This window comes from Mucilaginibacter sp. 3215 (assembly GCF_050433785.1).
Classification (GTDB): domain Bacteria; phylum Bacteroidota; class Bacteroidia; order Sphingobacteriales; family Sphingobacteriaceae; genus Mucilaginibacter.
Genome location: NZ_JBNPWO010000001.1, coordinates 634,386 through 749,728, shown reverse-complemented (window position 1 = coordinate 749,728; position 115,343 = coordinate 634,386). Strand labels below are relative to the sequence as shown.

The following is a 115,343-nucleotide window of genomic DNA, read 5'->3' as shown; positions in this document are numbered from 1 at the left end:
AGGCATTGTAGGTGTTTGTTTCACCAAGGCTGTAGTTGGGCCCAACCACATCGCCTTTGGCATCTTTGTATTCTCCGGTTTCCTCTGCCATGCCGCTTGCTACATAATCAAATTTTCCTGCTTTGCCATAAAACATCTGACTGATGCGACCGCCTACTGAATTACGTACCTTCACCAGCGAGCCGTTTAAATAAACGTCGGTTTTACCGGCAAACTTTGCCGAAGTATCAGGCACCAGTGTTACATAGTTAACCAGGCCGCCGGCAGCACCATTACCGTAAATGGCCGTTGCTCCTTTTACGACTTCAATTTGCTGCAATACAGACGGATCAATAGACCGCAGGTCCACCTCGGCATTCCTGAGCGGGGACGACTGGCTCACACCATCAATCATAACCAGCATGGGACGCCCCCTTAAATTTTGACCAACATTACTGCCCGATTGTGCTGTCGGGGCAAAGCCGGGTACCTCGTTTGCCAGGATGCTGGTCAGGTCCGGGTTAACAGCAATTTCATTATCGAGTTTCTTTTTTGAAACGATACTTACTGTTGATACAATATTCCTGGGGCTTTCCGGTCTTCTCGTTGCCGAAATTATAACCTCACCAAGGGCCCGGCTGGCTTGCTGTAAGCGCCAGTTAATGGTCGTGTCACGCGTTAAAGCGGGGAGTGATACCAATAAGGGCTGATAGCCCACGGCAGAAATTTCCATTGACAGTTGCTGTCCTGCCGGTACAAAAGCTGTGAAGCGCCCTTTGGCATCACCACTTATCTGCCCGGTCTTGAACTTGATTGTGGGATAGGCCACTCCAGATACGGAGTCGCGGACGCTACCTTGTATTTTTACATTTTGAGCTGATGCAAAACAGGATAACAATAAAAAACAGGTAGTAATAAAGTGAAACGGTACATGTGATTTCATCAGATTAAATTTTGCACGAAAGTATTTATTTAATCTAATTCTAAATAATAAATCTTGAAAAACCTGTTAAGCTATACAGTTATGGCCACACTAAAACTGGTAAATAACATCTCACATATCAGGGTTTCTCCGAAATTACTCCGATAGGTTATGGTATGACAGGTCCGCCTTCCGGTTCCTTACTTCAATTGTTTGCCTGGACAAAATGCATGCAACATTGTCGAATGCAAATCTTTTTTAAATTTTATCTTTGCCGGTGAAAATCAATACTACAAAAGATGAGTGAACTTGCCTCCTGCCCAATATGTAAATCTCCCTATGCTTATGAAATGGATAACCTGCTCATATGTCCGGAATGCGGACACGAATGGAATCCGCAAGATAATCCTGTAAGTTCAGATCTGTTTGTGGTGAAGGATAGCAACGGAAATATTCTCCAGAACGGAGATACTGTTGTTACAATAAAAAACCTGCCGGTACGAGGCTCCTCTCAAAGTATTAAAGCAGGGACCAAGGTTAAAAACATCCGTTTGGTTGACAGCGATCACAACATTGATTGTAAAATCGATGGGTTTGGCGCTATGGCATTAAAATCAGAGTTTGTTAAGAAAGCATAATTTTTTAAACATACAGCCCAAAGCGGGGAAACGCACTTATTTAATGGAAGGAGACCGGCTTTTACGGTATTCTTTTGGGCCGTATCCCATGGTTCTGTTAAACAATCTGGAAAAATAAAGAGGGTCGTCAATGCCAATGCGAAAAGCTATTTCACGGATCCTCAATTCCGTGAACTGCAAGTACTGACAGGCTTTTTGTATTTTAAGGTGATTAAAATAGTCTATAGGCGAAAATCCGGTGGTTTTCTTAAATAATGCAGAATAATGACTGACCGATAGGTTTACCGAGGCCGCGAGCTCAGCTAAACTTAAGGTCTTATCCAGATTCTTCTGCATGAATAAAATAGATCTGTCCTGCGGCTGGGAGTGTGTGTTTAAATTCGTTTTATAATATTTGTCCCTAAACAAAAAAGAGCTTAAATATTGCAGCAGCAGTAAATTGACATAAGTGAGATTTTCTGTACTGTAACCCTGTTCTAAAAATAGGTAAAGCTTGTCAAAAAGGGCGATCCGGTCACCGTCAAATTCGATGCTGTACCGGAAACTCTGATCCCTTACATAAATTTGCTCTGTTATAGCATCTGCTTGCGGGCCTTTGAAGTGGCACCAGTAAATTGTCCAGGGACTGCTTTCATTTGTTTCATAAAAATGCTTAACACCATGAGGAATAACAAAAAAGTCGCCGGGTTTGATCTCATAAGTATGGGTGCCTATCTTAACCATCCCTTTTCCGTCAACGCAATAAATCAGGATATTTTGACCCGCACCTGTATATCGCTCCCTGCGATGGAATTTTGCCTTGGGATAATATCCAATATCCGTTATAAATGCTCCTTGTATAGCCGCATTTCCCTCACAAAACCGCTGTAATATAGTCTTGGGTATCACGATCGCTCGCTGGCCTTCAAACCCGTCTTTTTTGTAACTTGCTGAATATGTGTTCATTTAATTTAGTTAAATCCTATCGCGGGTTACACATGCTCGTGCATGCTGACATTAAAAGTAAAATTTCTGAACGGCTGAATTTCATAAATCCATTAAATTATTGTTTTTTAAATACCGCCCTATTCATTTTTTCTTTAGGATATGGACAGGATTGGATGTTTATTGATTTCGAGTAGTAATTGTTGGTTGTTAAGATTGATATTCACAAAAATATTTAATAACAGGAGCAATATCACATTCGGAAGACTCTGACAGACTCAATAATTAAATAGTAAAATTATCCATATATAATAACCAAACTCATGAATTTCGGCCTTTCGTTTTTTTATTAAAAGAATAAAACACACCGCTTGGCTTTATATTGCAAAAAAAGTATAGGTTTTTATCGCCCAATAGACAGTAAAACACAATATTAATCAGAATATTGTCCATGTATTACATCATATCGTCTATACTCAACTATCCGATTGCCATTAGATTTGTCATCCTTAATAACTAAATTGTGAGAACAGAATTTACACTGACATTAATGTTATTGTTACCACTTTACAGCTTGGTTTTCGCTCATTACCAATGATACAGTATTCTTTAAAAAAGACATTTTTCTTGCTTGTGGCACTGGCGGCAAGTTCTACAATTTCGGCGCAGGTTAAACCAATCCCGGTTACCGGCAAATGGCTGTACAGGCTCGATTCGCTCGACAAAGGTCTGGATCAGAAATGGCAGCAGCAGCAATTCACTAACAGCATATGGCTGCCCGGCACCTTAGATGACGCTGGTATCGGAGCGCCTGTAAAGGTGGATACAACTGTGCTGAACAAGGACATCATGCTGCATCTGTCCAGAAAACACAGATATACCGGTGCTGTTTGGTATCAGCGCAGCATTAATTTAACCAGCCGGATGACTAATGCCCTGCTGTCGCTGGAAAGGGTGATCTGGAAAACCGATTGCTGGATAGATGGCAAACCGGCCGGAACACAGGAAAGCCTGATTGCACCACAAGTTTTCAAATTGGGCCCTCTGGCAGCAGGTAAACATGTGATCACCATTCGCGTAGACAATCGCAAGCAGCATGATATCAGCGTAAATGACTTTGCCCATGCCTACACCGACGGTACACAGATCATTTGGAACGGCGTTATCGGAAAGATGCAGCTGATCGACATAGGCAAACAAGTTATTAACCAGGTACAGGTATACCCCTCGCTGGCCAATCACACCGTAAAGGCGGCTATCATCCTGGGCGGTTCCCATCGGGGCGATACTTATCTGCGGGCCTCCCTCCTTTCCGGAAAAAAGATCGTTAAACAAACCAGCCCAACCGTTATTCAACATAATCAGCAGGAAATTAACCTCCAGGTTCCGGAGGCGCAATCATGGGACGAATTTCATCCGCGGCTATACAGCCTTCGCACGGAAGTAATTGACAGCAAGGGACGAGTTTTGGATGCCAGGACTCAAAGTTTTGGCTTCAGGGACATTAACACGACCGGGAACGAGCTTCGGATCAATGGTCGTCCGCTTTTTCTGCGCGGTACGCTTGAATGCAATATTTTTCCGCTGGAAGGCCATCCGCCAATGAATACAGCCGGCTGGCTGAAAGTGTTTAAGACCGCCAAAGCTTACGGGCTGAACCATCTTCGCTTTCATTCATGGTGTCCGCCCGAAGCAGCATTTCAGGTGGCCGACTCCCTGGGTTTTTATCTGCATGTTGAACTGCCGCTATGGGCACTAACTGTGGGAAAAGACCCAAAAACATTGACTTACCTGGAACAGGAAGCCGAAAATATCATCCGGAATTATGGCAACCATCCTTCATTTTGTTTTTGGAGCATGGGCAATGAGCTGGAGGGCGATTTTGGATGGCTGGAGAAGCTGGTGCGTAAGTTAAAGCAGGAAGACAACCGGCATTTATACACCACAACCACCTTCAGTTTTCAAAAAGGGCATGGCAAAAATCCGGATCCTGCCGATGATTATTTCATTACCCAATACACGGAAAAAGGATGGGTACGGGGACAGGGCATTTTCAATACCAACCCACCCGATTTTAAGACAGATTACAGTAAAGCGCTGGAAGGGACAACAGTTCCCCTTATTATTCACGAAGTGGGCCAGTATTCCGTTTATCCGGATCTTGAAGAAATAAAAAAATATACCGGGGTTTTGCGGCCAGCTAACTTCGAGGCGGTACGGAACAACCTCCGCAAAAAAGGGATGCTTGGATTAGCCCCTGATTACCTTAAAGCCAGCGGAACACTGGCCGTTCAGCTTTACAAAGAAGAAATTGAACGCGCGTTGAAAACCAAGGGTGTTGGCGGGTTTCAATTGCTGGACCTTCATGATTTTCCGGGACAGGGAACAGCACTCGTTGGGATTTTAAACGCTTTCTGGGATAGTAAAGGACTGATTTCGCCAACGGATTTCAGCAAATTCTGCGGCCCGGTGGTGCCATTGATCCGTTTTGAAAAGGCGGCTTACAGCAATAATGAGCATTTTAATGCCGCTGCCGAAATTGCCAACTATAGCGACCGGCGAATAAATGGCGAAGTTCTCTGGTCGGCAACTTCAGCAGATAAGCACTTTAATATCCGTGGTTCGCTTGGCCGGCAATCTATCGCTATTGGCAATGCTTCTGCGGGAAGTTTCTCGATAGATCTCAGCAAAATCGACCGGGCTTGTGAATTACTGATCACTGTAAGCATAGCCAATACCGGTTATACTAATCACTGGAAAATTTGGGTTTACCCAGATAAAAAGCCGGAATCTTTTAGTAACGTGATCTTTACCACATCCATCGACAGTGCCCTTAGTTATCTGCAAGCGGGACGAAAAGTGCTGCTTAATCCGGATACTGCCAACGTTAAAGGTATCGACGGCCGTTTCGCTCCTGTTTTCTGGAGCCCGGTCCATTTCCCGGACCAACCTGGCAGTATGGGCCTGCTCATCGACAAGAAAAATAACGCGCTGGCTGATTTCCCTACTGACTTTTATACGGATTGGCAATGGTGGGACCTGGTGACCCGTTCCCGGTCGCTCCTACTCGATAAATTGGGGGCTCCTGCAACACCGATAGTCCGGGTGATCGATAACTTTTTCAGGAACCGTAACCTGGCAACGCTTGTTGAATTCAAGGTGGGTTCCGGGCGCCTAATTCTTTGTACAATGGATCTTCATAGCCAATTAACGGAACGGGCAGCGGCAAGACAGCTCCGATACAGCTTGTTACATTATGCGGCCGGGGATACATTCCGGCCGGTACAGGAGATCAGTGCGGGCGATCTGCGCAGGTTATTAGATAACTAAACCGCGCCTGGAATATCGAAAAAGGTTAATAACAAACAGGCGGTCCCCTCCGCCTGTTTGTTATTTGTTAAATGCTCTTAGTTCCCCGAAGGCGCTCCCTGAACATCGTCATTACTGATACCCCGTTTGTTTTTCTTAACTGCTTCTTTCAGCTTGCCGAACCGGTAATTAAGGCTGGCGGTAAAACCCCGGAAATAGGAGCGGTTAATATTTGTTTGGGTAAAATCGGGTCCGAATGAACTCCTGATGTTATTCCTGTATTTGCTGAAAGGGTTATTCACCGTGGCCGAGAACGAAAGTTTATCCTTCACTACATCCTTATTAACTGTAAAGGATACACTGGCATAAGGGTTCGATGTACCCTGGATAGAAAGGTTAGGCCCATTCAGAAACACGTTGGTGCTAACCCGCCAGCCCTTCTCTAAATTATAACCGCTGTTTAGTGATGCGCCATACATAAAGCCCTGATTTTTCACCAGCTGGCCATTCACTATACCCTGCACACGGCCATGCGCAATCCTACCGTTGAACGATGAGCTCCATTTTTTGGTGATGGGGTAATTGATATTAGCGTTAAAGGTGAACAGGCGGGCTTTGCCGGTGTTATCAAAAGTGCTGCGGGTAATATTCGTAGCCGGGTCGAAAATTACAACGGGCATGATCAGGTCGTTAAAATAATTATAGCCAAGCATCAGGTTTAAGGAGGCCTTTTTCGTTCTGCTATAACCCAATTGAATACTATTGGAAACTGCGGGCCTGAGGTTGGGGTTTCCTGACGATTCGAAGTTTGGGTTTGAGCGGTCGACAAAGGGGTTTAGCTGGTATATGCCCGGGCGCTGTATCCTTTGCGAAAACCCGAAGTTCAGCGTACTGGAGTTTTTAAACCGCTTATTAATACTTACCGAAGGCACTATATTAAAGAAGTTTTTGTTCAGCTGCGACGAGGTAGAAATAAAATCAGCATCAATCAGCGTCTCCTCTACCCTGGCGCCTGCCTTAAAGCTCCAGTTTTGCAGGGTATAGGTATAGCTGTTGTACGCACCCAGTACATTTTGATTATTATCGAATTTATTGCTTCGCGATGGGTCGGCCTCGAAATTACCGGTTGCCGCATTAAATCCGAGGTATTGAAAGTCACTTTTGTTATCACGAATGATTGCTTTCACCCCCATTTCAATATTCAACTTCTTTACAGGCTGAACGTAATCTACCTGGACAGTCTGTTCGGAAGATTCACCTTCATTGTGTTGCAGGTAATCGGGCGTCGTATAGTTCACGCGGTTAGATGCCGTCAGCGCCGCATCTTGCCTGTTGTTGAATGTATAGTACTGGTACGAAAAGGTGAGCAGCCTTTGCTTATTGCTTTTAAAACCCAGCTGGTAATTTAACCCTACATTCAGGCCCCTGCCGCCTGCCGTATTGTTATTGTACAGGTCGTACCCTTCAACCATGTTGCCGGCTTCGTTCAAAACAGAATTTTGCGTGTTGATGCCGTCCTGGTTATTTCCGTTAATATTGAATTGTCCCGAAATAAGGTTAAGACTATCAATTTCGTAACTGATCCCAACTTCCGCATAGCCATTTTTGCTATCCCATTTTGCCGTGTTATTCTGGTTAAGGCTCGTAGGGTCGCTCCCGGTAGTAAGCCTCGAAATGGAACTAAGCACTTCGGGCGAATTGGAGATATTCCCGCCAAAATAGCCTGATAGTTCCAGCTTGCCCTGTTTAGACGAAAACGATCCGCCCAATCTTGGGCCGCCTACCGGGAATACATGGCTAAGGTTTAGCGTGCCATTGTACCCGTTACTTATTTTTTTATTGGTCACTATATTAATGATCCCCGCCATTCCCTCGGCATCATACTTCGACGAAGGGTTGGTAATTACCTCGATGCTTTGAATGGTTGATGCAGGCATACTTTTGAGGATATTCTTCGGATCGCGCTCCATCATACTTGATGGTTTACCGTTAACAAATATCCGGTAGCCGCTATTTCCCTTCAAAAGGATGTTATCGTCACCGTCTACTGTTAACAAAGGCACTTTGCGCATCATCTCCAGTACATTGCTGCTTTTGCTGTCAGGGTCAGCCTTTAAGTCGTAAATGAGCTTATCAACCTCCTGTTTAATGATGGGCCTGTCGGCTGTAATAGCCACCGTTTTAAGCTGTGTAGTTTGTGTGCCCAGGTCAATGCTCCCCAGATTTATAGAGGATTTATTATTACCTAAAAAATCAACAGGAAGTGTTTTCGTCTTAAAACCGACACTAACCATCGAGAGAAGGTATTGTCCTGATGGCAGTTTTTCAAACCGGAACGTGCCGTCGGCTTTAGTCACCGCGGTGCGGACCAACTGCTTTGCTTCGTTACGCAGGTTTACGGTTACATAGGCGAGCGGTTGTTTTGATAGCGAATCCGTTGCGATGCCGTTTACCGCGAATAACGCCTGCCCCGCCTGCCCAAAGGCCGGGGCCATAACAATTGAAAATAAGATGAGGAGCAAGAGCTTTAGTTTCATGTTGATGTGATAGGTGAACTGTTTGACCATTAATCTTTTTGAGCCAATCTTAACCAGGCTACAATCCTATAATACCATGCAATACATAGTACTATAACCATATGACTCCCCCCCGAATGAATTTGTTACACCTATTTGAAATAAAAATTTTAATAATGCTGTCGGGCTGACGTACCGGTACATATACGCCTGCCTTAAAATGGGTGCATTAGCCAGATTTTATTAAATCAAACCAATAACCTAAGCCCATATTATTCACCGTACCGGCTTAATCGTGTAAATCTCGTTATTGATTGGGATTGCTTATGAAGTTCAGGATCCAACTAACGTTTTGGGCGTAACAGAAGCGATCACTTCTGTTTTATGCATAAAAATGCCCCCAAATAGTGTCTAACTTTTTGGGGGCAGTAAATTTAAAACGGGCCCTTCACCGGGCTGTTAGTTTGCCTTTTATGGTAATGAGAATGCAAACACCCCGTAATGAAGGTGTTATTCCCCTTTCAAACTTTTTACCGGATTTGTTAATGCAGCCTTGATTGCCTGGTAGCTTACTGTCAAAACAGAGATCAGCAATGTTAGCGCCCCGGCGATTACAAATACCCAGATATTAATGGAAATCCGGTAACTATATCCTTTCAACCATTGGAACATTAAATACCAGGCTATTGGTGCCGCAATGCAAAATGAGATTGCGACCAACTTCAGAAAATCCCTGGAAAGCAGTGTGGTCACACTGGCAACTGATGCGCCAAGCACTTTTCTGATGCCGATTTCTTTGATACGGTTTTGCGCCATGTAAGCCGCCAGGCCAAAAAGTCCGAGACAGGATATAACGATTGTCAATCCGGCAAACAGGCTGGCCAAAGTCCCGATGCGCTGCTCATCGCCAAACTTCTTGGCGTATTCCTGGTCAACAAAACTATATTCAAACGGGTAATCCGGGTTGTATTTCTTAAATACAGCTTCAGCTCGGCGCAGGTTTTCTTTTGTCGAATTAGCGTTATTAAGCTTGTAGTGAATGATATTGAACCAGGAACTGGGGCCTTCAATCAGCATATGTTGTACAGGTTCATAAGGCGAGCTGATGATAAAGTCTTTGATAACTCCAACAATATGCCATGTTTTGATGTCTTTACCCTCGCCCTGGGTAACTAATTTACCAACCGGATCTTTCAGGTTCATGATCTTCACCGAAGCCTCATTCACCAGCATGGCGGTTGAATCCGTCGGATAGTTTACCGGGTCGATATCCCTGCCTGCAACAAGCTTAAGGCCCATGGTTTTAATAAGGTTTCCGTCCGAAGTGTAAATAATAAAATCAACCTTGTTCTTGGGTTGTGAACCTGGCCAGTTAAAACCCCAGCTATCGCTGTATCGCTGAGTTATGGGCGAATTTGTTCTGGACACCGAAGTCGCAGCGCCACTGGAAAGTAATTCATTTCTGATGGATTGATAGTGCTTCGAGATTTCGCCGGACATAAATGTGTAAACAAGGTTATCTTTCTTATACCCCGTATCCCTGTCCTGGGCGTATTGTAATTGCTGGCGGATAATGATGGTACAAATGATCAGCACTACAGCAAAAGTAAACTGAATAACCACCAGCAATTTACGCGGTGTAACCAAAGCATTTGCTGCCTTAAAAGTACCTTTCAGTACAGCTACAGGCTTGAATGAAGAAAGGTACAATGCGGGATAGCTTCCCGAAATAACACCGGTAACCAGTATAAATCCAATTGCGGTGAGCCAAAAATAGGGATTGCTATATGGTACATATAATTGCTTTTGGGTAAGCTGGTTGAAACCCGACATACTGATTTGTACGATGACGATGGCAAAAACACCGGCAATGAGTGCAATCAAAACAGATTCACCTAAAAACTGCCAGATTAATGAACCCCTTAATGCGCCTACAGTTTTACGGATGCCTACCTCCCTTGCGCGCGTCTCGCTCCTGGCCGTACTTAAATTCATGAAATTTATACAGGCGATGATGAGGATCAAAACAGCGATCAGTGAAAATACCCTGACCCGTTCAATTCTCCCACCAACTATCACCCCATCCTTAAACTGCGAATACAGGTGCCATTTGGCTGCAGGGTGCAAAAACTGCTGAATATCCTTGGTATCGGAGTGGTTCCTGGTAAAGTTCAGCACAGCGGCATCAGCATGAGCTTCCGTTACGCCGGGTTTTAAAAGAACAAACGTTTGAATGGAGTTATTGCCCCAGTATTCATCATCCTGCCCTATCTTTTTTAGATATGACCAGGGAATAAGGTATTCAAAATCAAACCGGGTATTATTCGGGAGGTCTTTCATCACACCCGTCACTTTAAAATAAGCGTTACTATCTATTTTAACCGTTTTGCCGAGCGCATTTTCCTCTCCGAAAAGTTTCTTTGAAAATTTTTCAGTGATAACTATGCTATGAAGGTCGTTCAAAGCGGTTTTGGGGTCTCCATTAATTAATGGAAAACTGAACATGGAAAGAAAATCCGGATCAGTAAAATCGCCTGTTGCAGTTAAACGTTTGTCGCCAATGCTAAACAAAAAACTGGCATCAGTTACCCTGGCTACTTTTTCCAGTTGCGGCAACTCCGCTTTCATCACCCTACCCATGATTTTAGGCGTGGTTTCCCAGCTCCATAATTTACCGTCAAATTTCGAGCGGTTATATACAGAGTAAAGCCGATCCCGTTTTTCATGGAACTGATCATAGCTAACCTCATTCTGGATCCACAACAAAATCAGCGCTGCGCTGGCCATGCCGATGGTCAATCCGAGGATATTGATCAGGGAGAATGTTTTTTGACGTAAGAGGTTGCGCCAGGTAATCTTTAAGTAGTTTTTTAACATATGATCAGGCTTTAATAACCATAAGACGCCGGCATTAAGATTTTAGTTGCACTGTTTTTATTTTTTCTGCTTAAAACATGCACAACGTGGTAATAAACTGTTTATAATGTTTACATCAGAAATTATAAACCGGCCTATGTTTGATTAAATAATATGGCCCCATTAATTTTCCGATTAATTTAGGATATTTACCAATGCAGTAATAATTGATGCCGGTAACAAATCAAACTATGTATTGATAAAAGTCCGATGTACCAATTACGCTTATTGTAAAAAACTAATACCAATGACAACTTTAACAGAATTTAAAGCATCATTAAATTTAGAACAACCTGTTAACGGACTCTCTGCACAGCTAAAAAGCCTTTGGTTTGATGGTAAAGGCGACTGGCATCAGGCGCATGCACAGGTTGATCATCTGACAGATCAGGCATCGGCCTGGGTCCATGCCTATTTGCACCGTAAAGAAGGTGATATTGGAAATGCTGACTACTGGTATAGCAAAGCGCGGCAAGTACGCCCCAACCTTTCTTTGGAAGAGGAATGGGAGCAATTGGTATTGCAATTCCTTTGATCGGATAAACCTTACCATATTCCTTTACAGGCATAGCAAGACAATTATATAACAATAGTTGCCATTGAGTTTATTAAAAGCCTTATTAATGATACGTTCTTCATCAATGAAAATTCCTGCCTTTATGAAAGGCGCTCTTATTGGGGATATTTCGCGGATCAGATGAAGGCATTGAGGTTTCATCCCCCCTGGACAGGCTCAGCAAAGAAGGCTGTTCATCAGGTACAGCCGTCAGTTTGCCCAATAAAGAATTGAGATTATAACAGCGGCGTACCACCACATGGATCACTTCGCCCTCAACCTGTAAATGCCCATCTACCAGGAGCAGTTGCGACTGAACGATCTCTTTGCGGTATTTGTCAAAAAACTTACCCCAAACCACAAGATTGGCAAAGCCGGTTTCATCTTTGATGGTTACGAATACCACGCCTTTGGCCGTCCCCGGCCGCTGCCGCACGGTGATCATCCCGGCAACACGAATTTTTTCGCCATTCTTCAACGATTGGATCCGATTGAGCGGTATAACCTGCAACCGGTTCAAATCTTCCCGCACAAAACTTACCGGGTGCGCTTTAATGGATAAGCCGGTGGAAGCGAAATCCTGTACCACGTGCTCACCCGCGGTCATTAGCGGTAATTCAATTTGCTCACCTGCGCTGGCCGAAGGCAAACTTTCCAGCAATGCCACGGGGCGGTCACCTAAAGCGGCAACTTCCCAAAGAGCCTGCCTGCGGTCGAGGCCGATAGAGCGAAATGCATCCGCATCAGCCAGTTTCTCCAAAGCTGCCTGCGAAATACCGACATTTGACAAATCGATAATATGTTGATAAGGTGCATTCTTAACCAGGATATTCATTTCTTCTTCTTTTAGCCCTTTCACCAATCGGAAACCTAAGCGTAATATCTTATATTTTCCGGCCTGTTCTTCCAGCGAATGGTCCCAGGCCGAGTAATTAATATCCACGCCACGAACAAAAACGCCATGCCCGCGCGCATCGTCCACGATCTCAGCGGGCTGATAAAAGCCCATCGGCTGGCTATTGAGCAAAGCAGCGGCAAAAGCATCCGGATAATAATACTTCAGCCAGGAAGATATATAAACCAGCAGCGCAAAAGAAGCGGCATGGCTTTCGGGGAAACCATAACCCTCAAAACCTTGTAACTGCTTAAACACCCGCCTCGAAAAATCTTCCTCATAACCACGCGCCACCATACCCTCCACCAGTTTCTTTTCGTACAGGTATAACTTGCCATTCGCTTTAAAAGTCGCCATGCTCCGGCGCAGCTCATCAGCCTCGGCCGGTGTAAAGCCTGCGGCAACAATAGCGATCTCCATCGCTTGTTCCTGAAAAAGCGGAACGCCTAACGTCCGGCCTAAAATATCTTCCAGTTCCGTTGATGGATACACTACCTGCTCTTCGCCATTACGCCTGCGCAGGTAGGGATGCACCATATCACCCTGTATTGGACCGGGCCGCACGATAGCCACCTCGATCACGAGGTCATAAAAACATTGGGGCCTCAGCCTTGGCAGCATAGACATTTGCGCCCGGCTCTCAATCTGGAATACTCCAAGTGTATCCGCATGGCCAATCATTTCATAAACTTTGGGATCATCCTGCGGGATATTGGCTAAGGTAAGTTTTCGGCCATAATGTTGTTTTATCAGGTCAAATGCTTTGCGGATCATGGTCAGCATACCCAATCCTAAAACATCCACCTTCAAAATGCCCAATGCTTCCAGGTCATCTTTGTTCCATTCCAGTTGGGTTCGGTTCTCCATGCGGGCGTTGAGCACCGGGCACAGGTCGGATAGTTTGTTATCGGTAATAACAAAGCCGCCGGTATGCTGTCCCAACTGCCGCGGGAAACCCATCAGCAGTGTCGTCAACTCCAGTACTTTGTATATCAATGGATCGCCCGGGTTAAGCCCTTGTTCCCGCAAGCGCTTTTCGTCAAAACCTTCTTCACTGAAATCCCATATGGTACCACCGATACGTTTAATCGTATCTTCAGATAAGCCCATCGCTTTGCCCACATCCCGAATTGCTCCTTTATGCCGCTCCTGCGTAACGGTAGCCACAATAGCCGCGTGTTCCCGGCCATAATCCTCATAAATATACTGGATGATTTCCTCGCGGCGTTCATGCTCGAAATCCACATCGATGTCAGGCCATTCCTCGCGTGCATCTGACATAAAACGGGAAAAAAGCAAACGTGACTTCATCGGGTCGACCGCCGTAATGCGCAAACAATAACATACCGTTGAGTTGGCCGCAGAACCCCTACCCTGGTGCAAGATTTCAAGTTCCTCTGCTTTCCGGGTGTATTTATATACACGGAGAAAATAAGGCGCCAGCCTGCGCTTTTCGATAAAGGCCAGTTCAAAATCAATCTGCTTACCTATCTTAGGCGGTATATGCTCACCATAACGTTCATGTGCACCTTCCCACGTGTATTTTTTTAACCTTTCCTGTGGTGTTAATCCGTCAAGGATCTTTTCTTCCGGCTCAATGTATTTTAATTCGTCCAGCGAAAAAGTACAGGCTTCGGCAATAGCAAGCGCATTTTCAATGGCTTCCGGGTATTTCCTGAAGATCCGGTGTATTTCTTCAATAGGTTTCAGGTAGCGTTCCGCATTCTGATGCAGCCGGTACCCTGCATTGTTGATAGTGCATTTCTCCCGGATACAGGTCAATACATCCTGTAGTTCCCTCCTGTTCGGTTCATGATAATGCACATCACCGGCAGCAACCAAAGGTATACCCATGCCGGCTAACCTGTGCAGCCGCTTGGCATCATCGCCGCTGTAAGAACGTAGGGCAGCCATGTATAAGGCATTCCCGAAAGCTTGTTTATATTCTGCTACTGCTGTTTTAAACTCATCTGCAAAATCAAACCGCGCGTTGAGCTCATCGGGCGGAATTACAATAAACAGGATGCCTTCCCGATGTTCATACACATCTGCTTTATATAAATGGCATTCACCTTTTTCAGCGCGCAGATTACCCCTGGTGAGCAAAGCCGAAAGCCGGCCATAAGCAGCAAGATCAGTAGGATAAGCCAGCAGACCTGGCCCATCCAGTAAGTCCAGGCGACAAGCGGGAATAAATTGTACAGGTAGTTTTTTTGCGGCAATATGCGCCCGGACAATGCCGGCCAGGCTATTCCGGTCGGTAACCGCTATGGCCGTATAGCCATGAACCACGGCCTGCTCAACCAGTTCCTCCGGGTGAGATCCACCGCGCAGGAAGCTGAAATTGGAGGTACAATATAATTCCGCGTATTTCATTATCAGGCAAAAAATCCGTGTAAATACCATTGGGCACCTCCGCCATCATAATGCCCCGAACGGAATAGCCAATAACGGCCTCCATGCTCATCTTCCACCATATAATAGTCGCGGTGCTCACCTTTGTCCAGCCACCATTCCCGTTCAATACGCTCCGGGCCGTCTGCTTTATCCACAACATGGCGCTTACCCTTATAGATAAATATTTTTGGCGGATAATCCGGTAACAGAGCCATTACTTCAATGGCTTCCGGTTTGCTGAGCAAGCGTATTGGCCTTGGCTTGTCAGCCCGCCAGCCGGCCAGCGAGATATCTTTGAGTGAAAGAGCGGGCCGGATGGAACGTTCGGGCCAGTAATGCTCGGCAGGCAGGTAACGCATAATCCTTTCGGGGCCGATCTTTCCGGCAATCCGGTCAAGCAGCTCGGCCAGTGCGGTATCCTGCAAACCCGGCTCCCCCATCCATAGCTTTTCCTGCAAGGGGTCGATATCTTCCACTTTTTGTGCTTCCAGCAGAAACAGCTCAATACCCAAAGCAGGTTCAATCTTACTGATCTGTAAACCAAAGAGCTTGAATAAATGGGAAACACTATGTGAGCCGCGCGTGGTTGTTATCCCCGTTTGTACCATTTTACCATCAATCCGGAAACATTTCAGCACAGCCTTACGCACACCTTTGCCTTCAGCTTGCAAGCGGCTACATAGGCCTTGCAATAGTTTTTCAATGCCAATTTCTATGGCTTTATCCGTTCGTACCGGCTCCAGGCAGGGCAGCCGCTCAACATAAGGCACAGGCGGGATAATCGGGGCCAGGTATTCATCAGTAGTACCCAAAGCCTGGGCAAGCCTTAACAAAAAGCCCTCACCAAAACGCCTGCGCAGCACGGTACGCGGCATGGTCATAAAACTTTTAACATACCGGAAGCCGAGTTTATACAGTTTGTCCAGTATTTCCGGTTCCAACCGGAGGGCGGCCGGAGAAAGGCCGGCAATGGCTTCCGCCTGCCCGCCACTTTCAATAATGGGCCTGATCTTACCATACCGGGCAATAGCCCAGGCTGCGCCAACAGTATCGGCAATAGCGGCCCGTGCATCGTAGCCCATACCCCTTAATTTAAGTACAACGGTTTTTAAATATCCTTTTTCACCACCCCATAGGTGTGCACAGCCGGAAATATCAAGGGTCAAACCATCGGGCAGGTCAATAGCCACAACCGGCGTATAGCGGATGCACCACAAACCCAAATGCCGGAGCAGCTTACTTTCCTGGCCCAACGGAAAATCAATAACCTGTAAATTGGTGGTAATCGCCTTGGCATCTGCTGCCGGCATCCCTGTACGAACACCTTGTGCTTCGGCTTCGGGGTTAGCTGCCCTGACGATCATACGGTTATGTTCGGGCACAACCAGCACAAAGGGCTGATCTTTTAATTCCGGCTGCCGGAGTGTCAGCCAGTCTGTCACCAGGTGACGAAACCAAATAGCCATATACCTGTGCTGCATAACTCACCCCGCTTTCCGTTTAAATGGTTTAACCGTTTGCTCTTTTTCCACCTGTTTGAATTTACCTTCTGCCCATTCTATGATCCAGGTACCCGGATGCCCGTTACGGACACGTAATAGTTCCACCTCCCAACGCGGAAAACCAAGACCTGGCAAATCGTCAACCGGCTCGCTCGGCAAAGATTTCACCTGCCACCGGGCAGCGCAAGCCGTTGAACCAATCTTTTTAACGGCATTACGCAGCACAAACCCGGTAACGTGACTTTGCTCAACAGCCAGCTGAAGTCTGCGCGATTGTTTAAAATCCAGCTCTCGTACTTCTGCCACAACCGCGGCAAGCCCTGCGCATTTCAGCGCTTCTTCCATCACCCATAAGGCTTCCTGGTCTTTGGTCACCCGGATAAAGATCAAACGGCTGGGTTCTATACCAAAGCCGCTTAACGCCGGTGGGAAGATGTTTCCGGTAAGGCTGATCCATAAACAGGCCCCGCCATTTTGCATAAACACCGAGAGCAGGCCGCTAATCAATCCGCTGGAAGCAGTAGCCTGTTCGGTGGTACTGCAAACCAGTTCATGCACTGCACCTAAAGGAAAAACGCCGTTGGGGAAAGCCGTTTCCACCGCCCCCAGGCCTACCAGCCCCTGCGTACCTGCAGGCGACGGCCTATAGCCCTCCCATTGCAAAATATTCTTTTGCAGGCTGTTAATCAGTGCTTTTCGGTCATGTGCCGTTTCCATCGTGTTTGTACCAAATAGGGAGTACAAATTTAATGCTAAAAATATTAGTATTTTATATATCTTTGAGAAAAAATTTCAAATGCAGGAATTGGTGATCAAAACGTATTTAAAAAGCGAGGTTAAAGCCTGGCTTAAATACCGCGATGGTTCACGGGAAGTGGTGAAAATTGTACCAGATACAGGGCAAAAGCACGCTGTACAATGCTATGAGATCTATACGGCTTATGATCAGCCGTCCGTTTACATGGGCCGTATTTTATTTGACGCGAAGGGCTATTGGATCTACGACGGCGATGTACTGCAACCAGGAGAACAGGAACAATTGGCCCATTTTATAACAACTTATGTGGAAAGGATTTAGTGATGGAACAATTGACATTATTTGCCGAAACCGGGCAAAGTAAAGGATTGCCTAAGGACTTACTGGAATACCAGCCCGGTTTAATTGATCCGGCAACGGGTGACTGTTTGTTAGAAAAACTGATCAGGGAAACACCCTGGAAACAAACAACGCAAAAACTTTGGGATAAGGAATACCTGACACCGAGGCTCACCTGTTGGTATGGAGACACCGACCGGATCGCAGGAACACTCCCCTGGACACCGGAACTGCAAACTATCCGGGGCATGGTAGAACCTTTAGCAGGTATTACTTTCAACAGCGTATTACTGAACTACTATCGTAATGGAAATGATTCCGTAACCTGGCATAGTGACAAAGAAAGCATTATGGGCAGTCAGCCAATTATTGCTTCGGTAAGCCTTGGGCAGGTGCGCAGTTTTGACATCCGTAATAAAGTTAATCACAAAGAACATTACTCCGTCAGGCTCGAACATGGTTCATTCCTGCTGATGAAATCAGGATTGCAGGAATATTGGGAACACCGGATTGCCAAGTCTAACAAATTAATGAAGGCGAGGGTAAACCTGACCTTTCGTTTGGTGATTTAGCCCGCTGATATTTTCTCAAACTCATATTTATTCTTTACGAAAAATCGCAGATAGCGGCCTTTCACCCGTGAGGACTTCAGTTCCTTATAAACATTTTCCGGAACGTTTTTGTACAGATAAGTTTGCCCGGAAACATAGGAGATTTTTAAAACCTGTGTTTCCAGATCATAATCCATGTTTTGAATGACGGTTGAAGGCATAACGTTGAATCCTGATTATCCGCGCTTTCTTCTTCGGAGTGGTTTTCGAATATTCCGCGCCCGTTTAAAGTCAATAACAAAAATGGCGGAGAGCTAACCGGTACCAAGGCATAGCCCGGCTTTTTTCTTTTCCATTTGAACAAAGATGGAAATTATTACTGATAATCATTAACACGAATGTTCCGATATTGAATTTATAAAAGTCCATACCTTTAAATTACTGCAATGATAACCAATAGATATTCAACATCTTACTGGACTGTAAAAAATCCATACGATGTACTTTATTGATGAAGAAGGCCGGCTTCAATTTGAGGATTATAACGGTCATCTTTCTTTCCAAAGATCCTGTAATTTTTATCCCCTATTAAATGTTCAATTAGTTATAGAACCTCATTTGAACAGTTTGATATCTTCACATCTCTTCATCGCCCGGCAAATAAGATTCATATCTTTAGCCAATGAGCCACGATGCTTTCTTCCAAAAAATAAAAACTTACGCTGAACTCTCACCTCGGGCCGAAGCGGCATGGGCGGCTTTGCTCCGCGAAAATACTTACAACAAGGGCGACTATTTTGTTACCGAAGGCCAGGTACCTAAAAAAGTAGCTTTTGTTGTGAATGGATTAATGTATCAATACTATGCTGCCGAAAACGGCGACATGGTGGTTAAATATTTCTTCCCCGAAAACCGGATTGCCGGTTCCATGACAGCAACGCTCACACAGTCGCCGGGTAATTTTACCATAAAAGCACTGGAAGATACAGATGTGCTCGAATACAATTTTATGGAATTTAAGAAACTCGTTGCCATTTATCCCGATATTGCCGCTTTTTATATCCGTTACATGGAGCAGCATTGGATAATTGAAAAGGAACCTTATGAAGTATCGCTGCGATATGAATCGGCTAAAACCAATTACGATAATTTCCTCCGCAAATATCCTGGTTTAGTGAAAAGGTTAAAGAAACAGCACATTGCCGCCTACCTCGGCATTACCCCTACGCAGCTAAGCCGGATATTTTTTGCGAATAAGTGAAGATTTTTCGCTTTTCTCAACATATGTAAATTTTTTGAAAAAACAGTTACCGCAACTTTGTGCCATCAATAACAATTAAAAAATTTAAAATCATGGCAACAAAAATTTTCATCAACCTGCCTGTTAAAGACCTGGAGCGGTCAAAGGCATTTTTCAGCGGTCTTGGTTACAGTTTTAATCCACAATTTACCGACGACAAGGCGGCCTGCATGATGGTAAGCGAGCACATTTATGTAATGATGCTTGTAGAAAGCTATTTTAAAACCTTCACCAAAAAAGAAGTAAGCGACGCACACCTGGCAACTGAAGTATTGCTGGCGCTTGATGCAGCCTCGCGCGAGGAAGTGCAGCAAACCATAACAAAAGCAACCGAGCTTGGAGGCTCCATTTATGCCGAACCTCAAGATTACGGATGGATGTACCAGCACAGCTTTGCAGATCCGGATGGACACCAATGGGAAATTGTTTATATGGACGCAGCGAATATGCCCAATTGAGGTTGAGACCGAATCCCCTCTGTGGTTAATTTTGCCACCGAGGGGATTTTGAATTTAGCTTCAAATAACTTATATGGCCAAAATGCTTTATGATAACCTCAACGCTTTGAAGAACAGCTCCCGATAACTATTCCCTATCGGAACTTCCGTAGTTCCGAATTCTATTACATTGCCTTTAATACCGGCGATCTTGTCCATATTAATGATATACGAACGATGTACCCGCATAAATCGTTTAGCCGGCAATCTTTCTTCCAGGATTTTCAGATGCATACCTGCAAGTAGCCGTTTACCGCTACACAAATAAACAGAGCAAAAGTCACGTTCCGCCTGCACATAACTAATCTCATCAAAATTCACTTTTACAAGGCGGGTATCCTGCCTGAGAAAGATATACGGCGGCGGATCCAATTCAGGTTGATGCGAGACTAACCGCTCCTGCGCCCGCCGCACGGCCTGGTTAAACCGTTCAAAAGTGATGGGCTTCATCAGATAGTCCACAGAATTCAGTTCAAAACCCTCAACAGCATAACTGGAATAAGCAGTGGTAAAAATAACCAGCGGCGGATTAGGTAATGAACGAAAAAATTCTATTCCGGTAATTACGGGCATTTTGATGTCCAGGAAAATCAGGTCGACAGCATGTTGATAAAGCGCCTCGTAAGCTTCACTCGCATTGCGGCAGCTTTTTATCAAAGCAATTTCCGGCAGGCGTTCGATATACGTTTCCAATATACTTCTTGCAATGGGTTCATCGTCAACGATGAGGCAACTCAGTTTTTTCATATCAGATCAATAGATAAGATGGCGTTATAAACACCGTCAGCAAAATTATCTTCATACCAATACTTGCCGGGGTAATACATTTCTAAACGCTTTTTAAGGTTGCCCAACCCTATCCCTCCGTTTTGCTGCATCCGTTCCCGGCGGTCTACTATATTGTCAGATGTAAAACGCAAACGACCGTCAGTGACATCCAGAAAGAAATGAATACGGGCTCCCGGTTCATCAGGAGAAAACTTGAACGCGTTTTCAACCAGTGGCATGAGTAGCAGCGGCGGTATTTCATATGTCTTGGAATCCACAGCAATATCCACTATGACCCCGGTGTCATTCAGGCGTACTTTTTCCAGTTCTATGTAATTTTGTATCAGCTTGATCTCGCTTTGCAAAGGCATAAATGCTTCATTGGATTCATAAAGCATATAGCGCAGCATCTCAGACAAGCGAGCGACCAACCCGGCAGACCGTTCCTGGTTACCTTGCAGTATCAAGCCGTAAATGTTATTCATCGAATTGAATAAGAAGTGGGGATTAAGCTGCGCTTTAAGAAAGTTAAATTCCAGTTCCAGGTTGTCTTTTGCAAGCTGTAAAGCTTTTAGCTGCGATCGCCAGGCGTTAACCGCCAGCTTCAGGCATAACGGAATACTCAGGGTCAGCAAAAGGCCGAATGGTGTACCCAGGCTAAGCAGGCGCTTCAGCACAATGTTAATGAGACCGGATTGTACCAGGGCAAAATATTGTGGCTGATCTTTCTGCAAACTGAGCAAGCAGCCGGAACAGGACCTGAGCAAGGCCTGCTCCGCTACCGCCTCGATCAAGGTGTATCCGCATAACAAACCCAAAAAGGAGAAAGTAAAGTGAAAATATTGCCTCCGCTGCAATAGCTTCCATAGCGGACCTGTCATCAGATAAAATACAGCCGCGATAAGCAAGGTACTGCTTAGGTTCAGCAGGAAAACAATACTAAAAGATAAGCCGCTATAAACGTTGAAGGTAATCAGCGTGAGGTATAGCCTAACTATAAGCAATACAAGCCAGAATAAAAGGTGCACCATTTTGCGGTACCCGGGCCGGGAGGTGTATAGAGCAAAGCTTTGAAACATTGTTATTTAAAGTTGGCTTATCTTTGTCAATTACACAACATAAATCGACAGAGAGGTGTTTTAAGGCAACGAGCAGGGTTGTGGGGCAACAAAAGATCAATTTGCCATCGTCATTGAACCGGTCGTTTGTAATAATAATCGATGGCCAAACCGGCAAATAACGCGGCACCGACAAAAACGGACAAGCCTATAACTTCAGATAACGTTTCCCGGCCCGCCGTAATCACCTGGGTAAAGATACCAGCATCACCTTTGCCTCCCCAGCACCACTGTCCCATATTCCACGCTGTATGCAAGCCAAGCGGAATTCCAATTCCCTTACTTTTAAGAGCTGCATAGCCAAATAGTAAGGCCCCGGTTCCTGAACCGATCAACGCCATCCACCAGTTCATTCCTCCCCAGATGTGCTCAAAAACAAACAAGGCGGCAATGAACAATTGTGCAGAGCCTGCTCCAAAGCGGTCGGCAAGACTACGTAAAGCATAAGACCGGAACACGAGTTCTTCGCGGCAGGAGATCAACGTAAAAAGCAGCATATGCAGACCGATAACATGCGGATCAAAGGCATTAAATTGAAGCTTCACATAACCCATGATCATCAGTACGCCCGGTTGCAGGCATGACATCAGCAGCCCGGCGAGAAATCCGGTAATTATACGGCCCGGGCTTCCGTTGTCAGGAACAGTACCTGCTTCGGTTAGCGGTATGGCCCGCAGCCTGCAAAATATGATCACCAATAAAAAGGTAAAAAGCGCGGCGGTTGCCATTGCGATATGTGAGGCATATTTCTCTCCCAAACCTTTAGCCCAAAGATCGGATAAGATAAATACGAATACTGTCAAAACGTAGAACAGTAAAGTTTGCAAGATAACCTTCATGGTGTTAAATGGATTGAGGAGATGAAGTTAAGGGTACCGTGCTTATCCTCATTCTTTGTTTAAGTAACCACAAAACTGCCATTGTACATAAGACAACACCCAAATATGGGCCGATTATGTATAGCGAACTATAATGTTTAGGATCACCAACCACTGTGATGATCGTCCTCCCAGCAGCGCCTGCTGTACGGGGGATCAACGCCTGAGCATAGTTCCATCCCACGTGCAAACCTATTGGCAAAGCTAAATTGCGGGTATATAGATAAGCCATCCCAAACAAAACCGATCCCAACCCTGTCGTCAACATAACCATCAAAATAGTTTGCATGTCCATTGTACTGTTTACGTGCATCAAACCAAAAGGTATCGCTATGATGAGCTGTGCTTTCCAGGATCCGTAGTGACTGTTCAGCGCCTGGAAAGGATATCCGCGAAAAGCAAATTCCTGCACAAACACCGACCACAGGTTTGCCAGAAAGCACATCAGCAGGAACATGATGTCAGGCGACGAGTTGAAATGCCATTGGTCGCCGGTGAGATAAACAGTTATAACCGTCGTGATGATTAACATCAAAATACCGCCAAGGGTTCCGCATAGTAACTGAACCCAATTACTGCTGCACACCGGAATAAAATTTAGCGTCTTTAGTGTTTTCCCTTCTGCCCATAGCAACAGCCAGCTTATTAGCAATGAGACGGCCATATAAAAGGACAGATCATTTAATGCTGGAACAGTGTCTGCGACGAACCTGGCGGCGGTAAGCAAAACAAAATAAAGAAATACTTTTAGCCATGCCGGGAGATTACAAATGATGGTTTTCATGTTTTTTTAGGCAAATAGCATGAAAAGTCATCTATACAGAAAAAATATCGACCAAGTGGTTCTTTTTTTCGGCAAATACTATATTCCTGGCAATCAACGACACCTTGATTTTTTCTGAATTGATTTACCGGCTGGTTATATAGTTTAGTTAAGCAATTTAGCGTAAGTGCTGATAACTGCCGGATCAGTTGTAGCTGTTACACTTTATATGACCGAAATACCTAAGGAATAAGCCCGGAGACTACATTCCCGGGCCTTATTCCTTAAAAACTGTTGCAGACGAATAAACTTACATAACATCAGATCGAACATTCCATAGATCGTTCTTACAAATAACAATTTTATGGCTGCTTTTTATTAACCGTCCACTCAGCCATCTGGAAGTCACGACTGCCATTATTGGTCTTAATGCTTATCCTATAAAATTTATAAGCCACATTGTTATTAAAGTGATATAGGATGCGCTGAAAGCGGTTGGCAAAAACTTCGTTGTTCTTGCTGTGCAGGTTTATCCAGCGTATGCCGTCCTCAGAACCCTGAAGGATCCATCCTTTCGGGTCACGATCGGGTGAGTCATTTGCCGATGTCATGGTATATGCTCCTGCAACGGCAGGTGTTTTAAGCTCATATTTCATCACCAGGTCGCCGGAGAACCCCGATTGGAAAAACTTGGTATTCGGATCGCCGTCAACCACTTTTAATGAACCTTCTTTTGAAGTTGGGCCGCCGCCATTGTCACGCGATACAGTCAATGTACCGCCTATGGTAGCAAAGTAACTTTCACCAACCTTGGTGCGGTCAAAATTAGGGTCGGCAACGTTCAATATTATTTCCCGCGCAGCTGAATATCCCTGTGAATTTCTGGCCGTTAATGTTACGTGATATAAGCCATCAAAGGCATACCTGTGCTTCGGTGCTTTTTCTGCCGACGTGCTATCGTCGCCGAATTGCCACAGAATATCTTTATAATTGATGGATGTACTGGTGAACTGATAGCTTAAAAAATCAACACTATCTGTTCGGGCTACTGTGAAACCTGCGATGGGTTTGGGCTCATCCGGTTCGGGTTGGGGCACGGGCTTATCTTTTTTACACCCGGCAAACAACAGGGCTACTGTTGAAAATACCGATATAATATGCAATGTTTTTTTCATGTCCTTAATTTTCATTGATTAATTAGCGTATCTGGCTTAAGGAGCGGGGAATAATTGGCTTTGTGGTACTATTCTTCTACCGTTGATGCCGGCCGACGGAACTTCAAAAGTTAAACGGGCGCGCTGGCCACCCACGTTTTCGCGATGGTCGGCTTCTATTTTGTAGCGTTTACCGCGTTCTAAGAAGATTTTAGCAGTACGACTATCCTGATCCCACTTGGTAGTAAAATCATTAATAATGGCTTTGCCATCTATATATAATCTTGATCCGTCGTCCCATTCGTTCTGCCAGAACACGTACTCACCCCGAACAGGTGCAAGGAACTCGCCAGTCCACCTGGTAGAGAAATTATCATGACTTATACCTGGTATTGCAGCCTGCCAAACCTCGTCTTTAGGCCAATCAATAGTTGGTTCTATTTGTACCAGATCGGGCTTCCTGCCGTCAAAATCAAGCAATTGGTTGTTTGAAAAGTATTCCGCTTTTAAGCCCGTTCCGTTTCCGGTTATGTAAGAGTTATTATCAAGATTAACCTCTGGCTGTACCAAAACGATCAACTTGCTTTTTGTTGGATGCAGTATATGTTTTGACGGATTAACCAAACTCACCACAAAGCCAAAACGTTTATTGGCAACTATATTGGCATCAAAAACAGGCCAGCCTATTGATAAACGTACCACCCCTGTACTTGCGTTGGATTTTACCCTAATCAGGGTATCAATAGAAAATTGATCGGGGTTAAGCGCGATGGTGTTATCAGGTAATATTTTCTTGCTTACCAAATCGGCAATAGTGTCCATATTCAATTTCACATGAACATTAAACGCACCGGCCGGTACACCTGCCAGGTTTACGGTTAACGGAATAGTGATACCTGCAGGCGACGTAGTGTAGTTTTTTTGATAGTCGACATCCATAATGCCACCGCCATTTAAAAGCGACACATAATGAATATCACTTTCTTTAATAAGCTTTTTGGTATCAAGCACCACCAGGATATTTGATTGCGATCCTTTGATCTGGTTGCCTTTACCCGGATTCGTAAGCTTAAATGCAAAAGCTATATTTTTGCCATAGTTAGCTTCTATGGCCGATAACCTGACGCTGGCAACGGCAGTTGCGGTATCTGACCCGAATGCTACGTTGATTACGCCGGGATAATCAATTGCACCCGCAGGTAATACTACCGTGTTTTTAAGTGTGCCATTTGCTATCAGTTTGGTTACCGTATCATTATTAAATGCTATACCTACCTGAAATGCTTTAGTAGCCGGGCCCGATAAGGATATTTTAAATGGCACTTTAACTATCTCGTTACCGGTAATTGCGTCGCCTGTATTGGCTCCCGCACCGGAAACATTTCTGTCGGTATTTTGAATTGGCTTCAAATCATCAAGATCATTTTGCTTGCAGGCTACCGCTATCAGGGCAATTAACCCGATAAACAAGATATATCTGTATTTTTTCATCATCAAATATTTTAGTTTGTAATGGTTAAATTTACTGATCAAGCCACACGCGGCCATCAAGCCCCCAGGCCTGCCTGTTAGGTATTCTGAACCAGTTTATTATTTGTGCAGGGATATCTGCCGTTTGCGGAACAAATATGGCAAGTGCTCCAGCCGGCGGCGGACAGATCAGATCATTGAAATCTTCCCATTGGTAGTTACCTTTTAACTGGAAGTCGCGGGCCTGCGGGCCAACATCCCGGATCTTATCGCCCTGACCATCCGTAGCCGGCCAGTAGGCGGCCAAAAAGGTGTAATAAGGGTGTCCTTCGTCAATCGATGTTTCACAGGCGTAATTTCCAATCGCGGCGTCCGGTACATCGACTTTAAAAAACCTGATGTCGGTTACATACACATCAGGGGTACCATGCCCGTTACCGTTTAAATAGCCCAATTTCAACGGGCTGTGGTTGCTTAAACTTCCGGATGCAGTTATCTCCAGTTCATTATTGAAAACTCCGTCGGTATAGGTTCTGATGTATCGCTTGCCTGCGCGTATCTCACATTTAACAGAAAGGTTTTGCCATCTGCCTTTTTGAAGGTCGCCGCCACGGCATTGATGATAATCACCATCCTTAGTGCCCCGGTATTCGAAATACCAGTAGGCGTCTTCGAGGTAAATTACCCAGCCAACTCCCGGGTGACCTGCTGACCACTCCGGTCTTTTACCCAGGATACTTGGCCAAAAGAATTTATCCTCGTTTTTTTTAACCTTTAGCTCGATGGTGAACTTGGTAGTATCATCGATGTTAAAGATATCAGCTGTATCAATTTCTGCTCTGATACCAGTATCCCTCAAACGTACTGTGCGCCCCAAATACCTGTTGCCGGTAAATGGTTTGCCTATCACCCTTTGTTTATATTTTGGATTGTAATAGATAGTAAAGGTATTGGCGGCGGTGTTGCTGAAAACTGTATTATCGTTCTCGTTAGCCGGGATATTAAACTTTCCGCCACCACTTGAAGCAATCACTACCAGCCAATCTTCATTGGCATAATTTTTCCTTTTTTTCAGGGCATCAACAATCTCACCTACATATCCGTCAAATTTTTCGATAGAAGCTTTATACTGCGGCGTCGAATTATCGAACCCATATTTGGCGCCAGCCTCTTTGATATCATTAAAATGGCCGAGTATCAATTGCGCCGTGTCGGTGTTCAGGTCATTAACTACAGCCGTTTTAATTTGCTCATCAGTATTATACAACTCGCTCACCGCTGCACCCTGCGTTAGCTTATTTTTAAAAATAGCCGAAGAAGAAAAAGAAACGATTTTGGCATTTGGCTTTTCTTCTTTTATCCTTTCAAAAAACACAGGATAAGTTGCCAGGTTGTTGCCGGCAAAATCATCCGATAAGATCTTGTGCTTTTCTTTTTTTACACCAGTTAGCATATTGGCCCAGTTGCTTACATCTCGGGTCGAATCCGGATCGCTCAATGCAACCCAGCTGTAAATTGAACTGGGCAGTAATGCTTTAATATTAGGCACATTGGCGCTATTTACCGATGAGCCCCGTGCCCCGTCAACAATCAGATACAAAACCTTACGTTCGCCGGATGTTGCTTTGGCTGTATCAGTATAATTTTTATCAGGCAGCGTGCGCACAAAATCTTTATTACATGATATTGTAGCAACAGCCAATGCACAAATAATTGAAAAAATGATCTGTTTGTATTTTTTCCTGCTCTGCATTTCTTTATAGATTATAAGTTCTATTAAAATTTTATTCAATGGTTACGCGTATGATATTGCTAACCTGAGTATTATCAAAACGGTCAAAACCACCAATCAGCAATAGCGCCCGCTTGCCATCAGTCGATTTGGTTTCAATGATATCAGACAATGTACCTGAAAATGGTCCGGTGGTATTGTAGTTTCCGGCAAGTTCACCTTTGGTATTCAATACCATGAAACCATTGCGGGTAACATTAGCATATTTTTTAAAACTGCCGCTAACCACTATCAATCCATCATTAAGCTGACGGGCAAAACCAGGGTAGCCACCTTCAAATGTTTTAGCTACAAACGTTTGATCAAGAGAACCATCAAGATTAACTAACGCTATACTGATAGCAGGCTTGCCATCATATGTTCTGAATATGCCTGTTATCAGATATTTTTGGGTTACAGGGTTGTATGTTAAGGACGAGATACTATTATCAGTACCTGTACCGGTTTTAAATGAGTCGTCGATGCTTCCATTGGCACTTAAGCGAATTAAACGGCCTGCAGGTTTTTGATCAAACGTGGTAAAACTTCCAAACAGCACCAGTTTTTCCAGCTGATCAGCGTCGGTATGCATGTACGAGTCAACAGGACCATTTGCCGAAGGCAGGCCTTTGTTTGTCGCTATGTTAAAACGATAGGTTTTGTCCAGTGTCCCATCAGGGTTAAAACGGGCTATTTGCCGTATCTCCGTACTGTCAAGAATCACAGTGTCGCGGGTGAAATCATGATTATGTTCGGTATAAACCCGTCTTACATAATATCTGAAGCTCCCGGTTGCCAGTATTTTGTTCTGATGCTTGTATATTTTAGATATATAGTCGTTAGTACCGCCATTAAACCGGGGAAAGTATTTGGTTGTATCTGTTTGGGATGGGCGCCTGTAGGTTTTAACGCCAATGGTATCAATACTGCCATCAACATTTAAAGTGGTAATATTACTGATGTTTTCTGTGCGCTGATTGTAGCCGCTAAAACCTCCGGCTATGACATATTTTCCGCCGAGTTCTATTACTCTCGATAATGATCCGTTTGCTGCCTTACCTGTCCGGAAAGTTCGGTCAAACTCGCCATCAGCCGATGTTCTTACAATACGGTTAAGCGGGGTGATGATCCCTTTATTATCATAATTGGTAAACCAACCCAATACCAGATTTCGGCCATCAGCAAGTGGATAAACCTGGTTTACAAAATTATTTGCTCCGGCTGTGGCCCTGAATGAAGGATCGATGTTGATTAGTCCGGACACCTTAAATACCGGCCCGAGCACTAACTGATCGTCAATAGCTATTGACGTAATACCCGTGCTTCCAAAAGGGGGCACCTTCACCTTAATAGTTGATTCTGTTACTTCGGTAACCTGGCCTGGTTCGCCGTTGAACATGAACTTTATTTTATCCTTATAAGGGATTAGTCCGGTGGCTTTAAATGTCACCTCGGTACCCACCGCTCCATTTGCCGGTGCAGGTATTGCGTCGCGGCTAAGGGTGACGCCCAATGGCGGCTTTCCATCCCCATAGGGATCGGAATAAATTGTTTTATCCTTTTTGCAAGCTTCTGTTATGAGCACCAGCAGGATAAAGGTGATAATGTATTTAAATCTTCTCATATTCAATTTATTACCATTGAAATAATAGTGTTACTTATGTTTTACTCCGAAGGATGAAGACCTGCGAAATATATTTCCTCATAAAAATCATACTGGTTAAACCCAAAATAGGCTCCGTTATACTGTAGCGTATGTACTATCCCGTTCTTGGGTTTAATATCCGATGAGGAGACATTATTGCGAAAAACCACGTTTTGCGCATTATTAATGTCATAGATGTAACTGATCACCAGTGTGCGCGGACCAATATATTTGATATTATTGGCGTCGCCATATACTACACCTATGTTCACCACGTCACCGCTGTAGGAATAGTAAAGCGCTCCCGGATACTGATTTTGCAGATTGATATCTATTTGCGGATAATCTTTAAGCCGGTTGATTCCCTTGAACATATACCGTTGCAGATATTTTTTCCATATGGCAGAATCGATATCCGATAGTTTTTTCACAGTATCACGACCGGCATCAAACAAAAATTTATTTAAAGAGCCCCTAATTTTATTGTTACCTATAGTTCTTTTAATAACGTCATCGTCGGGCGCAAAAAAGGTAAAGTCACTTTTGCGGAATGTTTCTTCCATACCGGCCAGTTTTACAATCTGGGCAATGGTATCAAATGGTACTGCTTTATCCTGCAGGTATTGAAGCATATCGGCAGGGTAATCAGCTTGAGCTTTACCTCCGTCTTTATAATACTCATCGCGTTTACAGCCGGTAAGCACCAATAAAAACCCGATTAAAACAATAATTATATTTTTCATATTTCTTATCATTACTTTTTAGAAATAGGTTAATTACCTCCGTTAACCCAGTACATGTTTAATGACATAAATGGGTTATTGGCCAACGCGCTACTGCTGATTGGCCATGTCCAGGCACCGCGGTTAAATTTGTCCAGCGTCAATACGTTATATGACCACTCGCTGTTCATAATCCTGCGGGTACGCACCAGGTCAAAGTAATGGTGCCCCTCGCCCATCAGTTCCCGCGATCTTTCCAGGAAAATAAAATCTTTAAGGTCCTGCCCGCCGCCACCGACATAACGCGAAGCTTCGGCCCTGTCCCTTACCTTATTCAGCAGGGCAATAGCCTGATCATCCTGGCCCAGTTCGGCCAGGGCTTCTGCACAGAGTAGTATTTCACCTGCATATCTGAATATCATAAAGGTGTTGTCAGGATTGGCGTCCTCCTCGCCGGTTGCAAATGAGTTTTGAGCAAATTTCAGCATCATGAACTTTCCGTTATCGGCGTAGATGTCTGAGTTAAACCAGATTGTAGCGCGCTTGTCAGACGTACCTGAGTATAGTTTTTGCATATACTCGGCCCTGAAATAGGCGAAGCTTATACGGTGCGTATATTCGGGCCTTTTATATGGATAATGCAGAAACATATCGCCAATAGGGGCAACATTGGTGTTCTGATCGCCATAGTTTATACTGCGATAAAACTCAAATAAACTCTCGTCCGACCGGCCTTTGATAACCGTAGCCCATTCATTGATGGGCAGCAGCCTGTAAGCATTGCTCTTAATTAATTCCTGCCCAAGGTCTGCAGTTTCCTGGTAGTACTTGGTTGCATTAGGTTTGTCGAAACCGGCATTCCACATGTTCATGTTCATGATAAGCGCGATAACGCTGCCCCGGCTTGCACGTACCCCTTTTAAAGCAGGATCAGAATAAGTCCAAGGCAGGCCGTCCTTATATTTTTTAAGGTCGGCAATGCTCTTGTTTAAAACAGACACCATGTTTTCGCGTGGTAAAGCTGTTGAATGATAAGCATCGGTATAATAAGGTACGTCGCCATACAGCCTTACCATAAAGAAGTATGCAAGCCCGCGTATAAAAGCCGCTTCGCCCTCAAACTGCTTTTTTTCGCTGTCTGATACACCGGGTATACCTGCTTCCAATTTCGAAATGAGGATGCTGGCACTTTGTATTACCTGGTAATAACCTGTCCAGTCGGTAATGCGATAAAAATTGTAAAAATTCCAGGGCGGGTTGCCGTTGATAAGTCCAAGCAGGTCATTCCGGCCTAATACCTCTACATATGCACGTGCCGGCCCGTTATCTGCCTGAGGTTCAGACAAAACCTCTCCCGAACGATATTCGCCCGTAGCGCCAATAAAATGCGTTTCGTTGATCTTGCCAAAAAATGTTCTTGACATATCATAAATATTGGCAACAACGTCATCTTTCGATTGGTAAAAGTTATTCCCTGTTAATTTATCAATGGGTTGTACGTTCAGAAACTTTTTACAGGCTGGTAAACACAAGCTTGCTGCCGCTGCTAAAATGTATATAACACTTCTTTTCATGATCTTGAGTTTTATTTACTTGTATTGAGTTCAATATTTAAACCTAAGTTGTAAGTGCGCGGTACCGGGTAGCCGCTTGATATGTCCCTCCCCAGCGATGTTACGTTTTCGGGATTAGGGCCATTATATCCCGAAAACGTGATCAGGTTATTGGTTGAGAAATAAACCCTAACGTTATTGAACCCGAACCGCCGTACAAACTTTCTGTCAAACATGTAGGATAGTGTAACCGTGTTGATCTTCAGGTATGATCCTTCTTCCTGCCACAAATTTTGATCGGAACGAAGTGGCCTTATCTGGTTGAACCTCGAAAACGAATAAGGGTTAGGATACTTGGATTGATCTCCCGGTTTTCGCCATATATCCAAATCGTCCAATGGAACTGCTGCCAGCAGGGCATAAGGATCTTTCATGATCGACAACCTGTCTGATAACGCGTTATTTAATATTGTTCTCTTGGCGGTGTAGGAAGCATAAATATTTAATCCAAAATTTTTATAGATAATATTTGTCGATATACCACCGGTAATTAAAGGTTGTGAGTTACCGGTTATTTCATAATCCCGGTCATCAAGTATATAATCGCCGTTAACATCTTTAAACCTCGGGTCGCCGCCCTTGAAAGCGAGGCCACTGGTTTGATATTTTTTACCGGTTACAGGGTCTACCGGAACATCAGCATCCGTTGAATAAACACCCTGGTTAATCAGCAGGTAGTTTGACAATGTATTTTTACCTACCCTGAAAACAATGTGCTGATAGTTATTATAATCAAATTTGATGTATTGTCCGTTGTATTCGGCAGGTAGCCTCAACAGGTAATCGCGGTTAATAGCGCCGTTAAATGACACCGTCCAGTTAAAATCCTTAGCGGTTAAAGGCCTGAATGTTACCATCAGCTCATATCCATAGTCGGCAATGGATACATCATTACTTGACTTTTTCTGAAAACCTGTACTGTTAGGCAAAAACCTGTCAAACAATAAATTATCAACCTTTTTGTAATAAGTATCAAAACTCAGGTCAACTTTACCCTGCAAAATCGTCATATCAAATCCAAGGTTGTACTGCGTAGTGGTAGTAGGCTTTAATGCCGGGTTAGGCACAAATTCATAATTAATACCGATGGTTGGATTATTGTTGAAATTGCCATTCAGGTTATATAAGCCGTAAATACTTTGCAAACTGCCTGTGGGTACGATATTTTGTCCCCAGGTTAACCTTAAACCTCCTGAAGTGAGCCAATCCCAATTTTTAAACCAGTTTTCCTTGTAGTAATTCCACCTGAAACCGGCTGCGGGGTTTTTGGAATACGGATTCTCTAAGCCGTTTGAGGATGTACCATCTAACCGGTATGATAACTCCAGTACATACTTCTTTTTATAATCGTAGTTAAAGGAGCCTGCAAATGAGGCGATGGTGGCATTTTTAAAGTTTGACAATACGCCTCCGCCTCTTGAATTATATGGGTCTGACCCTACCGGCCCCTGCAATTGATCATTTGGTATACGGCTTTGCCTGATGATACCGCTTTGGCCGCCTTGTTTATATATTTCATTAAAAGTATTAATGAATATTGTATGGTCGGCACCAAATGTTTTGGCGTAAGTAAGCGCGTTACGGTTGTATAGTGTGAAATTACGCCCTTCATAATCGTACACCTGAGCAAACTGGGCATTTGCAGCTGCCGGTGTAAACGTTGATTCGGCATCTGAGGTATAATCGTAACTAATACTTGAGGATAGGGCCAACCCTGGAATAAACTCGTAACGACCATCTACATTGGTACGGATATTTCTGGTGCTGTTACTGTTTTGAGTTTGCAGGGCCGATGTAACGCCATCAGGTGAAAGATAAAATGAAGGAGGCGGCAGCAGTGTAGAAGCCTGCCCATTTTGGGCCACACCTTGTTGCAGCAAACCAACTCCATTGCCCTTAGCCTGGCTTCCCAATGAACCGAATAATGAGCCAAAGAACCTAAATTTATCGTTCGGCTTAAACTCCATGTTCATATTCAGGTTATACCTGTCGAAACCGGTGTTTTTGATTACGCCTTTTTCCGAATAAAGCCCCATGTTCACTTTGTAGTTAAAGCGATCATTACCACCATCTAAGGCTACGTTGTGGCTTTGGTTATGTGTTGTGCCATAAAAAATGGACTGCCAGTTTGTTGAGTTATTCCAATACGCATTTAAGCTATCAGCCAGGAAACCAGTTTGCCCCAATCTCCTCAGCTCGTCAATAATTGTTGCATTGGATAATATTTGCTGGATTTTTGCCCGGCGTTCGGAATTACCACCCAGTGTTGCACGCAGCTGTGGGGTGGCATTAACGAAGAAATTGCCGGTGTACCTTACCCTGGGTACTTTAGAGTTTCCACGCTTAGTGGTTATAATGATTACGCCATAGGCTCCTCTTGATCCATACATGGACGTTGCCTGTGCATCCTTCATGACCTGTATACTCTGGATATCCTCTACGGGTATCAATGATAAAGGGCTAACGCCCGGCCCCTGGGTTTGAAAACCGAACTCAGCCGCCTTATCTGCGTCTAATGGCACCCCGTCAATAATATACAGGGGAGATGTAGGTTGCAGGAACGATTCACTGCCACTACCCGATACACTCAGGGTTGATAAACCACGCACCTGAACCGAGCCCCTGAAACCTGGCGCACCCGTATTGTTCTGAACGTTTAAACCGGCTACTTTTCCCTGCAGCAGGTTTTCTACGTTTGATGCCGGAACATCCTGGATGTCCTTTTGGGTTAGGGTAACCGCAGCGCCTGGTGATGACTCTTTATTCCTGTTCTGGTAAGCCACAATAATTACTTCATTAAGACCCTTTTTGTCTTCAGTCAGCGTTACAGTTATGTTTTTTTGCCCGGGTTCAAGTTTTACTTTTTCCGTAACAAAACCTACAAACGTAAAAGTAAGTGTGCTGTTAGCCGGCACAGAAACCGTAAACTTTCCCTTATAATCAGTTTGTATCAGGCCTTTACTGCCCATATATATATTTACACCGGGTAAAATTTTATTGGTAGCTTTTTCAACCACCGTACCGGTAACCGTTATATTTTGTGCTTGTGCATGAACATCTGCGCAGAATAAGATCGTGCAAACAGCAAGCACTATATAAAATAGTATGTGTTTTCTCATGGTGATAAGTTTTAATTCGGTTATTCGTCTTCAAACTTTGGATTATCCTTCAAAAAATGGAACACTATCTCCCAGTCGCCTTTTTTGTATATAGCGAAATCTATCCCCAAACTTGCCACTACCCTGCTGCCGCCAAAACCAATTCGCGAATATTTAAATTCGGCATGGTCCCTGGTTCCTCCTGGGGCATATACAGTTGGTATTTCCACTAAAGGAATAGGATATGCAACATCGTATTGTACATATGTTGCAGTTTTTTGCATGTTAAACCCGTGCACTATTTTATCCCAGGTAGTTTCGTTAAACAGGGCCGGATTCATCTCTACTGAGTCTTTGTTCAAAAACTTGAACCTTAACGAATTTCCCGTACCGCCGGTAAACGGGCGGATATAAACCACCACATCCTTTTTATCGTCATTACTCTGCAGCGGAATATCGGTTACCTGGCCTATTACCCCGTTTAAAAATGGCCTGATGTAGTTTCGGCTGGTCGGATTATAAGGCGTTTTAGGATGAGGCGCAGGCAGGCCGGAGTAAATGTTAAAATCATCAGAAGGCTCATAAGGGCGCTCGCGGAATGGGCGTACCTGCAGGTCGCGAATTATGGTACTACCACCCGTGTTGGTTATCTTAACATCGAAATAACGCGTATCCTGCGGAAAATTGGTACTATCAGACGGTCTGGGCTTGATCAGGTCATTATTAGAAGATGCCCACATAATGAACTCGCCCGATGAGCGCACTTCAAATAAAGGGTGTTCCTCCACCTTGCGTTTTGCCTCTATCTCGGCCAGGCTCTTTTCAAGGCCGTTGTATGGGGCTGTCCATACATAGGTTGGCCTTTTTTGAAAAAGGTCGGTTACCGGTTTACCGTCACCAAAACGTGCGTTAATGATCTCGAACTTTAGGGGCTGGGTTGAATTATCTCCGTTAAACCCGCCCATTAAAGTAGTACGCCCTAAAATCGGTTCGAAAATTTTGTTGCTGTAGTTAATATTCGAACTCAGATAATCTTTTTCATCCGGAACTCCATACATCTTTTTACAGCTACTCAGCACGGCTGCAGCAAACAGCAGAGCTACAGATCCCATTTTTATGAATGTTTGCATTTCTCTTCGTTTTTTTATTGCATTGAGGTTTTGATCTTCCATAGCTTACTTCACTTTATTGATAGTCCACTCGGCCAGTTGGAAAAGACCTCCGTCGCGCAGCTCGGTAATATCTACCCGGTAAAATTTATAAGCCGTGGTGTTGGGGCATCTGAAAACTTTTGTCTGGTATCGTTCTTCGAAAAAGAAGTTGCTTCTACGGTCTAACTCAGTCCAGGTTTTGCCATCATTTGAGCCCTCGTAGGTCCATGCTCTGGGGTCGCGTTCCTGGGCATCATTGGCAGATGTAAGCGTGTAAACCCCTGATACGGCAGGCTCATTTAGCTCAAACTGCATCCACAGGCGTCCCTGAAGTTCAGTCAGGAACTTGGTATGGTCATCGCCGTCAATTACTTTTTTAGAGCCTTCGCCATTATCCGGACCGCCACCGTTATCTCTCAAAACGGTAAGCTTGCCGCCTATCAGGGTCATCAGGTTTGGCGGTGGCGGAACAAAGGTTAATCGGGATACAAATTCATCAAAACCGAAAATGTGATCGGGACTTACAACATGGACAATACCATTTTTGGTACTGATATTATTGGAGCCGGTAGTAGTAGTTGACCAGTTTCTGATAAACTTGCTGCGCTTGGTATTGCTAAATTCAATGATGTCGGGGCCGCCACCGGTAAGTCCGGAAGCTGATATTTTGGAAACCTTGCCATGCATAGGATATCCAAAACGTACGCTGGAAAGATCGAGTCCGTCCTGCAGCAGCAGTGAATCAGTTGTACGTTTACCCCTGATAATATAATATGAAACCATGGTGTCCAACTGCACGCCATCAATTTTTGCCAAAAACAGTGGATCTTTATCGCTTTGCCTTCTTAATGTATTCAGGTTATTAATTGCCAGCTGAAAACTTGGATTGGTAACCGCAAAAAGGGTAACATTGCTGTCCATGAGCGTTTGCTGAAGTCCCATCCTGTTGACTACCGCCAGCAATGAATCATACACACCAGGCTTGCTTTTCAAATACTCATAAGTATTACCCGCAAATTTTGAGTTGGTGCCTGTAGCGTCATGGTAACCGCCATCCTTTTTGCAGGCAGTTTGCAACAGGGCTGCAATCAACACCGGCGCTAAGGCACTCATATATTTTTTTAACTTTTTCATATATGGTCAGTTTATTTCCAGAAAGGGTTTTGGGTTAACAGGTTATTTTGAGCGATGAGCTTACGCGAAACAGGCCAGTAGATCCCCTGCGAATTGATGAGTTTCATGAATGCCGGGTTGTTTTGCTTGATTTTATTATAGCGTACCAGGTCATACCAGCGATGTCCCTCTCCCATCAATTCGCGATGGCGCTCCTTAAATATCAAATCAATAATGTCCTGGTCGCTGTCTATCGTAAGATCTCCCATCCCCCGGCGGGTCATGATATTAAAAACTTCATTTTCAGCCCCATTCACATCCCCTAAAACAGCCAATGCCTCGGCCCGGAGTAATACGATATCCTCTATCCTTGTAAAGATCAAAGCACTGGTGAAGTATCGGAAGTTAGGATCAGAAACGCCTCCCAGTATCACTTTTATTTTACTAAAAATGGGGTACTTGCCATTGATATTGGTGAAATACCTTTCGGTACGGGGCTGGCCAAGCGTATCTATACTAAAGCGCTCATCCTTTGGCAAGTCAAATATTTTCAGGATAGTATCTTTAGGCATGTAGATATCCGGCACTTTTTTATTCACCACGGGTTCGGCCAGGGTTAACTCTTCCAGATGGCCTGTTACCGACCCGTCAATATGCCCCCAGTCAGAGTTAAAACCAAACATCTGGCTGGTGTTTTTATTGAAAAAGAACCCATTTGATTTGGTCAGATCTTCAGTGCTTTGAAAATTGATGCCGCTTTTACCATAATTATCTTCAACAAACTTGGTATAGGTAGCTACATCGGTATAATTACCTTGCCAGGCCGCCAAATGAGCCAGGACCGCATAAGCTGAGTTCTTTGTAGCTAAAGCACCTCCCCAGCGGGTAGCATCTTCATTATAATAATTGCCGGGCTGCTGCACATCGTTGTTACTGTATACAAATGGCAGATCAGCTGCAGCTTTAAGCATTTCCTGCTGCGCCCATACTAATATTTTGCTGCCGCTTTCGCGGGGCTGATTTTCAAACTTGCCATCGTGGGATGAGGTAATGAATGGTACATCTCCCCAAATCCTTACCATATAGAAGTAGGTAAAGGCCCTTAAAAAACGCACCTGGGCAACATCAACTATCAAATAATTTTCTGTGTAGCGCTTGTCGGCGGCTTTTACATCGCCAATACGTTCAAGGAAAATATTCGCAGCATTAATTATGGCGTAAAATCTCGTCCAGTCGCTCAAGGCCTCAACAGTTGGATATGAGGCATTGAGCTGATTACTTGCAATTGCTTTCAGGTCCTGCCGGTTCGGGCTAATAAATTCGCCTGTACGTACATCGCCATAAAGCCAGTGACCATCGTTGTCAGATAAGGCTGCACGGGTAAGTGCATACACTCCTAATAAGCTGGCACGTGCATCTTCAAGCTTATTCCACATGTTTTTTTCGCCCACAACCCTTGTTGAATCAATATCCAGTGTTTTATTGCAGCTTGTTATTGCCGCAGTAAACAGGATCAGGACGATACATAATGTCTTTTTCATTTTTACAACATGATTTTTGTGATCGTTTTTCATATCATAATTCCATTTTTACACCCAGGGTATATGTTCGTGGTATAGGCAGGCCATAACCGGTATCATAGCCATCATAATTCACTAATTCAGGGTCCTGACCGGTATACGGGGTTATGGTGAACACATTATTTGCCGTGGCATATACATAAAACCTGGTTAGCTTGATTTTCTTTAAGCGCATTGCTTTGGTTAGGTCATATCCAATGGAAACGGTTCTTAATTTCAGGAATGAAGCATTTTCAAGAAAAAGGTCCTGATCAACACGATATGGGATAACGGTACTCCATGGATTATACAGTGGGTATTTGCCGTAGTCTCCGCGTTTTTCCCAAAATGTGATCTCTTTAACAGAGTTTACATCACTGTTACCTTCCCGGTTAATAAAATCAAACCGGTTGGCCATTTCCTGGTGTATAAGGTCGCGCCCTAGGTTGAAATAGAGATTGACATTTAAATTCCAGTTGCCGTATCTGAAATTATTATCATAACCACCTGAAATTTTTGGTAAAGAATGTCCCTTTAATACCTTATCGTTATTATCAATTACGTTGTCGCCATTGATATCGCGCCATTTGGGATCGCCGGCATGCAGGGCGATGCCATTGTACTTAAGTGGCTGCCCATTTACAACGGGTATTTCGCTTTCTGCTTTATAAATACCATCATTTACCAGTAACCAATACTGATCAACCGGGCTTCCTACCTTTAAAAGCCTGTTATTAACAATAATCTGGTTTAAGCCCCTTGGCAACGCTTTTAGCTTATTGACATTATGATTTAGATTTAAGGAGGATGTCCATCCAAATTTGCTGTTACGGATGATGTTGGCTGATACAGATACATCAATACCGGTATTATTTACAGCCATACCGCTCTCGATAGACTGTTTATAGCCGTACTCGGCAAAAGCAGGGATGCCTATCAGCAAATTCTTTTCCTGTTTCAGGTACCAATCAACCGAAAGGTGCAGGCGGTTATTAAGGAAACCGGCATCTGTGCCAATATTAAGTTGATTGGAGTATGACCAGGGTATTCCGTAACCGATCCAACCGGTAGAATAAGGCCTGGTAAGCACACCAAACGCATTATAGCCAGGCACGGTTAAGTTACCGGTATACCCTACCGATGCTGTATATTGAGGACCCTGTGCATAATTATCAAAAGCATTGAGGCGACCGATCCTACCCGCGCTTGCACGTAAAATAAGATCGTTTATAATAGTACTATTGCTCAGCACCTCTTTTTTGATATTCCAGGCCGCAGATAATACCGGCGAATAGAACCAACGGCTGGTAGGTTGAGCGTTTGATGATCCATCTGCGCGTACTGTTGCCGAGAGGAAGTATTTTTCTTTGAATGAATAATCGGTCTTGGCATAAAACGAAACCAGGTTATGCTTGATCTTATCCAGAAAACGGAATGTTAACTCGCGCGGAAAGGCTGTTGGGTTGAGATAATTACCGTTGTCAGATCCGTCTGGGTTTTTTGGGTTCGAATCCAGCAGATCTATCTTAATATAGTCATTTACACCTTTGTAGGCATAGGCGTTGCTATATTTATAAATGTCCCATTGGGTTGATTGACCAAGCTCAAAATGGAAATCGTTTACTTTATTTACTGTCAGATCATAGGTTGCCCTGTTATCTGCCATTATCCTTTGGCTAAAACCAAAGTAATTGGAAGCATAGCTGTTGCCCTGCAAAAGGGTACGCGCATAAAATACATCGCGGTAGCCTTCATTATAATCTAAATTGAAGGTGGTTACGAATTTAAATTTCCCGAGATTGATGCCTATTTTGGCATAGCCATCAACAATATTTGTTTTGTTGTTATCAAAGCCTTTTTTGTATTGCGCCAGGTAATCGGCATAATACTCTTTGTTTGGTGGTAGCGGGGCGCTCAGATCGGGGAAATAATTGATCTGGGCAAATCTGTCGCGGAGGTATTTGTTTCGTTGCCTGTCGAGCCGGTTGGCATTTACCATGGCCGAAAAGAGAAGCCATTTAAGGGGCTTCATGTTGATGTTGAACATTGCGCTATAACGGTTTAGCACTGTTCCATCAGCAATGCCATTATTCTTCAGATCACCCAACGAGAAACGGAAGTTTGCACGATCCGTACCGCCGGAAATTCCGAAGTTTATTCCATAAACAGCTGCATTGCGGTAATAAAGGTCGCTCCAGTCAGATTTTCCGCTATATACATTATTTAAGGAATCGCTTAGATAAATCGGGTAGTTCTCATCGTCCGAATACCTGCCATTGGTAGTATAAAGGTCATAAAAGCGCTGCCGGAAAGCATTTTCATATTTGCCGTTTATGGTAGTAACACGCGGGCGCTGTGCCAAACCTATATACGAATCAAAAGTGATGCTTTTGGCTGCTAAAGGGGTTTTAGAGGTTAAGACTATAACGCCATTAACTGCGCGCGGCCCATAAATGGCCGTGGCCGACAGATCTTTTAATACCTCAACCGAGGCTATATTATTCATGTCGATATCAGCAAATGGGTTGGTGGCTGTTCCCATCCTGTTATAATCATACAGCTGTATATCATATGCAAACGGGTGCTCCGTTACAAGTGGAATACCATCCAGTACAACCAGTGGCTGCGATTGGTAAACATCCCTTGGAGAAAGAAGCGGCATGGGCGCTCCTCTCATAAACATATTTTGAACGGCGCCGGGTTCGCCCGAAGGTTCCTGCACATACAGCCCTGCAAATTGCCCTTTTAAGAGTTGCTGCAGGGACACCGCCGGGAATTTGGATAGATCATAAGGCTTTTTGGTAACACTATCTGCCAGCTTATTATAAAGGGTATGCTTTATAATAATATTCATGCTGTCTTTTAATAATGAATCTTTTGCCGTCGTATCCTTACGGATATAGGTTTTATAAAAAACAGAACGTTTTACTTTGCTTTTTTTACCCTCATTCCCCTTAGCTAAGCCTGTAAGTGCATTTGTGGTTATTGCTGCGAAAACCACAAAGCACAGCCATAAGTATCGCATAATGAATGGATCTTTTAGATTGTAAAATAATTTTTGATTTAACGGGCCATGTGCTTCTATGCCTGCAAACGAGTTATGCAGATGACATGCACCTTTAGATTAAGTAGAATGTAATTCTTTTTCCATAGCGCTGATTTACAAGCGAAAAGAACAGAAATCAAAAATAACCGGCAGGAATATTTTTGACAGCGGTGCATAATTATACACCCCCAGGTTTGCCATTAAAAATGACCATACCCAAGCGTTCTTTTCACTTTTGGTGATTAGGTTAATTAATAAAATTCTTGATACCTAAAATCTCAATAAGAGATTTTTCCGAAGGATCAACCCTGTCAGAGAATAGGCTTCTGAAAGATGTGGTACAGGTAAATCATGTTTTTCATGTCAGTGATATTGGTTAATTTAATGATTACAAAAATCTCAAAACAAGCAGTTCAGGTAGCTTAAACGATTAAGTAATAAAGTATTTTTCACAATTGGTTTTAACAAATATAATTAAGAAAAACGTTTTACCAAGTAATATCAAAAAAATAATAAACTTTTATTATTTCAAATAGCAACAATCGATACCTATTGAAAAAATGACAAAAAAAGCGACAAAAATTTTAAGTTTTTTTACAATACATCAATAATGCAGCCGGTAAAATCCGGATAAAATGTTAAAAATCATGCTCTAACCAATTTAAAATCAGCCATAAAATGTAAGAATTACATTTTTAGTTAGGTACTGCAACCCGCACTTCATGTTCTTACCCCTGCAATCGGTCTTTTTCTTTCTTTGTTTTCCATATTGTTGTTCACTTTCTGCGAATCAAGTACATCAGGATATAAGCTGCACACCGCTTCCCGGCTTCGCCATCATTCACCTTGAAATATTAAAACGCGGGGGAGATTAGGCCGGACAGACGGACATCCACCGGTAAACGAGTCAAAACCTGTATATATTGATTAGATTAAAAAATTTATAGCTGCAGGGATAGCATGCCGGAAATTAAATAAAAACCGGGCAAAAGTTAAATTATTGTAATGGGCTTATATCATCTTATTTTGTTACTCTTGCTGGGCCCGAAGGCAAAAAGTACAACCAGCCAAAACCGATTAAGAAAAGAATTGATGAGGCGATAAAAGAGGGGAAGGCTATATCTGTATTTTTTTCCAATGCGTTATTTAGCGCGGTGTATAATAGCCATACCTGGATACTCACATTTAATATCAGGATCATGATCAATGCCAGCATGAGTGTGTTGGTTTTATTAGGATGTGCCTGATTTTGGGGTTCGCGGAAATTACTCATAACTTAATTATACTGTTTGTAAAGGCTAATGACCTTATGATCTGAATTGACGATTCGTTTCCGGATTGTCATTATCAGGTTTGAAATCTTTGACGTATACTTCTTCCCCTTTAATCACTACGGCTAAACGGGGTAACGGCCGGGGCGGAGGGCCGGCAAGCACTTCGCCGGTAAAAGCGTCGAACAAGCCATTATGACAAGGGCATTCAATTTTTCCGCTACCGGGTTTATAAAAAACCGCGCAGGATAAATGGGTACATTTTTGTTCGTAAGCCCTAAATTCATCATTCTCCATGCGAATAAGAATATATGGAATAGTACTGCCATTGATTACGAACGAGCGCGTCCCCCCTACCGGAAGTTCGTGCTTCTTACAAACAAAGTGTTCACCCACGATTTTATCCGGTGGAAAAAAATTAGCTTTTATGGCAACATACCCGCTTCCAACGGCCAACCCACCAGATACGAGGCATAAAAATTTTGCAAAATCACGTCGGCTTACCTGGGTAGATTCAAGCTGATAGACCGGAAAATCTTCTTTCCAGTGATTATCCTTTTTATCTGTGGCCATAAATAATGTCAGTCTATAATTAATGAAGTACTTCCTTTGGGCATCATGATATTTACTTTGGTGCTCACACTTTCTTTTCCGAAAATAAAATTGTTAACAGGCGTACTGTTCGGGCGCATTTTTGCAATTTCTTCCCTTGTACCATAATACAGTGCCTGTGTTGGGCAAACGGTGGCACACATCGGTTTTTTGCCCGCGCTGGTTCTGTCGTAACACATATTACATTTCATCATCAGGTCATAAGCCTCATCTTTTTTAGGGACGCCGAAAGGACATGCCATTACGCAGTTTGAACAGCCTATACACCGTGCTGTATTGGCGGTGTGCACTACGCCAAACTCATCTTTCGTTATAGCATCTGCCGGACAAACGTTAGCGCAAACAGGATCGTCACAATGCATACAAACCTGTACGGTGGTTTGTACGGTAACGGCGCGATCAATATAATTGACATGGATCATAGATTCATGACCGTTTGTTTCACACTCTGAACAAGCCATTTCACAGGCTTTGCATCCAATACATCTTTGCATATCTACAAAGAATTCCTGTTCTGTTCTGTAATTGGTTACGGGCATATTTTATAATTTCGGGTTACAATTTATTAAATACTCGCATACGCGCCTGACGCCGTTGACGGCGCCGATATAACGCCCAAAGGCTTCAGGTTGCAGGCGCAAACTTTAAACTCCGGGATTTTTGATACCGGATCAAGTGTTGCCGGGGTAAACTGATTTGCCGACTTTTTGCCAGGCCAATGGTAAGGCAAAAAAACGGTGTCGGTGCGGATAGTCTCTACAATATTGGCAGGAAACTCATCTGTACCTCGGCGGGTAGATACCTGCACCAGTTCATTTTGTTTAATTCCATATTTCAAGGCAAGTTCCGGGTGTATTTCTAATTTAGGTTCAGGATACAAATCAACCAGTTTACCTATCCTGCGGGTTTGCGTTCCGCTCAGGTATTGTGATACAACCCTGCCGGTTGTTAATATTACCGGGTATTCTTCATCTGTAATTTCACCGGGTTCCCGGTAAGTCACCGGGTTAAAGTGGGCTTTACCGTCAGGAGTCGCAAATTTTTTATCTTCCCATAAGCGCGGCGTACCCGGATGATCTAAAGTAGGGCAAGGCCAGAAAACGCCCATCGTATCTTCAATTTTTTGGTAAGTAATACCATAATAATCAGCGGTGCCGCCTTTTGAAGCAACCCTTAACTCATTGAATAACTCTTCGCTGTTACGATAAGTGAATTTATCTTCGGCACCAAGTCTTTTTGCCAATTCCAATATAATGGATGTATCGCTGCGTGCATGTCCCGGCGGGTTCACAGCTTTGCGGATCCTAACTACACGTCCCTCGGCGGTAGTGACCGTTCCTTCCTCTTCTTCCTGTAATGACCCGGCCAGAATAATATCAGCATGACGGGCGGTTTCATTCATAAAAAAATCAATGCAAACATAAAACTCCAGTTTCTCCAGCGCTTCGCGCACATAATTATTATTAGGCAGAGAAACCAACGGATTAAAACAAATAGATAGCAGCCCTTTTACTTCGCCCCGGTGAATGGCCTCAATAAGTTCATAGGCGGTGTAACCTTTGCCGGGCATATCTTTTTCATCAATCCCCCAAACCCCGGCTATATACTTTCGGTGTTCAGGGTTGGTAATATCACGATTTCCCGGTAGCTGATCACATTTGTGGCCATGCTCTCTCCCCCCCTGTCCGTTTCCCTGGCCTGTAATAGTACCATAGCCGCAATATGGCTTACCGATACGGCCGGTTGCCAGGACAATATTGATACAGCCAAGTACATTATCTACCCCCTTTGAATGATGTTCAATACCCCTGGCGTGTAACAAAAAGCTTGTTTTGGCTTTCCCCCACCATTGTGCTGCCAGTTCAATTTTCGCTTTTTCAATACCGGTAATTTCTTCGGCCCATTCCAGCGTGTAATCCTTAACAGCTGCCAATGACTTATCAAAATCTGTGGTATGGTTGTCAATAAAATCATGATCGAGCATATCATGATCGGCCAGGTATTTAAGTATTGCGCCGTACAAAGCGGAGTCGGTTCCGGGCTTGACCGGTAAATGCAGATCGGCGGTCCTGGCCAGTGGAATTACCCTGGGGTCAACCACGATCAGTTTTGCCCCATGGTCCCGTGCACGCCAAACCCAGTGTGTTAAAGTCGGGAAGGTTTCGCTGATGTTAGCGCCCGCTACAATAATCACTTCCGCCTTCTCCAGGTCGGCATACGTATTTGAGGTACGGTCGAGTCCGAACGCTTTTTTATTTCCGGCTCCCGCGCTAACCATACATAAACGACCATTATAATCTAAATTGGCGGTTTTCAATGCTACCCGTGCAAACTTGCCCATCAGATAGCTTTTTTCATTGGTAAGCGAAACTCCCGACAGCACAGAAAAAGCGTTCTTTCCGTATTTTTCCTGTATCCGTTTTATTTCGGCCACGGTTTTATCCATCGCTTCATCCCACGAAACCGGAGTAAAGCCTACTCCTTCATTGCGTTGTAAGGGCTGTAAAATCCTGTCTGGATGATTGTTCTGCATATATCGCTGTACGCCTTTTGGGCATAAACGTCCCTGGTTAAAAGGAAACTCCTCCCAGGGATCAAAACCAACCACTTTATCATTTTTAACCAGTAGCTTTATACCACACTGCATTCCGCAGAAACAGCAATGTGTTTTTACCGCTTTATCAGGCTCATCACGGCCGGCAAAACCTTCGCGGGGAGGATAATTCAAATGCGGGCCAAACTGTTCTATTAGCTTTTCGGGCGAAACTGGTAAATGAGCCATAAATTTGTATTCTATTTTAAATTACTACTGCGTCAATTAACCAAAAAGGTTACCTCCATTTTGCTGCCTGGCTTTAAGATGAGCCATTGCCAACCTTGAGCGCTTCCCTTCTGGGCTCAGATCAAGGTGCGATGTACCATCCTCAAGTGTAAAGTCAAAGCCTAATTCTTTGGTTACAATTTTCAAGTCGTTTATATGCAATTGGGTAGCAAATTCCTGATGGGTATGAGGGCATACCGCCATCCCCCTTTTTATACCTTCCTTTTTGTAAATATGAGCCCCTATCTGGGCCGGCCGTTGTATAATATGAAAAAACTTGCCAAACGGGATCCAGATAAGGAACATAATAACTGTTATAGCGTGAGTTACGGCCATATAATCATATGCAATGCCTTTCATATATTCATAACCATAGCTCAAGCCAAGGCCGGTAACAGCAATAGCTAAAAGCAGGATTAACGGCAGCAAATCACCCTCAAAAGTTTGCGTAGCAACTAAACCAGCATTAGTGAGGCGACGACGCATAAATATCAATACGCCGGCAATAACTAACCAGGAGCACCAGTAAAGGGCCTTAAAAATCACAAAAGCCACAAATGAACCAAGTGCAAATTCAAACATTTTGAATCCGAAGAAATGGGCTTCATACATGTGCACACTTGAGGGGTTTATACTCGTGGCGGGGTTCATGGTAAAATTTATCCAGCCAAAGGTTAAAGGAAAAGTAACACAGAAAGCCATTGTACAACCCGTTGACATTAAAAAATGGCCTATCCACCGGCTCCGTCCGCGAGGATAAATAAACTTTTGGAAGCCAATATTTTGTATAAACTCTTTTGCAAATGAAATAACATGCAAAAATATCTTCCCGGTAAAAAAAAACTGAAAGGTGCGCTTAAAATACATCCAGGTAGGTGGCCGTTGCAACCATACGGTATAGCGGTAAACTATTCCGAAAAAAGCGAACACGGTTCCGAATAAATAAATAATTAATGCGGGGTCGAAATTTTGAAGCTTCCGTGAGCCATAAAAAACGAACGAGATTAACAATAAGGAAACTCCTGTAGCTATAAATAGGGCCTTTTTATTAAGAGACATATCCATCTGCTAATTGTATAACGAAGTTTGACAATTGCCGGTTTCAGTAAGCCGGATTAGATTTTCACCAAAAATATACAGCTATTTCTGATGCGGGTTTTCCTGGTTTCTGTTTGTTATTATAATATGCCGCGGCTATTATAAAACATTTAAAAATACAAAAAAAACAGTTTCTTGTATCGGTTTTAATTACATTAGACTATATTCTTCAATAATTACCTTTTATTAATGCCTTTTTACCTCCCGTTATTATAAACTTATTACGAAATATGGAAGCTCAGCACACAGCACTACCACCTAAACCGGGCGAACCGATTACAGGCCACTCACTCCAAACTTTTTTTCCGGGTTACTTTGCTTTGGTAATGGCAACCGGGATAGTTTCGGTTGGTGCTTTTTTATATAATATGAAACAGGTTGCCAACATCTTGTTATGTGCTAACGTTATTTTTTATATTGTGCTTTGGGCTGTGCTCATATTCAGGGCAATTAAATACCCTACAGATATATGGAAAGATATAAGCAGTTCGTCGCGTGGAGTTACTTTTTTAACCATTGTTGCCGCGAATAACGTTTTAGGGGACCAGTTTGGCTTAATGACCTCCTATAAAGATGTAGCCATTTTTTTATGGGAACTTGGCATCGTACTCTGGGTCATGGTTACTTACACTTTTTTTATTGTGATCACCGCCAAAGAACCTAAACAAGGAGTGGAAGCGAGTTTAAGCGGTGCCTGGCTGCTTATTGTCGTAGCCACCGAATCTGTAGCTGTGCTGGGGGCTATTATTGCCGGTGAAATGGTTCATAAGGATGTTATTATTTTTATATCGTTTTGCGCTTTCCTCATCGGTGCAATGCACTATATGGTATTTATATCGTTAATTATATACCGCTGGCTTTTTATAAGTATGAAAGCAGAATTACTAACCCCTCCTTATTGGATAAATATGGGTGCCGTAGCCATTACCACGCTGGCAGGTTCTCGTTTATTAATGTATTCACACAATCATGAATGGATAAGCGGCATTAGCTATTTTTTACCCGGGTTCACGGTTTTTTTCTGGGCGTTTGCCACCTGGTGGATCCCGATCCTGTTTTTACTACCTATATGGCGGCATATCATACAGAAGGTGCCGGTGAAATATGATCCGCAATATTGGTCGCTCGTTTTTCCGGCCGGTATGTACGCCGTTGCTACCTTTAATTTTTCCAAAGCGCTTGATCTCCCGTTTATCCTGCCCATTTCCAATATTTTTATTTATTTTTCAATTACAGCATGGGTGATTGTTTTTGCAGGAATGTTAAGAGAGTTCATCCGTTTTTTGTATTCAGAAAAGAACTTTTAAATATTTCGAAGACTTAAGTATCAAAGCATTGCTTCATTCGAAACTCAAAAGCAACAGAAAGGAAAACAATCAATCATAGTTAAAATCTGTTTTGGAAAAAGCGGCTAAGATTGTCCGGACTTTATTAATTAAAGGTCATTGTAATGTTTTAACAGAATTAACCGTATTGGTAATCAAATTGTATTTTTTTTATTAAACTTTAAAAAAGGTTTTGAAATTTCAAAAAAAAGCCGATAATTGCCATCGAAATATCAGAAAACTCGAGCTATTGATTAAAGATTCGTATCCGAATACGATGCGCCCGTCAATATTAACAGAAAGATATTTTAATATTACCATTTGGTTAATTTATTAGTTTCCTAAACCTTTCTTTTTGATGAGCATCCGTATAACTATCCGATCCTTATATATTTTAATTTTAGTATCCTTCACTGCTGCGTTAAAAGGCTATAGTCAAACCATACCCGTTGGAAGTTATGCTGAGGAGCTATTACGCAGGGATCAGGTAGCAGGAAATACAAACAGTACATCGTCACTTGTTATCAGGCCATTAGCTTCAACTATTGCTGATCCTGCGCTTCAGCCATTAATTTCGAGCCGTGAGTATATAAAATTCAATTTCATGGGCATGCCATCGGGTTTACGCATCCTTCCGTTTAACTGGTTAAACGAATATAACGTAAACCGTCCCTTTGGCTACAATACTTCTTCTTTGTATCCCAATGCAGGCTATCAAAGCATGCTTAGCGGCGGCTTTTTATTAAAAGCCGGAATTCTCAATGTACAGGTAAAACCTGAGCTGGTTTACGCGCAAAATAAAAACTTTTCAACTTTTGCCGATGTACAAGCCCGAAACAATTCGCCTGCACTCATGAGCGCTTATTTTGGCCACATAAATGGGATTGATGCACCTGAACGATTCGGTACATCTTCTTTAAAACACCTTTATCCCGGGCAATCAAAAATTACTTTGGCGTATAAAAGCATGGAAGCCGGCGTATCTACAGAAAACTTGTGGTGGGGACCCGGAATAAGAAACTCCATCATGATGAGCAACTCGGCCCCCGGTTTTTTTCATTGGACTTTCAACTCAACCAAACCGGTTAAAACACTGGTTGGCTCATTTGAGTGGCAGGTCATAGGAGGCAACCTAAAACAATCGGGCTTTGCACCGGACGATGTAAGCAAACTTGTATACGGCAGCAATTTATATAGCCCCAAACCTAAAGTTACAAGGTATATTTCGGCCTACAGTGTCAACTGGCAGCCTAAATGGTTAAAGGGTTTATATCTTGGCCTTTCCGCTTATGACTATCTTGACAAAGACTCTGTTTATCACAATAAAAATATTATCCGCAAAATAATTCCCGTTATTACCGGCTCTTCACTCAAGGCTAATGATGTCAACAACGGGCAAAACGGCGACCAACAGGATTTTGCTTACGCACTCAACATCAGGCAGCTGCTACCTTTATACAAAGCTGAAATTTACTTTGAATGGGCTCGCAATGACCGCACCGGAAACATTTCTGACTTTTTACAGGAACCCGAACATTCGTCAGCATATACCCTTGGCGGACGCAAATTGTTTGAACTTAGCCGGGGAGGCTTTATACAAATTAAATCGGAAATAACACAGTTACAAAGAGCGCCAACCTACCTGCTGCGTGACGAACCTTCATGGTATATCCATTCGCAAAGCCCGAGAGACGGTTATACCAATTATGGCAGATACATAGGTGCGGGAATCGGGCCAGGCGGCAACAGTTTTATTTTTGATATAAGTTACCTCAGAAATTACAACTCATACGGTCTTATGCTGGAAAGGCAGTTATATAACAATGATCTGTATTACCAGGCTTTTACTGAAGCCAGAATAAGCAATCTTCATTGGGTAGATCTTGCAGGTACATTTTATGCTAATCATAAATTTAAAAACTACCTGCTCTCAGCCGAGGCTACCCCTGTCTACACGTTGAATTATGAATACAGAAATGGCTCGAGTTTTAATTTACATGCCAGAATTAACTTTACTTATTTTTTTAATTAATGAACAATTTTAGCCCCAATTTTTAGTTTATCGATCAAAACAGCACTTATCCTACGAATTAAAAAAATTACTTTACCCCCTAAAATGGGAAATTGGTTTACTTTTGCAGAAAATATTATCATTTATTGGAGTGCTATTTTATACTCTGATGACTTTCACATATGAACAGACTTCGCTTACTTATATTTTTAATTGCTGTGCTCAGTTTCGGAGCAGTTACTAATATTACCGCCCAAACCAACTTACAAAACATTTCCTCAATTAATGTCGACGATATTTCAGACCAGCAACTGATTCAGCTGTTACAGCAAGCTCAAAAATCAGGTTTAACTGACACTGAATTACTACAGCAAGCCCAAAATCGGGGAATGTCAGCCGCGCAGGTTCAAAAGTTAGAACTTCGTATAAAAAAATTAAGGGCCAAAAACAATGAATCATCCAATACCCAACCCGATTCTACACTTACACAGCAAGGCAGGCAACTTAATTATAAACCAGATACTACTGATACCCTTTACACCAATAAAAATTTATTTGAAAGTTTAAAGCCAAAAATTTTTGGTGCCGATATCTTTAAAAACAAAAACAGCTCATTTGAACCCAATCTTAAACTGGCTACTCCGTTAAATTATATTGTTGGGCCTAATGACCAGCTTAACATAAATGTTTACGGCAGCTCTTTGGTGAACTGGAAACTGGAAGTATCCCCCGAAGGAAATATAAACATTCCGGGGGTTGGCATTTTAAATGTTGGCAGTAAAACCATTGAACAAGCTACGGCCTTGATAAAAAGCAGGCTTGCAGCTAACAACTATGCGGTTGGCCGCGGTACAAACGTACAGGTTACCCTCGGTAATATCCGGAGTATCCAGGTAATTATCATAGGACAGGTAGCTAAACCAGGCACTTATACCCTGCCCTCTCTGGCTACCGTTTTTAATGCATTATATATGGCAGGCGGCCCTAACGATAATGGTAGTTTAAGGCAAATAGAGGTTATCAGGAATAACCGCATTATCAGGCACCTGGATGTTTATGATTTTTTGTTAAAAGGCGACCAGAAAAACAACATTACCCTGCAGGACCAGGACATTGTACGCGTACCAACGTACCGGACCAGGGTGCAGCTTGTTGGTGAGATTAAAATACCTGCCTTGTTTGAAGTTTTACCGGGAGAAAGCCTGGATAACATCATAACTTATGCCGGTGGATTTACCGATAGCGCATATACAGCGAGGATTAAAGTATCGCAGGTAAGTGATCAGCAGCGCAAAATAACGGATGTATTGGAGGCCGATTATAAAAACTACATTCCGTTAAGGGGCGATAAGTATACTATTGAATCTATTATATACCGGTTTGAAAACCGGGTAGTAATAAAAGGAGCGGTTTTCCGGCCTGGTGATTATGAACTGCAAAGCGGGTTAACACTACTGCAGTTAATTGACAAAGCCGCGGGATTAAAAGAAGACGCTTTTACCGAACGCGGTACAATTACCCGCTTAAAGCCGGATAACAGTACAGAAATAATAGGATTTAATGTTAAGGACGTTGTCAATAAATCTGTAAATATCCCCTTGCAGCGTGAAGATATCGTTAACATCTCATCGATATTTGATTTAAGGGATAAATACACCGTTACTATTAATGGCAATGTAAGGAAACCAGGAAAGTTTGCTTTTTCAGAAAACATGAAAGTAGAAGACCTGATTTTAAAAGCAGGCGGTTTTGCCGAAGGTGCAAGCACGAATCGTATTGAAGTAGCCCGGAGGATAACCGATGCCGATCCTTCATCCAAAAACAGTTCAGTATCGCAGGTTTTTAGCGTTAATATTGACGGTAAACTAAAACCGGCAGACGCTAACTTCGTGCTTACCCCCTTTGATATTGTTTCGGTATATAGCCTGCCCGGATATGAAAAGCAAAAAACAGTAAAGGTTGAGGGCGAAGTTTTATACCCCGGCTCATACACAATCAAAAGTAAAAACGAAAAAATATCCGACCTGATTGTCAGGGCTGGCGGGCTTACCGCCTCGGCCGATGCAGCGGGCGGTTCGCTAAAACGCGATAATTTTGCAATACTGGGTATAGATAAAAACAAAGCAGATACTGCATCAGTAAATGCTGAACGCTCGGCCCGGATCAACAGGTTAAAACAATCATACAAAGATTCGACGAAAACCACCACCGATACCGTGCAACAAAGAAATAATTATGTTGGTATTGAGTTGGATAAAATTTTAAAGTCTCCCGGATCAAAAACAGATTTGCTTTTGGAAAATGGCGATGTTATCAGGGTGCCAAAGCAACAGCAGATTGTTCGTGTTAACGGCCAGGTACTTTACCCAAGCGCCGTGGTATTTGACAAATCAAAATCATTTAATGATTTTGTTTCCAATGCAGGCGGCTACGGGCCGGATGCTCTGAGACGCGGTGCGTATGTGGTTTACCCTAACGGAACGGTAAAAGGGACACGTAAGTTCCTTTTCTTTAATAACCATCCTTCGGTGAAACCGGGTAGCGAAATTTATGTGCCTAAAAAATCGGAGGGTAAGGGCAATACGGCTCAAACTATTTTAGGATTTACTACCGGGTTAGCTTCGTTGGGAGCAATTATTTTAGGGATACTAAGTTTGAATAAATAGTTAGAGCGGCGCTTTTCATTTGTATTTAAGATTTATATGAACGATAAAAAACCTGATGAAATATCAGTTAAAGACTTCTTGAAAAGAATAAACTCAAGTTTAAGTTATATTAAGACCCGCTGGTTATTGATAATGATCGTTAGTATTTTAGGTGGTGTTATAGGCTTAATTTATGCTGTGGTTAAAGAACCTTTGTATACTGCTTCTTCTACATTCGTTTTAGATGAAGGTAACAAAGGCGGCGGAGCATTAAGTCAATATGCCGGTTTGGCGTCAATGGCCGGTATTGATCTTGGCGGTAGTAGTAACGGGGGGCTATTTCAGAGTGACAATATTTTGGAGCTATACAAATCCAGGAAAATGATCGAAAAGACGTTACTAAGCCAAAGCGTTTTTAGGGGCAAGAAACAATTATTAATTGAGAGGTATATTGAATTTAATAATTTAAGGAAACGGTGGCGAGAAAAAGACCATATAGACAACGTTTCATTTGTTCCAGATCCAGACGGTTTTAATCGTACACAAGACAGTATAATTTCTGCTATTGTTAAAATATTTAACAAACATGTGCTTACTGTTACCAAGCCTGATAAAAAAACAAGTATTATAAGAGTTGATGTTGTTTGTAACGATGAATTATTTGCTAGAGAATTCAATATTATACTCGTTAACATGGTTAATGACTTTTACTCACAAACCAAAACTAAAAAAAGCGACCAAAATATAAGATTGCTCCAACACCAGTCCGACAGTATAAAAGCGATTTTGAACACTTCAATTAATGGAGTGGCGTCAGCTATTGATGCCTCACCAAATGCTAATCCGGCAATGCAAATACTGAAAGCTCCATCACAAAGAAAACAAGTAGATGTACAGGCGAGTACAGCGATTTATAGCGAGATCGTAAAAAACCTTGAACTATCCAAAATGACATTAAGACAAGAAACACCATTAATCCAATTAATTGATAATCCGGTGTTACCATTACCTGTTACGCAATCATCTAAGCCCTTCGGTTTTTTTATTAGCTTTTTCTTATTCTTCTTTTTTACCGTGCTGTTCCTTGTTTTAAAGCGTGTCTATCGCAAAATTATGGATAGCTAATAATTAAAACACGTGAGTTATATAAAAAAGAATTATCTTTTTAACCTGTTATTAACAGTTGTTAATTTAATATTTCCAATATTAAGTTTTCCTTATGCTGCTCGAATATTAGGGCCCGCTGGTATAGGTAAAGTACAATTTATAACATCCTTTACTCAATATTTTGCGCTGATCGCGGCCTTAGGTATTCCCGTTTATGGGATAAGAGAAATTGCTAAGGTTAAAAATCAATCTAAGAAGCTTGACCAAACTTTTTCTGAATTGACATTTATATCAATACTTACAAGTGCTTTATTAAGTATCATTTATTTGATAGTTATAGCAACGTTAACCCGCTTTCAGCGAGACATAAACTTTTATTTTGCAGCTACTACAATTATCTTATTTGGCTTTTGTTCAATTGATTGGTTTTATTCAGGTATTGAGCAATTTAAGATCATAGCTCTAAGATCAGTGTCAATTAAAGCCATATCGCTAATATTGTTATATCTTTTAGTAAAAACACCGCATGATATTTTTATCTACCTACTTATTAATGTTTTTGCCCTTGTTGGTAATAATTTCATAAACATATTTTTAGTAGGTAAAAAAGTTAATCTTGTTACAAAAGGACTTAATTTTAAGAGACACTACAGACCATTATTTTTCATTTTCAGTACCACCATAGCATCAAGTATGTATACCTTACTTGATGTAGTGATTTTGGGGTTTTTGGCTAATGACAAATCAGTGGGATATTATTCGGCAGGTGTAAAACTTGCAAAAATAACTATACCCTTTGTTACATCGTTAGGCGCAGTGGTAATGCCACGTATCAGCTTTAATTTAAATGAGAAAAATCTCGAGGGATTTTACAGTCTTTTAAATCAATCATTTCAGTTTATAACTTTCATTTCTGTACCAATAAGTTTTGGTCTGCTTTTATTATCCAAAGAAGCGATAATACTATTTTCGGGAAACAAGTTTTTACCGGCAGAGGGCGTTATGCAAATATTGTCTTTTCTGCCTTTTGTTATTGGCATGGGGTATTTTTTTGGAATTCAAATACTAATTGCATCAGGAAAAGACAAGCAGATGTTTATTTCCGTCTGTGTCGGAATGATAGTAAGTTTGGCACTTAACTTTTTGTTGATTCCGGCTTTCAAAGAAGAAGGCGCTGCCTATGCAAATATCATATCGGAAGTGTTTGTAACATTTGCTTACATTTTTTACGTTAATAAGGCATTTGAATTTAAAATAAAGATTAGCGGTATTTTTCAGGCCGTTATTTCGTCGCTAACATTTATACCTGTTATATTCATTAGCAAGCTATTTATTCATCAAATGATAGTACAGTTGCTTGCTGATGTGATAATTTGCGCCTTATTTTATTTGGCTATTCAATTTTATCTATTTAAAAATGAAGTATCGCAAGTGGTTTACAATATGTTTATAAGCTACAAAAAAAATATATTTTCATGATAGCGGGATGCGTTATACTATTTAATCCAGAAATGGAGAGTTATGATAATATACTTTCATACGTAAAAGAGTTAACAGAATTATTTGTTATAGATAATTCAACCTTAGTAAATAACGAAATTGTTGAAAAGATAATAAAATTGCCCAACGTTACCTATATTAATAATGGTGGTAATAAAGGCATTGCAAAGGCGCTCAATATCGGTGCTATGAAGGCGTTTGAAAGCGGTTATCAATGGTTTTTAACCATGGATCAGGATTCATTTTTTTTAAAGCCATCTTCTTTTTTTAACATTATTGATAATGCTGAGTCAAAAGTAGGGATTTATGCTGCATCATATACCGACGATTATGACCGCTGGATTAAACCTTATAACAAAGATTTCAATGAGATACATTTTGTAATTACATCCGGTAATTTAATAAATTTAAAAGCATGGCATAAGGTTCACGGCTTTGAAGAAAAGTTATTTATCGATGAGGTAGATCATGATTATTGTATGAAGCTAAGAAAAAACGATTATCGTATTTTAACAACAACTAAGTTATACCTGCAGCATAGTGTTGGAAAGCAAATAGAAAATTATGATGGTAAAACTTTTGATGGCCATTCACCCGTGCGGTATTATTATATAACGCGCAATACTCTTTATATAGTTAAGAAATATTTTTTTGAGGATATAGGCTTTGTTTTTAATAGGGTGAGACATTTAAGTAAAAATCTTATTAAAATAGTTCTTTTTTATCCCCAAAAAAGCGAGTATTTGAAAAATGTAGGCAAAGGAGCCGGTGACTTTGCAAAAGGCCGTTATGGCCCCTTTGAACAAAATAATAAGAATATCTGATGAGAAAAGCAATATTTACTATAGTCGCTAAAAATTATTTCGGTTTAGCGGAGGTTCTTGGAGAAAGCGTAATTAATAATAGTAAGGATGTTGATTTTCACATTTTTATTTCAGATGAAGTTAATGAACCAAAGATTTTGCAAAAAGTAAAAGAAAGTAAATTTCAAACTTGGATTTGTAAAAACAACCTGGGAATAAGTGATGCTGACTGGTACAATATAGCCTTTAAGTATAGTGTAACTGAATTTTGCACATTTTTGAAGCCTTATAATTTCAATTTCCTTTTTAATAAGGGATATGATAAGGTAATATACTTTGATCCTGATATTTATGTATTTAACAATACTGAAAGCATTTTCAATGAACTCAATAATAATTTTATTTTTTTAACCCCCCATATTACAACAATTCAAACCGAGTACACGGGTGATGCATCTCAACAAGATATATTAGCGTCAGGTATATACAACTTAGGGTTTCTGGCTCTAAAAAATTGCGACGAGGCCACAAAAGTGCTAAACTGGTGGCAAAATCGTTTGTGGGATCAATGTTTTGTTGATAGGGCGGATAGCTTATTCACCGATCAAAAATGGATGGATTATATTTTTTCATTCTTTGATAATGGAATTCATGTGTCACGTAATTTGGGGTTCAATTTGGCACCTTGGAATTTTTTTGAGAGAAGTGTTTTGACAATTAACAACGAGTTATACGTAAATAATAGGCTTGACAAATCTATAGATGCTTCCAATCTAATATTCGTCCATTATTCTGGTTTTAATTATAAGAGTCTTGCAGATACTAATAGTAATTTGCCCGGAGTTAATTTTGATAAGTATCCTGATATCCAAATATTATTAAAACTTTATGAAGAAAAAATTTCTAAGAGTAGAACCGCGGATTTTTTAAATCTTAACTACACCTATAATTTTTTTGATAATGGAGTTGAAATCTTACATCTACATAGACGACTTTTTCGTCGCATGTTGTTAGCAAATAGATCTAATACCATTAATCCATTTGCTGTTAATCAAGATTTATCATTTTATAATCAGCTACGCAAAAGAAAGTTAGTTGATATAGAATATGTAAAAAACAATATGGATAAGATGCGGAAAGATGATTATGGTGATTATTACAAAAAAGTATATTACATCAATAAATTTTTCTTATTAGTAAAACAATTGGTTGGGTTTAAAAAATATTATATGCTATCTAAGTTTTTTATAAAATATTTCAGACCAGAAAACCAATATTTTTTATTAGATAAAAAGGATGTAAGCAAAACTTTATAATAATGATAAAGATAGCAGTTGACGGCAGACCCCTACAAGGAGAATTAAGTGGAGTTGGTAAATATTTGCTAGAAATGGTACTATCCCTTTCTAGGCAGCTATCAGAGTGTTCAATCTATATCTATTCTAACACAGCAATATCTTTTGATTTTGCTTCATTTCGCAATATAACTATTGTTATTGATAGTCGCTTTAAGCGCGTTAAGCCACTCATTTGGAGTAAGTTTTTATTAGCACGACTAATAAAAAAAGACGGTTGTGACTTTTCTTTGTTTGGTGGCAGTTTTTGCACAATGCAAAAACTGCCCGGCAAAAAGATCTCAATTGTTCACGATTTGAATCATATTCTTGCCAAAGAAACGATGAGTCGCCTTCATTATCTTACTCATTTTCTTTTCTTTAAAAAAGATATACAAAAAGCCAACTTTTGTATAGCCAACTCAAATGGCACTGCCGGTAATCTTAAGCGGGTTTATAACATAATCCCTGATTTTATTTTGCATCCCCCTATTGGAAATCATTATAGGGTTATTAACAATGACGAAGTTAAATCTGTACTTAAAAGTTTAGATATTGATTATCCCTACATTCTTACAGTCGCAACTCAAGAACCTCGTAAAAATCTTGATAAAACAATAAATGTTTTTTTGAATCTAAAAAAGAAGAAACTACTCAATGGATATAAATTATTGCTTGTTGGCGGCCGAGGTTGGAAAAATCAAGAACTACAACAATTAATAAATGAGAATAAAGATAGTATTATACAAATGGGTTACACAGAGGAAAAATATTTGCCCTACCTCTATAATGGAGCAGCAGTGTTTGTATTTCCCTCCAAATATGAAGGATATGGAATGCCGGTGACGGAGGCTATATTATGTGGCAAAAAACCAATAGTGAGCAACATTGAAGAATTGCATGAAGCATCAAATGGATATGCTTCATTTATCGATCCTGAAAATGCTGAACAATACACTACCGAAATATTAAAAGCTATAAATAATCACGAAGTAATAGATCCCGCTGTTTATAGTAAATTGAGGAACAATTTTGATATTGAATTTAAAAACTTAGTACTACAATTATCTAATGTGTTACTAAAATGTTGATAATTTTTATTTCGTTATGTATATTATCAATAGGAAGTTATTTTATCTGGTTTAGCAGATATAATATTCCAGCCCATCTTGAATTGGCTTTTATTTTTACGAGATATTTGGTTCCTATATTTTTGGTAAATGAAATATCAAATTTCGATGATGAAATTCTACAGCTTTATAAAAACATACTCATCATTGGCGCGGTATTTTATTTGTTAGGTATGATTCTTGGGAATCTTATTCCCTTAATTAAAGTAAAGAAATTTTCGTGGCAGGTAATTAGCGAGGAAGAATATAGTGAGCGAGTTAAATTAGTAACACGATATTTCTTTTATTTTGCTGTAATAGGCTTTATAATTAGTTACATGATAATGGGTTTTATACCCATGTTTGCAAGTAACCCATTGAATGCCAAATTTTTCCGCGGGGAGTATCAGGCTCCATACATGCGGATTGCAGTACTTTTTAGAGCAGCTAATTTTGTTATGTACAGTTTACCTCCTCTATTATTAGTTATATGGTATCATTTCAGAAAGACTATTAATTTATTTTATCTATTAATAGTGATTTTATTGATAGCGTCGACATTGACAAGGGGAAATATCTTTTATGGTTTACTATTGGCTATAGGTGTTATTTGTGCATATAAAAAGAAGTTATTTAAATATTATATTTTATCGATAATTCTGATTTTTTCGATCGGAAGCATATCCTTTTACCTTATTGGTTTAATATTTCATAGTGACATGTTACTAGCTATGTACGAAAAGGATAATATATTTGAAACCATCGCATTAGGAGCACCCGATGTGCTAGATCATCTTACTTTTTTAAAATCATTTAATAATACCCCTCTTTATACCTATGGACGTACTTTTTACGGTGGGTTAATTCCGGGACACTACAAATGGAATCCAGCAGTTTGGTCGTTAATGGTAAGTAATCCAGATGGTGATTTAAATGAGATTACGTCTGGCGGCTTACGTTTACCATTACCACTTTGGGGCTACGTTTCATTTTCATGGACAGGAGTTGTTTTATTGAGCTTTTTTTCGGGCTTAATTAACGGTTACTTGATAAAAGCGATAAAAAAAATGATAAAGGAAACGCAAAGTATAATAGTAATAACCGTTGTAATATTACTTTATGTAAACGTCTATACGCAGTTCGTTACATTTTATGCTTTAAGCATGTATTCAATACCTGTATTTGCTTTCATGGCTTTTTACATGTACCGATTTAAGTTGAAATGATAGTTAACAGGGTTAGATTTTCAAAGAAGGGTTTATTTCTTTCCTTATATCTTGCAGTTCAGTGGCTTGCGCCGCAGCTACAACTTAGTTTTAGCAGAACGTGTTTTGTAAAACACCGTAATATCCGATAGTAAATAAACTATTAAATCCTTATACCGATAATCCTATATTAAATAATAATATTATAAACTTTAACTCAATTAATAACATAATGGTAGTAAAATACAAATCAAGACTGCAATGGATAGATGCGTTACGTGGTATTGCAGCTATAATGGTTGCTATATTACATTTGTGGTTGTTTATGAAACAAGAGATGATCGATACTCACACGAAAACCTCAGAAGTCCTTTCTGTTTTTATTTCAGGTTTCTTTGATTTCGGAAAAATAGGAGTAGTTGTATTTTTCTTAATAAGCGGGTACGTTATCCCTTATAGTCTTTATAAGGCCAGTAACAAAAAATTTTTAATTAGCAGGTTTTTCAGATTATACCCAGCCTATTGGATATCGATACTTTGCTTTTGTTTGGTTTCTGGTATTCCTGCTATTAAAAGCTTACTTATAAACGCCACAATGTTTCAAAAATTTGTTGGGATTGAAGATTTGGTCGGAGTTTATTGGACGCTGCAAATAGAATTAATATTTTACATAAGTTGTCTGATTTTACATCGATTTAATCTGTTAAATAATGATAAGTTTATAGTGAAATTATTTTATGGACTTCTTTTTTCAGGCTTAATTATGGCTACATTCAGATATAAATTGGAACTGAAATTACCTGTAGCGTTATTGCTCGGATTAGCTATAATGTTTTTGGGTATGTTATGGCGCAAAAGTACGCTGGAAAAAAGTCTGTATGTAAACGCCAAAGTTTTTAGGCAACTAATAATTATACTTATTATAGTATTGATTCCTTTAACCTTGTTAGCTTATTCCAAAAACTTTGGTAATAATGAAGTTTGGTATAGATACTTAATTTCTTATTTAACAGCTCTTTTATTATTTAAACTATTTTCACATTATAAATCGCCAAGCAGATTTTTAACGTATCTGGGGAGTATAAGTTACTCTATGTATTTGCTTCATCCAATAGTTGGAATAGATTTACCTGTTAAACTATTTACACAACAATATTGCAATTCTCATAAGTTTTTATTTGTTGCTTTATTCTGGATATTTTCTTTAACGGCATCTTCTATTTGTTATTATTTAATTGAAAAGCCATGTATTCGATTAGGCAAAAGATTATCCGGGTTAAATATTACAGAAAAGGTAGTTTCTACAATATAGTTTATTCTGAAAATAATTTACATGGATGCTAAAGGATGAATGTGATAATTATTTGTACATGTCAATTATAGAGTTAAAATGGATATAATTATTAATTCCAGATTTCTCACCCAAAAGCTCACAGGAGTACAGCGTTTTGCTATTGAGATAGCAAAACAATTAAAAGTGATGATTCCGGGGATTATATTTGTGGCTCCGTCTAACATCATTCACCAGGATCTGGCTCAGCAGCTTGGTGTAATCGTCATAGGAAAAAATAAAGGGGTTATATGGGAGCAGATTGATTTACCATTATATTTAAAAAAGAACAGCAGCTCCTTACTTATCAACATGTGCAATGTTGCGCCGCTATTTTACAACAATCAGGTAATAACCATACATGATGTTGCCTTTTTAGTTAATCCACAGTGGTTTAGCAAAAACTTTGTAAGGTTTTACAAATTCCTGATACCAAAGATAAGCAGGAAAGCTAAGCTCATATTCACCGTAAGTGATTTTTCAAAAACTGAAATTGTAAAGTACCTCCATGTCGAAACCGCAAAAATAAAAGTGATATATAATGGCATATCTGAACTCCCCTCTCCTACACCTGTTAAAGCAGATCACGGCAAGTATATATTGGCTGTAGGATCAATAGATAAAAGGAAAAACATACAGAACCTTGTGCAGGCCTTCGGATCAATAAAACACAGAGGTATTAGACTTATAATAGTCGGAGACAGCAACCCGATTTTCAATAACGAAGATAATGCGCATCTTGATGCACATCCTGATATTATATTCACCGGGCGTGTTAACGACCACGAACTTGCAGGTTTATATAGCAAAGCAAGTTTATTTGTCTATCCAAGTTTATACGAAGGTTTCGGAATTCCGCCGCTTGAGGCAATGGCTCAAGGCTGCCCAACATTAGTATCTGACATAGACAGCTTACGTGAAGTTTGCGGTGATGCCAGTGTTTATGTAAATCCGCTCGATGTTGCGGAGATTTCGAAAAGTATCGATTTACTTATTGAAGATGTGGCATTATGCAGGCGTCTTGTTGAAAACGGAAAACAAAATATAAAGCGGTTTAGCTGGGAAACTTCCGCCAGGCAAATTGTCAATTCCATTACTGATTTAATTACACAACCTTGAAAGTCGCATTAGTACACGAATGGCTTACCGTAATTGGGGGCTCTGAAAATGTTTTTAAAGAAATTGCCGCATTATATCCAGATGCGGATATTTATACGCTTGTAGCCCGCGAGGAAACCATTGTTAAGCTTGACCTTTCCGGGCATAAGATAAACACTTCATTTATTCAAAAACTGCCATTTGCAAAAACTAAATACCGGGCCTACCTGCCTTTATTTCCTTTGGCCATTGAGCAGTTTGATTTATCAAGCTATGATCTGGTTATATCATCCTCACATGCTGTTGCAAAGGGAGCTTTAACCAATTCAAACCAAATGCATATTTGTTATTGTCATTCGCCAATACGCTATGCCTGGGACTTGCATCATCAATATTTAAAAGAATCTGGGTTGGACAAGGGCTTGAAAGGTTTCATAGCAAAATATTTGCTACACCGCATCCGGCAGTGGGATATTATAAGCACCAACCGGGTCGATCATTTTATAGCTAATTCAAATTACATAGCCAAACGAATTAAAAAGATCTACGGCCGTGAAAGTACGGTTATATACCCCAACGTAGCGACAGAAGATTTTTTACCTGTTTATGAAAAAAAGGATTACTATGTTACCTGTTCCCGGTTTGTTCCTTATAAAAAAATTGATCTGATTGTGCAGGCCTTTGCCCAAATGCCTGATAAAAAATTATTTGTTATTGGTGAGGGGCCTGATTTTAAAAAGATAAGCAAATTAGCTACCTCAAATACATCCTTACTTGGATATCAATCATTTGATGTACTCAAAAAATACCTGGCCGAAGCTAAGGCCTTTGTGTTTGCAGCCGAAGAGGACTTTGGTATTTTACCCGTTGAAGCCCAGGCCTGTGGCACTCCTGTGATTGCCTTTGGTAAAGGGGGCGCGTTGGAAAGTGTTGTGGAAAATAAAACAGGCTTATTCTTCTATGAACAGTCTGTTGAAGCCATTAAAGAGGCAGTGGAGCGTTTCGAGGTTAACGAATCGTTATTTAATTATAAAGAAATTACCCGGCACGCTTCTTCTTTTTCAACAGATATATTTAAAAATGAGCTATTTATCCAAATTAATAATAAAACACAAAATAAAATAAAGAATAATTAGTTTTTAATTGTAGCGTTCCCTACGAATACCCCGTAATTAAGTTTAACAAACATTGATTTTATTTAAAAACGATTCGTTTTAGTAAAATTATTATATTTGCACAACTTAACCCTGATCGCAAATGCGCTACTCTAAATTACTTCAGCCATTCACATTTTTTAGTGATTTAATCTTATTAAATATTGCATTGCAGTGTGCCCACCTGTTTATATTTACATTCTATTCGTCAGAAATACAGTCAACTGATTTTTTATTATTAGTTAACTTAACCTGGATTACTATCGCTTCGGTAACTAAAAACTATATAATAAAGAGGCCCCTGATATTAAGTGACAATTTAAGCAAATTCATGTCCTCTATCATATACCACCTGGTAATGGTTCTGGGGATAGTATATTTCTTTAAGCTTTACGAGGTAAGCAGAATGGTGATGTTTTGCACATATTTTTTGTTTTTCATCTTCATAGTTGTTCAGCGCTCCCTAATCTTTTTCACACTTGATTACATTCGTAAAAAAGGCTATAATATTAAACATGTTATCATAATTGGCAATGCGGATATCGTTAACCGGGTAAAAAAATCATTTTCAAGGCATCCGGAGTACGGGTATAATTTTATTACCACCATACCCGAAGAAATGATTGAAACCCTGCCCCATGAAATACTATTTGACAAAATCCTTGAAGCCAGGCCAGATGAAGCATTTATATGCTACAAATTTATGGATCAGCTTTTATTGAATAAGCTGGTTGACCTGGGCGATCAGCATTCCATTAAAATTAAACTGGTTTCTGACCTTGTGCTTGATAACAGCTATGCCAGTATCGTTAATTATGAAAATCTTCCTGTAATACAGCTCTCTTCTTCTATTGAGCTCAGCCTGAAGATTATTTTTTTCAAGCGCTGTTTCGATATTATGTTTTCCCTTTTTGTAATGATCCCGGGGCTCCCTGTGTTTATTGCATTAGCCATAATAACTAAATTAACTTCAAAAGGCCCGGTTTTTTATCGTCAGGAAAGAATTGGCAGAAATCATAAACCTTTCAGGATGTACAAGTTCAGGAGCATGTACGTAAATTCAGAGCAAGCCGTGCCGATGCTATCAAAAGATAAAGATCCCCGAATTACGAAATGGGGTGTATTTTTACGCAAATCCAGACTGGATGAATTACCCCAGTTTTGGAATGTTTTAAAGGGCGACATGTCTATCGTTGGTCCCAGACCAGAGCGGCAGTATTTTATTGAACAACTCATAGAAGAATCACCTAACTACAAAAAGTTATTTAAACTCAAGCCGGGTCTCACCTCTATAGGACAAGTAAATTATGGCTATGCCGAAAATGTTCAGGAAATGCGTCACCGGGTTCGTTATGATCTTATATATTTAAAAAACATCAACTTTAATAACGACTTAAGCATAATTTTCCAAACTATAAAAGTGATGGTTCAACTTAAGGGAAAGTAAACATTATTCAAAAACCCGGAATAACGATCTTCTCGAAGATATAATAAGTATTCAAAAGACAGAGCAGGATGGTAATGAAAGCATCCTGCTTTATTTTTATAAACCAATTTACCGGTTACCCTACACATTAAATTATGAGAACACCATTTTTTATTGGATGTTTTTTATTTTCATGGCTCACTACCTCGGCACAAATTGTTGTAAAAAATCTTTTAACCGAAAACCTGAAAAACCCAATTTGTATTGATGCACACAATCCGCGCTTTAGCTGGCAACTTGCAGAAAAAGATAACAGACCCGTCGGCCAACAAGCTTATGAAATACAAGTAGACTCAGCCTCGTTCAGCGAAAATAATGCAACTCCGTTATGGTCGAGCGGAAAAATAACATCAAATCAATCAGTGTACATACCTTATCGCGGCAAAACGCTGCTATCATGCCATAAATATTTTTGGCGGGTAAGGATTTGGGATAATAACGGGATACGTTCAGGTTGGAGTGATCAGGCATTTTGGAGAATGGGCCTGCTATCGGCTTCTGATTGGCATGCCCAATGGATTAGGCCAGCCTTAAATGATACAGTTAACGCTCCCGCTCCTTTGCTGAGAACTAATTTTTCATTAAACAAAAAAATAAGGGAGGCCACAGCTTATATAACTTCGCATGGCTTTTATGAAGCACAACTAAACGGGCATAAAGTAGGCGACAGCTTCCTTACACCAGGATGGACAAGTTATAATAAAAGGTTACAATATCAGGCCTATGATGTTACAGCTCTGTTAGCCCAGGGAGAAAATGCCATGGGTATTACACTTGGCAGCGGTTGGTACCGCAGCCCGCTGGGCCCGTATACACCCAGGGCTAATTTTTATGGCGATAAAACAGCGGTTTTAATGGAGATGAGGATCATCTTTATCGATGGCTCAGAGAAAATCTTATCGTCAGATCAAAGCTGGAGATCATCTACAGGAGCTTTACAATTTGCTGAGATCTACAACGGCTGTATTATTGATACGAGGTTAGAAAAATCAGGATGGGCAAAGCCCGCCTTTGATGACCATGACTGGCATCCTGTAATCATAATGCCATACGCTAAAAACACCCTTATTGCTACTTATAACGAACCCGTTAAGCAACATGAAACATTTAAGCCAATAAAGGTCATAACTACGCCACGCGGTGTAAAGGTGATTGATTTTGGTCAAAATCTGGTGGGTTGGGTAAAAGTTACACTGAAAGGCCATCCGGGAGACTCAATTAAAATTGCTCACGCAGAAGTGCTGGATAAAGCAGGCGAATTTTATACAGAGAACTTACGGGCGGCAAAGGCCGAAAACACTTATATAATAAAAGATACCTTAAAACGTACATTTGAGCCACAATTTAGCTGGCAGGGTTTCAGGTACATTAAGGTTAGCGGTATAAAAGGCGCATTAAATCCAGATGACTTTACTGCTGTAGCTGTCTATTCGGATATGAAAGCTACCGGGAGCTTTTTATGCTCCAACCCCTTGCTTAATCAATTGCAACACAATATCCAATGGGGACAGAAAGGTAACTTTCTTGATGTACCAACAGATTGCCCGCAACGCGATGAGCGCTTAGGCTGGACAGGCGACGCGCAGGTATTTTCACGTACAGCGGCATTTAATATGGATGTTCACAATTTCTTTACCAAATGGCTCAAGGATGTAGCTGCCGACCAGTATCCAGGCGGTAGTATCCCCTTTGTGGTCCCTGATGTGTTTACAAATGGCACAAATGAGGTTGGCGGCAGTTCAGGATGGGGAGATGTGTCAACCATCATCCCATGGAATATGTATTTTGCATATGGAGACAAAAAGATTTTAGAAAACCAGTTTCAGAGCATGAAAGCCTGGGTTAATTATATCCAAAAGCAAACCAGGAACAATTTATGGGTGACAGGTAATCATTTTGGCGATTGGTTGTTTTATAGTGTGAATAACGACAGGGATGGTACATCTGCGATAACCAATAAATATCTTATCGCACAATGCTTCTATGCATATTCAACCCAAATACTGATCAACAGCGCCAAAGTTTTAAACAAAACAACGGACGAGCAATATTATTCAAAGCTGTTGCTCAAAATAAAACGGGCATTTGTGAACGAATATGTCACCGCTAATGGCCTGATCTCATCAGATACCCAAACAGCATATGTATTAGCTTTGGAATTTGATATGCTGCCGGTAAACTTGAGAGAGCAGGCTGCGGCCCGGCTTGTTAACAACATTCGGCTATACCGGGATCACCTAACAACGGGTTTTTTAGGCACTCCTTATCTTTGTGATGCCCTCACCAGGTTCGGCTACGCCGACATGGCGTACAAGTTATTATTGCAGGATACTTATCCTTCCTGGCTATACCCAATTAAACAGGGGGCTACTACTATTTGGGAAAGATGGGATGGTATCAGGACCGACGGCAGTTTTGAAGAGTCATCTATGAATTCTTATAATCATTACGCTTACGGGGCTATCGGCGATTGGATGTATCGGTATATTGCAGGTATTACGCCTGCCGCACCAGCCTATAAAAAAATAACAATCAAACCGGTAATTGGCGGCGGGCTATCATGGGCCGAAGGAAAATACGACTGCCCGTACGGAACCATCTATAGTAAATGGCAAATCACAGATAAGAAATTAGATATGATGGTAACTGTTCCGCAAAATACAACAGCTGATATTTTTGTTCCTGATTTTTCAGGAAATAATTACAAAAAATTCACTGTGGGCCCCGGTAATTATCATTACAGCAGATGACAGCGATCTGTCTCTGAAAACCGGGTACTCCCGCTACATAAATGATGAAACCCGGCAGGTTCAGGTATCTATAAAAATCATATATTCGATTACAATCAAATAAATTGAATTTATGGCTTTCGATATAGAAATCCTGATCAGGTTTTTACTGGCCCTTTTGTGGGGCGGACTTGTAGGTGCCGAAAGAGAATATCATGGTAAGGCGGCTGGCTTCCGTACCACCATCATGATATCTTTTGGAGCCTGTTTTTTTACCCTTATGTCAACAGCTATTGGAGCGCCCGGTAATGCAGACAGGATCGCTTCGAACGTGGTTACGGGGATTGGGTTCCTTGGTGCCGGCGTTATTTTCAGAGGCGAAAACCGGGTTAATGGCGTCACTACCGCAGCTACCATCTGGGCCGTGGCGGCAGTAGGCATGGGTATTGGAGCCGGTTACTACTTAGCTGCCGGGTTCGCCAGTATAATGATCCTGTTTATACTTTCTGTACTTCCTTTCTTTCAAAAGAAAATAGATTATTATAACCAATCCAAAACATTTTATATTAAATGTCCGGTCTCGGTAAATGGTATCATTTTGTGCGAAGATATGATGAAAGCTCATAAACTGAAATTCAGGATGATTAAGAGAGTGAAAGATGGTGACTATATGCTTTTAACATGGCAGCTCCATGGGCCTTCCATTAAAATGGATCTGTTCATCAACTCAATTAGCGATATTTCAGTTATCGAACATTTTGAGTTTTCATGATACCAATTGAAGCTGTCGTTCAGTTTGGAAAAAAATAGCGGGTTTTAGAATTAAAAAGGGCCACCCTTTTAAAGTGACCCCTTTCACAACTTAGACAAAGTTCTTGTATGGTGCACCTAACGGTACAGAATTCGAACCATTTTTTAAAGGATTTAGCTATCCTATGCGAGTTATCTGCCATTTAAGAACTTTTAATAACACAAAGTATCCTAAGAACAGTTGTTTCAATTTATTTAGCTTTTGACAATTCACTCGGCGTAAAACCAAATTGTTTTTTAAAGGCATATGAAAAGTGCGAGAGATTTTCAAAACCCGTTTCCAAATAAATTTCAGAAGGTTTGCGATTCTTTTCAGCCAATTGGTATCGGGCGAGTTCAAGCCTTTTTTTCGTGAGCCATTTCTGAGGCGTTGTACCATACACTTTCTTAAAATCACGCTTAAAGGTTGTTAAACTTCGGCCTGTCAGATAACCGAATTTTTCTATGGGCATGTTAAACATATAGTTACGCTCCATAAACTCGACAAGGTTAATTTTATGCGGCTCTGAAAAATCGGATAAAATATGGTCCATACTGTCATTTATAGATCGCAATATGGCTATCGCTTCCTGTATTTTCAACTCCGAAAGTTCGCGCGGTAATTTGTATTCCAGATCGAAATAAGGAAGCATTGAAGCAAAAAAACTGTCCAGTAACGGCCCTTTAGATAAAGGAATTATGGCATCAGTTTTAAATACCGTAAAGACTTCATTTTTTTTATGCTCGTAAAATGCTTTCAGCACATCTTGGGTTAGCTTTACAATAATCGCTCTGTAGGGCAAATCGTCTTTTCCCGTTTTTATGAGCCGGGCTAACCGGTTCTTAGGAAATAAAAAAGTTTCCCCAGCCTCAAAAAAATAAGCTTTATTAGATTCAATAACTTTCAATTTGCCTGACAATACCCGGACTACAGAATGCTCCTCAGCAACCAGTTCACTATTTTGGTGAACCGCTTCACTGCAGGTAAATACAATCTCTGCATAATTATTTATTTGCCGTATTGCCATAATACAAAAATAAGCAAATAAAGCCCAACAGCTTGGGCCCTATTTGTTTTGCTTATTGAACATCAAATTTTGTATCAGTAAGTTCCTCGCTCAAAACCCAAAGCCTTTGTGCCGCATTCGGCTCCAGGGCAAATGGTGCCACACCGAATGTCCCGCCAGGGTTGCTCTTTCCTGCGTTACTATCGTAGGCATCGGGATTGTAACTGGCAACTTCGACATCTTGCAGATAAACACCGCCTATATTTTGCAATTGCGGACTTGTAGCGGCCCATACTGTTGTGGCGGCACCTTGCTCTTTAGTCTTAGACATTTTCTGCATCGCTGCCTGGGCTTCTTCATTGGGTGTACCGTCAGCATTTACAGCACCCAAAGTAATAAAATCTTCAAAGGTTAGGTGCCTGCCCAAATTGGTATCCAATATTAGACCTGGATGCAGTGAATAAGCGCGGACACCTAACGGACGTGCCTTTTTATCGAGTTCTACAGTAAATAACATGTTAGCTGTTTTAGACTGGCCGTACGCCTCAAATTTGTTGTATTCTCTCGTATGATAATTAACATCATCAAAAAGTACAGGAGAATAATGGTGTGCCGAAGAGGAAACCGTCACCACCCTTGCCCCTTCTGTCTTCTTAAGCGCTTCCCAAAGTTTTGCTGTCAGTTGAAAATGTCCTAAGTGGTTAGTAGAAAACTGTGCCTCATAACCCCGGCTGTCACGTTGTAAAGGCGTCCACATGATGCCTGCATTATTGATTAACATATGCAATGGCCTACCTGATGCCAGGAATTTTTCAGCAAACAAAGTAATAGAGGCAGGTTCCGTTAGGTTCATCGGTTCCACTTCTACATTGGCAATTCCTTGAAGATTTAATTTTGCTTTTTCAATATCCCTGGCAGGTACAATTACTGTTGCACCTGCCTTAGACAACGTTTTGGTGACTTCCAGGCCAAGACCTCCGTCGCCGCCTGTTACAATAGCAATTTTTCCATTAAGATCCACTCCCTTTATAACATCAGATGTTGTGGATGCTGCGTTGAAGCCTGAACCTACCGGTTTTTGCAAAGCTCCATTAAGATTATTTTGTTCCATTTTATTTGAAATTTATGAAAGCAAAATTAGAAGGTAGCCTATTCAGATGTTTTGTTTTAAAGGCCGAAAAACTTTATTTATAAGGCCATAGAATCTAATGCGATTTTTAGGTCAGCCAGGCAATGAATTAGCATGTATAACAAAGATTTTTTGAACTTTCAGCAGTTGGATTGATGCCTGGACTCGAACTGCTAAATCACTAAAATACAAATACTTAAAAGAGGAAGTACATTAATAGCCTATTTATCGAACCAAAAAAGCCTTCAAAATCAATGACTTTGAAGGCTTTACACTTTTAGTGCGGAAGAAGGGACTCGAACCCCCACGCCGTGAAGCGCCAGATCCTAAGTCTGGTGCGGCTACCAATTACGCCACTTCCGCGTTTCTGATTTAACAGGCTGCAAAGATAGCGTTTTAAATTATACTTAAAAACATAATTTTCATTTTTTTGCTATCATGCTCATTTAGTAGGAATTAATTTTTCACAAGCCCATTTACCAGTTGTTTGAAGTATACCGGTGCATATAAAAGCCTGCTGCCATACCATGAAAACATTTCACCGTCTACCAAAACAACTTTAGCATTTGGTAAAAGCATCCTAAACTCCTCTATATGTTTTTGAGCGAATGGGTATGGCTCTGATGATAAAAAAACAACAGCAGGATTAGCCGCGACTAAAGCATCTGCATCACTCTCCGGGTAACGCTCCATCTCTGTTACATTGTTTAACCCACATATTTGCAGCATACTATCAATGAAAGTTCTCCTGCCGGCAAGCATATAGGGTTTACGCCAGATGAGATAGGCAACTCTCAGCCCTGTTACCGGAAGCTTTATACCGTTAAAACGACCATTGATTTCCGTGCAAAGCACGTTTGCCTGCTCGGGCTTGCCTATCATATCACCAATGCAAACAATCATTTGCAAAGCCGAATCCAGATCAAAAATATCACTGATCCAAACCGGGCATATATTCATTAACTCTTCTACCTGGAGACGGTCGTTCTCCTCTTTATTGGCGATAATTAAATCCGGGTTCAGCAATCGGATTTTTTCGACATCAAGCTGTTTAGTCCCTCCTACTTTCGTTGTTGAATTAAACCTATCAGCCGGATGGATACAAAATTTAGTAATGCCTATCACCTCAGCGTTTAAGCCAAGGTAAAAAAGCAATTCTGTTTGTGAAGGGACAACGGATATGATCCGCTTAGGGATTCCGGAAAGTTCAATCTTTCGGCTTAGCTGGTCCCGGAATACCGGCATGTTAAAACGCGTTCTTTTCGCCTTTAAACACGTTCCATACGGTCAGGAAGATAATCTTCATGTCCAGCAGGAACGACCAATTTTCAAGATACCAAACGTCGGCCTCCACACGTTCAAGCATAGCCTGTGTGGTTTGAGTTTCGCCCCTCAGGCCTGACACCTGCGCCCAACCTGTAATACCGGGTTTAAGAAAATGCCTTACCATGAAAGTATCAATAAGCTGCGAATATTGCTGCGTATGGCTAATCATGTGCGGCCTTGGGCCTACTACAGACATATTGCCTAATATTACGTTAAAGAACTGTGGCAATTCGTCGATACTTGTTTTACGGATAAATGCCCCGGATTTGGTTATACGTGAATCACCGCGTGTAGCTTGTTTTTTATCCGAATCGTGATTTACCCGCATGCTACGGAATTTATAGCATTTAAATGGCTTATTGTCCCTGCCCGAGCGCTCCTGTACAAAGAATATCGGCCCTTTTGACTCAAGCTTTATAATGATGGCTAAAATGGGGAATAACCAGCTAAAAATAAACAGGATCACAAATATTGAAAAACAGATATCAAACAAGCGTTTGATGGAGCGGTTCAGCATGTTTTCCAAAGGTTCGGGCCTTACGGATATAACCGGAATATGACCGAAGCTTTGTATAAAAGTTGGCTTTTTAGCGTAGTCGTAATATTCCGGCACAAATTTAAACCTGATCAGGTTTTTATCCGCATCCAGCATCAACTGCTCTATTTTCTCGGCTTCAGAGTTCGGTAGGGTACAAAATATTTCATCAACTTTATTATTGAGTACATAGCTTATACAATCATTAGTGCCGCCTAAATAAAGGCTTTGATCAAGTACGCTCTCTGATGCATCATCAAAAAAGCCAATAAGCCTATATCCACGTTCGGGGTTTTGTTTAAAAAAGCTATGCAGGTCTGACCCGATGCGGCCCCCGCCTATAATGATCACAGTACGTGTATCAATAAGCGTTGCGCGATCGCTTTTACGGATACTCAGGAATATTAACTTCCATAAACCAAGCAGGAAGCCGAATAATGCCAACGAATAAAAAAGGTATTCACGTGTTATAAAATACGCTTTGGTGCCTATCAATATAATGATAGTAAAGCAAATAAAGCTTACAAACAGCAGGTAAGTTTTAATTACGCCGCGATAAGTTTTAATTGAATCTTTATTCAGAACATGTTCATAAAGCCCGGTGATATTAGCTGATAGCAGCCAAATTAAATTAAAAACTAACACAATAGGCAGGTACTGCCTGTTGTTAATCCAAAAAATATATGAGCGGTCTTCGATGAAGTAAGAAATTACCATGCTCATATTAAGTATAATATAATCAATGGTAAGGTTCACTGCTTTAATAAAAGTAGCGTATCTGTGAATCATGTATATGTGCTTATGTAGTATGCAACCCTGCTAAAATTACTATAAATTATTTACTAATAACAATGTCATAATTAAATGAAGACACGGTTACGAATGTATTATTTCCACAGCCACAAAATTAGAAATTAAGAAATTTATTCAAAATGAATTCTCTGTTAACAGTAAGAAAAAAATGATTTTCTATGTGAAAAAACAACTGTAAAAACAACACTTACAACCGTCCGCTTACAACATCCTTGTTTAAAATGCCTTTTATATCATAAATTACCGATGATGGTTTATGTTTTAAGCTTGCATAGTCTAAATCATAAAACTCGCGATGTGCCACAGCCATAACAATGGCATCGTAAGCGCCGCTTAGCTGTCGGTAATTTTTCAATGTAGAGATGCCATATTCTCTTTTTACCTCATCCGGGTCAGCCCATGGATCATATATTTCACAGGTTGCGTCAAAACCATCAAATCCCTTAATAATATCAATTACCCTGGTGTTACGAACATCCGGGCAATTTTCCTTGAACGTAAAACCGAGCACAAGGATCTTTGAGTTTTTTACCGAAATATCATTCTTTACCATCAGTTTAATAACTTCAAGGGCAACGTACGAACCCATACCATCATTAAGCCTTCGCCCAGCCAGGATAATTTCGGGATGATAACCCATTTGCTGGGCTTTTGCTGCAAGATAATACGGATCGACTCCTGTGCAGTGCCCGCCTACAAGGCCTGGTTTAAAATTCAGGAAATTCCACTTGGTACCTGCCGCCGCCAAAACCGCATAGGTATCAATATCCATAATGTTGAATATTTTGGCGAGTTCGTTTACAAAAGCGATATTGATATCGCGCTGCGAATTTTCGATCACCTTACAAGCTTCTGCAACTTTAATGGCGGGGGCTTTATGTGTTCCTGCTTTTACTATTGACTGGTATAGGCTGTCAATAAAATCCGCAGCCTCAGGCGTTGAGCCCGATGTTACTTTTAAAATATTGGTCAACGTATGAACTTTATCCCCCGGATTTATACGCTCGGGTGAGTATCCTGCAAAAAAATCACTGTTATACTGCAAACCTGATTCTCTTTGTAAAACAGGCACACAAACATCCTCAGTTACACCGGGATAAACTGTTGATTCATAAATAACCACATCCCCCCTCTTCAATACACCTGCTATTGATTTACTTGCTTTGATAAGCAGGCTTAGATCGGGCCGGTTGTGCTGGTCGGTAGGTGTTGGTACGGAAACAATATAAACATTACAGGAAGCAATGTCTGTTATCTGCGATGTGAAAGTAAGTCCCTTGCTTTCATCCTTTAAATTTAAAACTGCGGATAGTTCGTCGCTACTGGTTTCAAGGGTACGGTCAAACGCGTTATTTAGCTCGTCAACCCGGCTTTGTTTAATATCGAAACCTTTTACAGGACATTTTTTGGCGAATTCCACAGCAAGGGGCAATCCCACATAGCCAAGACCTATTATTGCAATATGAATATTTGCAGGAGCCTGAAATTTATTAGTGATCGAATTTGATTGATCAGACATTTAATTTAACACGGTAGAATATGATAGATACCGGTAAAGATAATCAAATATTACCGAAATAGGCAATTCAAAACCATAGCATTACTGAATTCACTGCCTAAAGGATCACTAAAATGTTCATCATTTATAAATCCGGAAAATAAAAAAATGTCTTGGAAGAAACGAAATTGACCTAAATACAGGTAGAATAAGTAAATTACGGCCTATGTAAGGCTTTTTAATAACGATTTCCAATAAAATGAGAGTCCAGTTTTTTCTTGTTGTAATACCAGTAGTCATTCTTTTATTGATAATCTTGAATATTTTGTTTTTCTACTTATTTATTCGAATAGCAGTAAAACGATGCGTTGAGCCATATTTAAATAGTAAAGGCTATACTTTGGTTAATTACAAATGGGCGGGTTTTTGGGATACAGGTGATTTTAAAAATGAACAATTGAGTTTCGCCCTATTCAAAACCGGCCCAAAGTCTATATCCATTTTCTCGTATGTTTACTTTAACGATTTATATATAACCAAGAGAACGACCATTAAAATAGATCTTGTCGGTTTATCAATCGTGAAAGTAACTTATAGTAACAATATTTAACAATCTAAAAATAAGCAATTCAAATTCTTGAAGGCTATTTTCAGGCCGTATATATCTGGTAAACACCTGTTATTGATCGGCTTTGTGCAGAACCTACCAGTAAGGTGGTGATTTTTTTTTCAAGCATTAACTGCTCGGCATAGCCCACAAATTCATGCTCATCAATAATAACCGGGTTAACGGTCATGATTTCGGCGATGGTTAAGGTTGATGTATCAGGGTGTTTAAGCAAGGCCCGGCGAAGGTCGCCATCTGTAACCACCCCCTTAATCCGGGACGCGTCACCTACTATAACCATACCTAACCTACCTTCGGACATGCGCAGTAACAGGTCCATAAATGAAGCTTCCTCATTAATAAAAGGAAGCTTATCAGTCCGCATCAGGTCTTTAACCTTTACCAGCAGTTTGCGCCCAAGGCTACCGCCCGGATGAAAACGTGCAAAATCATGCTGCTGAAAGTTTCGCGACTCCATTAACGCTATCGCCAGGGCATCGCCCATAACCAGCGCCGCGGTAGTTGATGATGTAGGCGCCAGCTCGAGCGGGCAAGCCTCCCTTTCAACTTTTATATTAAGGTGATAACTGCAGTTTTTGGCAACGGTTGATATAGGATTACCTGTTATACCAATCATCACATTTTTATTCCATTTTAAATAAGGAATAAGTTTCAGCACCTCGTCGGTTTCGCCCGAATAGGATATCAATAAAACAATATCATTAGGGCCTACCATGCCTAAATCGCCGTGAAAAGCCTCTCCCGGATGTAAAAAAAAGCTCGGTGTACCTGTACTGGCCAATGTGGCAGCTATCTTTTTACCGATAAGCCCCGATTTGCCAATGCCAATAACAACCAGCTTTCCTGTTGATTTTAATATGGCATCAACAACCCTTGCAAACTCATCATCAATTGAGCAGGCTACCTGCTGCAGCGACTCTATTTCAATATCAAAAACCCTTTTTGCAATATCTTTCATGGATCCGGACATTCAGAACAAAAACTTACCCTACTAATGGTGCTAAAACCTTATCCAGTTCGTGCAGCTTAACCATGTTAGGGCCATCGCTCAGGGCATTATCAGGGTCGGGATGCGTTTCTAAAAAATAGCCATCGGCTCCAAAAGCCTTTGCTGCCAGCGCCATCATGGGCACAAAAGTACGGTCGCCGCCGGTTTTTCCTCCTGCGCCGCCCGGGCGCTGAACCGAATGGGTACAATCCATACAAACCGGGTGGCCAAAAGCTTTCATATCGTAAATATTCCTGAAATCGACAGCTAAATTATTATAGCCATACATATTGCCCCGCTCGGTTAATATCACCTGGTTATTGCCGGCTTCAATAACTTTTTGAGCCGGATAAAACATATCATGCCCCGAAAGGAACTGGGCTTTTTTTACGTTGACAATTTTACCGGTTTGAGCAGCCGCAACCAGCAGATCTGTTTGCCGGCATAAAAACGCAGGGATCTGCAATATATCGGCAACCTCGGCTACAATAGCTGCCTGGAATGGCTCATGAATATCAGTAGTAACCGGTAAACCAAAACGCTGCTTAACATTCATCAGCATTTCCATGCCTTTCTCTAATCCAGGGCCGCGGTATGAATGAATAGATGTGCGGTTGGCTTTATCAAATGACGATTTAAAGATTACCGGCACATTGTATTTCTGCCCGGCTTCGGCTACTTTTTCGGCAACAGTATATAATAACTCCTGGCTTTCCATTACACAGGGGCCAAGAATAAAGAACGGCTTTTGGCTTATTTGTTCAAACAGCATATTGTTAGGATCTATTTATCAGCCACAAAGATGATGATTTTTTTGAGAATCGTACAGAAGGGCCATTTCACTCCCGGGCAAACGCACATAAATAGGGTTAACAGGGTTAACACTTTTTTAAAATATTACTTACAAGATATTCATAATCAAATATTTATTTTTTTGAGGGGTTACACTACGCTAATGTTTTTGAGTGCTTAGGCAAGTCCGAATATTTAAATGTTAGCCCTGTACTTCTCCCCCTTTTTATCTAAAAATAAAAATATTAAAAAATTTGCGTAAGCGATTGCTTACATATGATTTTGTAAGCAATCACTTACATATTATATTTGATCTAGATGAGACGAGATGTTTTCCAGGCCATTGCCGATCCAACCCGCAGGGATATCATTAACCTGATAGCCTTTAAACCCATGAACCTGAATGCCATAGCGGATAACTTTGATGTGAGCCGCTCCGCTATATCCCAGCATATAAAAATTTTAACCGAATGCGGTCTTATAGCCATTAAGAAACAGGGCCGGGAACGGTATTGCGAACCCCGGTTGAAACAGCTTGATGAGGTAGCTCAATGGGTTGAGCGCTACCGCAAGGTTTGGGAAGAAAAATTTGACGCGCTCGACAATCTGCTCGAAGAATTAAAAAACAATGATAAACCTTTAAAATAATCAATTATGACGAAGCAATTCTGGATCAATCTGCCTGTAAAAAATGTAAATGTATCAAAAGAGTTTTTCAGCAAACTCGGCTTTCGGTTTAATTCGCAATTTGGTAACGGTCCAAATTCTGCAGCTATGCAGGTTGGCGAAAAGGATGTTACCGTAATGCTTTTTGACGAAAGCACATTTAAAGGCTTTGTTGAAAACTGTGGTCTTGCGGATACGGCCAAGGGAGTTGAAGTTCTGCTGTCTATCGACGCGGAAAGCAAGGAAGAAGTTGATGAACTGGCTCAAAAAGCTATCGAAGCCGGTGGAAAAAGCAATCACAAGCCCCGGGAAATGGATGGCTGGATGTACGGCTGCCTGTTTACCGATCCTGATGGCCATAGCTGGAATGTGCTGCACATGGATATGAGCAAAATGCCAGGGAGATAAAAAATCATTTTGTCGCTAATGCCCCCTTATCTCGTCGTTTTTGGACACTATTAGCCCTTGCCAGGGCAGGTAACTTTGAGATATCAAAAGCAACAAATTTTTAATCAATAAAAAACAGAAACCATGGCAACATTTAAAGCAACCCAGAAAGTAACCCCTTTTTTATGGTTTAACGGCAACCTTGAAGAAGCATTGAAATTTTATACTTCGGTATTCAAAAACTCCGAAAGCGAAGTAAGCTCGCTTACCGATCCCGGCAATGGTCGTAAAATGTTAGTTGGAACATTTCGTATCGAAGACCAGCAGTTTTTAGCTTTAGATGGCGGACCGATGTTCAATTTTTCGCCGGCTACATCATTTTACATCAACTGCAAAACCCAGGAAGAAATTGATTACCTGTGGGAAGCACTGCCTGCAGGCGGCGGCAAAACCAGTCAGTGCGGCTGGCTCGACGATAAATTCGGTGTTACCTGGCAAATTGTCCCTGAAGTTATGAGCGAGTTACTTTATAACAACGAAAATCCTGAAAAAGCCAAAAAAGTTATGGCTGCCATGATGAAGATGACCAAAATGGATATCAAGCTTTTGCAGGAAGCTAACGATAACGATTAATCAATTACCTAAATAAAAACACCATGATCACCACAAAAAATCAAACAGAAATTAAGGCCGAACCCGGCAAGCAGGAGCTTTTTATAACCCGCGAATTTGAAGCACCGCGTGAGCTTGTTTTCAGAGCTTTTACTGATCCCGAACTGATTGTTAGATGGCTGGGCCCGCGCGAACTTAAAATGCGCATAGATCAATTTGACTGCCGTAGCGGAGGCGCTTACCGTTATATCCATACCGACCCTGCCGGTAATGATTATGGCTTTCATGGTGTGATCCATGATGTAACCGCGCCTGAACGTATCATCCAAACATTTGAGTTTGAAGGATTGCCCGAAAGTGGTCATGTAACGCTTGAAACCACCAGGTTTGAAGCACTACCAGGCAACCGTACAAAAGTGACTGTACAATCTGTTTTCCAATCGGCGGCCGATCGTGACGGCATGCTGCAATCGGGCATGGAACGCGGGGTAAATGATTCGCACTGGCGTTTGGATGAGCTTTTTGAAGCGGGAGAAATAAAATAGAAGCAAAAGCCTGCATGCAGAAAGCCAAAAGCTTTTGATTATCAGCACCGGGCTTGTACTACTTACCTTTCCTGATTGCTTCAAGTATCGTTTTCATTTTTTCCTGAGCTGCGGTTGAACTGATCTCATGCTTCATAACCATCAGGCATTTACGGCAAAGGCAATCCGGGTAGGTTAAGCGAATATAATCGCGCTCCTGGTCGGTAAAGCTGATGCCCTGGCACTGACACAACAGGATGCTGCCTACTTTGCATTCAAACGGCTCTTTACACCGGGGGCAGTATTTATTTTCATGCTTTGTCATACTAAGTATAAAAAACTGCTGTGCACCTGTTACGGTACACAGCAGTAATCATTTTTAAGCAGTTACATTGCTGATAACATTCTCGCGGACAGCTTTCGCGGCTTCAACCATCTCTGTTAAGGCCTTTTGGGTTTCATCCCAGCCCCGTGTTTTTAAACCACAATCGGGATTTACCCAAAGCTGGGCATCGGGTATTACCGCCTGGGCGCGTTTAAGTAAACGGATCATTTCCTCCCTGTTGGGCACGCGCGGCGAATGGATATCATATACACCGGGGCCAATTTCGTTAGGATACTTAAAATCAGCAAAAACATCCAGCAGCTCCATTTGTGAGCGCGATGTTTCTATTGTGATCACATCGGCATCCATATCGGCTATGCTTTTAATGATGTCATTAAACTCCGAATAGCACATATGCGTGTGGATCTGTGTACTGTCCTGAACGCCGCTTGCCGAAATCCTGAAAGCTTTAACTGCCCAGTCGAGATAATTTACCCTGTCATCCCTGCGAAGCGGTAATCCTTCACGAATGGCCGGTTCATCTATCTGGATGATCTTGATACCGGCGCTTTCCAGGTCACAAACTTCATCACGAATGGCCAATGCTATCTGCGTACAGGTTTCGGAACGGGGCTGGTCATTGCGCACAAACGACCATTGCAAAATAGTTACCGGGCCGGTTAACATACCCTTCATCCATTTTGAGGTTAGTGATTGCGCATAAGCCGACCATTTTACCGTCATAGGCTGTGGCCTTGATACATCGCCATAAATAACCGGTGGCTTAACACAGCGGCTGCCATAGCTTTGCACCCAGCCATTTTGTGTAAAGGTAAAACCGGCCAGTTGTTCGCCAAAGTACTCAACCATATCATTACGTTCAAACTCGCCATGTACCAGCACATCCAACCCTATTTCTTCCTGCCATTTTATAGCCTTTTCAGTTTCGGTAGCTATCAGTTTATTATACTCCCCCAGGCTTATCACGCCTTTTTTCAATTGGGCACGCCAGCTTCGTACTTCGGCGGTTTGCGGGAACGAACCAATAGTTGTGGTGGCAAAAAGCGGCAGGTTAAGCAGTTGCTGCTGCTGTTCTTTGCGTGCAGGAAAAGCACTTATACGCTTTGCATCATTTTCGGTGATGGCGCTTACACGCTGTTTAACCGCTGGGTTATGGATCAGTGCAGATGTTCGGCGGGCCTCGTTTGCCTGCCGGTTTTTTGCCAGTTGATGCAGGCTGCTATCGCTCACCACATCTTCCGATAAGTTGCTCAGCAATACCACTTCGTTTATTTTCTGCCGCGCAAAAGCCAGCCACTGCTTAATTTCGGGAGTAAGCACTTCATCGTTGGTTTCATTTTGCAGATCGCATGGCGAATGGATCAATGAGCATGAAGGGGCTATCCAAACGCGGTCGGCGCCTAATTTATCCTTCGCATTCTTTATAATGACCAGCGAGTTAACAAAATCATTTTTCCAGATATTGCGCCCGTCAACAACACCTAAAGAAAGGATAGTTTTTTGGGGCAGATGCTCCATTACTTCATTCAATTGCTGAGGCGCCCGCACCAAATCGACATGTAAAACATCAACAGGTAAAGTTGCCGCTAATTGAGTGTTATCGCCCAGGCGTTCAAAATAAGTTGCCAAAACTATCTTCAGGAAAGGAAATTCTTTCCTCAATTGCTTATAGGTATCTTTAAATACCTCCTGTTGTTTTTCGCTTAAATCAAGCGCTAAAAACGGCTCATCAAACTGGACCCATTCGGCACCCAAAGCTTTAAGCTTATTCAGGATATCAAAATAAACAGGCAGCAGATTTTTGATCAGGTCTACCCTATCGAAACCAGCCTCTTTCTCTTTGCCCAACAACAGGTACGATACAGGCCCGATCAACACCGGCTTGCTAACGATGCCCAATTGTTTAGCCTCATAAAACTCATCGATAACTTTGGTGGAGAAAAGTTTAAACTGCTGGTCTTTATAAAACTCGGGTACTATGTAATGGTAATTGGTATCAAACCATTTGGTCATTTCCATGGCTACCACATCCAATCCATCTTTTTGATAGCCGCGGGCCATAGCAAAATACAGATCGAGCTCGGTATTGCCTTTTTGACTGATCACTTCATGATAGCGTTTAGGAATAGCGCCAAACATCAGTGAATGATCAAGCACCTGGTCATAAAATGAAAAATCATTTGATGGGATGAGGTCGATCCCGGCTTCTTTTTGCAGCAGCCAGTTTTCTTCCCTGATGTATTTACCCACGGTAAGCACATTTTTTACGCCCGTTTTGCCTGCCCAGTAGTTTTCGCAGACTTTTTTTAATTCGCGCCGGCTACCAATACGCGGGTAACCTAAATTTTGCGTTAGCATTTCTTTTAATTGATTAAATGAATAAATCGGTTAAAAGCCCTTTCAGCTAAGCTTCGTAATGTTTTATGATATGTAAAATATGGAGAGAATATATGGTCACAGTCTGTCATAACGGGCCATGGACCCAAACAGGCAAGTAATCATAACCCAGACCAAGCTTCATACCGCGAAAGCATTGTCAATTCAGTATTAGGCAGGTCTCCTGACTTGTAACATTTTTGCCGTCCTTCCCATCCCCATTCATCAGGACAGTGGACATTACTGGCAAAAACCTTTGTGTTACTTACAGTTGCGCGACAGTTCGTGATTTACACACGATTCCCTATTAATCTACAATTAAGTAAAACCTATACCGGTTGATGAAGTAAAGTAAAGAACTTATCGGGGCAAATATAATGATCTGCCGGCTGAATATTCAGGTTATTTCTTGGTTAAATTGTAGGTTATACCATGGCCAATAAACGCGTAAACCTATAAAGCGTTGAATTGTACCATACCAGATGCAAACTGATCCTTACCTTTGGCAGCTTCTATATGGATCAGAAAACACATTCAAACCTTCCGGGCTTTGGCTGGGCGGTATTAACTACCAGTCTGGCCTTTGTAGTAGCACAACTTGATGTTTCTATCGTTAATATTGCACTACCTGAAATTGCAAAAGCATATCATGCGGGTATCAGCACCCTGCAATGGGTAATTGACGCATACACGCTTGCATTTGCAGTACTCATGCTGTCGGCAGGTAGCCTCGGCGACCTATTAGGATCAAAAAAGATCTTCCAGATTGGCATGATCATTTTCGGTATTGCATCAGCAGGATGCGGTTTGGCCCCTGATGCAATTACGCTTATCATTTGCCGTGTGGCCCAGGGAATTGGGGCTGCTATGATGATCCCAAGCTCGCTTGCATTGCTCAATCACCAGTTTGCACATACACCACAAACACGCACGCGGGCCGTAGGCTTGTGGACAGCTGCCGGAAGCGCTGCCATGGCGGCAGGCCCCACCATTGGTGGCTTCCTGATAGCATTCAGCAGTTGGCGTTTCATTTTTATTGTTAACATCCCAATCTGCATAATTGGTTATATCCTGAGTTTTAAAATGGCGCAAATGACAAAAACAAGCAAGAGGAGTTTTGATTTGCCCGGACAACTCACCTGGATGCTATCAGTCACCACACTCATTAGTGTAATTATTGAAATACCCCGGCTTGGATTAGGCCATGTACTAATCTGGGGAGGGCTTATTTTGAGTTTATTGATTTTCGGTCTTTTTTTATGGATTGAAGGCAAAACAGCACATCCAATGCTGCCATTCCATCTGTTCAAGTCAGCGAGGTTTAATGCACTTTTAATACTCGGTGCGGTTTTAAACGGATCTTACTATGGCAGCGTTTTTATTTTAAGCCTTTATCTGCAAAAAGTACTAAACTATCCATCCATTATGGCCGGGCTGGCATTTCTTCCGCTTACTGTAGGCTTTGTGATCTCCAATGTGATTAGCGGCCGCATCGTTAACCGCTACGGCATCCGTAAACCTATCATTGTTGGCCTCATCATGTTTGCCGCCGGCTTTGCGGGTTTATTCATAGCTCACGAGCATACCCCATATCTTGAACTATTCCTGCCTTTCCTGGTTATCCCGATGGGTATGGGCCTTGCTGTACCAGCCATGACCAATGGTATTTTATCAAGTGTAGATAAAACATTATCAGGAACTGCCTCGGCTATATTAAACACGGCAAGGCAAACAGCGGGTGCCATAGGTGTAGCCGTTTTTGGTGCAATGGCTGCAGGAGGCACACTGGCCATTTTAGGCGCCGTATCCAAAAGCGCAGCCATATCCATCGGCTTAACCGCTTTCGCCATGTTATTAATTGTAAAAGGACTAAAAAGATAAAACTGCTGATATCACACACCAAAATGGAAGCCGATAATTCCTTACCGGCTTCCATTATTCCATCATAAAGTTATATGAAACCAGGGAATCTTATTCCTTATACAACAGCTACCTCAGCAGCTAAAATAACAGCCGCTTCTTCTTGTTTTTGGTGCGAAGCCCTCGCTTTGATGAAAAGCACCAGTGTAACAACAGCCAGTATCGCGAACGATAAATAAGCGGTTCCTAATAACTGCTGATTTTTGATAGCCATAATATTTACAATTCCATAGCTAAAAAATGAAGTGATAATATAAAGTGAGCCGCCGGTCACGCCGCTTGCAATACCTGCATTTTTTGAAAACCGGCCTAAACAGTAAGCAAATATATTATTGAATATAAAGCCCGATAACAGGTGAACCAATGCTGTAAAGGCCATCAGCGTAAATAAATTTGTTTTAATCCCTGCTGTAAACACCATTAAAGCGGCAAAGCCTAATTGCAGGGCAAGCGCTACCGATACTTTTTTGATAAGCGGTTTCCTGATGAGGGTTTTTGAAATAATACCGCCCGCCATCAATGATACCCCCGAAAGCAGCGAGCAATAACCGGTTACCACAGGCGACAAATGAAATACATGCTCAATTATAAAAGGGCTGCTCATACCATACACCACCAGCATGGCATAGCTCAGGGAGATCAGGATGAGGCCCAGGGAAAAATCACGGGTTTTAATGGTAGCCAGGTAAACCTGCAGAATACTTTTAGCCTTAAACGGGTGATAATTTTTCAATGATTCACCACCGTATGCCAACTCTAAAACAAGTAGCGAAAGAGTGGCTATCCCCAGGAAAAGGAAGTTGGATTCCCAGCCAAAAGCAGCTTCAAGGTAACCTCCAATAAAGGGTGCTACAATAGGCGCGGTTGCCCAAATGATAGAAAAAAGGCTGGTATAATGTTTAAGCTGCTCGCCCGAGTACATATCTACAAAGTATGCCCTCTTCCCTACTACAATAAGCGCTACCGTGATGCCCTGCAAAATACGCATTGCATAAATAAGCTCAATATTATGGCAGATAGCTATGACAAAACTTGCAAATGCAAACACCAGTAAAGAGACAGTACCGATACGGTACCGGCCAAAACTATCAAGCAAGCTGCCAACAAACAATTGACTAACGCCCGAACTGATCATAAACGCGATGAGCGAAAGCTGAACAGCCGAATTATTAACAGCTAATTCCCTGGCCATAGAGGGCAGGGAAGGTATATAAATATCAGTTGCAAAACCCGAAAGCGGGATCAGCGCGAACGCTAAAACTGTGCTGATGCCCCTGTGGTGTTCTTTTATAAGTTTCATAGCTTAATGTTAAAATTTAACAGATCGTAAAAACAGTATTGTGATCCGTTTTTTATTAAAACAAAAGTAGACTAATTGGTTTATTAAATAAAACCATTCAGTCTGCTTTTAGCCATATTTACATTACTGTGTCAATCGCTGTTTAATCGGCTTTATAAATACACGTATTCATAAGATCAGTGTAAAAAAAATCACCTTAAAGTTATACAATTACAAAACGGATATGAAAATAAAATACTAATTAACAGCCATTTACAAATAACAAAACACACAATTAATTTCAACAGCAATCAACCGATTTTATTTTTTTAAACCATTTAGTCTATATTTGCATAGTAAATAACTGAAGATGAACAAAGGCGAGCAAAAAAGGCAATTCATTATTGAGCAGGCAGCGATTTTATTTAATGAGAGGGGAATTGCCGGCACTTCGGTTGATGAGGTACTTGAAGTTGCCAATACCAGTAAGGGATGTTTTTATGGCCATTTTGAAAGCAAAGACGAACTGGCACAAGCCGCTGTTGATTACCTTTTAGGAAAACTAAACGACAGAAGGAACAACACAGTAAGCAAACATAAAACTGCCATTGCCAAGATCAATGCCGCTTTAGACAACAGCAAAAATCCATTGAAAAGCTATATTGAAGGCGGCTGCCCGATAGTTAATTTTTCGACAGAGACGGATGACACTAACCCGGCCATCAAAAAAAAGTTAAAAGACATGGTTGATACCGCAATAACAACCTATGCCAATATTATTCAGGACGGAATTGATAATGGGGAACTCTCAAACGCCATAAATCCCGTTGAATTTGCAACCCGGATGATGCTTTCGATAGAAGGCGGCAACGCGATCTGCAGGGTATTAAACAGCACAAAACCAATGCAGATCATGATCAAAAGCCTGAAAACTGAACTGGCATCATATGCCCTGGAAAAAGCATAAACACACTAAGGCTTCGCGATAGCTTCATTGATCAATTGTTCGGCCTGCACACTCCCCGGGCCCGGAGCATCAAAGCTGAGCATCTTGCCTTCTTTATCAATCAGTATATATTTTGGAATTGCATAAGCTATGTATGATTGTGCAACTGTACCGTCTTTGTCATAAAGCTGCAGCCAGTCCGGCTTTTCTTCTTTGAGTGCATTTCGCCACTCCTTTTCTCCATCATGTACGGCGATACTAACAAAAGCAACCTGCGGATTAGCTTTGAACTTGTCGCTTAGTTTTTTATATGCAGGCATCTCCTGGCGGCATGGCCCGCACCAGCTGGCCCAAAGGTCAATATAAATAACTTTTCCTTTAAAATCGGCCAGGTTAAAAACCTTGCCACGGTCGCTGGGCAAAGTAAAAGCCGGGGCCGGTTTCCCAATTTGCACGTGCATCAGATGTAACTTTTTTTCGGTAAAATTACCGGCGATGTTATTTTTTAAAGCCGGGTTACTTATTGCGTCAATGAATACACGCATCTCCTTTTGGGCTATATTCAATTTTTCAAGAGAGTTAGCACTACCAATTCTTTTTTCAACGTGTCGGTTCAGATAATAGTCCCTAACCTTACCGGTAAAAAGCTGTTTGATTTTGCCAAGTGTGTACCCGGGCTGCTTCACCGATGCCGAATCGCGCAGCAGATCCAGCCGCTGTTCATAGGCATAATAAAGTGGTAAAACCCATGATTTATAATCTTCTGATACTAAATATTCGTCATGCGGTATACCTTTTGAAAATGCTGAGGGGGTGTTTTTTGATACCAGCTCCCGCATCCGCGCTGCATTGTATTTACTCAAATCAAGGTGCTGAAGCAGCATGTAAAAATTTAAGCTTTGATTATCTAAATCAATCATTTCCTTAAACGTATTGAAATATTGATCCTGCTTTGCCGGCTTGTTGAACACAACATTTAGTAACGAATCTTCCAACGTTTTACTTTTTTTAAGGAATTGGATTAACTCATCGGTCTTTAGTTCATACCACGCTGTTTTGTCGTTCCGGGCTACCAGGATTGAATCTAATTTTACACGGTATTGATTGGTTTCGGCACCTATACCGGTTATCTTTTTAGTTTTCGACAGGTTGACGTAATTAATGGCATCACCGGTTATATGGAGATCATAGCCTGGTGCTACATAGATCCGGTTGATTTGGGTATTGTTTTGTTGGATGCTGGTGCGTTGAGGCTTTACTATCTTGTACGTTTTTAAATAAAACTCACCCGAATCATTAAGCCTGATGGTATCCATAAGCAATTTGCCGCTGGCATCTTCAAAAAAGATCTTCAACATCTTTTCGGCCGAATTGCTGAGCTTTCCCTGGATAACAAGTGGTTGAACCGGGTTTTGAGCTACTCCCCTGCCGATAAAATAAAATGAAAGCAGGAACAGGATCATTTTTTTCATAGATGTAACTGGTAGGTTTAAACAAATATAAAGTTCAGCGACCAATTTCAATATAACTTTTGGATTTAGTTTGCGTGTTATCCCAACCCTGAGGCAGGCAGAACTAACGATGGTTCAAAAATGAAAAACATAGTCCCATCAGCTTTGCCAATCATAAAAAAACAAAAAAATTTGATAAAATGCTAAATCGATTTAATTATATTAGTCGAACCAATTTATCTACTTAATGCAACCAGGAAAAACCAACCTGCCCCTCACCAATTAATCAATGAAATCTTCATGAAACACCTTCTGATTCTAACTTTATCTCTAACTATCATTCTCTCATCACAAAACAGTAATGCCCAGCCTGTTCATAAAGCCGCAGAGGAAAAGACATGGAATGCACAATGGATCTCCGTGCCTAACATCACCGGAAACGAATACGGTATTTATTATTTCCGTAAAAGCATTGAGCTGACCAACAAACCGGCCAGCTTTGTTATTCATGTATCGGCCGATAACCGTTACAAATTGTATGTAAACGGCACATTGGTATCATTAGGCCCGGCAAGGGGCGATACTTTTTATTGGAACTATGAAACCGTCGACCTTGCGCCCTATCTCGTAGCCGGTAAAAATACCGTAGCTGCTTTAGTGTGGAACGAGGCTCAATACCGCCCTGAAGCGCAGATCAGTGTCCGCACAGCCTTTATTATACAAGGCAATTCATCAGCCGAAGAGATCCTTAACACCAATAACACCTGGAAAAGCATTCAGGACAAAGGCTATCAGCCCATCTGGGGCTATTTCGCTGCCAGCACCGGCGAAATGGTGGATCTGAATAAAAGCATTATGAACTGGTACTCACCTAACTTTGATGATAGCAGCTGGCCAAAGGCAGCTAACCTCTTCGGCGGGCAATTAAAGGGCCGGTGGGATGGGTTCGGATGGCAATTGGTACCATCCTCAATTCCGCACCAGGAATTAATTTATGAGCGGATCCCCGTTGTACGTAAAGCCTCCGGGATAGATGTTCCCCCGGCTTTTCCGGGCACTAAAACACCGCTTACTATTCCTGCAAATACTACAGTTACCATGCTGCTTGATCAAACGCATCTTACCAACGCCTATCCTACCATTAATTTCAGCGGTGGGAAAGATGCCAGGATCTCCTTAAGTTATGCCGAATCGCTTTTTGATAATTTAAGCAAATATGGAATGCGCAAAGGCAACCGTAACGATGTGGAGGGCAAGGATTTTTCGGGCAGAAATGATAGTTTGATCTCCAATGGCAGCAAAGGACAATCATATACTACGCTCAACTTCCGTACTTTTAGGTACATCCGCTTAATTGTGCATACACAAAACGAGCCTTTGGTTATTGATGACCTGTATGGCACCTTTACCGGTTATCCATTTAAGCAACGTGCCGTTTTCAATACCGATAATAAGGAAATAAAACAGATGCTCGATATTGGCTGGCGTACGGCCCGGCTTAATGCATTTGAAACTTATACAGATTGCCCTTATTATGAGCAACTGCAATACATCGGCGATACCCGTATCCAGGCCATGATATCCTATTACTATAGCGGCGATGACCGGCTGGCCCGCAATGCCATTAACCTGATGGACCATTCCCGTTTAACAGAGGGCGTTACCCAAAGCCGTTACCCTACGCATGATACCCAAATTATTTCAACTTTTTCATTATGGTACATAGGCATGCTGTATGATTACTGGATGTACCGCAATGACAGTAATTTTATTAAGGATAAGCTGGATGGCGAACGGGCAGTATTAAAGTTTTTCAGCCAATACCAACAAGCTGATGGCTCATTAAAAAACACCCCTTACTGGACTTTTGTGGATTGGGCCAGCGGCAAAAACTGGGATATAGGCTCGCCGCCAAAAGGCACCGACGGCAGTTCGGCCATTATTGATTTGCAATTACTTTGGGCTTATGAGTGGGCTGCCGCTATGGAAACAAAAATTGGCATGCCCGGTTATGCCACTTTATACCACAAAGAAGCTGCTAAGCTTAAGCAAACTATTCAACGCAAATATTGGGACCCGGCAAAAATGCTGTATGCCGATACATGGGACAAGAAACAATTTTCGCAGCATGCCAATTCATTAGCCATACTTACAGGCATGGTAAAAAACGCAGATCTGCCTGTGTTATCTAAACGGTTATTAACCGATACCTCATTGACCCAATGCACCATTTATTTTAAATATTACCTGCACCAGGCATTGGTAAAAGGTGGTTTAGGTAACGATTATATGAACTGGCTGGATATCTGGCGCGAGAATATTAAAATGGGCTTAACCACCTGGGCCGAATATTCCGACCTTAAATATAGCCGTTCAGATTGCCATGCCTGGGGAAGCAGCCCCAATATTGAATTCTTCAGGACAGTTTTGGGTATTGACAGCTATTCGCCCGGATTCAGCAAGATCAAGATCGAACCTCATTTGGGAACAATGACCAATGTGAGCGGCGAGATCCCACACCCTAACGGTAAGGTTGCAGTAGCTTATGCTTTAGAAAATAAAAAGTGGAAAATAAAAATCAGCTTACCACAGCGCACATCAGGCATATTGGTCTGGAAAACAAAATCATACCCGCTTAAAGCTGGTGAAAATGTGATGGTTATTTAAGAAACTCTAAGACTTACGAAGTTTTAAAAACTTCGTAAGTCTGGATTTCATTATTAAAACTACTTTAATTAAGCAAATGCCTTTCGTCCTGCCTTAAAATCATTTGTTCCCTGCCGCTTAGCAGCACCATAATAAATAATCCAAGTAAAATACAAACAACCACACCAAAATTGGCTGTAAGTATACTTGAACTTACATTTCTTTGTCCGCTTTGCAGCAGGCGGTTGCTCTCGCCAACCTGTATCGCTATCAGTTGATCAAGCGATTTAAGGGCCTGATTAAAAACATACTCTGCATTATTCAGGCCAGCTTCCTGCTGCTGCAGATCACGCAATTGCACACGAAAGGTCTTCCATTTTGCTGATTCTTCGCGTGTTAATTGAGTGGCCTCATATTTCTTTGCTAACGCTTCTATAGCTGCATAATTACCATTAATTTTTACCTGGACATCTGCACCAGAAACAGCTGCCAGTTTATTTTCATAAAGCCGACTGCTTATTTCATGCACAAAAGTAGCTGGCAATAAGCGGTCCTTCATAATGGATGTCAGCGTTTTATCCAATTCTTTAACATTGTCCCGGCCATTCCAGTTGGCTAATAAAAGCATAGCGGTAAGCACAGCTAAAGCCAAAACCATTCTCGCTTTATTTTTTATGATAAAAGCCCGTGTCATAACAGTAAATTTTTATTAAAGGTAAGATACAAACTGAATATTTACGAAATATCCATCTTTATAAATACTTCACTTTTACCTGCTAATATAAGGCCCTTCTAAATTAAATCACCCTTTTAATCCGGACGATGAACCCCTGATCTGGAGGTTGGTTTTAAGAATAATAGAATGTGAGGCTGTACTAAGCCCTTTAGAGTTCAATTTTTTAAGTAACACGGTAATCACATTATCCGCAATTTCTTCAACCGGCTGAGCGATAGCGGTTACCGGGGGCGAGTACAGCTTAAAAACGTCATAATCATCAAACGATATAACGGCCATATCCCCGGGTACTTTAATACCCAGCGTGTTAAATACTTTTAGCCCGCAGGTACCTACATGGTTGGTGCCAAAAACTACCGCGTCGAGATCTTGGTGCTTTTTAAAAAAGGCTGTCATCGGCTTAATGATCATTTCTTCGTCCTGGTTAAAAACAATCTCTTTAACCACCGGAGCAAAACGGCTTTCCTTCAGCGCATCCTTATAGCCCTGCATCCGGGCCAGCATTTGTGTTTGTGACGAAGCGAAAGTAACGAAGCCTATATTTTTGTAACCCTGTTGTATTAAGTGCCTGGTAGCATTATAGGTGCTGAAAAGATTATCAACCTCTACATAATCGGTATTTACTTTGGGTAAATGCCTGTCGAACATTACCACCGGCAAGCCATCCTTAAGCAGTTGCTCTACATCGTCTTCAATACCTTCGGGCGGAGCAATAATATAGCCATCCACATGCCTGTCACGAAACATACTAATCAGTTCCCTGGTTTTTTGGGTATCATTATCGGTACTGCAATAAATTATTTTGTAGCCATTTTTATAAGCTCTATCCTCAATAAGCCGGGCTATGCTGGCAAAAAAGGGGTTTGAAATATCTTCAACCATTAAACCAATGGTATTTGATTTACCGGTACGCAGGCTTTTAGCCAGGGAATTGGGTTTATAGCCCACTTCTTCCACGTATTTAGTAACGCGCTCTACCAGGTCCTCACCTATCCGTTTTTCCTTTGCACGCCCGTTCAGTATAAACGATACGGTGGTTTTAGAAACCTTTAATTCATTGGCGATATCAACAATCGATAGTTTTTTCAATGGCTTATAATTGGCTAAAATCAAATATAAAATATAATCGCTTAATAACCATGATTTATTAAGCGATTATTGGCCAAAATATAAAAATAAATCGATTAAGCTAATCTGCTCATATTCCTTTTTTATTCAGTTTAGGATAACTGATCCCAAACAAAAATATCACCATATAACAAATTATAGGCAGGTAATAAGCCGTAGCAACATTGTGATTAGCAATGAGGCCCATAACTGGCGGAAACAACCCTCCGCCTACAACTCCCATTACTATAAATGATGACGCGTTTTGCGTTTGTGAACCTAAATTTTTCAACCCCAGGCTAAATATGGTTGGGAACATAATACTGAAGAAAAAGTTGATGAACAGCAATGCAACAAATGACACCACGCCAAATCCCTGTGCTACAATAACACACATCAGGATATTGCCCAGGGCAAATATCGCCAGCAGTTTGTTTGGCGCTATGTAACGCATCAGGAAGGTGCCAATAAAACGGCCGGCCATCATCATCACCATACTTAATGAAAAATAATAGCCTGCGTGTTCATCGGTTAAATGCATGATCTCGTGACCGTAATTGATAAAAAACGCCCAGGTGCCGCCTTGTGCTGCCACGTTAAACAGTTGAGCTATGGCTGCAAAAACGAAATGCTTTTTTTTGAACAGGCTTTCCGGAATATGTCCTTCACCGGCAACCGCATATGAATCTGTTGCTACAACATGCGGATCCTGCAATGACGGCACTTTTAAAAATGAAAATGCTACGCCAACCAATGCTATCACCGCTCCTATAACAATATATAGGTGTTTAACAGATATCAGGTCGTTAGAATGCTCCTGCCCCCCTTTTAAAACAAAATAGCCGCCCAACAGCGGACCAATAACGCCGCCGACACCGTTAAAGGCCTGCGAAAAGTTAATGCGCTGGTCGCTGGTACGCTGATCGCCGAGAGAGGCAACAAATGGATGAGCAACAGTTTCGAGCGTAGCCAGGCCGCAAGCCAGGATAAACAAGGCTATCCTGAAGAAGTCAAACGATTTAGCATCAGCCGCCGGAACAAACAGGAATGCACCTGCAGCATACAGCCCCAGGCCTAAAAGCACACCGTTTTTATAACCAAATTTTTTCATGAACATACCTGCCGGGATGCCCATCACCGCGTAAGCGCCAAACAATGATAACTGTACATAAGCCGAACGCGACTTTGAAACATGTAAAACATTTTGAAAATGCTTGTTTAATGTATCGCCAAGGGTCATGGCTATGCCCCAGAGCATAAATAACGAGGTTACAAAAATGAGTACGACAAGGAACTTGCGTTCGGTGAATTTGGGTTTGGTATCCATTGTGCAGGTTTGTTTGTTAATTGGACCGGTAAATTAGTTTAAAACTTCAAGGTACCAAAGGCTTATTATTACTTTTCCGTTATTACCGGATCGTTAGAAGGCTGTACCAATAGCTTCATCTTATCCTTGCCCAGCAACGCTGCATCAAATTCAATCCTGATATCTTTTGATTCACCCTTCATCAGCGAAAAATAGTTATCATTCATTATTGCCGGCAGTATCTGTTCACCCGTGGCGGCTTTCGTTGCCTGTACACGAATGGCGAATGCAGCCGCCTTTGATGAGGACGGGTTGCTGATCTTTGCATCCACATAATACTTGCCGTTAATTTGTTTTATGGCTGATGATACCTTCAGGTTAACCTTTGGCAGTTGATTAAGGGCGGTAAAATCTGTGCGTTTATTACCCCGCCAGTAAAAATTATCTGATACCAGTTTTCCGTTTTTATCAATCAATCTTAGTTTGATGAAATGAACATCCGTAAGACCGCTGCTTTTCGGCGCGCCGCCATATACTTCAAAATCCCAAAGCGAGTAGCCCCAGCCCGATCCGCGTTGTAATCCATACATACGCACATACCGGCCTTTCACTTCATCAAAGGTAATCTGCTGAACACCGACATGCCCATCGCCGCTTTCATAAACATCTTTCCAGCTTTTAGCATCGTCAGATACCTGGATCTTGAAAGCTTTACCATATGCCTCCTCCCAGTTTAATTTAACACCGTTTATCTCTTGCTCCCTGCCAAGATCAACGTAGATCCATTCAGCATCGCTGGAATTACTGGCCCACCTGCTTCCCGGATTACCATCCGTTACAGAACCGGCCTCACCCATGGTGGTTGATGATGCAAATGCAGGTTTGTTTAGTGCCAGGTTTTCGCGGTTATCGGCAAAAGCCATGGCAAAGCAATTCAAAGCTGTATTTGATGGGGCATCAATAGTTTTTGACAGGCTGTATTGTTTTACTATTTGTCCATCACTGTTATAAACATCGGCATAAGCGGTGAGGCTGTTTTCGTCAGTACGGGTGGTGTTGATCACTTTAATAGCATTATTTACCGGGTTCCATTGAATATGCACCGGTTCGCAGGCTTTTTTAGCTCCCCAGTAGGCACCGGTGAGGTCATAATAGTAATCATAGGTTTGCCACACCAATGAAGGATAGGCCGACTGGCTCATCCAGGTCATAATACCCGAGGCATCTTCCCAAATGTTATCTTCCCAGCCCTCATACATGGCTTTATTGGTTTCGATGTTTAGCAACTGAGCTTTGCGGCAATAATCCTCGATACCCGAAGGCGCACCGTACCGGTTTTTTATACCATCGTCGTACCTGTCGGGCCCGGCATTGCCTGCGGACGGACCAAAGAAATGCAGGTTCCACATCTCATTGCGGGGCCACCATTTATCCTTCGGCATAAATTTCTTAAAGCTGTCAAAATTGGTAAATACCGCCGTTCCTATCTCGCTGCGAAGCCCCCAGCCCTGGTTACCGCCAAAGCCATTAGGAAAACGGCTGAAGTACCAACGCGGATCAAAGTTAGTCCACGGACCGCTGCCTGTTAGGTTACCGGCGTGTGAGTTGGGCTGATAATACCTGTCGTTACCGTCATAGGCGCTGATATCCTCACGAAGCCAATTGTTGAGCGGGGGTAAAGGCTCCCCCTCATTATCACCGCACCAAATGGCAACGGAAGGATGGTTCCTGAACCGTTTTATTTTTTCGATGGCGTTGGCATTGAAAGTATTTACGTCATTAGGCAGATTAGGGATAGAATTAAGCCAGAAATCATCCCAGATCATGATGCCGTATTTATCGCAGGCATCATAAAATTCTTCATCCGTGGTTGAGCCTATCCAGTTACGGATGATATTAAAATTCATCTCTTTGTGCAAACGCACTTTGGTATCATACTCGTCTCCCCGGCAACGTAACATATACTCGGCCATCCCCCAGTTGCCGCCCTTTAAAAATACTTTGGTGCCATTTACATACAAATGCAATACGTGGCCTACGGTATCATAGCTGTATTTTTTAATGCCGAACCGGATCTGTTTGCTGTCAGATACTTCATCGCCCAGCTTCAGGCTTAAGTTACAGGTGTACAGGTTGGCATCGCCATAGCCATTGGGCCACCACAGTTTTGGGCCGTTGATCACCAGCTGCGAAAAATGTTTTGGGTCGATTTTTACCTCTGCATTGCCGTTAGCACCCACAAATACTTTTTGGGTAAACCGGATATTTCCAGGATTAATAACACCGGTTAAGGTCCCTGTTTGAAAAGTATCTGTGCTGTTTTTCACCCCAACCGAAACCGATACTTCAGCCCGGGCGGTAGTAGGCACATCTGTACGAATCCAGGGATCATTAATGGTAAGGCTACCTGTGTTGCTCAGGTAAACATCATCAGTAATGCCGCTGTTGAGACCCGGTACATAAGGCATCCAATCCCAACTGGCGCTGGGTATATATGTTGGACTGGCATAATTTACCAATGGGTTCAGCGGACAATAAACCAAAACAGCCAGTGTGTTTGCCTCTGTTTTATTTACGAGTTTCGTTACGTCATACACTCCCCGCTGCATAAAACCATCCAGGCTGCCTATCTTCTTCCCGTTCAGGTAGATCTCAGCTTTGCGGTTAATGCCTTTGAAATTAAGCCAGATTTTTTGTTTGGTGAAACCTGCAGGTACGCTGAACTGCGTACGGTACCAGAAATTGCGGTCGTACTTCTTTTTATCAACCTTATAAATATTATCGCCAAAATTGGGATCCTTTTCCAAACCGGCCGCTACGTATGATGAAAATACAGTACCAGGTACAATAGCCTTTACCCAATCAGTAGCGGCGTAACCGCTTTTGTGGATGTCAAGACTATCGGCTCCCAGGTCGGTCTGGGCTTTTACTTTCCATGTAATTTGTTTATTGGTGTTGTTGAGGTAAAAGATTTCCTGTGCTGATGCCGGGTTGAACAGCAGTATCACCGAAGTAAGTAATAGAATTGACTTTTTTATTTTGTAAATATTGATCATAAAATCGTTTTAGCGGATATTCTAATAATTCTTATATTAAACCGTCATTGTGAGGAACGAAGCAATCCCTGATTTGCAGATCGGCTCTGTATAGTTTGGGATTGCTTCGTTCCTCACAATGACATAATAAAAAATACAGTCATGCTGAACTTGTTTCAGCACCCCACATGCAAGGCCGCTTGCATAGCCGCTCAGCGCGTGGGATCCCGAAATAAATTCGGGATGACGGGTAGTGTAAATGTCATTTCACATTCAGAGGCCTCCGGATTTAAACATTCGCAATGACGTTTTCCATATTCTTCTTAATTTTGTTATTGAGCTTTTGAAAGCGAGAACGGTCTGTCTTCAAGCGCTACGCCTCGGGTCACAGCCGGTTTGTCGCCCATTTCAAAATGCAGTACACCGCCGTTCATAATATCGGCCTGGGTGATCCAGTTATGGGTATAAGGTCGGCCATTAAGCGTCGCCGACTGGATATACACGTTCTCCTTGTTGTTATTGTTAGCTTCTATCACGAACTTTTTGCCATTTTCCAAGGCGATGGTCATCTTTTTAAATAGCGGACTGCCAATTACATACTGATCAGTACCGGGACATACACTGTAAAAACCGGCAGCGCTCAGTACAAACCAAGATGACATCTGGCCTTCATCCTCATCGCCGGGGTAACCGTTTTCGCCGGCGTTATACATCTTATCCATCACACTGCGCAAATGTTGCTGCGCCTTCCATGGCTGGCCGGCATAGTTGTACATATAAAGCAAGTGATGGATAGGCTCGTTGCCCTGCGCGTACTGCCCCATTTTAAATTCGGCCATCTCCGTCATTTCGTGGATCACCTGTCCGTACCCTCCTACTTTGATAGTTCCAGGCTCAGTAAATACCGAATCAATCTTAGCAGTAAAATTCTTCTCTCCGCCCATCAGGTTGATCAAACCCTGCGTGTCCTGAAAAACAGACCAGGTCCAGTGCCAGGCATTACCTTCGGTATAGGGGCCACCCCAATCCATGGGGTCAAAAGGTTCAATCCAATTACCTTGCGCATCTTTCGCGCGCATGAAACGGGTTTTGGTATCAAACAGGTTTTTATAATTGTACATCTGCCGGGCAAAAACATCTTCATAAAATTTATTGCCGGTGAGTTTAGCCAGTTGATATCCGCAGAAATCATCGTATGCAAACTCCAGCGTCCAGGCAGTTGAACCAAGGGTTTGCGGCGTAAAAGGCACATAACCGTTGGCATAATATTCCTTCCAGCCCGGGCGACCATTGGCACTGCCCCACGGGCCTTTATTGGTAGCTTCATGATAGTAAGCCTCCAGTGCCTTTTTGGGGTCGAAGGTGCGGATCCCTTTTACCCATGCATCGGTTAATAGGGATATGGCATGGTTACCCAGCATTCCTCCCGTTTCACCTGGGAACGACCAGGCCGGCAACCAGCCGCATTGCTGCTGCGCATCAAGCAAGGCTTGTACTAATCTGCCTTCCATTTTTGGGTGCAACACCGTATTCAGCGGGAATTGGGCACGGAAAGTATCCCAAAAACCATTATCGGTATACATAAACCCGTCATGTACCTTGCCATCGTAAGGGCTATAATAGTATGGCTTTCCGTCTTTATTATATTCAAAAAACTGGTGTGAGAATAGATTGGCGTGATACATGCAGGAATAAAAAGTTGCCTTCTGATCTTCCGTAGCCCCCTCAATGGCCATACGGCCAAGCAACTGATTCCATACTTTATCGGCAGCTTTACGGGTATCATCAAATGATTTGTATTTACCCAGTTCGGTTATTAAAGTAAGTTCAGCCTGCTCCGGGCTGATATAGGACGAAGCTACTTTCGCTTGTACAGTTTCTCCATCTTTAAATTTGATATAGGCCCCGATACCTTCGCCCTCTGCCGATTCGTTCTTTTCCGAAAGGGTATTCTTTTTATTTTCCCAAGTGCCGTGATCAGCAAAGGGCTTATCAAAAATAATGATAAAGTAATTCCTGAAATCTTTAGGTGCCCAACGGCAGTTATTTACATAACCGGTTATTTTCCGTTCCGACGGAATGATTTTTACCCCGCTCATTTTAGTGTAGCCATCTAAAACAAGATAAGAGGCTTTACCTTTCGGGAACGAAAACCTAAGGCGCGCTCCCCGTTCGGTCGGCGACATTTCGGTTGTAATATTATTATCAAGCTTTACCTTGTAATAGCTGGGTTGAGCGATTTCGTTATCGTGGCTAAATGATGCCGCCCGTTCATCCTCATTAACAACCAGTTTCCCGGCAACCGGCATGAGCGAAAACACCGCATAATCATTTACCCACGAACTACACTGGTGCGATTGCTGAAAACCGCGGATGGTGTGCTCAAAATACTGGTACTTCCACCCATCGCCATTTTTACCGGTTTGCGCCGTCCAGGTGTTCATGCCAAAAGGCAATGAGGTAGCCGGGTAGGTATTACCATATGAGAACTCATATTTGGTATTGGTGCCTTGCCGGGTATTCACATACTTAACAAGGTTAGCCTCCTGCGCAAACAGGTTTCCGGCATACATAAGCGCAACTGCGCAAATAAGCGAACGTATTTTCATTGGGTTATATTAAACACTAATTCTATTCGTGCTCCTTCAATTCGAGCCTATTCGTGTTCATTAAATTTTACCCTGATAAACCTTGGGCGGTACAGGTTTGGATATTTTTTCAGATCGTTTAAAAAATCAACGGAGTTAATATTGTAGCTGATCAGCAGTTCACCGGGCTTTGATAAGCTTGGATGCGCCTTGGCATTATAAACCACAAACGTTTTGGCGATAAGATCAGGCTTGCAATCCCATAATTTAATGATCGGGCCAAACGGACCTACCGGGCTTGCACCTATCCGCATCCCCACCGATGTGGTCATCCCCCCTACCTGGAATATCAACGCATAACGACCATCCGGCAGCGGACTAAAACTTAACTCATTTGATACGCTGCTTGTTACATTGGCAACCTGTTCCATATCAGCAACCCAGGCTTTGCCATTATAGAAAGTCCACTTACTATAATCTTCAAAATCCCCGGGCAGTACACGGGCAACCATCAGGTTCTTGGCCATGCCACGTACCCCATAAACGTAAATATAACCATCGGGCTTTGGCGCACCGGCTTCTTTAGTGTTTACGTAGATCCCGGCACCAAACGATCCGCTTTCACCTTTCTGATCTACCAGGTAAAACGGCGTATCCATTTGTTTAAGGTCTTTATACGGAGGCTTACTGTTTGCGGGGATTTTGATGAGTGTATTGCCAACTTCCCTGAAACCAAATGCTTCGTTGCTTACGTTATGTACCCTGTACCCAAAAATATAGATATTGTTATTCAATGCCTGGTTTACAAAGCCATCGCCAAGCCAGTAGTAATCTGTAGCTCCTGTTTTAGGTGTATGGGGGATAAAAATCGACTCCGGTTTTCCTTTAGCATTTTTATCCCAATAAAATTTCATTTGTTTATCCAAAGGCTCGTTGCCTTTTAATTCAGCTACGGCATTGTGGATCATGGTGGCCCCCGGAGCCATAGTGTTATCACGCACCGCGCCTATCATGCTATCGCTGAAAATAAAAAGCACTTTATCGTTATGTTTTGCCTGGCCGGTCTCCTTCCCATTCAAAGGGATAGTATAAATACCATCGCCCCCGAACCAGCCCGAATCACGCTTTAACAGGGCCGACCATTCCGGTGCGGCCTCTGCCTTAAATTTAATATCGGTAAGATTAACAGTGTCAGCTTTTTGCGCAAAGGCTCTATTGGTTAAAACCAGGCCCAAACAAGCTAAACAAACAAGGGTAATTTTCTTCATTAAATAATATTTATACTGGTAAATGTTTATGATGATGGCTTTTGTGTTTAACAAACAGCGCAATAAAGCCGGTTAATCCTCCCATCAGCATTAAAAAACCGATGAAGCCGGCCTGGGTAAATGGTAAACCTAAAAAATGATAAACCGGGTTTATTCGGATCTTCTCTATCAAAAAACGCTCGGTACCGTTTAACACAAGGTACAGGAAAAACATAAAACCGGGTGTAACTATCCGTTTACGAAAAACCCACATCAGCAAAAACATACCAATGCAAAGTGCAGCCTCATAAAACGGCGTGGGGTATACCGGGTTAGCCAGTTGATTGCAATAGTTACCCAGGCAACCGGGCAGCAGTGTACCGGCATTGATAGCATTATGCGGATAATTGAACGCCCACATCCAATCGGGCAGCCAGCTTAAAAAACCGGGTTTTAGATGTGGGTTAACCTTACCCCAGTCACCGTCGCCCGCCAACTGGCAACCAATACGGCCAATGCCATACGCCAGCATCATGCCCGGCGAACCGATATCGGCAAGGTGCACCTGTTTCATATTATGCCGGTGGCCGATATACAAATAAGTCAATGCGCCAAAGATCAGGCCGCCGTAATAAGCAAATCCGTTGGCCGAAAATATAGTACCCAGCGGATCATATCTCAACCTGCCAAAATGCTCAACGATATCAAAAAGCTTGGCGCCTATGAAACCAAAAAATCCAACACTGAAAACAATCAGCCCCATTAATTGATAAGGGTGTACAGTATATTCGGCTGTTTGCGGTTTAGGCAATGCAAATTTCTTTCGATCGCGATAAATCCAAAAGGCAAATGCACCGCCAATGAGTACGCCGGCTGTTAAATTTCCCTGCAATGAAAGGATATACGCCCGCGGGTTTGCAGCAAAAACCTGGTAATTAAAAACGGCTCCAAAAAGTTTAAAGCCAAATAAAAAACCGGGCAAAAAATTAATGATCATTTCAGCTGCCGAAGCGGGTTTTCCGATGATTACCTTCCGCTTAAATGCACTGATCTTTCCAATAGCTTCATATCTTTTAAATTCTGAAGTAAACACTATGTAGGCAAATAGAAAGGCAAGTGCTATAAAAAAACCAAGCGTTTGGATAGGAAATCCAATCCGGATATGGAAGAGATGATATATCAGATCGCCGATGATTGGAAACATATCCTAATTTAAAGTTTATCTGCCAAATCAAAAAAGGAAGCCGGCACCGCAACGCCGGCCCCTTATGGTTTATCTATTGGTTTTTAAAAACCTGCCTGGATGCCCAGGTTAATCACCCGCTGGTTAATGTACGCATCGCCCGCGGTATTGGTAGCAATTTCGGGGTCCTGCTGATATTTTTTGTAGTTATCAAACGTGAGCAGGTTATATGCGCTCATATAAATGCGGGCATTATTAATCTTGAAGGGCAACAATTTAGTTGGCAATTGGTAACCGATATCAACGGTTTTTAACCGCACGTAATGTGCGTTTAATAACCAGTAATCAGAAAAATAAGCCGTAGGGCTGTTTACCGAAGTTGGATTGGTAGTTAACCTTGGGAAGGCGGCATTAACCGGGTTTTCGGGTGTCCAGCGTTCCTGGTGTATAGGTTGAAACTGGCTTTGAAATGGTTCGATACCTGTACCAATCACCGCGAAACTGTAGTTAAACGATCCCTGCAAAAGCACACTTACACTAAAACCTTTGTAAACAGCCTGCAATGAAAGACCGAGTATGGTATTTGGCAGATTTGGGTTTCCTATCGGCCTTTTGTCAAAAACGTTAATAATGTCGTCACCGTTCAAGTCCTGGTATTTCAGATCGCCGGGCTGTAGTGGGATACCGTTATCAGGTACGGGTACCGATTTGCTTCCCGAATTGATGGCGGCAATATCGGCAGCGGTATAGTATCCCAAAAAATGATAACCATATTGCTGCCCGATTGAATGACCGGTTTGCGCCAGCCATGGATATGCCGGGGTAGCCTCATCTTCATATAGGATCTTGTTTTTAGCGTACGAGAACACGAAACCAACGTTGTATTGTACTTTGCCAAGCGTGCTATGATAGCTGATCTGCCCATCCAGGCCCTGGTTACGGGTTTTACCGATGTTTACGGCAGGCAAACCAACTCCCAAAATCTCCGGTATACTCCCCGGTGTAATCAGCTGATTGTAACGAATATCGTGGAAATAATCGGCTGTGATGGATATTTTATCATTAAACAAGTTGGCATCCAGGCCTATGTCGATCTTTTTGGCACGTTCCCAAACTACGTTCGGATTGCCCAATGAGCCTTCATATATAGTATTGTAGTTTTGAGCTGTTTCGCCAAAATTGTAACCACCGCCCTGGTTGTATACCTGGTTATATACATAACGGTTACCCGGCGCTGCATCCGAACCAACCAAACCATAACTGCCCCTTATTTTCAAAAGACTGAACATAGGGAGGGCCTTTTCAAAGAACGACTCTTTGGCGATGTTATAACCAAAGCTTACAGCCGGAAAAATCCCAAAGCGATGATTAGCGGCAAAGCGGTCGGTGCCGTTATAGGCTACGTTAAAGTCGAACAGAAATTTCTGTTTAAAGTCATATCCCACCTTGCCCGATATACCGCGGAACTTTTGCGGCACACCAACCTGCGCGCCATCAAGCAGCGGATAGGTGAAATACGTTTGCGAAGTTTGATTGAACAACAACAATCCCGAAAAATGGTGCGAACCACGGAATGTCCTGTCGTAGTTGGCATAAAGCTGCAGGTTGTAATTATTGGTATTGATATCGGTGCTGCCCGTTAAAGCATAAGTTTGATACACATAAGTAGCACCCGGCCTTAAGGAATATTGATTAGTAGCCGGATCATAATGATAGGCAGGGATACCACCGTTAAAAATTTGCTTGGTAAATTGTTCAATGCTTGAATAAGCAACCCTGCCCGTTACCGAAAGGCCATTAGTTAAAGCATCGAGCCTTTGGGTAGCGCCAAAAAGTACGTTAAAATCGGTACGGCGGGAGTGTTGATAGCCTCCTGTTGCCAGCCTGGCGTTAAGCGTTGGCAGGTGATCGGGATTAAATGATGAATAGGCGTATGAATAACTTCCGTTAGGATTAAGATATGGCGCCGTAAAAGGCGTTTCCTTGGTAAAATTATATACTTCGCTCACGGCGTTCTGGTTATAAGGCTGGTTCAGATCCGAAAAACGGGTGGTAATGTCCAGTCGCAGATCAAGCGTTTTATTGGCTTTCAGATCGAGGTTTGAGCGAAAGTTATAGCGTTTAAAATAGTAATTGGTATTCACCAAACTTTGCGGATCGGCAAAATCACGTACCAGGCCATTCTGGTTGAGCGCGCCACCCGAGATGAAATATTTTACCCCGGTTGTACCACCCGAAATATCCAGGTTGGCATTGGTTTGATAGGTGTATTTCTTGAAGATCTTGTTATACCAATCAACATTGGGGTGACCGTATGGATCGGATCCATTTTTAAACAGGTCGAGGTCCTGCTGGGTAAAACTAAGCGGGATGCCGTCATTATGCTGTGCCTCATTAATGAGTACCGCCGTATTGTATGAATCTAAAAACTGCGGCGTTTTAGTAGGCTGCTGGATGCCGCCTTCCACACGAAGGTTAACTTTAGGGGTGCCGGCCTTGCCGCGGCGGGTGGTTACCACCAATACGCCGTTAGCTCCCTTGATACCATAAATAGCCGTTGTTGACGCGTCTTTCAAAATCGAGATGCTCTCTATCTCATTAACATTGATCTGCTGCAGCTGGTCATAGCTGTACTCGATGTCATCTACAATAATGAGCGGCTGGTTACCCGATGGGTTTAACGAGCTTATTCCGCGGATATAAAAATCGGAAGCATCCTTACCCGGCTGGCCCGAACCCTGCTGCGAAAAAAAGCCCGGCAATTTACCGGTTAAAGCATTTTGCACGTTGGCTGTTGGCACGGTACGGATCTCACTGGCCGAAATGGAACTTACAGCACCGGTATTGGTGATCCTTTTTTTAGTTCCGTAAGCTACTACGGCTACTTCATCCAAGCCGTTGGTATTGGTTTGCAGGATAATATCCATCCTGCCCGATTCAGATACACGGAGCTCACGCGGGATATAACCAATAAAACGCACAATGATGGTATTTGACTGCCCTTTAAGAACAAGCCTGAACTTACCACCCTGATCTGTAATAGCACCGTTGTTAGGAACACCTTTTTCAATTACCGATACCCCTGGCAATACCCCGGTAATATCGCGTACAGTACCTGTTACAGTCCTGCTTTGCGCAAATGACACCGCCGGGAGCAGGATCATTAATATCTGGAAGAGAAGTATTATTTTTCTCATAAAGCTTAATTTTTTTGGTTTAACTGGCTGAAGTTTTGAGATTACCATCCTGGATTTTGTTTCATATTCGGGTTCTTCAAAACCTCGTCATAAGGTATCGGGTACAGGTACATCTTAGGCGCTTCGAATTTGGTGGTGAGCGCATTCACCACGTTATAGGTAAGGCTGGAGCCTATCTTCACAATGCTGATCCCTTTTTGCGGCTGGTTCATTACCGTTTCAGCAATTTTCCAGCGGCGGATGTCCCAGTAGCGGTTCTCTTCAAAAGCCATTTCCAGGCGCCGCTCATTTTGGATGATGGCGCGCATCTCCGCTTTGCTCATACCGGCTTTAAGTCCGTAATTGCCGGTGCCCGCATCTATCCCTGCCCTTCTCCTGATGCTGATAACAGCATTATAAACCTCGGGAGTTGCTCCGGCCGATTCATTGAGTGATTCGGCATAGCCTAAAACCACATCAGCATAGCGCAGGATCTGCCAGTCTATGACATGAGCAGCGTAGGCATTGGTGTTTTCAAAATTGCCCATGAACTTGCGCATGTAATAGCCTGTTTTGGTTTGCTGTAATGAGCCGTTGGGTTTGCTGGCCCCTCCTTCATACAATTGCAGATCTGAGTTAAGCCATCTTGCACCGTTATAGAGCACGGTATAGGTTAAGCGCGGGTCGCGGTTCTGGTAAGGATTATCAGGGTTATAACCTGATGCCGGATCAGTAATAGCCAAACCGCTTTTCATGGGGAAGGCATCAACCAATTGCTGTGTCGGACTGGTTTGCCCCTTGCCTACTGCCCCGGTAAATCCAACCGGACCGTTAGTGGTTTCAATCGAGGATGAATTATCTGTTTGCCGGATAAATATATTTTCAGAGCTGTTTTGAGTCAGAAATACATCTTTAAAGTTGGGCAATAACGAATAAACATTTAGGTCCATTACCGCTTTTTCGGCAGCAGCAGCCTGTGCCCACCTGTCGGCGCTAAAATCGGTGTAACCTGTTAGCGGATTTGAGGCATCAATATTCTGCCCGTTAAATAATGGGCTTGCAGCATATAGCAGTACTTTGGCCTTTAAAGCCATGGCGGCGCCTTTGGTAGGGCGGTGATAATCGGCATTAGGGTTGCTCAGCGGCGCGGTCATCAGGGTATCCTTAATGGCATCGCATTCGCTTACAATGTAGTTGATACAATCGGCAAAGGAATTACGTGGCAAGGCCACATTATCCGTTATAGTAAACACCTTGTTGCCCAATAAGGGAACGCCACCGTAACGTTTAACCAGTTCAAAATAATACAGTGCCCTTAAAAAACGTGCCTCGCTTTTCCATACATATTTCATGGAGTAACCATGGTATTGTGCAAGTACCGGCACTACATCAATATTGTTCACAAACTCATTTGCCTTGCGGATGCCTGCGTAGTAATAAGCCCAAAGGTTTTCACCGGCGGGGATAGTATATGAATTATAAGATGCTGTTGAAAGTATGGTTACTACATTTGATGATACCGAAGCCGATGACATGGCATCATCACTGGCCGCGTCAAGGTAGTCGTTCCCTACCCTGTTGTGCCCGTTTTGGAGCGCTGCATAAATCCCATACAGGAACATTTGGGCATTGGTACCTAAGGAGTCCTTTTTGTCAAACACGTAATTGATAGTCACCTTATCAACCGGGAACTGCTCATATTTTTTACAGCCGGCCATTATGGTTAAGATGCCGGCGGCCGCTAAAATTATTTTGTTGAAACTCTTCATGATCGTAATATTTTTATGATGGCCAAAATCAAAGCTTAATGTTAACGCCGGCATTTATTACCCTTTGAATTGGGTAAGCAGTACCGTATACCTCCGGATCAAAATCTTTGTAGCCATACAGTGTATACAGGTTTTCGCCGTTCACAAATATTCTCAAACCCGATAGCCTGAGCTTATGCGCCCACTCATAAGGCAGGTTGTAACCTACCTCGGCATTTTTTAGCCTTATGTAATTGCCTTTGCGCAGGTACAAGGTTGAGTTGGCGGTATTATTGGCGTTACCTATTGATAACCTTGGCGCAGTAGCCGTAGCAGCGGTTTCAGGTGTCCACCGGCCTAAAATGGTTTCGTACGCCTGCCCGCTGTAGGTAAGCCCGAGGAACCCCACACCTGCAAAGCCGTTCACCTGCGAGTTATTGAACATCAGCTCACGGTTCGCTACGCCCTGTAACAGGAAACTCAGACTAAAACCTTTGTAATTGAAGCCCGCCGAAAAGCCATAATAAACCAACGGCCGGTTACCACCTATGGCCGAAACATCAAACTGGTTGATAATATGATCGCCGTTAAGGTCTTTGTATTTTACATCTCCTGCCTGTGCGGTGTAACCGGTAGTTGTTGCACTGGTGGCAGCATCCTGGGCATCCTTGAAATAACCGATAGCCGTGTAACCATAAATAGCATTGGTTGAGCGGCCGGTGTGCCTGAGCCATGGGTAAGGATATGGCTCTTCGTCGCTAAAAATAATTTTAGACGATTGGATAGAGGCATTACCCGAAATAAAGTAATTGAAATTTTGGATGTGATTTTGATAAGTTAAAGTAAGCTCAGCGCCTTTGTAAAGATTAATACCCAAATTTTCGTAAGGATATGAAGTACCTAACAAAGCAATACTGTTTCCTCTAACCTGCAACAGATCATAATACCTGTCGTGGTAATAATCGGCAGTAATATTGAAATGATTATTAAACAGGGAAATATCGGCCCCTATATCCAGCTTGCGGGCTTTTTCCCAACGGATGTATGGATTGGCCAATGTGTTTTCAAAATAACCCTGTACCGGGCTTTTGCTGGTACCTGTGCTGTATGAATAGCCCTGCGAAGGGCCGTAGGTTTGTAAAAAGTTATAGTACCCGTAATTATCTACGTTGTTGTTTCCGGTTTTACCATAGGTGGCGCGCCACTTCCATGCGTTTATCCAGCTGAAATTATCTTTAATAAAATCCTCTTTACCCATTTGCCAGCCAATACCGCCGGCGTAAAACAAGCCATATTGATTGCCCGGAGGATAACGGTTATAACCGCTACTGTTGACAGCCGCTTCAATAAAGTATTTACCGTCATAATTATAACCCGCTTTTAATGCACGGTTTGTTGTTACCTGCGAAAGGTCATAGTTTAATACAACCGAGCGTACATCATACAGTGCCATACCGGTTATATTGCTTTTACCAAAAGTCCTGTCATAATTAACTGATGCCTGGGCAAACGAGTAGCGGGCGCTCGAAACCGTACTGAACGAATTGTTTTGCGCAACTGATGAGCCCACTGCCGAATAAGAACTGTCGGCGTTAAAAGAATAGGCATTATTTTGCAATAAGCGATTTAAAAAACTTTGCGATGAAAAAGCAAGATTGCCTTTTGCCTTTGCCGACAAGCCTGGTGTTATGCTGCTAAGGTTATAATTCAGATCGAGGTTGGCCAGTACATCATTGCTGCTGGTGCGCTGATAGCCTGAAAACTCGGTTTGCGAAAGCAGGTTGTTGGTATATGTTGTTGTACCGCCAAATGTGTTATTTGGATTATAAAGCGGATATGCATTATTTGGCGTGCTGTAAAGTGCGCCCAATATGTTTCCATACCCTGCTCCTGGCTGCGTACTTTGCTGGATACGGCCAAATAACTGCAGATCGACAGTAAATTTTTTGGTTACGTTAACTGCGAGATCGGAGTTAATGATATAACGGTTAAGATCATTATTGGTGTTGTAGGGTACAGCTGATGCCGTGCGGAACATCCCGGCCTGGTCAAGGTAGTTTAATGAAACACTGTAGCGTGCTACCTGGGTACCGCCGTTAACATTCAGCTTGTAGCTGGTCATCGGCGAATTATCGCGCAATATGGTTTTAAACCAGTTAACGTCCGGATGTCGTAAAGGGTCGGTATGGTTGCGGTAGGCGTTAAAATCGGCACTGCTGTAAAGGGCCGGCTTACCATCGTTTTGTAACGCTTCATTATATAAATACGCATATTGATAAGCAGGCAGCGGGTTTGGCAAGCCTAAAGGCTGCTGGGTGCCTGTTTGTGCAGTGAATGAAATATGCGGCGTACCCACCTGACCACGTTTGGTAGTAATAAGTAAAGTACCGCGCGAACTGTTGATGCCGAGCATCATATTTGAAAGCGCATCCTTCAACACCGAAACCGATTCGATACTTTCCGGATCAAGCGACGCTATCTCACGCTGAACACCATCGATAATCGTTATCGGCCCCTGCCCTCTTAATGAAAGGCCGAACTCTGTATTATCATTGGCCGAATAATTATTGTGCTGCACTACCGCCCCGATAAAATCATTTACAGTCTGCACACCGGTTTGAGGTGCGGCGAAACCGCTATACTGCTGGGTATATAAACCGGGGAGTTGCCCGGGTAAAGCATAGGTATATAAAGTTGCTGGGGTACTGGTAAGCTGATTGGTATAGATAGTTGATATGGCGCCCACATTTTTTGATGTGCTGATGGTATCATAAAGCACATTAATGGTTTTAGGTGCCTGGATATAGGTGTCTATGAGCCTCACCGTTAATTTAGCAGTGTTTTTAACTGTAACCTGGCGGGCGTTATAATTCACGGCGGTAAATACCAGCGCATCTCCCTTTATGGCATTGATGGCAAACATGCCGTCTTTACCGGTAGTCAGCGTGCTATTTTTTCCTTTATTGATTACTTTAACACCCTGCAGTGGGTTACCATACTCATCAAGTACAATACCGCTTACCTGACCGGGCCGTGCAGGCGCCACGGCAGCTGTATCCTGCTGCATGGCTGCATAGCTGGTTTTAACCAGTAGCAGCATCAACAGCGTGATACCTGTTAAACATTTCTTTATGTAGCAATAAGCCATATTTTTCAGGTTTAAAATTGTTGGCAAAAGGTTTAAATATCGTTTTAGCAAAAGCAATATTGTTTAGTGCATTTGCTTGTTATTTACATTTTCAGATCAACCGCATTTAAATGTATAGGTGAACGGGGCATCAGTATTACCATACCCTACCTTTACCTTGCCCGTTTTATCTGTAAGGAAGTACTCCATTCTTGTGATGGTTTGCGTGTCCCCTGCATTAAAGAATGATCTCGGCCAAAACGTAAGCTGGTACTTTTTACTGGTGGCAGTAGTTTGTTTCAATAATGTTTTATTGGTTTGCTCACATACTTTTATGGTTTTGCCGTCGCTGGTGTAGGCGGTTGCACACAGGTAAACTTCACTTGCGCCGCTTAATTGTGTATCGGTAACTGTACCATCAAAGGTTAAGGTCACAAAATCATTATCCAATGATTTCGGCGGATCGATAGTGGTAAGCTGCGGGTTACAAAAGTCAACCAGGTCGCCGCTGCCGCCGGTTACTTCAAAACAGGTATTACCAAGCAGCACACTGTAATAAGTACCGTTGCCATCGCTGGTAAAACCGTTACCGCTGTCGGTTATGGTATAGCCCAGCTTTACCAACATGTTATTGTTATCGGCGCCTACTTTTGTTTTGATATTCAGGTCGACAATGAACTCTACCCCACCGGTATGGCTGTAGGCTTTATCAGTTTGGTAAGCCACCCATTCCATATCATCAATAAGGTTACCACCATTACCGAAGGTCTTTTTCATGTATGCCGACCAGGTAAGGCCATCGCCCTTTTTAGGCAAAGTACCGTCGGGTATCAGGGACATGGTTCCGTTACCTTGTTTGCTGGTGTAAGTTATGGTGGTATTCTGCGCCGCCTTCCAGCCTTTAGGCACCAAAAAACCAAAAATGAGGTAGTCGGGGCCTCCATCTCCCACGGTAGGGATATCACAGTGTACCGTTATCGGCACAACTGAACCTACGGTAGCTGTGGCCGGCTGATCAACACTGGTAATTTGTTCGCCGCAGCAGGCTAAAGCAATACCCAGCACCACCAAAGCACACAGCTTCCATAAATTTTTACCTTTTATATGTAAATATGATCTCATAATTTATCGGTTGCTTTTAGTTTATCAATTGGCTTTTTCAAGCACGTACACATAGGTATTATTGGTACAGCCCGGACTGAATGTTATGCTAAGCTGCCTCTTGCCGTTTACTATAGGATAAGTAAAAGCTGTTGAAACCGGCTTATCGCCCGTGGCAGTAAAGGTGATCTTAAACGGATACTGCGGATCATCAAGTGCAAAAGCACCATCCTTGCTTACCAGGAAGGGTAGTTTATTCACCAGGGTATACCCTTTATCGGTAAAGCTGATCCTGAACTGGCTAAAATCAATAATGGAGGTTAAATCGGTGCCATTACGGGTAGCTTTGATCACCCGCCAGTTGCCGGCGATATCTTTGGGGGCCTCGCTTCCGGGAACTATCTTTTCGGTTTTACATGATGATGCCGCCATCATGAAGACAACTATCAGCATGTAAAACCATTTTGCTTTGTAATTATATTTCATATCAATACTATTATACTGTCGGTGATTAATAGCCCGGGTTCTGGATCAGTTCGGGCGATTTGGCTACCTCGCTTTGCGGGAAAGGCCACAGGTACATCGCTTTACGGAAATTGCGTTTGCGCACATCAAATTGTTTGTAGGCCACCGCAGCACCATCGCGGTCAACTTCCATGCCTTTGGTAATGATGTTGTCAGTTTGATCAGCAATTTTCCAGCGGCGCACATCCCAAAAGCGGTGCTCTTCAAAAGCCAGCTCAATACGGCGTTCATTTTGAATGGCTGTACGCATATCAGCCTGGCTCAAACCCGCGGGCAACTGGTATGGGTTTAAGCCCGCCCTTTGACGGATAGCCTCAACTGCCGAATAAACTAATGCGGTTGGCCCTTCATATTCATTAGCAGCTTCAGCATAGTTCAGCAGGATTTCGGCATAGCGGATCAATGGCAGGCAACGATCTGTCCGGTGCATAAAATCATTGGCTACGGCAGCCGGGTCAAGCATTTTATTGGTGTAGTATCCGGTGGTAGTGCCAACATGTACGGCATCAGGTCCTGTTGTATTTCCGTTGTATTTACCAACAAAAATATTTATGGGTGAGGTACCCGACGAAAGCCTGATTTGCAGAGGTGTTTGGTCATGGATGATGCTATAATCCAAACGCGGATCGCGGTTAGCATATGGATTATTGGGATTATAGTTTGATGTAGGGTCTGTTATATTTTTACCGTTGCTCATCGGGAAAGCATCAACCAATCCCTGCAGGGGGAAAGCACCGTTTTTGCCCGTACGGGTTGGCGGCTGCCATAAGTTTTCTAAATCCACGTTGCCGGTCGGGCGCATCAACTGGAAAATATATTCGGTATTTACACGCTTGGTAAACAGCTTTTGAAAGCCAAAACCCGGGGCGGTGGCATTGTCAACGTTGAGGCTATACACCCCTGTTGAGATAACGGCGGCCGCAGCTTGTTCGGCAAGTCTCCAGCGCTCTTTATCGTAAGCCGGGTATCCCGCCAATTCAAGCGTTTTACCCTCACCAATAGACTGCCCATTAAACAAAGGGCTTGCGGCGTAAAGCAGCACCCTTGATTTTAACGCAAGGCAGGCCCCTTTTGATGCACGGCCGTAGTTTACCCCCGATTGCACAGTCGGCAGGTCCTGCGCTGCCGCGTCACACTCGGCAAGGATATAATTCACACAATCGGCGTAGGTATTGCGGGCAGCGGGGATCTTATCCGTATAGGTGTAAACACTGTCGCCAAGTAAATGCACACCGCCATAATGTTTCAGTAATATAGCATAATACCAGGCCCGTAAAAACCGCGCCTCGGCTTTCATTTGTGTTTTGACGAAATTATTGATTGGTGCCTTAGGCAAATTTTTAAGCAACTGGTTTACCGAGCGGATATTGGTATAACAGGTTTTATACGCATCATCGGTAACCACGGCGGCATTGATGGTGCCCGTTTCAAATGCCAGGGCTGTTGATCCGGCAGATGCTGATACTTCCGCTTCGTCGGAGGCAGCATCGATACCGCCGTTAGGCGTAGGCGAAAGTATTGGCCCGTAGGTAAACCTTCCTGCCGCCGCACTAAAACCAACATTGCTGTAAATACCGGCTAAAAACGATACGGTATTAGCACTATCGGTAAACACCGTCTCGCCGGTTAGGTTTGATGTTTGTGTTTGCCCCAGGAAACCTTCCTTTTTACATGAAGTAAAAACAAGGAAGCCCCCGAAAACCGAATAAGCAAGAACCTTAAAGTAAAGTTTTTTCATACTATAGGGGTTAGTTAACATCGTGCTTCGACAGAGAAAAATATAAAATCGTTTTAGCAATTTCATATTTTTTAACCCGCGGAGCAAATGTTTTAAAAGCTGTTTGTTAATTGGTTTATAATTCAGATGTTGAAATCTGATACTAATATAGTTTATAAAAACGATTTAGCAAATTTTTCGAGTTATTTTTTTATAATTTTAAAAATCACAATTTCTATACGGGAATTTTAACAGTTACAACATTTGCAATCGGTTGAAAATGTTGTAATTGTTATTATAAAAGCGTTATCTATTTAAGTCCATAGTACTTAAGCGGAAGCCACAGGTCTGATTTTCTCTTTTTCGATACCTGAACGTGTAAATTGAACTAAAAACTTAGCACCAATTTATTGGTAACCCGGCATCATTTATTTCATTCCGCCAAAAAAACGACTAAAAAACAGTGCCTGGTAGTTGATGGAATTGCCCCAAAATTCCCAGGTATGGCCTCCCGGCCTTACAGTATAATCATGGGGGACTTTGCGTTCAAGCAACTTTTCATGCAGTTCCTGGTTAGCCTGGTAAAGGAAATCATCATAACCAACATCAAAAGTAATAGCAAGTGAGTTGGGTTTTAACAGGTAGATGAGGTTTACCACGCTGTTTTGTTCCCACCTGTCGGGGTGTTCGCTGTATTTACCCAATACGCGTTCGATGCCGAAACTATCCGGAAAAGGCCTGATATCAACCGCGCCACTCATGCTCCCGGCAGCACCAAATTTATCTAAATGCTTAAACGCTATATACAACGCGCCATGTCCGCCCATACTCAAACCGGTTATGGCCCTCCCCTTCCGGTCGGTTATGGTTGAATAATGCTTATCAACCCAGTTCACCAGTTCGGTACCTACATAGGTTTCGTATTGTGAATCCTTAATGGTTGGGCTATCAAAATACCAGCCAGCAAAATCGCCGTCGGCACAAACTATAATAAAATGATAAGTATCGGCCAAACCGGCAACAGCAGGGACTTTTTTAATCCAATCGCTGTAACTGCCGCTAAAACCATGCAGCAGGTATAATACCGGGTACTTTTTGGTGCTTGAATAATCGGCCGGCCTGATCACCACAGCCTTAATGTCTTTGTTCATTATGGCACTGTGGGTCAGCACCGTATCAACCGTTGCGGCGGCAGCTTTCAAACTGTAAACCGCAAGGCCAATAAACAATGGAATAGATAGTAACTTTTTAATATTCATCAGTATATAGTGATTTTATTTTGAGGCGATGATGGTGATGTGATGGTTTTGCGGTTTATTGATGGTGTAGATCTGGTCGGTAAGTACATCCATTTCTTTTTGCCAGGCATCGCGCAGGCTTTTGTAACGGGCACGGGTATAGTTATCTTTATTTCCGTTAACAAAAATGTCTTTTTTGGCATACTTGCTTATGGTATCCATAGCGGCGTTGGTATCATGGAATAACAAGCCTTTGCCTTTTAAAAAGTCAAACTGCATCCAGGTATACATGCGGATACGCCTTTCAATGTCCCAACGTTCCTCGTTCAGTTCCCTGATCTGGATG

Annotated in this window: 83 protein-coding genes, 1 tRNA gene and 1 riboswitch (2 of these 85 cut by a window edge); of the genes, 29 read left to right on the top strand and 55 right to left on the bottom strand. The window is 42.2% G+C overall.

Features of this window, described 5'->3' with window-relative positions:
* A protein-coding gene (locus tag ABIC84_RS03200; protein ID WP_429262635.1) for a TonB-dependent receptor crosses the window boundary here: on the bottom strand, positions 1 to 922 show its 5' portion. Its footprint begins 1,442 nt before the window's first position; only the first 922 of its 2,364 coding nucleotides appear in the window; its start codon is at positions 920 to 922; its stop codon lies beyond the left edge, outside the window.
* Between the two features lie 278 nt (positions 923 to 1,200).
* On the opposite strand from ABIC84_RS03200, the gene ABIC84_RS03195 reads away from it, so the two are divergent.
* Positions 1,201 to 1,539 (top strand): zinc ribbon domain-containing protein YjdM, encoded by a 339-nt coding sequence (locus ABIC84_RS03195; RefSeq protein WP_426587213.1) that lies wholly within the window; start codon positions 1,201 to 1,203, stop codon positions 1,537 to 1,539.
* Between the two features lie 36 nt (positions 1,540 to 1,575).
* Here the strand turns inward: ABIC84_RS03195 and ABIC84_RS03190 are convergent, their stop codons facing one another.
* Complete coding sequence (locus tag ABIC84_RS03190) at positions 1,576 to 2,484, bottom strand: AraC family transcriptional regulator (RefSeq protein ID WP_429262634.1); 909 nt, start codon at positions 2,482 to 2,484, stop codon at positions 1,576 to 1,578.
* A 573-nt stretch (positions 2,485 to 3,057) separates the two neighbouring features.
* Between ABIC84_RS03190 and ABIC84_RS03185 the strand changes: the two genes are divergently transcribed.
* Positions 3,058 to 5,793 carry a glycoside hydrolase family 2 TIM barrel-domain containing protein gene (locus ABIC84_RS03185; RefSeq protein WP_429262633.1) on the top strand — a complete coding sequence of 912 codons (2,736 nt, stop codon included), beginning with the start codon at positions 3,058 to 3,060 and terminating at the stop codon, positions 5,791 to 5,793.
* A gap of 77 nt (positions 5,794 to 5,870) precedes the next feature.
* Here the strand turns inward: ABIC84_RS03185 and ABIC84_RS03180 are convergent, their stop codons facing one another.
* The gene (locus ABIC84_RS03180) at positions 5,871 to 8,309 is read right to left on the bottom strand and encodes a TonB-dependent receptor domain-containing protein (protein ID WP_429262632.1); all 2,439 of its coding nucleotides are present in this window, start codon (positions 8,307 to 8,309) and stop codon (positions 5,871 to 5,873) included.
* Between the two features lie 489 nt (positions 8,310 to 8,798).
* Positions 8,799 to 11,165 carry an ABC transporter permease gene (locus ABIC84_RS03175; RefSeq protein WP_429262631.1) on the bottom strand — a complete coding sequence of 789 codons (2,367 nt, stop codon included), beginning with the start codon at positions 11,163 to 11,165 and terminating at the stop codon, positions 8,799 to 8,801.
* A 286-nt stretch (positions 11,166 to 11,451) separates the two neighbouring features.
* Here ABIC84_RS03175 and ABIC84_RS03170 point away from each other — a divergent pair, with 286 nt between their 5' ends.
* Positions 11,452 to 11,739, top strand: coding sequence for a hypothetical protein (locus ABIC84_RS03170; protein ID WP_090527483.1), 288 nt, complete (start codon positions 11,452 to 11,454; stop codon positions 11,737 to 11,739).
* Between the two features lie 103 nt (positions 11,740 to 11,842).
* Here ABIC84_RS03170 and ABIC84_RS03165 read toward each other — a convergent pair whose 3' ends face one another.
* The 3 genes from ABIC84_RS03165 to ABIC84_RS03155 are packed head-to-tail and all read right to left on the bottom strand — an operon-like array spanning position 11,843 to position 17,271.
* Entirely contained in the window at positions 11,843 to 15,031 is a 3,189-nt protein-coding gene (locus ABIC84_RS03165) for an error-prone DNA polymerase (protein WP_429262630.1), read from the bottom strand.
* 2 nt (positions 15,032 to 15,033) lie between these two features.
* The gene (locus tag ABIC84_RS03160) at positions 15,034 to 16,533 is read right to left on the bottom strand and encodes a Y-family DNA polymerase (protein ID WP_426587201.1); all 1,500 of its coding nucleotides are present in this window, start codon (positions 16,531 to 16,533) and stop codon (positions 15,034 to 15,036) included.
* A gap of 3 nt (positions 16,534 to 16,536) precedes the next feature.
* Entirely contained in the window at positions 16,537 to 17,271 is a 735-nt protein-coding gene (locus ABIC84_RS03155) for an ImuA family protein (protein WP_429262629.1), read from the bottom strand.
* A 79-nt stretch (positions 17,272 to 17,350) separates the two neighbouring features.
* Here ABIC84_RS03155 and ABIC84_RS03150 point away from each other — a divergent pair, with 79 nt between their 5' ends.
* Positions 17,351 to 17,632, top strand: coding sequence for a hypothetical protein (locus ABIC84_RS03150; protein ID WP_429262628.1), 282 nt, complete (start codon positions 17,351 to 17,353; stop codon positions 17,630 to 17,632).
* A 2-nt stretch (positions 17,633 to 17,634) separates the two neighbouring features.
* Positions 17,635 to 18,222 (top strand): alpha-ketoglutarate-dependent dioxygenase AlkB family protein, encoded by a 588-nt coding sequence (locus ABIC84_RS03145; RefSeq protein ID WP_429262627.1) that lies wholly within the window; start codon positions 17,635 to 17,637, stop codon positions 18,220 to 18,222.
* On the opposite strand, the gene ABIC84_RS03140 is transcribed toward ABIC84_RS03145, so the two are convergent.
* On the bottom strand, positions 18,219 to 18,422 hold the full coding sequence (locus tag ABIC84_RS03140; RefSeq protein ID WP_426587193.1) for a KTSC domain-containing protein: 204 nt from the start codon (positions 18,420 to 18,422) through the stop codon (positions 18,219 to 18,221). The two genes, ABIC84_RS03145 and ABIC84_RS03140, sit on opposite strands and share 4 nt — an antisense overlap.
* Positions 18,423 to 18,883: 461 nt before the next feature.
* Here ABIC84_RS03140 and ABIC84_RS03135 point away from each other — a divergent pair, with 461 nt between their 5' ends.
* Together ABIC84_RS03135 and ABIC84_RS03130 are read left to right on the top strand one after the other, a co-directional pair.
* A complete protein-coding gene (locus tag ABIC84_RS03135) occupies positions 18,884 to 19,462 on the top strand; it encodes a Crp/Fnr family transcriptional regulator (RefSeq protein WP_429262626.1) in 579 nt (192 codons plus the stop codon).
* Positions 19,463 to 19,554: 92 nt separating this feature from the next.
* A complete protein-coding gene (locus tag ABIC84_RS03130) occupies positions 19,555 to 19,959 on the top strand; it encodes a VOC family protein (protein WP_426587189.1) in 405 nt (134 codons plus the stop codon).
* Positions 19,960 to 20,046: 87 nt separating this feature from the next.
* Here ABIC84_RS03130 and ABIC84_RS03125 read toward each other — a convergent pair whose 3' ends face one another.
* From ABIC84_RS03125 to ABIC84_RS03030, 20 genes are all read right to left on the bottom strand, one after another.
* Positions 20,047 to 20,745 (bottom strand): LytR/AlgR family response regulator transcription factor, encoded by a 699-nt coding sequence (locus ABIC84_RS03125; RefSeq protein ID WP_426587187.1) that lies wholly within the window; start codon positions 20,743 to 20,745, stop codon positions 20,047 to 20,049.
* Positions 20,742 to 21,845, bottom strand: a complete 1,104-nt coding sequence (locus ABIC84_RS03120) for a sensor histidine kinase (protein WP_426587185.1) — start codon at positions 21,843 to 21,845, stop codon at positions 20,742 to 20,744. The genes ABIC84_RS03125 and ABIC84_RS03120 overlap by 4 nt, the downstream gene beginning before the upstream one ends.
* Before the next feature lie 110 nt (positions 21,846 to 21,955).
* Entirely contained in the window at positions 21,956 to 22,723 is a 768-nt protein-coding gene (locus ABIC84_RS03115; RefSeq protein ID WP_426587183.1) for a CPBP family intramembrane glutamic endopeptidase, read from the bottom strand.
* 4 nt (positions 22,724 to 22,727) lie between these two features.
* A complete protein-coding gene (locus ABIC84_RS03110; protein ID WP_426587181.1) occupies positions 22,728 to 23,546 on the bottom strand; it encodes a CPBP family intramembrane glutamic endopeptidase in 819 nt (272 codons plus the stop codon).
* A gap of 341 nt (positions 23,547 to 23,887) precedes the next feature.
* Positions 23,888 to 24,700, bottom strand: coding sequence for a PKD domain-containing protein (locus ABIC84_RS03105; protein WP_426587179.1), 813 nt, complete (start codon positions 24,698 to 24,700; stop codon positions 23,888 to 23,890).
* 36 nt (positions 24,701 to 24,736) lie between these two features.
* Positions 24,737 to 26,170, bottom strand: coding sequence for a PA14 domain-containing protein (locus tag ABIC84_RS03100; RefSeq protein WP_426587177.1), 1,434 nt, complete (start codon positions 26,168 to 26,170; stop codon positions 24,737 to 24,739).
* Positions 26,171 to 26,201: 31 nt separating this feature from the next.
* Positions 26,202 to 27,902 (bottom strand): alkaline phosphatase family protein, encoded by a 1,701-nt coding sequence (locus ABIC84_RS03095; RefSeq protein ID WP_429262625.1) that lies wholly within the window; start codon positions 27,900 to 27,902, stop codon positions 26,202 to 26,204.
* Between the two features lie 31 nt (positions 27,903 to 27,933).
* Positions 27,934 to 29,544, bottom strand: a complete 1,611-nt coding sequence (locus ABIC84_RS03090) for a DUF5008 domain-containing protein (RefSeq protein ID WP_429262624.1) — start codon at positions 29,542 to 29,544, stop codon at positions 27,934 to 27,936.
* A 41-nt stretch (positions 29,545 to 29,585) separates the two neighbouring features.
* Complete coding sequence (locus tag ABIC84_RS03085) at positions 29,586 to 30,308, bottom strand: hypothetical protein (protein WP_429262623.1); 723 nt, start codon at positions 30,306 to 30,308, stop codon at positions 29,586 to 29,588.
* Between the two features lie 29 nt (positions 30,309 to 30,337).
* The gene (locus tag ABIC84_RS03080) at positions 30,338 to 31,861 is read right to left on the bottom strand and encodes a RagB/SusD family nutrient uptake outer membrane protein (RefSeq protein WP_426587169.1); all 1,524 of its coding nucleotides are present in this window, start codon (positions 31,859 to 31,861) and stop codon (positions 30,338 to 30,340) included.
* Positions 31,862 to 31,872: 11 nt separating this feature from the next.
* Positions 31,873 to 35,019 carry a SusC/RagA family TonB-linked outer membrane protein gene (locus ABIC84_RS03075; RefSeq protein WP_429262622.1) on the bottom strand — a complete coding sequence of 1,049 codons (3,147 nt, stop codon included), beginning with the start codon at positions 35,017 to 35,019 and terminating at the stop codon, positions 31,873 to 31,875.
* Between the two features lie 20 nt (positions 35,020 to 35,039).
* A complete protein-coding gene (locus ABIC84_RS03070) occupies positions 35,040 to 36,128 on the bottom strand; it encodes a DUF5007 domain-containing protein (RefSeq protein WP_426587165.1) in 1,089 nt (362 codons plus the stop codon).
* A 45-nt stretch (positions 36,129 to 36,173) separates the two neighbouring features.
* On the bottom strand, positions 36,174 to 37,283 hold the full coding sequence (locus ABIC84_RS03065; protein ID WP_426587163.1) for a discoidin domain-containing protein: 1,110 nt from the start codon (positions 37,281 to 37,283) through the stop codon (positions 36,174 to 36,176).
* Between the two features lie 11 nt (positions 37,284 to 37,294).
* Entirely contained in the window at positions 37,295 to 38,803 is a 1,509-nt protein-coding gene (locus ABIC84_RS03060; protein WP_426587161.1) for a RagB/SusD family nutrient uptake outer membrane protein, read from the bottom strand.
* A 34-nt stretch (positions 38,804 to 38,837) separates the two neighbouring features.
* Positions 38,838 to 41,846 carry a SusC/RagA family TonB-linked outer membrane protein gene (locus ABIC84_RS03055; RefSeq protein ID WP_426587159.1) on the bottom strand — a complete coding sequence of 1,003 codons (3,009 nt, stop codon included), beginning with the start codon at positions 41,844 to 41,846 and terminating at the stop codon, positions 38,838 to 38,840.
* A gap of 1,042 nt (positions 41,847 to 42,888) precedes the next feature.
* Positions 42,889 to 43,140, bottom strand: coding sequence for a DUF6755 family protein (locus ABIC84_RS03050; protein ID WP_429262621.1), 252 nt, complete (start codon positions 43,138 to 43,140; stop codon positions 42,889 to 42,891).
* Positions 43,141 to 43,174: 34 nt separating this feature from the next.
* A complete protein-coding gene (locus ABIC84_RS03045; RefSeq protein WP_426587155.1) occupies positions 43,175 to 43,711 on the bottom strand; it encodes a Rieske (2Fe-2S) protein in 537 nt (178 codons plus the stop codon).
* 8 nt (positions 43,712 to 43,719) lie between these two features.
* On the bottom strand, positions 43,720 to 44,211 hold the full coding sequence (locus tag ABIC84_RS03040; protein WP_354437211.1) for a 4Fe-4S dicluster domain-containing protein: 492 nt from the start codon (positions 44,209 to 44,211) through the stop codon (positions 43,720 to 43,722).
* A 104-nt stretch (positions 44,212 to 44,315) separates the two neighbouring features.
* Positions 44,316 to 46,532: a molybdopterin oxidoreductase family protein gene (locus ABIC84_RS03035; protein WP_429262620.1), complete on the bottom strand. Its 2,217-nt coding sequence runs from the start codon at positions 46,530 to 46,532 to the stop codon at positions 44,316 to 44,318.
* A 36-nt stretch (positions 46,533 to 46,568) separates the two neighbouring features.
* The gene (locus tag ABIC84_RS03030; protein WP_429262619.1) at positions 46,569 to 47,273 is read right to left on the bottom strand and encodes a hypothetical protein; all 705 of its coding nucleotides are present in this window, start codon (positions 47,271 to 47,273) and stop codon (positions 46,569 to 46,571) included.
* A 626-nt stretch (positions 47,274 to 47,899) separates the two neighbouring features.
* Here ABIC84_RS03030 and ABIC84_RS03025 point away from each other — a divergent pair.
* The 15 genes from ABIC84_RS03025 to ABIC84_RS02955 all read left to right on the top strand — a co-directional run bounded on the left by ABIC84_RS03025 (position 47,900) and on the right by ABIC84_RS02955 (position 69,277).
* Positions 47,900 to 48,976 (top strand): tellurite resistance/C4-dicarboxylate transporter family protein, encoded by a 1,077-nt coding sequence (locus ABIC84_RS03025; RefSeq protein WP_429262618.1) that lies wholly within the window; start codon positions 47,900 to 47,902, stop codon positions 48,974 to 48,976.
* A gap of 376 nt (positions 48,977 to 49,352) precedes the next feature.
* The gene (locus ABIC84_RS03020; protein WP_429262617.1) at positions 49,353 to 51,026 is read left to right on the top strand and encodes a capsule assembly Wzi family protein; all 1,674 of its coding nucleotides are present in this window, start codon (positions 49,353 to 49,355) and stop codon (positions 51,024 to 51,026) included.
* A gap of 161 nt (positions 51,027 to 51,187) precedes the next feature.
* Positions 51,188 to 53,671 carry an SLBB domain-containing protein gene (locus ABIC84_RS03015; RefSeq protein ID WP_429262616.1) on the top strand — a complete coding sequence of 828 codons (2,484 nt, stop codon included), beginning with the start codon at positions 51,188 to 51,190 and terminating at the stop codon, positions 53,669 to 53,671.
* Positions 53,672 to 53,707: 36 nt separating this feature from the next.
* Positions 53,708 to 54,775 (top strand): Wzz/FepE/Etk N-terminal domain-containing protein, encoded by a 1,068-nt coding sequence (locus ABIC84_RS03010; RefSeq protein ID WP_426587144.1) that lies wholly within the window; start codon positions 53,708 to 53,710, stop codon positions 54,773 to 54,775.
* Positions 54,776 to 54,787: 12 nt separating this feature from the next.
* The gene (locus ABIC84_RS03005) at positions 54,788 to 56,236 is read left to right on the top strand and encodes a flippase (RefSeq protein WP_426587142.1); all 1,449 of its coding nucleotides are present in this window, start codon (positions 54,788 to 54,790) and stop codon (positions 56,234 to 56,236) included.
* Between the two features lie 32 nt (positions 56,237 to 56,268).
* On the top strand, positions 56,269 to 57,081 hold the full coding sequence (locus ABIC84_RS03000) for a glycosyltransferase (RefSeq protein ID WP_426587140.1): 813 nt from the start codon (positions 56,269 to 56,271) through the stop codon (positions 57,079 to 57,081).
* On the top strand, positions 57,081 to 58,376 hold the full coding sequence (locus ABIC84_RS02995; RefSeq protein WP_426587138.1) for a glycosyltransferase: 1,296 nt from the start codon (positions 57,081 to 57,083) through the stop codon (positions 58,374 to 58,376). Before ABIC84_RS03000 ends, ABIC84_RS02995 begins: the two co-directional genes overlap by 1 nt.
* A 2-nt stretch (positions 58,377 to 58,378) precedes the next feature.
* On the top strand, positions 58,379 to 59,485 hold the full coding sequence (locus ABIC84_RS02990) for a glycosyltransferase family 4 protein (protein ID WP_426587136.1): 1,107 nt from the start codon (positions 58,379 to 58,381) through the stop codon (positions 59,483 to 59,485).
* Positions 59,479 to 60,729, top strand: coding sequence for a hypothetical protein (locus tag ABIC84_RS02985; protein WP_429262615.1), 1,251 nt, complete (start codon positions 59,479 to 59,481; stop codon positions 60,727 to 60,729). Before ABIC84_RS02990 ends, ABIC84_RS02985 begins: the two co-directional genes overlap by 7 nt.
* Positions 60,730 to 60,940: 211 nt before the next feature.
* On the top strand, positions 60,941 to 62,020 hold the full coding sequence (locus tag ABIC84_RS02980; RefSeq protein WP_426587132.1) for an acyltransferase family protein: 1,080 nt from the start codon (positions 60,941 to 60,943) through the stop codon (positions 62,018 to 62,020).
* Positions 62,021 to 62,098: 78 nt separating this feature from the next.
* Entirely contained in the window at positions 62,099 to 63,157 is a 1,059-nt protein-coding gene (locus ABIC84_RS02975) for a glycosyltransferase family 4 protein (RefSeq protein ID WP_426587130.1), read from the top strand.
* The gene (locus ABIC84_RS02970; protein WP_426587128.1) at positions 63,154 to 64,272 is read left to right on the top strand and encodes a glycosyltransferase family 4 protein; all 1,119 of its coding nucleotides are present in this window, start codon (positions 63,154 to 63,156) and stop codon (positions 64,270 to 64,272) included. The genes ABIC84_RS02975 and ABIC84_RS02970 overlap by 4 nt, the downstream gene beginning before the upstream one ends.
* A 121-nt stretch (positions 64,273 to 64,393) precedes the next feature.
* Positions 64,394 to 65,737 carry a sugar transferase gene (locus tag ABIC84_RS02965; RefSeq protein ID WP_429262614.1) on the top strand — a complete coding sequence of 448 codons (1,344 nt, stop codon included), beginning with the start codon at positions 64,394 to 64,396 and terminating at the stop codon, positions 65,735 to 65,737.
* A 134-nt stretch (positions 65,738 to 65,871) separates the two neighbouring features.
* Positions 65,872 to 68,526, top strand: coding sequence for a family 78 glycoside hydrolase catalytic domain (locus ABIC84_RS02960; RefSeq protein ID WP_429262613.1), 2,655 nt, complete (start codon positions 65,872 to 65,874; stop codon positions 68,524 to 68,526).
* 112 nt (positions 68,527 to 68,638) lie between these two features.
* Positions 68,639 to 69,277, top strand: coding sequence for an MgtC/SapB family protein (locus ABIC84_RS02955; protein WP_426587122.1), 639 nt, complete (start codon positions 68,639 to 68,641; stop codon positions 69,275 to 69,277).
* A 229-nt stretch (positions 69,278 to 69,506) separates the two neighbouring features.
* Here ABIC84_RS02955 and ABIC84_RS02950 read toward each other — a convergent pair whose 3' ends face one another.
* From ABIC84_RS02950 to kdsA, 8 genes are all read right to left on the bottom strand, one after another.
* A complete protein-coding gene (locus tag ABIC84_RS02950; RefSeq protein WP_426587120.1) occupies positions 69,507 to 70,322 on the bottom strand; it encodes a helix-turn-helix domain-containing protein in 816 nt (271 codons plus the stop codon).
* A gap of 52 nt (positions 70,323 to 70,374) precedes the next feature.
* Positions 70,375 to 71,412, bottom strand: a complete 1,038-nt coding sequence (locus ABIC84_RS02945) for an SDR family NAD(P)-dependent oxidoreductase (protein WP_429262612.1) — start codon at positions 71,410 to 71,412, stop codon at positions 70,375 to 70,377.
* Positions 71,413 to 71,711: 299 nt separating this feature from the next.
* Positions 71,712 to 71,793: transfer RNA gene (locus ABIC84_RS02940), tRNA-Leu, on the bottom strand.
* A gap of 93 nt (positions 71,794 to 71,886) precedes the next feature.
* Positions 71,887 to 72,675, bottom strand: coding sequence for a helical backbone metal receptor (locus ABIC84_RS02935; protein ID WP_426587116.1), 789 nt, complete (start codon positions 72,673 to 72,675; stop codon positions 71,887 to 71,889).
* A gap of 1 nt (position 72,676) precedes the next feature.
* A complete protein-coding gene (locus ABIC84_RS02930; RefSeq protein WP_426587114.1) occupies positions 72,677 to 74,080 on the bottom strand; it encodes an undecaprenyl-phosphate glucose phosphotransferase in 1,404 nt (467 codons plus the stop codon).
* A 211-nt stretch (positions 74,081 to 74,291) separates the two neighbouring features.
* Complete coding sequence (locus ABIC84_RS02925) at positions 74,292 to 75,623, bottom strand: nucleotide sugar dehydrogenase (RefSeq protein ID WP_429262611.1); 1,332 nt, start codon at positions 75,621 to 75,623, stop codon at positions 74,292 to 74,294.
* 629 nt (positions 75,624 to 76,252) lie between these two features.
* Positions 76,253 to 77,188, bottom strand: a complete 936-nt coding sequence (locus ABIC84_RS02920; RefSeq protein ID WP_429262610.1) for a KpsF/GutQ family sugar-phosphate isomerase — start codon at positions 77,186 to 77,188, stop codon at positions 76,253 to 76,255.
* 25 nt (positions 77,189 to 77,213) lie between these two features.
* The gene (gene kdsA, locus ABIC84_RS02915; protein ID WP_090527319.1) at positions 77,214 to 77,990 is read right to left on the bottom strand and encodes a 3-deoxy-8-phosphooctulonate synthase; all 777 of its coding nucleotides are present in this window, start codon (positions 77,988 to 77,990) and stop codon (positions 77,214 to 77,216) included.
* 338 nt (positions 77,991 to 78,328) lie between these two features.
* On the opposite strand from kdsA, the gene ABIC84_RS02910 reads away from it, so the two are divergent.
* The 4 genes from ABIC84_RS02910 (at position 78,329) to ABIC84_RS02895 (ending at position 80,220) form a co-directional block, all read left to right on the top strand.
* Positions 78,329 to 78,658 carry an ArsR/SmtB family transcription factor gene (locus ABIC84_RS02910; RefSeq protein ID WP_429262609.1) on the top strand — a complete coding sequence of 110 codons (330 nt, stop codon included), beginning with the start codon at positions 78,329 to 78,331 and terminating at the stop codon, positions 78,656 to 78,658.
* Between the two features lie 6 nt (positions 78,659 to 78,664).
* Positions 78,665 to 79,084, top strand: a complete 420-nt coding sequence (locus ABIC84_RS02905) for a VOC family protein (RefSeq protein WP_090527313.1) — start codon at positions 78,665 to 78,667, stop codon at positions 79,082 to 79,084.
* Between the two features lie 123 nt (positions 79,085 to 79,207).
* Positions 79,208 to 79,696, top strand: a complete 489-nt coding sequence (locus tag ABIC84_RS02900; RefSeq protein WP_090527310.1) for a VOC family protein — start codon at positions 79,208 to 79,210, stop codon at positions 79,694 to 79,696.
* 23 nt (positions 79,697 to 79,719) lie between these two features.
* The gene (locus ABIC84_RS02895) at positions 79,720 to 80,220 is read left to right on the top strand and encodes an SRPBCC family protein (RefSeq protein ID WP_426587104.1); all 501 of its coding nucleotides are present in this window, start codon (positions 79,720 to 79,722) and stop codon (positions 80,218 to 80,220) included.
* 58 nt (positions 80,221 to 80,278) lie between these two features.
* Here the strand turns inward: ABIC84_RS02895 and ABIC84_RS02890 are convergent, their stop codons facing one another.
* Positions 80,279 to 80,524 carry a cysteine-rich CWC family protein gene (locus tag ABIC84_RS02890; RefSeq protein ID WP_413318938.1) on the bottom strand — a complete coding sequence of 82 codons (246 nt, stop codon included), beginning with the start codon at positions 80,522 to 80,524 and terminating at the stop codon, positions 80,279 to 80,281.
* Between the two features lie 54 nt (positions 80,525 to 80,578).
* The gene (gene metE, locus ABIC84_RS02885) at positions 80,579 to 82,903 is read right to left on the bottom strand and encodes a 5-methyltetrahydropteroyltriglutamate--homocysteine S-methyltransferase (protein WP_429262608.1); all 2,325 of its coding nucleotides are present in this window, start codon (positions 82,901 to 82,903) and stop codon (positions 80,579 to 80,581) included.
* 174 nt (positions 82,904 to 83,077) lie between these two features.
* A riboswitch (cobalamin riboswitch) is annotated at positions 83,078 to 83,269 on the bottom strand.
* Positions 83,270 to 83,389: 120 nt separating this feature from the next.
* On the opposite strand from metE, the gene ABIC84_RS02880 reads away from it, so the two are divergent.
* Positions 83,390 to 84,802, top strand: coding sequence for an MFS transporter (locus ABIC84_RS02880; protein WP_429262607.1), 1,413 nt, complete (start codon positions 83,390 to 83,392; stop codon positions 84,800 to 84,802).
* A gap of 97 nt (positions 84,803 to 84,899) precedes the next feature.
* On the opposite strand, the gene ABIC84_RS02875 is transcribed toward ABIC84_RS02880, so the two are convergent.
* The gene (locus ABIC84_RS02875; RefSeq protein ID WP_429262606.1) at positions 84,900 to 86,141 is read right to left on the bottom strand and encodes an MFS transporter; all 1,242 of its coding nucleotides are present in this window, start codon (positions 86,139 to 86,141) and stop codon (positions 84,900 to 84,902) included.
* 349 nt (positions 86,142 to 86,490) lie between these two features.
* Between ABIC84_RS02875 and ABIC84_RS02870 the strand changes: the two genes are divergently transcribed.
* Positions 86,491 to 87,087, top strand: a complete 597-nt coding sequence (locus tag ABIC84_RS02870; protein WP_426587094.1) for a TetR/AcrR family transcriptional regulator — start codon at positions 86,491 to 86,493, stop codon at positions 87,085 to 87,087.
* Positions 87,088 to 87,092: 5 nt separating this feature from the next.
* Here the strand turns inward: ABIC84_RS02870 and ABIC84_RS02865 are convergent, their stop codons facing one another.
* Entirely contained in the window at positions 87,093 to 88,538 is a 1,446-nt protein-coding gene (locus ABIC84_RS02865; RefSeq protein ID WP_429262605.1) for a TlpA family protein disulfide reductase, read from the bottom strand.
* 279 nt (positions 88,539 to 88,817) lie between these two features.
* Between ABIC84_RS02865 and ABIC84_RS02860 the strand changes: the two genes are divergently transcribed.
* Positions 88,818 to 91,184, top strand: a complete 2,367-nt coding sequence (locus ABIC84_RS02860; RefSeq protein ID WP_429262604.1) for an alpha-L-rhamnosidase C-terminal domain-containing protein — start codon at positions 88,818 to 88,820, stop codon at positions 91,182 to 91,184.
* A gap of 64 nt (positions 91,185 to 91,248) precedes the next feature.
* Here ABIC84_RS02860 and ABIC84_RS02855 read toward each other — a convergent pair whose 3' ends face one another.
* The 15 genes from ABIC84_RS02855 to ABIC84_RS02785 all read right to left on the bottom strand — a co-directional run.
* On the bottom strand, positions 91,249 to 91,857 hold the full coding sequence (locus ABIC84_RS02855; RefSeq protein ID WP_426587088.1) for an MCP four helix bundle domain-containing protein: 609 nt from the start codon (positions 91,855 to 91,857) through the stop codon (positions 91,249 to 91,251).
* A gap of 108 nt (positions 91,858 to 91,965) precedes the next feature.
* Positions 91,966 to 92,988 (bottom strand): LacI family DNA-binding transcriptional regulator, encoded by a 1,023-nt coding sequence (locus ABIC84_RS02850; RefSeq protein ID WP_176627381.1) that lies wholly within the window; start codon positions 92,986 to 92,988, stop codon positions 91,966 to 91,968.
* 109 nt (positions 92,989 to 93,097) lie between these two features.
* A complete protein-coding gene (fucP, locus tag ABIC84_RS02845; protein ID WP_129570910.1) occupies positions 93,098 to 94,333 on the bottom strand; it encodes an L-fucose:H+ symporter permease in 1,236 nt (411 codons plus the stop codon).
* Positions 94,334 to 94,401: 68 nt separating this feature from the next.
* The gene (locus ABIC84_RS02840; protein ID WP_429262603.1) at positions 94,402 to 97,368 is read right to left on the bottom strand and encodes a discoidin domain-containing protein; all 2,967 of its coding nucleotides are present in this window, start codon (positions 97,366 to 97,368) and stop codon (positions 94,402 to 94,404) included.
* A 311-nt stretch (positions 97,369 to 97,679) separates the two neighbouring features.
* Entirely contained in the window at positions 97,680 to 99,956 is a 2,277-nt protein-coding gene (locus ABIC84_RS02835) for a GH92 family glycosyl hydrolase (RefSeq protein ID WP_429262602.1), read from the bottom strand.
* A gap of 47 nt (positions 99,957 to 100,003) precedes the next feature.
* Positions 100,004 to 101,203: a DUF4185 domain-containing protein gene (locus ABIC84_RS02830; protein WP_429262601.1), complete on the bottom strand. Its 1,200-nt coding sequence runs from the start codon at positions 101,201 to 101,203 to the stop codon at positions 100,004 to 100,006.
* A 10-nt stretch (positions 101,204 to 101,213) separates the two neighbouring features.
* Entirely contained in the window at positions 101,214 to 102,386 is a 1,173-nt protein-coding gene (locus ABIC84_RS02825) for a prolipoprotein diacylglyceryl transferase (RefSeq protein WP_429262600.1), read from the bottom strand.
* Positions 102,387 to 102,469: 83 nt separating this feature from the next.
* Positions 102,470 to 105,562, bottom strand: a complete 3,093-nt coding sequence (locus tag ABIC84_RS02820; protein WP_429262599.1) for a SusC/RagA family TonB-linked outer membrane protein — start codon at positions 105,560 to 105,562, stop codon at positions 102,470 to 102,472.
* Between the two features lie 41 nt (positions 105,563 to 105,603).
* The gene (locus tag ABIC84_RS02815) at positions 105,604 to 107,310 is read right to left on the bottom strand and encodes a RagB/SusD family nutrient uptake outer membrane protein (RefSeq protein ID WP_429262598.1); all 1,707 of its coding nucleotides are present in this window, start codon (positions 107,308 to 107,310) and stop codon (positions 105,604 to 105,606) included.
* A 28-nt stretch (positions 107,311 to 107,338) separates the two neighbouring features.
* Positions 107,339 to 110,437, bottom strand: coding sequence for a SusC/RagA family TonB-linked outer membrane protein (locus tag ABIC84_RS02810; protein WP_429262597.1), 3,099 nt, complete (start codon positions 110,435 to 110,437; stop codon positions 107,339 to 107,341).
* A gap of 96 nt (positions 110,438 to 110,533) precedes the next feature.
* Entirely contained in the window at positions 110,534 to 111,538 is a 1,005-nt protein-coding gene (locus tag ABIC84_RS02805; protein ID WP_429262596.1) for a DUF4961 domain-containing protein, read from the bottom strand.
* Positions 111,539 to 111,562: 24 nt separating this feature from the next.
* Positions 111,563 to 112,003, bottom strand: a complete 441-nt coding sequence (locus ABIC84_RS02800) for a DUF5004 domain-containing protein (RefSeq protein ID WP_354483650.1) — start codon at positions 112,001 to 112,003, stop codon at positions 111,563 to 111,565.
* Between the two features lie 25 nt (positions 112,004 to 112,028).
* Entirely contained in the window at positions 112,029 to 113,780 is a 1,752-nt protein-coding gene (locus ABIC84_RS02795) for a RagB/SusD family nutrient uptake outer membrane protein (protein WP_429262595.1), read from the bottom strand.
* A 407-nt stretch (positions 113,781 to 114,187) separates the two neighbouring features.
* Complete coding sequence (locus ABIC84_RS02790; RefSeq protein WP_429262594.1) at positions 114,188 to 115,018, bottom strand: alpha/beta hydrolase; 831 nt, start codon at positions 115,016 to 115,018, stop codon at positions 114,188 to 114,190.
* Positions 115,019 to 115,033: 15 nt separating this feature from the next.
* On the bottom strand, positions 115,034 to 115,343 hold the final stretch of the coding sequence (locus ABIC84_RS02785; protein WP_429262593.1) for a GDSL-type esterase/lipase family protein. 1,076 nt of this gene lie beyond the right edge of the window; 310 of the gene's 1,386 nt are visible here — the last part of the coding sequence; its start codon lies beyond the right edge, outside the window — the gene reads right to left on this strand; the stop codon is at positions 115,034 to 115,036.

Excerpts from the sequence above, each read along its gene's own strand:
- ABIC84_RS03020 (WP_429262617.1), top strand. The coding sequence starts at position 49,353 with ATGAGCATCCGTATAACTATCCGATCCTTATATATTTTAATTTTAGTA.
- ABIC84_RS03050 (WP_429262621.1), bottom strand. The coding sequence starts at position 43,140 with ATGAGTAATTTCCGCGAACCCCAAAATCAGGCACATCCTAATAAAACC.
- ABIC84_RS03130 (WP_426587189.1), top strand. The coding sequence starts at position 19,555 with ATGGCAACAAAAATTTTCATCAACCTGCCTGTTAAAGACCTGGAGCGG.
- ABIC84_RS03155 (WP_429262629.1), bottom strand. The coding sequence starts at position 17,271 with ATGGAAACGGCACATGACCGAAAAGCACTGATTAACAGCCTGCAAAAG.
- ABIC84_RS03170 (WP_090527483.1), top strand. The coding sequence starts at position 11,452 with ATGACAACTTTAACAGAATTTAAAGCATCATTAAATTTAGAACAACCT.
- ABIC84_RS02910 (WP_429262609.1), top strand. The coding sequence starts at position 78,329 with ATGAGACGAGATGTTTTCCAGGCCATTGCCGATCCAACCCGCAGGGAT.
- ABIC84_RS03030 (WP_429262619.1), bottom strand. The coding sequence starts at position 47,273 with ATGGCTTTCTGTGTTACTTTTCCTTTAACCTTTGGCTGGATAAATTTT.
- ABIC84_RS03140 (WP_426587193.1), bottom strand. The coding sequence starts at position 18,422 with ATGCCTTCAACCGTCATTCAAAACATGGATTATGATCTGGAAACACAG.
- ABIC84_RS03175 (WP_429262631.1), bottom strand. The coding sequence starts at position 11,165 with ATGTTAAAAAACTACTTAAAGATTACCTGGCGCAACCTCTTACGTCAA.
- ABIC84_RS03040 (WP_354437211.1), bottom strand. The coding sequence starts at position 44,211 with ATGGCTTGTTCAGAGTGTGAAACAAACGGTCATGAATCTATGATCCAT.
- ABIC84_RS03115 (WP_426587183.1), bottom strand. The coding sequence starts at position 22,723 with ATGAAGGTTATCTTGCAAACTTTACTGTTCTACGTTTTGACAGTATTC.
- ABIC84_RS03120 (WP_426587185.1), bottom strand. The coding sequence starts at position 21,845 with ATGTTTCAAAGCTTTGCTCTATACACCTCCCGGCCCGGGTACCGCAAA.
- ABIC84_RS03105 (WP_426587179.1), bottom strand. The coding sequence starts at position 24,700 with ATGAAAAAAACATTGCATATTATATCGGTATTTTCAACAGTAGCCCTG.
- ABIC84_RS02815 (WP_429262598.1), bottom strand. The coding sequence starts at position 107,310 with ATGAAGAGTTTCAACAAAATAATTTTAGCGGCCGCCGGCATCTTAACC.
- ABIC84_RS03150 (WP_429262628.1), top strand. The coding sequence starts at position 17,351 with ATGCAGGAATTGGTGATCAAAACGTATTTAAAAAGCGAGGTTAAAGCC.
- ABIC84_RS02870 (WP_426587094.1), top strand. The coding sequence starts at position 86,491 with ATGAACAAAGGCGAGCAAAAAAGGCAATTCATTATTGAGCAGGCAGCG.
- ABIC84_RS03180 (WP_429262632.1), bottom strand. The coding sequence starts at position 8,309 with ATGAAACTAAAGCTCTTGCTCCTCATCTTATTTTCAATTGTTATGGCC.
- ABIC84_RS02990 (WP_426587136.1), top strand. The coding sequence starts at position 58,379 with ATGATAAAGATAGCAGTTGACGGCAGACCCCTACAAGGAGAATTAAGT.
- ABIC84_RS03100 (WP_426587177.1), bottom strand. The coding sequence starts at position 26,170 with ATGAAAAAATACAGATATATCTTGTTTATCGGGTTAATTGCCCTGATA.
- ABIC84_RS03025 (WP_429262618.1), top strand. The coding sequence starts at position 47,900 with ATGGAAGCTCAGCACACAGCACTACCACCTAAACCGGGCGAACCGATT.
- ABIC84_RS02830 (WP_429262601.1), bottom strand. The coding sequence starts at position 101,203 with ATGAAGAAAATTACCCTTGTTTGTTTAGCTTGTTTGGGCCTGGTTTTA.
- ABIC84_RS03045 (WP_426587155.1), bottom strand. The coding sequence starts at position 43,711 with ATGGCCACAGATAAAAAGGATAATCACTGGAAAGAAGATTTTCCGGTC.
- ABIC84_RS02795 (WP_429262595.1), bottom strand. The coding sequence starts at position 113,780 with ATGAAAAAACTTTACTTTAAGGTTCTTGCTTATTCGGTTTTCGGGGGC.
- ABIC84_RS03190 (WP_429262634.1), bottom strand. The coding sequence starts at position 2,484 with ATGAACACATATTCAGCAAGTTACAAAAAAGACGGGTTTGAAGGCCAG.
- ABIC84_RS03085 (WP_429262623.1), bottom strand. The coding sequence starts at position 30,308 with ATGAAAAATATAATTATTGTTTTAATCGGGTTTTTATTGGTGCTTACC.
- ABIC84_RS03160 (WP_426587201.1), bottom strand. The coding sequence starts at position 16,533 with ATGCAGCACAGGTATATGGCTATTTGGTTTCGTCACCTGGTGACAGAC.
- ABIC84_RS03090 (WP_429262624.1), bottom strand. The coding sequence starts at position 29,544 with ATGAGAAGATTTAAATACATTATCACCTTTATCCTGCTGGTGCTCATA.
- ABIC84_RS03110 (WP_426587181.1), bottom strand. The coding sequence starts at position 23,546 with ATGAAAACCATCATTTGTAATCTCCCGGCATGGCTAAAAGTATTTCTT.
- ABIC84_RS02890 (WP_413318938.1), bottom strand. The coding sequence starts at position 80,524 with ATGACAAAGCATGAAAATAAATACTGCCCCCGGTGTAAAGAGCCGTTT.
- ABIC84_RS02860 (WP_429262604.1), top strand. The coding sequence starts at position 88,818 with ATGAAACACCTTCTGATTCTAACTTTATCTCTAACTATCATTCTCTCA.
- metE (WP_429262608.1), bottom strand. The coding sequence starts at position 82,903 with ATGCTAACGCAAAATTTAGGTTACCCGCGTATTGGTAGCCGGCGCGAA.
- ABIC84_RS02825 (WP_429262600.1), bottom strand. The coding sequence starts at position 102,386 with ATGTTTCCAATCATCGGCGATCTGATATATCATCTCTTCCATATCCGG.
- ABIC84_RS03080 (WP_426587169.1), bottom strand. The coding sequence starts at position 31,861 with ATGAAAAGAAGTGTTATATACATTTTAGCAGCGGCAGCAAGCTTGTGT.
- ABIC84_RS02875 (WP_429262606.1), bottom strand. The coding sequence starts at position 86,141 with ATGAAACTTATAAAAGAACACCACAGGGGCATCAGCACAGTTTTAGCG.
- ABIC84_RS02985 (WP_429262615.1), top strand. The coding sequence starts at position 59,479 with ATGTTGATAATTTTTATTTCGTTATGTATATTATCAATAGGAAGTTAT.
- ABIC84_RS02820 (WP_429262599.1), bottom strand. The coding sequence starts at position 105,562 with ATGAGAAAAATAATACTTCTCTTCCAGATATTAATGATCCTGCTCCCG.
- ABIC84_RS02855 (WP_426587088.1), bottom strand. The coding sequence starts at position 91,857 with ATGACACGGGCTTTTATCATAAAAAATAAAGCGAGAATGGTTTTGGCT.
- ABIC84_RS02835 (WP_429262602.1), bottom strand. The coding sequence starts at position 99,956 with ATGAAAATACGTTCGCTTATTTGCGCAGTTGCGCTTATGTATGCCGGA.
- ABIC84_RS02965 (WP_429262614.1), top strand. The coding sequence starts at position 64,394 with ATGCGCTACTCTAAATTACTTCAGCCATTCACATTTTTTAGTGATTTA.
- ABIC84_RS02790 (WP_429262594.1), bottom strand. The coding sequence starts at position 115,018 with ATGAATATTAAAAAGTTACTATCTATTCCATTGTTTATTGGCCTTGCG.
- ABIC84_RS03145 (WP_429262627.1), top strand. The coding sequence starts at position 17,635 with ATGGAACAATTGACATTATTTGCCGAAACCGGGCAAAGTAAAGGATTG.
- ABIC84_RS03000 (WP_426587140.1), top strand. The coding sequence starts at position 56,269 with ATGGAGAGTTATGATAATATACTTTCATACGTAAAAGAGTTAACAGAA.
- ABIC84_RS03010 (WP_426587144.1), top strand. The coding sequence starts at position 53,708 with ATGAACGATAAAAAACCTGATGAAATATCAGTTAAAGACTTCTTGAAA.
- fucP (WP_129570910.1), bottom strand. The coding sequence starts at position 94,333 with ATGGATACCAAACCCAAATTCACCGAACGCAAGTTCCTTGTCGTACTC.
- ABIC84_RS03035 (WP_429262620.1), bottom strand. The coding sequence starts at position 46,532 with ATGGCTCATTTACCAGTTTCGCCCGAAAAGCTAATAGAACAGTTTGGC.
- ABIC84_RS02920 (WP_429262610.1), bottom strand. The coding sequence starts at position 77,188 with ATGAAAGATATTGCAAAAAGGGTTTTTGATATTGAAATAGAGTCGCTG.
- ABIC84_RS02895 (WP_426587104.1), top strand. The coding sequence starts at position 79,720 with ATGATCACCACAAAAAATCAAACAGAAATTAAGGCCGAACCCGGCAAG.
- ABIC84_RS02925 (WP_429262611.1), bottom strand. The coding sequence starts at position 75,623 with ATGTCTGATCAATCAAATTCGATCACTAATAAATTTCAGGCTCCTGCA.
- ABIC84_RS02995 (WP_426587138.1), top strand. The coding sequence starts at position 57,081 with ATGAGAAAAGCAATATTTACTATAGTCGCTAAAAATTATTTCGGTTTA.
- ABIC84_RS03095 (WP_429262625.1), bottom strand. The coding sequence starts at position 27,902 with ATGCAGAGCAGGAAAAAATACAAACAGATCATTTTTTCAATTATTTGT.
- ABIC84_RS03015 (WP_429262616.1), top strand. The coding sequence starts at position 51,188 with ATGAACAGACTTCGCTTACTTATATTTTTAATTGCTGTGCTCAGTTTC.
- ABIC84_RS03135 (WP_429262626.1), top strand. The coding sequence starts at position 18,884 with ATGAGCCACGATGCTTTCTTCCAAAAAATAAAAACTTACGCTGAACTC.
- ABIC84_RS02865 (WP_429262605.1), bottom strand. The coding sequence starts at position 88,538 with ATGAAAAAAATGATCCTGTTCCTGCTTTCATTTTATTTTATCGGCAGG.
- ABIC84_RS02950 (WP_426587120.1), bottom strand. The coding sequence starts at position 70,322 with ATGGCAATACGGCAAATAAATAATTATGCAGAGATTGTATTTACCTGC.
- ABIC84_RS03060 (WP_426587161.1), bottom strand. The coding sequence starts at position 38,803 with ATGAAAAAGACATTATGTATCGTCCTGATCCTGTTTACTGCGGCAATA.
- ABIC84_RS02945 (WP_429262612.1), bottom strand. The coding sequence starts at position 71,412 with ATGGAACAAAATAATCTTAATGGAGCTTTGCAAAAACCGGTAGGTTCA.
- ABIC84_RS02960 (WP_429262613.1), top strand. The coding sequence starts at position 65,872 with ATGAGAACACCATTTTTTATTGGATGTTTTTTATTTTCATGGCTCACT.
- ABIC84_RS03070 (WP_426587165.1), bottom strand. The coding sequence starts at position 36,128 with ATGCAAACATTCATAAAAATGGGATCTGTAGCTCTGCTGTTTGCTGCA.
- ABIC84_RS03075 (WP_429262622.1), bottom strand. The coding sequence starts at position 35,019 with ATGAGAAAACACATACTATTTTATATAGTGCTTGCTGTTTGCACGATC.
- ABIC84_RS02805 (WP_429262596.1), bottom strand. The coding sequence starts at position 111,538 with ATGAGATCATATTTACATATAAAAGGTAAAAATTTATGGAAGCTGTGT.
- ABIC84_RS03125 (WP_426587187.1), bottom strand. The coding sequence starts at position 20,745 with ATGAAAAAACTGAGTTGCCTCATCGTTGACGATGAACCCATTGCAAGA.
- ABIC84_RS02935 (WP_426587116.1), bottom strand. The coding sequence starts at position 72,675 with ATGCCGGTATTCCGGGACCAGCTAAGCCGAAAGATTGAACTTTCCGGA.
- kdsA (WP_090527319.1), bottom strand. The coding sequence starts at position 77,990 with ATGCTGTTTGAACAAATAAGCCAAAAGCCGTTCTTTATTCTTGGCCCC.
- ABIC84_RS03185 (WP_429262633.1), top strand. The coding sequence starts at position 3,058 with ATGATACAGTATTCTTTAAAAAAGACATTTTTCTTGCTTGTGGCACTG.
- ABIC84_RS02810 (WP_429262597.1), bottom strand. The coding sequence starts at position 110,437 with ATGGCTTATTGCTACATAAAGAAATGTTTAACAGGTATCACGCTGTTG.
- ABIC84_RS03055 (WP_426587159.1), bottom strand. The coding sequence starts at position 41,846 with ATGCGATACTTATGGCTGTGCTTTGTGGTTTTCGCAGCAATAACCACA.
- ABIC84_RS03065 (WP_426587163.1), bottom strand. The coding sequence starts at position 37,283 with ATGAAAAAGTTAAAAAAATATATGAGTGCCTTAGCGCCGGTGTTGATT.
- ABIC84_RS02840 (WP_429262603.1), bottom strand. The coding sequence starts at position 97,368 with ATGATCAATATTTACAAAATAAAAAAGTCAATTCTATTACTTACTTCG.
- ABIC84_RS02955 (WP_426587122.1), top strand. The coding sequence starts at position 68,639 with ATGGCTTTCGATATAGAAATCCTGATCAGGTTTTTACTGGCCCTTTTG.
- ABIC84_RS02800 (WP_354483650.1), bottom strand. The coding sequence starts at position 112,003 with ATGAAATATAATTACAAAGCAAAATGGTTTTACATGCTGATAGTTGTC.
- ABIC84_RS02930 (WP_426587114.1), bottom strand. The coding sequence starts at position 74,080 with ATGATTCACAGATACGCTACTTTTATTAAAGCAGTGAACCTTACCATT.
- ABIC84_RS02900 (WP_090527310.1), top strand. The coding sequence starts at position 79,208 with ATGGCAACATTTAAAGCAACCCAGAAAGTAACCCCTTTTTTATGGTTT.
- ABIC84_RS02980 (WP_426587132.1), top strand. The coding sequence starts at position 60,941 with ATGGTAGTAAAATACAAATCAAGACTGCAATGGATAGATGCGTTACGT.
- ABIC84_RS03165 (WP_429262630.1), bottom strand. The coding sequence starts at position 15,031 with ATGAAATACGCGGAATTATATTGTACCTCCAATTTCAGCTTCCTGCGC.
- ABIC84_RS02975 (WP_426587130.1), top strand. The coding sequence starts at position 62,099 with ATGGATATAATTATTAATTCCAGATTTCTCACCCAAAAGCTCACAGGA.
- ABIC84_RS02905 (WP_090527313.1), top strand. The coding sequence starts at position 78,665 with ATGACGAAGCAATTCTGGATCAATCTGCCTGTAAAAAATGTAAATGTA.
- ABIC84_RS03195 (WP_426587213.1), top strand. The coding sequence starts at position 1,201 with ATGAGTGAACTTGCCTCCTGCCCAATATGTAAATCTCCCTATGCTTAT.